This window comes from Ramlibacter sp. PS3R-8 (genome assembly GCF_037572435.1).
Lineage (GTDB): Bacteria > Pseudomonadota > Gammaproteobacteria > Burkholderiales > Burkholderiaceae_C > Ramlibacter.
This window is the reverse complement of sequence record NZ_JBBHGT010000004.1, coordinates 55,276-164,882: the sequence shown is the minus strand read 5'-3', so window position 1 is coordinate 164,882 and position 109,607 is coordinate 55,276. Positions and strand designations below refer to the sequence as shown.

The 109,607-nt window shown below is 68.5% G+C and carries 118 protein-coding genes and 1 tRNA gene (2 of these 119 only partly in view); 66 read left to right on the top strand and 53 right to left on the bottom strand.

Features of this window, described 5'->3' with window-relative positions:
- The 11 genes from hisB to tatC form a co-directional block, all read left to right on the top strand.
- A protein-coding gene (hisB, locus tag WG902_RS15690) for an imidazoleglycerol-phosphate dehydratase HisB (RefSeq protein WP_340061071.1) crosses the window boundary here: on the top strand, positions 1–346 show its 3' portion. 248 nt of this gene lie to the left of the window's left edge; only the last 346 of its 594 coding nucleotides appear in the window; its start codon lies beyond the left edge, outside the window; it ends in the stop codon at positions 344–346.
- Between the two features lie 55 nt (positions 347–401).
- Positions 402–1,055 carry an imidazole glycerol phosphate synthase subunit HisH gene (gene hisH, locus WG902_RS15685; RefSeq protein WP_340061070.1) on the top strand — a complete coding sequence of 218 codons (654 nt, stop codon included), beginning with the start codon at positions 402–404 and terminating at the stop codon, positions 1,053–1,055.
- A 46-nt stretch (positions 1,056–1,101) separates the two neighbouring features.
- Complete coding sequence (hisA, locus tag WG902_RS15680) at positions 1,102–1,842, top strand: 1-(5-phosphoribosyl)-5-[(5-phosphoribosylamino)methylideneamino]imidazole-4-carboxamide isomerase (protein WP_340061069.1); 741 nt, start codon at positions 1,102–1,104, stop codon at positions 1,840–1,842.
- Between the two features lie 7 nt (positions 1,843–1,849).
- Positions 1,850–2,629, top strand: a complete 780-nt coding sequence (gene hisF / locus WG902_RS15675) for an imidazole glycerol phosphate synthase subunit HisF (protein ID WP_340061068.1) — start codon at positions 1,850–1,852, stop codon at positions 2,627–2,629.
- A 162-nt stretch (positions 2,630–2,791) separates the two neighbouring features.
- Positions 2,792–3,187 (top strand): phosphoribosyl-AMP cyclohydrolase, encoded by a 396-nt coding sequence (gene hisI, locus WG902_RS15670; RefSeq protein WP_340061293.1) that lies wholly within the window; start codon positions 2,792–2,794, stop codon positions 3,185–3,187.
- Positions 3,184–3,552 carry a phosphoribosyl-ATP diphosphatase gene (locus WG902_RS15665; protein ID WP_340061067.1) on the top strand — a complete coding sequence of 123 codons (369 nt, stop codon included), beginning with the start codon at positions 3,184–3,186 and terminating at the stop codon, positions 3,550–3,552. Before hisI ends, WG902_RS15665 begins: the two co-directional genes overlap by 4 nt.
- A gap of 17 nt (positions 3,553–3,569) precedes the next feature.
- Positions 3,570–3,941, top strand: a complete 372-nt coding sequence (locus WG902_RS15660; RefSeq protein WP_340061066.1) for a DUF4870 family protein — start codon at positions 3,570–3,572, stop codon at positions 3,939–3,941.
- Positions 3,938–4,300: a histidine triad nucleotide-binding protein gene (locus WG902_RS15655; RefSeq protein WP_340061065.1), complete on the top strand. Its 363-nt coding sequence runs from the start codon at positions 3,938–3,940 to the stop codon at positions 4,298–4,300. Before WG902_RS15660 ends, WG902_RS15655 begins: the two co-directional genes overlap by 4 nt.
- A 65-nt stretch (positions 4,301–4,365) precedes the next feature.
- On the top strand, positions 4,366–4,611 hold the full coding sequence (tatA, locus tag WG902_RS15650) for a Sec-independent protein translocase subunit TatA (RefSeq protein ID WP_340061064.1): 246 nt from the start codon (positions 4,366–4,368) through the stop codon (positions 4,609–4,611).
- 14 nt (positions 4,612–4,625) lie between these two features.
- Positions 4,626–5,084 (top strand): Sec-independent protein translocase protein TatB, encoded by a 459-nt coding sequence (tatB, locus tag WG902_RS15645; protein WP_340061063.1) that lies wholly within the window; start codon positions 4,626–4,628, stop codon positions 5,082–5,084.
- Positions 5,085–5,115: 31 nt separating this feature from the next.
- Positions 5,116–5,913 (top strand): twin-arginine translocase subunit TatC, encoded by a 798-nt coding sequence (gene tatC, locus WG902_RS15640; RefSeq protein ID WP_340061062.1) that lies wholly within the window; start codon positions 5,116–5,118, stop codon positions 5,911–5,913.
- 88 nt (positions 5,914–6,001) lie between these two features.
- Here the strand turns inward: tatC and WG902_RS15635 are convergent, their stop codons facing one another.
- Together WG902_RS15635 and WG902_RS15630 are read right to left on the bottom strand one after the other, a co-directional pair.
- Positions 6,002–7,165, bottom strand: coding sequence for a S1C family serine protease (locus tag WG902_RS15635; protein WP_340061061.1), 1,164 nt, complete (start codon positions 7,163–7,165; stop codon positions 6,002–6,004).
- 53 nt (positions 7,166–7,218) lie between these two features.
- On the bottom strand, positions 7,219–8,496 hold the full coding sequence (locus WG902_RS15630) for a 7TM diverse intracellular signaling domain-containing protein (protein WP_340061060.1): 1,278 nt from the start codon (positions 8,494–8,496) through the stop codon (positions 7,219–7,221).
- Positions 8,497–8,585: 89 nt separating this feature from the next.
- On the opposite strand from WG902_RS15630, the gene WG902_RS15625 reads away from it, so the two are divergent.
- On the top strand, positions 8,586–9,344 hold the full coding sequence (locus WG902_RS15625; protein ID WP_340061059.1) for a Nif3-like dinuclear metal center hexameric protein: 759 nt from the start codon (positions 8,586–8,588) through the stop codon (positions 9,342–9,344).
- Positions 9,341–10,357, top strand: a complete 1,017-nt coding sequence (gene pdxA / locus WG902_RS15620) for a 4-hydroxythreonine-4-phosphate dehydrogenase PdxA (protein ID WP_340061058.1) — start codon at positions 9,341–9,343, stop codon at positions 10,355–10,357. Before WG902_RS15625 ends, pdxA begins: the two co-directional genes overlap by 4 nt.
- A 73-nt stretch (positions 10,358–10,430) precedes the next feature.
- Here the strand turns inward: pdxA and mscL are convergent, their stop codons facing one another.
- Positions 10,431–10,853 (bottom strand): large conductance mechanosensitive channel protein MscL, encoded by a 423-nt coding sequence (gene mscL / locus WG902_RS15615; RefSeq protein WP_340061057.1) that lies wholly within the window; start codon positions 10,851–10,853, stop codon positions 10,431–10,433.
- Between the two features lie 125 nt (positions 10,854–10,978).
- Between mscL and petA the strand changes: the two genes are divergently transcribed.
- From petA to WG902_RS15585, 6 genes are all read left to right on the top strand, one after another.
- Positions 10,979–11,575 (top strand): ubiquinol-cytochrome c reductase iron-sulfur subunit, encoded by a 597-nt coding sequence (gene petA / locus WG902_RS15610; RefSeq protein ID WP_340061292.1) that lies wholly within the window; start codon positions 10,979–10,981, stop codon positions 11,573–11,575.
- Positions 11,576–11,580: 5 nt separating this feature from the next.
- Positions 11,581–12,990, top strand: coding sequence for a cytochrome b (locus tag WG902_RS15605; protein WP_340061056.1), 1,410 nt, complete (start codon positions 11,581–11,583; stop codon positions 12,988–12,990).
- Positions 12,991–13,008: 18 nt separating this feature from the next.
- Entirely contained in the window at positions 13,009–13,767 is a 759-nt protein-coding gene (locus WG902_RS15600; protein ID WP_340061055.1) for a cytochrome c1, read from the top strand.
- Between the two features lie 93 nt (positions 13,768–13,860).
- Entirely contained in the window at positions 13,861–14,472 is a 612-nt protein-coding gene (locus WG902_RS15595; protein ID WP_061500777.1) for a glutathione S-transferase N-terminal domain-containing protein, read from the top strand.
- Positions 14,473–14,500: 28 nt separating this feature from the next.
- Positions 14,501–15,013, top strand: coding sequence for a ClpXP protease specificity-enhancing factor (locus WG902_RS15590; RefSeq protein ID WP_340061054.1), 513 nt, complete (start codon positions 14,501–14,503; stop codon positions 15,011–15,013).
- 48 nt (positions 15,014–15,061) lie between these two features.
- Positions 15,062–15,137: transfer RNA gene (locus tag WG902_RS15585), tRNA-Thr, on the top strand.
- A 29-nt stretch (positions 15,138–15,166) separates the two neighbouring features.
- Here WG902_RS15585 and WG902_RS15580 read toward each other — a convergent pair.
- From WG902_RS15580 to WG902_RS15550, 7 genes are all read right to left on the bottom strand, one after another.
- Positions 15,167–15,550, bottom strand: coding sequence for a hypothetical protein (locus WG902_RS15580; RefSeq protein WP_340061053.1), 384 nt, complete (start codon positions 15,548–15,550; stop codon positions 15,167–15,169).
- 151 nt (positions 15,551–15,701) lie between these two features.
- A complete protein-coding gene (locus WG902_RS15575) occupies positions 15,702–17,171 on the bottom strand; it encodes an aldehyde dehydrogenase family protein (protein ID WP_340061052.1) in 1,470 nt (489 codons plus the stop codon).
- 64 nt (positions 17,172–17,235) lie between these two features.
- Entirely contained in the window at positions 17,236–17,994 is a 759-nt protein-coding gene (locus tag WG902_RS15570; protein ID WP_340061051.1) for an SDR family NAD(P)-dependent oxidoreductase, read from the bottom strand.
- Positions 17,995–18,052: 58 nt separating this feature from the next.
- Entirely contained in the window at positions 18,053–19,315 is a 1,263-nt protein-coding gene (locus WG902_RS15565; RefSeq protein ID WP_340061050.1) for a TRAP transporter large permease, read from the bottom strand.
- Entirely contained in the window at positions 19,312–19,887 is a 576-nt protein-coding gene (locus tag WG902_RS15560) for a TRAP transporter small permease (RefSeq protein WP_340061049.1), read from the bottom strand. Before WG902_RS15560 ends, WG902_RS15565 begins: the two co-directional genes overlap by 4 nt.
- Positions 19,888–19,968: 81 nt before the next feature.
- A complete protein-coding gene (locus WG902_RS15555) occupies positions 19,969–20,946 on the bottom strand; it encodes a TRAP transporter substrate-binding protein (protein WP_340061048.1) in 978 nt (325 codons plus the stop codon).
- 153 nt (positions 20,947–21,099) lie between these two features.
- On the bottom strand, positions 21,100–21,930 hold the full coding sequence (locus tag WG902_RS15550) for a fatty acid hydroxylase family protein (protein WP_340061046.1): 831 nt from the start codon (positions 21,928–21,930) through the stop codon (positions 21,100–21,102).
- A gap of 159 nt (positions 21,931–22,089) precedes the next feature.
- Between WG902_RS15550 and WG902_RS15545 the strand changes: the two genes are divergently transcribed.
- Entirely contained in the window at positions 22,090–22,716 is a 627-nt protein-coding gene (locus WG902_RS15545; RefSeq protein ID WP_340061045.1) for a TetR/AcrR family transcriptional regulator, read from the top strand.
- Here WG902_RS15545 and WG902_RS15540 read toward each other — a convergent pair whose 3' ends face one another.
- From WG902_RS15540 to WG902_RS15495, 10 genes are read right to left on the bottom strand one after another with little or no spacing between them, the layout of a single operon-like run.
- Positions 22,717–23,565 carry an AraC family transcriptional regulator gene (locus tag WG902_RS15540; protein WP_340061044.1) on the bottom strand — a complete coding sequence of 283 codons (849 nt, stop codon included), beginning with the start codon at positions 23,563–23,565 and terminating at the stop codon, positions 22,717–22,719.
- A gap of 46 nt (positions 23,566–23,611) precedes the next feature.
- The gene (locus WG902_RS15535) at positions 23,612–24,100 is read right to left on the bottom strand and encodes a TIGR02444 family protein (RefSeq protein ID WP_340061043.1); all 489 of its coding nucleotides are present in this window, start codon (positions 24,098–24,100) and stop codon (positions 23,612–23,614) included.
- 31 nt (positions 24,101–24,131) lie between these two features.
- Positions 24,132–24,938 carry an enoyl-CoA hydratase/isomerase family protein gene (locus tag WG902_RS15530; protein WP_340061042.1) on the bottom strand — a complete coding sequence of 269 codons (807 nt, stop codon included), beginning with the start codon at positions 24,936–24,938 and terminating at the stop codon, positions 24,132–24,134.
- Between the two features lie 40 nt (positions 24,939–24,978).
- Positions 24,979–25,593, bottom strand: coding sequence for a UbiX family flavin prenyltransferase (locus tag WG902_RS15525; RefSeq protein ID WP_340061041.1), 615 nt, complete (start codon positions 25,591–25,593; stop codon positions 24,979–24,981).
- Positions 25,590–27,041: a UbiD family decarboxylase gene (locus tag WG902_RS15520; protein ID WP_340061040.1), complete on the bottom strand. Its 1,452-nt coding sequence runs from the start codon at positions 27,039–27,041 to the stop codon at positions 25,590–25,592. The genes WG902_RS15525 and WG902_RS15520 overlap by 4 nt, the downstream gene beginning before the upstream one ends.
- Positions 27,042–27,063: 22 nt before the next feature.
- The gene (locus tag WG902_RS15515) at positions 27,064–28,641 is read right to left on the bottom strand and encodes an AMP-binding protein (RefSeq protein ID WP_340061039.1); all 1,578 of its coding nucleotides are present in this window, start codon (positions 28,639–28,641) and stop codon (positions 27,064–27,066) included.
- Between the two features lie 3 nt (positions 28,642–28,644).
- Positions 28,645–29,166, bottom strand: coding sequence for a (2Fe-2S)-binding protein (locus tag WG902_RS15510; protein WP_340061038.1), 522 nt, complete (start codon positions 29,164–29,166; stop codon positions 28,645–28,647).
- Positions 29,163–29,993, bottom strand: a complete 831-nt coding sequence (locus WG902_RS15505; protein ID WP_340061037.1) for an FAD binding domain-containing protein — start codon at positions 29,991–29,993, stop codon at positions 29,163–29,165. The genes WG902_RS15510 and WG902_RS15505 overlap by 4 nt, the downstream gene beginning before the upstream one ends.
- Positions 29,990–32,959, bottom strand: coding sequence for a xanthine dehydrogenase family protein molybdopterin-binding subunit (locus WG902_RS15500; RefSeq protein WP_340061036.1), 2,970 nt, complete (start codon positions 32,957–32,959; stop codon positions 29,990–29,992). The genes WG902_RS15505 and WG902_RS15500 overlap by 4 nt, the downstream gene beginning before the upstream one ends.
- Positions 32,960–32,990: 31 nt before the next feature.
- On the bottom strand, positions 32,991–33,965 hold the full coding sequence (locus WG902_RS15495; protein WP_340061035.1) for a Bug family tripartite tricarboxylate transporter substrate binding protein: 975 nt from the start codon (positions 33,963–33,965) through the stop codon (positions 32,991–32,993).
- 105 nt (positions 33,966–34,070) lie between these two features.
- Here WG902_RS15495 and WG902_RS15490 point away from each other — a divergent pair, with 105 nt between their 5' ends.
- Positions 34,071–35,015 (top strand): LysR family transcriptional regulator, encoded by a 945-nt coding sequence (locus WG902_RS15490; protein ID WP_340061034.1) that lies wholly within the window; start codon positions 34,071–34,073, stop codon positions 35,013–35,015.
- 8 nt (positions 35,016–35,023) lie between these two features.
- On the opposite strand, the gene WG902_RS15485 is transcribed toward WG902_RS15490, so the two are convergent.
- The 8 genes from WG902_RS15485 to WG902_RS15450 all read right to left on the bottom strand — a co-directional run bounded on the left by WG902_RS15485 (position 35,024) and on the right by WG902_RS15450 (position 41,959).
- Positions 35,024–35,734 (bottom strand): ABC transporter ATP-binding protein, encoded by a 711-nt coding sequence (locus WG902_RS15485; protein WP_445263700.1) that lies wholly within the window; start codon positions 35,732–35,734, stop codon positions 35,024–35,026.
- The gene (locus tag WG902_RS15480) at positions 35,731–36,480 is read right to left on the bottom strand and encodes an ABC transporter ATP-binding protein (protein ID WP_340061032.1); all 750 of its coding nucleotides are present in this window, start codon (positions 36,478–36,480) and stop codon (positions 35,731–35,733) included. The genes WG902_RS15485 and WG902_RS15480 overlap by 4 nt, the downstream gene beginning before the upstream one ends.
- Positions 36,477–37,505, bottom strand: coding sequence for a branched-chain amino acid ABC transporter permease (locus WG902_RS15475; RefSeq protein ID WP_340061031.1), 1,029 nt, complete (start codon positions 37,503–37,505; stop codon positions 36,477–36,479). Before WG902_RS15475 ends, WG902_RS15480 begins: the two co-directional genes overlap by 4 nt.
- Positions 37,498–38,391, bottom strand: coding sequence for a branched-chain amino acid ABC transporter permease (locus tag WG902_RS15470; RefSeq protein WP_340061030.1), 894 nt, complete (start codon positions 38,389–38,391; stop codon positions 37,498–37,500). The genes WG902_RS15475 and WG902_RS15470 overlap by 8 nt, the downstream gene beginning before the upstream one ends.
- Positions 38,392–38,411: 20 nt before the next feature.
- Entirely contained in the window at positions 38,412–39,587 is a 1,176-nt protein-coding gene (locus WG902_RS15465) for an ABC transporter substrate-binding protein (protein ID WP_340061029.1), read from the bottom strand.
- A 37-nt stretch (positions 39,588–39,624) separates the two neighbouring features.
- Entirely contained in the window at positions 39,625–40,431 is an 807-nt protein-coding gene (locus WG902_RS15460) for an enoyl-CoA hydratase/isomerase family protein (protein ID WP_340061291.1), read from the bottom strand.
- Between the two features lie 130 nt (positions 40,432–40,561).
- Positions 40,562–41,440 (bottom strand): AraC family transcriptional regulator, encoded by an 879-nt coding sequence (locus WG902_RS15455; protein WP_340061028.1) that lies wholly within the window; start codon positions 41,438–41,440, stop codon positions 40,562–40,564.
- Positions 41,441–41,650: 210 nt separating this feature from the next.
- Positions 41,651–41,959, bottom strand: coding sequence for a DciA family protein (locus tag WG902_RS15450; RefSeq protein WP_340061027.1), 309 nt, complete (start codon positions 41,957–41,959; stop codon positions 41,651–41,653).
- 31 nt (positions 41,960–41,990) lie between these two features.
- Between WG902_RS15450 and WG902_RS15445 the strand changes: the two genes are divergently transcribed.
- The 3 genes from WG902_RS15445 (at position 41,991) to cqsA (ending at position 47,340) form a co-directional block, all read left to right on the top strand.
- Positions 41,991–42,968: a M23 family metallopeptidase gene (locus WG902_RS15445; protein WP_340061026.1), complete on the top strand. Its 978-nt coding sequence runs from the start codon at positions 41,991–41,993 to the stop codon at positions 42,966–42,968.
- Between the two features lie 169 nt (positions 42,969–43,137).
- The gene (gene secA / locus WG902_RS15440; RefSeq protein WP_340061025.1) at positions 43,138–45,921 is read left to right on the top strand and encodes a preprotein translocase subunit SecA; all 2,784 of its coding nucleotides are present in this window, start codon (positions 43,138–43,140) and stop codon (positions 45,919–45,921) included.
- Positions 45,922–46,092: 171 nt separating this feature from the next.
- Positions 46,093–47,340 (top strand): alpha-hydroxyketone-type quorum-sensing autoinducer synthase, encoded by a 1,248-nt coding sequence (gene cqsA / locus WG902_RS15435; protein ID WP_340061024.1) that lies wholly within the window; start codon positions 46,093–46,095, stop codon positions 47,338–47,340.
- On the opposite strand, the gene WG902_RS15430 is transcribed toward cqsA, so the two are convergent.
- Both WG902_RS15430 and WG902_RS15425 read right to left on the bottom strand, forming a co-directional pair.
- Positions 47,337–48,314 carry a response regulator gene (locus WG902_RS15430; RefSeq protein WP_340061023.1) on the bottom strand — a complete coding sequence of 326 codons (978 nt, stop codon included), beginning with the start codon at positions 48,312–48,314 and terminating at the stop codon, positions 47,337–47,339. The two genes, cqsA and WG902_RS15430, sit on opposite strands and share 4 nt — an antisense overlap.
- A gap of 25 nt (positions 48,315–48,339) precedes the next feature.
- Complete coding sequence (locus WG902_RS15425; protein ID WP_340061022.1) at positions 48,340–49,668, bottom strand: sensor histidine kinase; 1,329 nt, start codon at positions 49,666–49,668, stop codon at positions 48,340–48,342.
- A gap of 57 nt (positions 49,669–49,725) precedes the next feature.
- On the opposite strand from WG902_RS15425, the gene WG902_RS15420 reads away from it, so the two are divergent.
- The 3 genes from WG902_RS15420 to WG902_RS15410 are packed head-to-tail and all read left to right on the top strand — an operon-like array spanning position 49,726 to position 52,181.
- Complete coding sequence (locus tag WG902_RS15420) at positions 49,726–50,394, top strand: helix-turn-helix transcriptional regulator (RefSeq protein ID WP_340061021.1); 669 nt, start codon at positions 49,726–49,728, stop codon at positions 50,392–50,394.
- Between the two features lie 49 nt (positions 50,395–50,443).
- Positions 50,444–51,379: a hypothetical protein gene (locus WG902_RS15415; RefSeq protein ID WP_340061020.1), complete on the top strand. Its 936-nt coding sequence runs from the start codon at positions 50,444–50,446 to the stop codon at positions 51,377–51,379.
- Positions 51,380–51,410: 31 nt separating this feature from the next.
- Complete coding sequence (locus WG902_RS15410; protein WP_340061019.1) at positions 51,411–52,181, top strand: type III pantothenate kinase; 771 nt, start codon at positions 51,411–51,413, stop codon at positions 52,179–52,181.
- A 207-nt stretch (positions 52,182–52,388) separates the two neighbouring features.
- On the opposite strand, the gene WG902_RS15405 is transcribed toward WG902_RS15410, so the two are convergent.
- Complete coding sequence (locus WG902_RS15405; RefSeq protein ID WP_340061018.1) at positions 52,389–53,486, bottom strand: M14 family metallopeptidase; 1,098 nt, start codon at positions 53,484–53,486, stop codon at positions 52,389–52,391.
- Entirely contained in the window at positions 53,483–54,679 is a 1,197-nt protein-coding gene (locus WG902_RS15400) for a M20 aminoacylase family protein (RefSeq protein WP_340061017.1), read from the bottom strand. The genes WG902_RS15405 and WG902_RS15400 overlap by 4 nt, the downstream gene beginning before the upstream one ends.
- An 86-nt stretch (positions 54,680–54,765) precedes the next feature.
- Here WG902_RS15400 and argE point away from each other — a divergent pair, with 86 nt between their 5' ends.
- On the top strand, positions 54,766–55,932 hold the full coding sequence (gene argE / locus WG902_RS15395; RefSeq protein ID WP_340061016.1) for an acetylornithine deacetylase: 1,167 nt from the start codon (positions 54,766–54,768) through the stop codon (positions 55,930–55,932).
- Between the two features lie 87 nt (positions 55,933–56,019).
- Here the strand turns inward: argE and WG902_RS15390 are convergent, their stop codons facing one another.
- The gene (locus tag WG902_RS15390) at positions 56,020–57,150 is read right to left on the bottom strand and encodes an ABC transporter substrate-binding protein (protein ID WP_340061015.1); all 1,131 of its coding nucleotides are present in this window, start codon (positions 57,148–57,150) and stop codon (positions 56,020–56,022) included.
- Positions 57,151–57,245: 95 nt separating this feature from the next.
- Here WG902_RS15390 and WG902_RS15385 point away from each other — a divergent pair, with 95 nt between their 5' ends.
- Genes WG902_RS15385 through WG902_RS15375 form a run of 3 tightly spaced genes read left to right on the top strand, consistent with a single transcriptional unit; the run spans position 57,246 to position 60,821 of the window.
- Positions 57,246–59,306 carry a molybdopterin-containing oxidoreductase family protein gene (locus tag WG902_RS15385; RefSeq protein WP_340061014.1) on the top strand — a complete coding sequence of 687 codons (2,061 nt, stop codon included), beginning with the start codon at positions 57,246–57,248 and terminating at the stop codon, positions 59,304–59,306.
- A gap of 17 nt (positions 59,307–59,323) precedes the next feature.
- Positions 59,324–60,400, top strand: coding sequence for an aminopeptidase (locus WG902_RS15380; RefSeq protein WP_340061290.1), 1,077 nt, complete (start codon positions 59,324–59,326; stop codon positions 60,398–60,400).
- On the top strand, positions 60,393–60,821 hold the full coding sequence (locus tag WG902_RS15375) for a polyhydroxyalkanoic acid system family protein (RefSeq protein WP_340061013.1): 429 nt from the start codon (positions 60,393–60,395) through the stop codon (positions 60,819–60,821). The genes WG902_RS15380 and WG902_RS15375 overlap by 8 nt, the downstream gene beginning before the upstream one ends.
- A gap of 3 nt (positions 60,822–60,824) precedes the next feature.
- On the opposite strand, the gene WG902_RS15370 is transcribed toward WG902_RS15375, so the two are convergent.
- From WG902_RS15370 to WG902_RS15350, 5 genes are all read right to left on the bottom strand, one after another.
- A complete protein-coding gene (locus WG902_RS15370) occupies positions 60,825–61,079 on the bottom strand; it encodes an acyl-CoA-binding protein (protein WP_340061012.1) in 255 nt (84 codons plus the stop codon).
- Positions 61,080–61,157: 78 nt separating this feature from the next.
- A complete protein-coding gene (locus WG902_RS15365; RefSeq protein WP_340061011.1) occupies positions 61,158–61,607 on the bottom strand; it encodes a hemerythrin domain-containing protein in 450 nt (149 codons plus the stop codon).
- Between the two features lie 100 nt (positions 61,608–61,707).
- A complete protein-coding gene (locus WG902_RS15360) occupies positions 61,708–62,481 on the bottom strand; it encodes a hypothetical protein (protein ID WP_340061010.1) in 774 nt (257 codons plus the stop codon).
- Between the two features lie 34 nt (positions 62,482–62,515).
- The gene (locus WG902_RS15355; RefSeq protein WP_340061009.1) at positions 62,516–63,187 is read right to left on the bottom strand and encodes a TetR/AcrR family transcriptional regulator; all 672 of its coding nucleotides are present in this window, start codon (positions 63,185–63,187) and stop codon (positions 62,516–62,518) included.
- Positions 63,188–63,203: 16 nt separating this feature from the next.
- Entirely contained in the window at positions 63,204–63,740 is a 537-nt protein-coding gene (locus WG902_RS15350) for a phasin family protein (RefSeq protein WP_340061008.1), read from the bottom strand.
- 289 nt (positions 63,741–64,029) lie between these two features.
- Here WG902_RS15350 and WG902_RS15345 point away from each other — a divergent pair, with 289 nt between their 5' ends.
- From WG902_RS15345 to WG902_RS15220, 26 genes are all read left to right on the top strand, one after another.
- The gene (locus tag WG902_RS15345; protein ID WP_340061007.1) at positions 64,030–66,018 is read left to right on the top strand and encodes a polysaccharide biosynthesis protein; all 1,989 of its coding nucleotides are present in this window, start codon (positions 64,030–64,032) and stop codon (positions 66,016–66,018) included.
- Complete coding sequence (locus tag WG902_RS15340; RefSeq protein WP_340061006.1) at positions 66,015–67,286, top strand: lipopolysaccharide biosynthesis protein; 1,272 nt, start codon at positions 66,015–66,017, stop codon at positions 67,284–67,286. Before WG902_RS15345 ends, WG902_RS15340 begins: the two co-directional genes overlap by 4 nt.
- Positions 67,286–68,713 (top strand): hypothetical protein, encoded by a 1,428-nt coding sequence (locus WG902_RS15335; RefSeq protein WP_340061005.1) that lies wholly within the window; start codon positions 67,286–67,288, stop codon positions 68,711–68,713. The genes WG902_RS15340 and WG902_RS15335 overlap by 1 nt, the downstream gene beginning before the upstream one ends.
- Positions 68,710–69,219: an acyltransferase gene (locus tag WG902_RS15330; RefSeq protein WP_340061004.1), complete on the top strand. Its 510-nt coding sequence runs from the start codon at positions 68,710–68,712 to the stop codon at positions 69,217–69,219. The genes WG902_RS15335 and WG902_RS15330 overlap by 4 nt, the downstream gene beginning before the upstream one ends.
- Before the next feature lie 12 nt (positions 69,220–69,231).
- A complete protein-coding gene (locus WG902_RS15325; RefSeq protein WP_340061003.1) occupies positions 69,232–70,263 on the top strand; it encodes a polysaccharide biosynthesis protein in 1,032 nt (343 codons plus the stop codon).
- The gene (wbjC, locus tag WG902_RS15320) at positions 70,260–71,372 is read left to right on the top strand and encodes a UDP-2-acetamido-2,6-beta-L-arabino-hexul-4-ose reductase (RefSeq protein WP_340061002.1); all 1,113 of its coding nucleotides are present in this window, start codon (positions 70,260–70,262) and stop codon (positions 71,370–71,372) included. The genes WG902_RS15325 and wbjC overlap by 4 nt, the downstream gene beginning before the upstream one ends.
- 5 nt (positions 71,373–71,377) lie before the next feature.
- The gene (wecB, locus tag WG902_RS15315) at positions 71,378–72,511 is read left to right on the top strand and encodes a non-hydrolyzing UDP-N-acetylglucosamine 2-epimerase (protein WP_340061001.1); all 1,134 of its coding nucleotides are present in this window, start codon (positions 71,378–71,380) and stop codon (positions 72,509–72,511) included.
- A 5-nt stretch (positions 72,512–72,516) separates the two neighbouring features.
- The gene (locus tag WG902_RS15310) at positions 72,517–73,767 is read left to right on the top strand and encodes a glycosyltransferase family 4 protein (RefSeq protein WP_340061000.1); all 1,251 of its coding nucleotides are present in this window, start codon (positions 72,517–72,519) and stop codon (positions 73,765–73,767) included.
- Positions 73,764–74,699, top strand: a complete 936-nt coding sequence (locus WG902_RS15305; RefSeq protein ID WP_340060999.1) for a UDP-glucose 4-epimerase family protein — start codon at positions 73,764–73,766, stop codon at positions 74,697–74,699. Before WG902_RS15310 ends, WG902_RS15305 begins: the two co-directional genes overlap by 4 nt.
- Before the next feature lie 32 nt (positions 74,700–74,731).
- Positions 74,732–76,066 (top strand): N-acetyl sugar amidotransferase, encoded by a 1,335-nt coding sequence (locus WG902_RS15300; protein WP_340060998.1) that lies wholly within the window; start codon positions 74,732–74,734, stop codon positions 76,064–76,066.
- A gap of 7 nt (positions 76,067–76,073) precedes the next feature.
- The gene (hisF, locus tag WG902_RS15295; protein WP_340060997.1) at positions 76,074–76,838 is read left to right on the top strand and encodes an imidazole glycerol phosphate synthase subunit HisF; all 765 of its coding nucleotides are present in this window, start codon (positions 76,074–76,076) and stop codon (positions 76,836–76,838) included.
- Positions 76,835–77,485 carry an imidazole glycerol phosphate synthase subunit HisH gene (hisH, locus tag WG902_RS15290; protein WP_340060996.1) on the top strand — a complete coding sequence of 217 codons (651 nt, stop codon included), beginning with the start codon at positions 76,835–76,837 and terminating at the stop codon, positions 77,483–77,485. Before hisF (WG902_RS15295) ends, hisH (WG902_RS15290) begins: the two co-directional genes overlap by 4 nt.
- Positions 77,486–77,488: 3 nt before the next feature.
- Entirely contained in the window at positions 77,489–78,508 is a 1,020-nt protein-coding gene (locus WG902_RS15285; protein ID WP_340060995.1) for a Gfo/Idh/MocA family protein, read from the top strand.
- Positions 78,505–79,215 (top strand): acylneuraminate cytidylyltransferase family protein, encoded by a 711-nt coding sequence (locus WG902_RS15280; protein WP_340060994.1) that lies wholly within the window; start codon positions 78,505–78,507, stop codon positions 79,213–79,215. Before WG902_RS15285 ends, WG902_RS15280 begins: the two co-directional genes overlap by 4 nt.
- Positions 79,216–79,218: 3 nt before the next feature.
- The gene (locus tag WG902_RS15275) at positions 79,219–80,040 is read left to right on the top strand and encodes an SDR family oxidoreductase (RefSeq protein WP_340060993.1); all 822 of its coding nucleotides are present in this window, start codon (positions 79,219–79,221) and stop codon (positions 80,038–80,040) included.
- 4 nt (positions 80,041–80,044) lie between these two features.
- Entirely contained in the window at positions 80,045–81,076 is a 1,032-nt protein-coding gene (gene neuB, locus WG902_RS15270) for an N-acetylneuraminate synthase (RefSeq protein WP_340060992.1), read from the top strand.
- Positions 81,073–82,209 (top strand): UDP-N-acetylglucosamine 2-epimerase, encoded by a 1,137-nt coding sequence (neuC, locus tag WG902_RS15265; protein WP_340060991.1) that lies wholly within the window; start codon positions 81,073–81,075, stop codon positions 82,207–82,209. Before neuB ends, neuC begins: the two co-directional genes overlap by 4 nt.
- The gene (locus tag WG902_RS15260) at positions 82,199–82,828 is read left to right on the top strand and encodes an acetyltransferase (RefSeq protein ID WP_340060990.1); all 630 of its coding nucleotides are present in this window, start codon (positions 82,199–82,201) and stop codon (positions 82,826–82,828) included. The genes neuC and WG902_RS15260 overlap by 11 nt, the downstream gene beginning before the upstream one ends.
- On the top strand, positions 82,825–84,294 hold the full coding sequence (locus WG902_RS15255) for an aminotransferase class I/II-fold pyridoxal phosphate-dependent enzyme (RefSeq protein ID WP_340060989.1): 1,470 nt from the start codon (positions 82,825–82,827) through the stop codon (positions 84,292–84,294). Before WG902_RS15260 ends, WG902_RS15255 begins: the two co-directional genes overlap by 4 nt.
- Before the next feature lie 16 nt (positions 84,295–84,310).
- Positions 84,311–84,871 carry a sugar transferase gene (locus WG902_RS15250; protein ID WP_340060988.1) on the top strand — a complete coding sequence of 187 codons (561 nt, stop codon included), beginning with the start codon at positions 84,311–84,313 and terminating at the stop codon, positions 84,869–84,871.
- A gap of 154 nt (positions 84,872–85,025) precedes the next feature.
- Positions 85,026–85,916, top strand: a complete 891-nt coding sequence (gene argB, locus WG902_RS15245) for an acetylglutamate kinase (protein WP_340060987.1) — start codon at positions 85,026–85,028, stop codon at positions 85,914–85,916.
- Between the two features lies 1 nt (position 85,917).
- Positions 85,918–86,619 carry a response regulator transcription factor gene (locus WG902_RS15240; protein ID WP_340060986.1) on the top strand — a complete coding sequence of 234 codons (702 nt, stop codon included), beginning with the start codon at positions 85,918–85,920 and terminating at the stop codon, positions 86,617–86,619.
- A 50-nt stretch (positions 86,620–86,669) separates the two neighbouring features.
- A complete protein-coding gene (locus WG902_RS15235; RefSeq protein ID WP_340061289.1) occupies positions 86,670–88,037 on the top strand; it encodes a sensor histidine kinase in 1,368 nt (455 codons plus the stop codon).
- 97 nt (positions 88,038–88,134) lie between these two features.
- Entirely contained in the window at positions 88,135–88,767 is a 633-nt protein-coding gene (gene slmA, locus WG902_RS15230) for a nucleoid occlusion factor SlmA (RefSeq protein ID WP_340061288.1), read from the top strand.
- A 130-nt stretch (positions 88,768–88,897) separates the two neighbouring features.
- Positions 88,898–89,584, top strand: a complete 687-nt coding sequence (pdeM, locus tag WG902_RS15225; RefSeq protein WP_340060985.1) for a ligase-associated DNA damage response endonuclease PdeM — start codon at positions 88,898–88,900, stop codon at positions 89,582–89,584.
- A gap of 100 nt (positions 89,585–89,684) precedes the next feature.
- On the top strand, positions 89,685–90,131 hold the full coding sequence (locus WG902_RS15220) for a hypothetical protein (protein ID WP_340060984.1): 447 nt from the start codon (positions 89,685–89,687) through the stop codon (positions 90,129–90,131).
- Between the two features lie 60 nt (positions 90,132–90,191).
- Here the strand turns inward: WG902_RS15220 and WG902_RS15215 are convergent, their stop codons facing one another.
- The 6 genes from WG902_RS15215 to WG902_RS15190 all read right to left on the bottom strand — a co-directional run bounded on the left by WG902_RS15215 (position 90,192) and on the right by WG902_RS15190 (position 96,725).
- On the bottom strand, positions 90,192–91,250 hold the full coding sequence (locus WG902_RS15215) for a malate/lactate/ureidoglycolate dehydrogenase (protein WP_340060983.1): 1,059 nt from the start codon (positions 91,248–91,250) through the stop codon (positions 90,192–90,194).
- 156 nt (positions 91,251–91,406) lie between these two features.
- Entirely contained in the window at positions 91,407–92,933 is a 1,527-nt protein-coding gene (locus tag WG902_RS15210) for a UxaA family hydrolase (RefSeq protein WP_340060982.1), read from the bottom strand.
- A 7-nt stretch (positions 92,934–92,940) separates the two neighbouring features.
- Complete coding sequence (locus tag WG902_RS15205; protein WP_340060981.1) at positions 92,941–94,335, bottom strand: TRAP transporter large permease; 1,395 nt, start codon at positions 94,333–94,335, stop codon at positions 92,941–92,943.
- 20 nt (positions 94,336–94,355) lie between these two features.
- On the bottom strand, positions 94,356–94,919 hold the full coding sequence (locus tag WG902_RS15200) for a TRAP transporter small permease (RefSeq protein WP_340061287.1): 564 nt from the start codon (positions 94,917–94,919) through the stop codon (positions 94,356–94,358).
- Between the two features lie 68 nt (positions 94,920–94,987).
- Positions 94,988–95,965: a sialic acid TRAP transporter substrate-binding protein SiaP gene (locus WG902_RS15195; RefSeq protein WP_340060980.1), complete on the bottom strand. Its 978-nt coding sequence runs from the start codon at positions 95,963–95,965 to the stop codon at positions 94,988–94,990.
- Between the two features lie 28 nt (positions 95,966–95,993).
- Complete coding sequence (locus WG902_RS15190) at positions 95,994–96,725, bottom strand: FadR/GntR family transcriptional regulator (RefSeq protein ID WP_340060979.1); 732 nt, start codon at positions 96,723–96,725, stop codon at positions 95,994–95,996.
- A gap of 115 nt (positions 96,726–96,840) precedes the next feature.
- On the opposite strand from WG902_RS15190, the gene WG902_RS15185 reads away from it, so the two are divergent.
- Genes WG902_RS15185 through WG902_RS15175 form a run of 3 tightly spaced genes read left to right on the top strand, consistent with a single transcriptional unit; the run spans position 96,841 to position 99,203 of the window.
- Positions 96,841–97,587: an SDR family oxidoreductase gene (locus tag WG902_RS15185; protein ID WP_340060978.1), complete on the top strand. Its 747-nt coding sequence runs from the start codon at positions 96,841–96,843 to the stop codon at positions 97,585–97,587.
- Complete coding sequence (locus WG902_RS15180) at positions 97,584–98,330, top strand: SDR family NAD(P)-dependent oxidoreductase (protein ID WP_340060977.1); 747 nt, start codon at positions 97,584–97,586, stop codon at positions 98,328–98,330. The genes WG902_RS15185 and WG902_RS15180 overlap by 4 nt, the downstream gene beginning before the upstream one ends.
- A 21-nt stretch (positions 98,331–98,351) precedes the next feature.
- Positions 98,352–99,203 (top strand): fumarylacetoacetate hydrolase family protein, encoded by an 852-nt coding sequence (locus WG902_RS15175; RefSeq protein ID WP_340060976.1) that lies wholly within the window; start codon positions 98,352–98,354, stop codon positions 99,201–99,203.
- A gap of 51 nt (positions 99,204–99,254) precedes the next feature.
- On the opposite strand, the gene WG902_RS15170 is transcribed toward WG902_RS15175, so the two are convergent.
- From WG902_RS15170 to WG902_RS15160, 3 genes are all read right to left on the bottom strand, one after another.
- Positions 99,255–99,572 (bottom strand): hypothetical protein, encoded by a 318-nt coding sequence (locus tag WG902_RS15170; RefSeq protein ID WP_340060975.1) that lies wholly within the window; start codon positions 99,570–99,572, stop codon positions 99,255–99,257.
- A gap of 71 nt (positions 99,573–99,643) precedes the next feature.
- Entirely contained in the window at positions 99,644–100,063 is a 420-nt protein-coding gene (locus WG902_RS15165; protein ID WP_340060974.1) for a PACE efflux transporter, read from the bottom strand.
- A 23-nt stretch (positions 100,064–100,086) separates the two neighbouring features.
- Entirely contained in the window at positions 100,087–100,362 is a 276-nt protein-coding gene (locus WG902_RS15160) for a hypothetical protein (RefSeq protein WP_340060973.1), read from the bottom strand.
- 105 nt (positions 100,363–100,467) lie between these two features.
- Between WG902_RS15160 and WG902_RS15155 the strand changes: the two genes are divergently transcribed.
- The gene (locus WG902_RS15155; protein WP_340060972.1) at positions 100,468–101,217 is read left to right on the top strand and encodes an alpha/beta hydrolase; all 750 of its coding nucleotides are present in this window, start codon (positions 100,468–100,470) and stop codon (positions 101,215–101,217) included.
- A 21-nt stretch (positions 101,218–101,238) separates the two neighbouring features.
- On the opposite strand, the gene WG902_RS15150 is transcribed toward WG902_RS15155, so the two are convergent.
- Positions 101,239–101,568, bottom strand: a complete 330-nt coding sequence (locus WG902_RS15150) for an AzlD domain-containing protein (RefSeq protein ID WP_340060971.1) — start codon at positions 101,566–101,568, stop codon at positions 101,239–101,241.
- Complete coding sequence (locus WG902_RS15145; RefSeq protein WP_340060970.1) at positions 101,565–102,314, bottom strand: AzlC family ABC transporter permease; 750 nt, start codon at positions 102,312–102,314, stop codon at positions 101,565–101,567. The genes WG902_RS15150 and WG902_RS15145 overlap by 4 nt, the downstream gene beginning before the upstream one ends.
- An 83-nt stretch (positions 102,315–102,397) precedes the next feature.
- On the opposite strand from WG902_RS15145, the gene WG902_RS15140 reads away from it, so the two are divergent.
- Positions 102,398–103,102 (top strand): AzlC family ABC transporter permease, encoded by a 705-nt coding sequence (locus tag WG902_RS15140; RefSeq protein ID WP_340060969.1) that lies wholly within the window; start codon positions 102,398–102,400, stop codon positions 103,100–103,102.
- Complete coding sequence (locus WG902_RS15135) at positions 103,092–103,397, top strand: AzlD family protein (RefSeq protein WP_340060968.1); 306 nt, start codon at positions 103,092–103,094, stop codon at positions 103,395–103,397. The genes WG902_RS15140 and WG902_RS15135 overlap by 11 nt, the downstream gene beginning before the upstream one ends.
- A gap of 10 nt (positions 103,398–103,407) precedes the next feature.
- Here WG902_RS15135 and WG902_RS15130 read toward each other — a convergent pair whose 3' ends face one another.
- On the bottom strand, positions 103,408–104,742 hold the full coding sequence (locus WG902_RS15130) for an MFS transporter (RefSeq protein WP_340060967.1): 1,335 nt from the start codon (positions 104,740–104,742) through the stop codon (positions 103,408–103,410).
- On the opposite strand from WG902_RS15130, the gene WG902_RS15125 reads away from it, so the two are divergent.
- Positions 104,741–106,630, top strand: a complete 1,890-nt coding sequence (locus tag WG902_RS15125) for an AI-2E family transporter (protein WP_340060966.1) — start codon at positions 104,741–104,743, stop codon at positions 106,628–106,630. The genes WG902_RS15130 and WG902_RS15125 overlap by 2 nt on opposite strands.
- Before the next feature lie 25 nt (positions 106,631–106,655).
- Here the strand turns inward: WG902_RS15125 and WG902_RS15120 are convergent, their stop codons facing one another.
- The gene (locus WG902_RS15120) at positions 106,656–107,099 is read right to left on the bottom strand and encodes a helix-turn-helix domain-containing protein (protein WP_340060965.1); all 444 of its coding nucleotides are present in this window, start codon (positions 107,097–107,099) and stop codon (positions 106,656–106,658) included.
- A 76-nt stretch (positions 107,100–107,175) separates the two neighbouring features.
- Here WG902_RS15120 and WG902_RS15115 point away from each other — a divergent pair, with 76 nt between their 5' ends.
- Positions 107,176–107,688 (top strand): hypothetical protein, encoded by a 513-nt coding sequence (locus WG902_RS15115; protein WP_340060964.1) that lies wholly within the window; start codon positions 107,176–107,178, stop codon positions 107,686–107,688.
- Positions 107,685–108,761, top strand: coding sequence for a redoxin family protein (locus WG902_RS15110; protein WP_340060963.1), 1,077 nt, complete (start codon positions 107,685–107,687; stop codon positions 108,759–108,761). The genes WG902_RS15115 and WG902_RS15110 overlap by 4 nt, the downstream gene beginning before the upstream one ends.
- A 40-nt stretch (positions 108,762–108,801) precedes the next feature.
- Here WG902_RS15110 and WG902_RS15105 read toward each other — a convergent pair whose 3' ends face one another.
- The gene (locus WG902_RS15105) at positions 108,802–109,569 is read right to left on the bottom strand and encodes an SDR family NAD(P)-dependent oxidoreductase (protein WP_340060962.1); all 768 of its coding nucleotides are present in this window, start codon (positions 109,567–109,569) and stop codon (positions 108,802–108,804) included.
- A gap of 10 nt (positions 109,570–109,579) precedes the next feature.
- Positions 109,580–109,607: the 3' end of a TRAP transporter large permease gene (locus tag WG902_RS15100; RefSeq protein ID WP_340060961.1), read on the bottom strand. 1,292 nt of this gene lie beyond the right edge of the window; the window shows 28 of its 1,320 coding nt (coding positions 1,293–1,320); the start codon falls outside the window, past its right edge; its stop codon occupies positions 109,580–109,582.

The window sequence follows — 109,607 nt, the reverse complement described above, 5'->3', positions numbered from 1 at the left end:
GGTGGGCGACAAGAAGGGCATCCGCCGCTACGGCCATGCGTACGTCCCGCTGGACGAGGCGCTGTCCCGCGTCGTGATCGACTTCTCCGGCCGTCCCGGCCTGGACATGCACGTGCCTTTCAAGAGCGGGATGATCGGCCAGTTCGACACCCAGCTGGCCTTCGAATTCTTCCAGGGCTTCTGCAACCACGCCTTCGTCACGCTGCACATCGACAACCTGCGCGGCGAGAACGCCCACCACCAGTGCGAGACGGTGTTCAAGGCCTTCGCCCGCGCCCTGCGCGCGGCGCTGGAGCTGGATCCGCGCGCCGCCGGCATGATTCCTTCGACGAAGGGGTCTCTTTGACCCGCCCCGCCCGGCCGCCCGAAGGGGCGGGCACACCGCAGCGCGTAGCGCGGAGGTGTTTTCCTTGAGGACTGTGGCGGTGGTCGACTACGGGATGGGCAACCTGCGCTCGGTGTCGCAGGCGGTCCAACACGTGGCGCGCGGCAGCGGCGTCGAGGCGATCGTCACCTCGCGCCCCGAAGAAGTGCGCGCCGCGGAACGCGTGGTGCTGCCGGGGCAGGGCGCCATGCCCGACTGCATGCGGGAACTGCGGGAGTCCGGCCTGCTGGAGCCGGTCCTGGAGGCCGCCGCTTCCAAGCCGCTGTTCGGCGTCTGCGTGGGCATGCAGATGCTGCTGGATCGCAGCGAAGAAGGCCCGACCGACGGCCTCGGACTGATCCACGGTGAGGTCGTTCGTTTTCAACTGGAAGGCCAAGTCCAGCCCGATGGCAGCCGTTTCAAGGTGCCCCAAATGGGCTGGAACCGGGTGCGGCAGGCCCATCCGCACCCCCTGTGGGCCGGCGTGCCGGAGGACAGCTTCTTCTATTTCGTCCACAGTTTTTACGCCAGGCCGTCGGACTTGCGCCACAGCGTCGGGGAATCCGATTACGGCGCACGCTTTACCTGTGCCGTAGCCCGCGATAATATTTTTGCGACCCAGTTCCATCCCGAGAAAAGCGCCGACCAGGGGCTCACCCTCTACCGCAACTTCCTGCACTGGACTCCCTGAACGTCCCGGCGCGCCCGCGCCCCAGCCGCTTTTTTCCAACCCGCCCATGCTGCTGATTCCCGCGATCGACCTGAAAGACGGCCACTGCGTACGCCTGAAGCAGGGCGACATGGCCCAGTCCACCACGTTCAGCGAGGACCCGGCGGCGATGGCCCGCACGTGGCTGGAACGCGGCGCGCGCCGCCTGCACCTGGTGGACTTGAACGGCGCCTTCGCCGGCAAGCCGCAGAACTTCTCGGCGATCCGCTCGATCCTGAAGGCGGTGGGGGACGACATCCCGGTGCAGCTCGGGGGCGGCATCCGCGACCTGGACACCATCGAGAAGTACATCGACGGCGGGCTGCGCTACGTGATCATCGGCACCGCCGCGGTCAAGAACCCGGGCTTCCTGAAGGATGCGTGCACGGCCTTCGGCGGCCACATCATCGTGGGGCTCGACGCCAAGGACGGCAAGGTCGCCACGGATGGCTGGAGCAAGCTGACCGGCCACGAGGTGGTGGACCTGGCGCGCAAGTTCGAGGACTGGGGCGTCGAGTCGATCGTCTACACCGACATCGGCCGCGACGGCATGCTGACCGGCATCAACATCGAAGCCACGGTCAAGCTGGCGCAGTCCCTCAGCATCCCGGTCATCGCCTCCGGGGGCCTGGGCTCCATCGCCGACATCGAGAAGCTGTGCGCGGTGGAGGACGAGGGCATCGAGGGCGTGATCTGTGGCCGCGCGATCTATTCGGGCGACCTCGACTTCGCCAAGGCGCAGGCGCGCGCCGACGAACTGGCCCCCTGAGGCTTCCTTGCTCGCCAAGCGCATCATCCCTTGCCTGGACGTCACGGGCGGCCGGGTCGTCAAGGGCGTCAACTTCGTGGAACTGCGCGACGCCGGGGACCCGGTGGAGATCGCCGCCCGCTACAACGAGCAGGGCGCCGACGAACTGACGTTCCTCGACATCACGGCCACCAGCGACGAGCGCGGCCTGATCCTGCACATCATCGAGGCGGTCGCCTCGCAGGTGTTCATCCCGCTGACCGTCGGCGGCGGCGTGCGAACCGTGGAAGACGTGCGCCGGCTGCTGAACGCAGGCGCGGACAAGACCAGCTTCAATTCCGCCGCCATCGCCAACCCGGACGTGATCACCGCCGCGTCCGCCAGGTACGGGGCGCAGTGCATCGTCGTCGCGATCGATGCCAAGAAGCGCAGCGCCGAGGACGCCGCCACGCGCGGGCCGGGCTGGGACGTCTACAGCCATGGCGGGCGGCGCAACACGGGACTGGACGCGGTGGCGTGGGCGGCCGACATGGCGCGCCGCGGCGCCGGCGAGATCCTGCTGACCAGCATGGACCGCGACGGCACCAAGTCCGGCTTCGACCTGGAGCTCACCCGCGCGGTCAGCGACGCCGTCCCGGTGCCCGTGATCGCCTCCGGCGGCGTCGGCACCCTGGATCACCTGGCCGACGGCATCCAGCAAGGCGGCGCGGATGCGGTGCTGGCGGCGAGCATCTTCCACTACGGCGAGTACACCGTCGGCCAGGCCAAGCGGCGCATGGCGGAGCGCGGGATCCCGGTTCGCCTCTAAACCCAACAACCGGACGCAGAAGGCGCAGAAGTTGCGCAGAAGACGCAAAAGGACATCCAAGACCTTTCTTGGATTTTTCTGCGTCTTCTGCGTAGTTTCTGCGTCTTCTGCGTCCGGTAGTCCGCTCCCGAATTCCATCGGTCGATGAACGACAATACCCGGATGGACTGGCTCGACGAAGTCAAATGGGACCCGCAGGGCCTCATCCCCGTGATCGCGCAGGAAGCTTCCACCGGCGACGTGCTGATGTTCGCCTGGATGGACCGCGAGGCGCTGCGCAAGACCGCCGAGACCGGCCGTGCCGTGTATTTCAGCCGCTCGCGCGCCAAGCTGTGGTTCAAGGGCGAGGAATCCGGCCACGTGCAGCAGGTGCACGAGATCCGCATGGACTGCGACAGCGACGTGCTGCTGCTCAAGGTCACCCAGCTCGGGCACGACCCGTCGATCGCCTGCCACACCGGCAGGCACAGCTGCTTCTTCCATCTTTACCGCGACGGCGCCTGGCAGGTGGTCGAACCTGTCCTGAAGGATCCGTCCACCATCTACAAAGCCCCATGACCGCTGCCGACCCGCTGGCCCGCCTGGCCGAAGTGATCGAGAGCCGCAAGCCTGCCAACGGCGGCGACCCGGAGCAGAGCTACGTCGCCCGCCTGTTGCACAAGGGGCCGGACGCGTTCCTCAAGAAGATCGGCGAGGAAGCGACCGAGACCGTGATGGCGGCCAAGGACATCGACAACGGCGGCGACAAGTCCAGGCTGGTGGGCGAGGTCGCCGACCTGTGGTTTCATTGCATGATCGCGCTGGCGCACTACGGACTGAAGCCGGCGGACGTCGTCGCGGAGCTGCAGCGCCGCGAAGGTCTCGGAGGGTTGGAGGAAAAGGCCTTGCGCAAGGCACGCGAGCGCGAGGGCCGGGGCGACTAACCACGAAAGGGCGAGTGATGGCTGAAACCAACTATGGGGTGTTCGAGCCCAAGACGCAGGCCGACCGCACGCTCATGCACGTCCTGTACGGCATGCACACGGTGTCGCCGTTCACTTTCTGGACGCTGTCGGTCGTCGCGCTCGTGATCCACTACGTCAAGCGCGCGGACGAGAGCGACGCGCTCTACGTCGCCCATCACAATTACATGATCCGCACGGTGTGGTGGACGGCGCTGTGGCTGGCGCTGAGCGCGCCGCTGTGGTTCCTGCTGTTCCTGCCCGGTGCGATCGCCTGGTGCATCGTCGGCCTGTGGTACCTGTACCGCTGCCTGCGCGGCTGGTTGCGCTTCAACGACAATCGGCTCCCCGATGGAAACGTCATCTCATGAGCCACAGCGACCCGAACTGCATCTTCTGCAAGATCGCGAAGGGCGAGATCCCCTCGCGCAAGGTTTACGAGGACGACGACGTCTTCGCCTTCCATGACATCAACCCCTGGGCGCCCATCCACTTCCTGCTCATCCCGAAGCAGCACCTGATCTCCATGGCGCACGTGGACGAGAGCCATGCGCCCCTGCTGGGCAGGATGATGGCGCTGGTGCCGAAACTGGCGCAGCAGGAAGGTTGCAGGCCCTATCCCGATGGCGGCTTCCGGCTGGTCACCAACACCGGCGCCGACGGCGGCCAGGAAGTGCGCCACCTGCATTTCCACGTCATCGGCGGCCCGCGCCCCTGGCTGAAGGGCTGAGCAATTCCGCGCACGGGACGAACTTCCCCTGCCGACTAGAATCCGAGCAGTAACAGGAGAGATTCATGGGTTCCTTTTCCATTTGGCACTGGCTGATCGTGTTGTTGATCGTCGTGCTCGTCTTCGGTACGAAGAAGCTGAAGAACATGGGCACCGACCTGGGCGGCGCCGTCAAGGGCTTCAAGGACGGCATGAAGGACGGCTCGACGCCGGAAACGCCGGTCCCGCCCGCCAGCCAGGTGACGGCGGCGCAAGGCCCCTCGGCCTCCGACAAGACGACCATCGACGTCGAAGCGCGCAACAAGTCGTGACCGGGCACTGATCCGTGCTTGACCTCGGCCTGTCCAAGATGGCGCTCATCGGCGTCGTCGCCCTCATCGTCATCGGTCCGGAGAAACTGCCGCGCGTGGCCCGCACGGTCGGCACGCTGCTGGGCAAGGCGCAGCGCTACGTGGCCGACGTCAAGGCGGAGGTCAACCGCTCGATGGACCTGGACGAGCTGAGGAAGATGAAGGACACCGTGGAAAGCGCGGCCCGCGACGTCGAGTCGTCGGTCAGCACCGCGGCCTCCGACTTCGAAAAGACCTGGCAGGAGTCCACGACCACCGCGCAGGGCGCGCTGCAGGAGCCGCCCTCGTTTCCCGAGTACAAGCATCCCCGGAAGAAGTGGCGCCTGAAGCAGGGCGCCATGCCGCATTGGTACAAGGCCCGCAACGGCGTGCGCACGCGCGCGCTGTCCGGCGCCGCCCGTGTGGCAAAGTACCGCCCGCAGAAGTTCAACTGAAAGCGGGCCCGGCAGCGCCGGCCGTTCCCCTATGTCCACATCCCCCCACGACCAGGAAGACGAACTGGCCGGCACCGAACAGCCCTTCGTGGCGCACCTCGTCGAGCTGCGCGACCGGCTGATCAAGGCCATCATCGCCGTCGCCGTGGTCGCCGCCGTCCTGGCCGTCTACCCGGGTCCGGCGGCCCTGTACGACATCATGGCGGCGCCGCTGGTGGCCACGCTGCCCAAGGGGGCGACCCTCATCGCCACCTCGGTGATCTCGCCTTTCATCGTGCCGCTGAAGATCCTGCTGATGGCGTCGTTCCTGATCGCGCTGCCGGTGGTGCTCTGGCAGGTGTGGTCGTTCGTGGCGCCCGGTCTGTATTCGCACGAGAAGAAGCTCGTGCTGCCGCTGGTGGTGTCCAGCACGCTGCTGTTCTTCGTGGGGGTGGCGTTCTGCTACTTCTTCGTGTTCGGGCAGGTGTTCAGGTTCATCCAGGGCTTCGCGCCCAAGAGCATCACGGCGGCGCCCGACATCGAGGCCTACCTGAGTTTCGTGCTCACCATGTTCCTGGCGTTCGGCTGCGCCTTCGAGGTGCCGATCGTCGTGGTGGTGCTGGCCCGCATGGGCATCGTGCCGATCGAGAAGCTCAAGGAATTCCGCGGCTACTTCATCGTGCTGGCGTTCATCATCGCCGCCATCATCACGCCGCCCGACGTGGTGTCGCAGCTCGCGCTGGCGGTGCCGATGGTGATCCTCTACGAAGTGGGCATCCTCTCCGCGGGCTTCTTCATCAAGCACACCAAGGCGCCGGAAGATTCGGCCGAGGAAGCGGCGAAGCCTTGAACGCGGCGGGGTCGCTGGCGCGAACCCGCCCTACGAAAGCCACGCCGAAAGCGTAGGGCGGGTTCGCGCCAGCGACCCCGCCATCACCTCAACGCTGCTGCGGCACCGCCTGCGGCGCCCTGGGCTTGGGCCGCTTGCCCGGCGTGACGGTGACGTCCACGTTGTCCTCGCGCCGCTGCAGCTTGAACGGCGTGGCGGTACCAGGCTTGAGCGAGGCGACGGTGGACAGCAGTTCCGAAACGTTGGCGACGTCCTTGCCGCCCACCTGCACCACCACGTCGCCCGGCTTCACGCCGGCCTGCGCGGCCGGGCCGTTCTGCAGCACGCCCGTGATCAGCACGCCCTTGCGCGCCTTCACGCCGAAGGTCTCCATCAGTTCGGGCGACAGGTCGGCCGGCTCCACGCCGATCCAGCCCCGCGTGACGACGCCGTCCTTCACGATGCCGTCCAGCACCAGCTTGGCGGTGGAGACGGGGATGGCGAAGCCGATGCCCATGCTGCCGCCCGAGCGCGAATAGATGGCCGTGTTGATGCCCATCAGGTTGCCGTTGACGTCCACCAGCGCACCGCCGGAGTTGCCGGGGTTGATGGCCGCGTCGGTCTGGATGAAGTTCTCGAAGGTGTTGATCCCCAGCTGGTTGCGCCCGAGCGCGCTGACGATGCCGCTGGTGACTGTCTGGCCCACGCCGAAGGGGTTGCCGATGGCCAGCACCTGGTCGCCGACCTGCAGCGCGTCCGAATTGCCCAGCGTGATCACCGGCAACCGGTCCAGGTTGATCTTCAGGATGGCCAGGTCGGTTTCAGGGTCGGTCCCGATCACCTTGGCGCGCGTCTTGCGACTGTCGTTCAGCGCCACCTCGATTTCCGTGGCGCCCTCGACCACGTGGTTGTTGGTCAGGATGAAGCCGTCGGGGCTGATGATCACGCCGCTGCCCAGGCCGCTTTGCGGCATGGAGCCCTGCTCGCCGAAGAAAAAGCGGAACCAGGGGTCGTTGGCGGTGGGGCGGTCGCCGGCCTTGCTGGTGTTGATGCTCACCACCGCCTGCGACGCCTTCTGCGCGGCCAAGCGGAAGCTGCCCACCGGGGGCGGCGCGCCGACGGCCTTGGGCGCTTCGTTCAGGGGAATGCCGCTGGACGTGGCGGTGGTGACCGGACGGCTGCTCAGCCATTCCGGTTTCATCGTGATGACCACGAAATAGGCTGCCAACAGCACGGTGACAGCCTGGGAGAAGACCAGCCAATAGCGTCGCATCTTGTTGCTTGGGGGGAAACCCACAGTGTATTCCGCCGCGGGTTCCGGCAGGGCTATCGCGCCGCTCGATGCACTGCCGGGAGGGGACGCGCGACGCGCACGAACGGCCGCCGCTTGCGGGTTTCGATGCGCGCCTGCTCCACCGCCGTGGACTCGCCAGTGAGTGGGTCCGTGATCGCGGCGCGGGATGCCATGCCGCGGGCTGCCTGGGCCAGCCGCTGCGCGGTGTCGAGCACATCCTCCGGTTCGCCATGGCCGGGCCGCAGCTGCACCACGCCGACGCCCAGCTCCACCCGCACGCGCAGGGGCTCGCCATTGCGGCCGCTCACCTCCACCGGTTGGCGCAGGGCGCAGGCGACCCGCAGACCCAGCGTGCGCAATGCGCCCTCGGAGGCAATCGACTCCACCAGCGCCACGAAGCAGCGGTCCCAATAGCGCCCGACGGGATTGACCACGCCGACCTGGCGCTGCAGCCGCGCTGCCAGCGTCATCCACACCTCGTTGACCGCAGCAGGTCCCGCGAGCGTGGCGATGCGCTCCGGCTCGAACACCGTGACGGCGAGCAGCGCGCCGGGGCGACGGGTGCGCAGCCGCCGCTTCTGGGAGGCGACCATCCGCTGCACCAGGGCCGCACTGCTGTGCACCTTGGTCACGGGGTCGAGCGCCGGCGCGCTGCCGGTTTCGCGGGTGCGCCACTCGTGGCGTTCCCGCTGCCACAGCACCGCGCCGGTCAGGCCGTTGCACAGCGCGGCCGCCAGCGCGACAGCGGCCTGCGCCTGCCAGCCCAGGGGACCCAGCCGCATGGCGACCGCGTACAGGCCGGCGATCGCGGGCAGCGTGAGCAGGCAGCCGGCGGCCATCCAGAGGGCCAGGCGGTCGCCCAGGATCCAGGCGCGGAACGCCACCCACGACGTCAGCGCGCTGCCGGCCAGGGCGATGGCGGCGCCGGCCGGAAGCTGCAATTCATGCGGCAACGTCAGGGCCGCGGCGCCGAGGGCCGGCAGGCCGAGCGCCGCTGCGCGCAAGACCACGCACATCAACCAGTCCCGCCGGGCGACGCCGAGCCAGCCCTGGATCCACAAGGTGGACACGCCCACGCAGGCCGGCCCTGCCAGCACCTGCGCCACGTGCAGCAGCGCCGGGTCCGGATGCGCCGCCTGCTGCAACATGCCGCTTTCCACCAGCACCAGCAGGAACACGCCCAGGTGATAGCCGACGGCGCGCAGTTGCGTCGCATTGGGCCGCGCCGCATAGTCGGCCAGCCGCGTCACCGCCACGGCGGCGATCGCTCCCAGCGACATGCTCCACACCATCGTCGTCAGCGTGTTCATTCCGGCTCCTCTGCAGCCCCGGAATGTTCCGGCCCGGGCCGCCGCTCGGCGCGTAGCAGAATCACGCCTGAACCTGTGCCCTATTTGCCATGACGCATCGACAAGACCTCCTCCGCGCCTTCGACGCGCTGCTCGCGCCGGAGCGCTTCAAGGACTACGGTCCCAACGGCCTGCAGGTGGAGGGGCGCGACGAGGTGCGCCGGATCGTGTCGGGCGTGACGGCCAGCCGCGCTTTGATCGAGGCGGCGGTGGCACGCAAGGCCGATGCGATCTTCGTGCACCACGGTCTGTTCTGGCGCGGGCAGGACGGCTGCGTCACGGGATGGATGAAGCAGCGGCTGGCGCTGCTGCTGGCACACGACATCAACCTGTATGCCTACCATCTGCCGCTGGATGCGCACCCGGAGCTGGGCAACAACGCGCAGCTCGCACGGCAGCTGGCGCTGCGCGCCACCGCCCGCTTCGGTGAGCAGGACCTGGGCTTCCTGGGCGAGCGAGTGGATGGCGCCGGCTTCGCCGACAGCGATGTCCTGGCCACGCATGTGCGGGCCGCGCTCGGTCGCGAGGTGACGTGCGTGCCGGGACACGCCGGGCCCATCCGCCGCATCGGCTGGTGCACCGGCGGTGCCCAGTCCTACTTCGAAGCCGCGATCGCCGCCGGCGCGCAGGCTTTCATCACCGGCGAGATCTCGGAGCCGCAAGCCCACTACGCGCGCGAATGCGGCGTGACCTACCTGGCATGCGGCCACCACGCGACCGAGCGCTACGGCGCCCCCGCGGTGGCCGGGCACGTGGCCAGGGAGCTCGGGCTGGAGCACGCGTTCGTCGACGTGGACAACCCGGCATGATGAAGCCGATCGCCATCACGATGGGCGATCCGGCGGGGATCGGTCCCGAGATCATCGCCAGGCTGTTCGCGATGGAGCCGGCGCTGACGCAGGGCTGCTTCGTGGCCGGCGACCTGCAGTGCATGCGGCGCGGCGCCGCTGCGGTGGCGGGGTCGCTGCCGCCGCTGGCGATGGCCAGCATCGAAAGCGCGGCGGACGCCGCCGGCGTGCCGCCTGGTTGCATCGCGGTGCTGCAGGCGGGCGCGGCAGCGGCCCTGCCTCCTGCCCTGGGCGTGGTGAGCGCGCAGGCGGGGCGGCTGGCCGCCGACGCCGTGCTCTGGGCGGCGCGCGCGGCGTTGCGCGGGGAAGTGGCCGCGCTCGTGACCGCGCCGCTGCACAAGGAGGCGCTGGCGGCGGCCGGCCTGCCTTTTCCCGGCCACACGGAGCTGTTGCAGGCCGAGGCCGCGGCGCACGCCGGCGTGCCGCTGGCGCAAATGCCGGTGCGCATGATGCTGGCGAACGACGAACTGCGCACGGTGCTGGTGAGCATCCATATGGCACTGCGCGACGCGCTCGACGCGGTGACGCACGACAACGTGCTGGAGACCTTGCGCATCGCCGATGCGGCCCTGGCCTCGACGCTTGGCCGCCGGCCCCGCATCGCGGTGGCCGGCCTCAACCCGCACGCGGGGGAGGGTGGCCTGTTCGGGCGTGAAGAGATCGACACCATCGTTCCCGCTGTGCGGGCGGCGCAGGCCGGCGGCATCGACGCGCAGGGCCCCTTCGCGCCGGACACGGTGTTCATGCGGGCGCGGCGCGGCGAGTTCGACGTGGTGGTGGCCATGTACCACGACCAGGGCCTCATCCCGGTGAAGTACCTCGGGGTGGAAAAGGGCGTCAACGTGACGCTGGGGCTGCCGCTGGTGCGCAGCAGCCCGGACCACGGCACGGCCTTCGATATCGCGGGAACCGGCAGGGCGGACGCCTCCAGCCTCGCGGAGGCGTTGCGCATGGCGCGCCGATTGGCGGGGTGACCTGCGGTCAACCCGCCCTACGGGGCCCGGATTCGTAGGTCGGGTTGCGCGCGCAGCCGCACCCCGACACCCCCTACGGGCGCCGCAAGCTGTCGCGGATCTCCCGCAGCAGCACCACCTCTTCCGGCGTCGCCGCCACTTCGAGCGCATGCTTGCGCCGCAGCCGGTTGATCTGCCTGACCATCAGGAAGATGATGAAGGCCAGGATCAGGAAGTTGACCGCGACGGTGACGAAGTTGCCCCAGGCGAACACCGGCACGCCCGCCTTCTTCAGCGCGTCCAGCGTCATCGCGGTTCCCGCCGGCACCGGCCCCAGGGTGATGAAGTAGCTGGAGAAATCCAGCTTGCCGAAGACCGCCCCGACGAAGGGCATGATCACGTCGCCGACCAGCGAGTCCACGATCTTCGCGAAAGCCGCGCCGATGATCACGCCGACCGCGAGGTCGACCACGTTGCCCTTGACCGCGAACTCGCGGAATTCGTGCAGCAGTTTCATGCCGGTCTCCTGTTGTGTCAGCAGCGGAGTATGCCGCGCGCGCCGCCCCGGGCTGGAAATCGCCTGTATCGCTCCGCTACAATCGCGGGTTGACCCTAAACAGCGAAGAGATCCTCGAGGACCACATGAGCAACTCCACGGTGGACGCCAGCAAACGGACGTGGCTGATCGCGTCAGGTTGTGCCGGCGCGGTGGGCGCAGGTTTCACTGCCGTTCCTTTCGTCAGCAGCTTCCAGCCCTCCGAACGCGCCAAGGCCGCCGGCGCCGCGGTGGAAGTGGACATCTCGGCCCTGCGCCCCGGCGAGAAGATGACCGTCGAATGGCGCGGCAAGCCCGTCTGGATCATGAAGCGCACGCCCGAACAGGTCGCCGCGCTCCCCAAGCTGGACTCGCAGCTGGCCGACCCGAAGTCGGCGCGCACCGCCTACCCGACGCCCGACTACGCGAAGAACGAGCTTCGCTCGATCAAGCCGGAGATCTTCGTCGCCGTGGGCATCTGCTCGCACCTGGGCTGCTCGCCCACCGACAAGCTCGCCGCCGGTCCGCAGCCGTCGCTGCCGGACGACTGGCAGGGCGGTTTCCTGTGCCCGTGCCACGGCTCGACCTTCGACCTGGCCGGCCGCGTCTACAAGAACAAGCCCGCCCCCGACAACCTGGAAGTGCCGCCGCACATGTACCTGTCGGACACCCGCCTGGTGATCGGTGAAGACAAGAAGGCTTGAGCGTCATGGCTGAATTCAAGGAAATCTCCCCCAACGCCGGCGCGGTCGCCAAGCTCGACAACTGGCTGCACAACCGGTTCCCGACCGCGTACGACGCGTACAAGGTCCACATGTCGGAGTACTACGCTCCGAAGAACTTCAACTTCTGGTACTTCTTCGGCTCGCTGGCGCTGCTGGTGCTGGTGATCCAGATCGTCACCGGCATCTTCCTGGTGATGCACTACAAGCCGGACGCGAACCTCGCCTTCGCCTCGGTCGAATACATCATGCGGGACGTGCCGTGGGGCTGGCTGATCCGCTACATGCACTCCACCGGCGCCTCGGCGTTCTTCGTGGTGGTGTACCTGCACATGTTCAAGGCCATGATCTACGGCAGCTACCGCAAGCCGCGCGAGCTGGTCTGGATCTTCGGCTGCACGATCTTCCTGATGCTGATGGCCGAAGCCTTCTTCGGCTACCTGCTGCCGTGGGGCCAGATGTCCTACTGGGGCGCCCAGGTGATCGTCAACCTGTTCGCCGCCGTGCCTTTCGTGGGCCCTGACCTGGCGCTGCTGATCCGCGGCGACTACGTGGTGTCCGACGCCACCTTGAACCGCTTCTTCAGCTTCCACGTGATCGCCATCCCGCTGGTGCTGATCGGCCTGGTCGCGGCGCACCTGCTGTCGCTGCACGACGTCGGTTCGAACAACCCGGACGGCATCGACATCAAGGCGGCCGGCCAGCCGAAGGACGCCGCCGGCCACCCGGTCGACGGCATCCCGTTCCACCCCTTCTATACCGTGCACGACATGGTCGGCGTCGCCGTCTTCCTGATGGTGTTCAGCGCGATCATCTTCTTCGCGCCGGAGCTGGGCGGCTACTTCCTGGAGTACAACAACTTCATCCCGGCCGACCCGCTGAAGACGCCCGCGCACATCGCGCCGGTCTGGTACTTCACGCCGTTCTACTCGATGCTGCGCGCGACCACCGACGTCATGGTCGACGTGTTCTGCGTGATCGTCGCGCTGGGCGCCCTGCTGGCCCTCTGGAAGGGCCGCCTGTCCTTCATCGCCAAGATCGTCGCCGTGGTCGCCGCGGCGGTGGTGATCCTGCTGCTCAAGACCTTCGACGCCAAGTTCTGGGGCGTGGTCATCATGGGCGGCGCGGTCATCATCCTGTTCTTCCTGCCCTGGCTGGACCACAGCCCGGTGCGCTCCATCCGCTACCGGCCGGGCTGGCACAAGTGGCTGTATGGCATCTTCGTGGTGGACTTCGTCGTCCTCGGATACCTCGGCATCCAGCCGCCCTCCGACATCAAGACGCTCGTGGCCCAGGCCGGCACACTCTTCTACTTCGGCTTCTTCGTGCTGATGCCGTGGTGGAGCAGGCTCGGCGCCTTCAAGCCGGTGCCCGACCGCATCACCTTCGCGCACTGAGCCGGAGCCAAGCAAGACATGAAAAAACTGATCCTCTCCGTGATGCTGGCGCTCGGCGCGGCCGTGGGCGCCCATGCCGCGGGCGGCGAAGAGGTGCACTGGGACAAGGCTCCCAGCCGCACCAACGACCTGCCGGCGCTGCAGCATGGCGCCAAGCTGTTCGTCAACTACTGCCTCAACTGCCATTCGGCGGCGTACATGCGCTTCAACCGGCTGCAGGAGATCGGCATTTCCGAGCAGCAGATCAAGGACAACCTCCTGACGGTGTCCGACAAGGTCGGCGACGTCATGAAGGCGCCGATGGACCCGAAGCAGGCCAAGGAATGGTTCGGTGGCGTGCCGCCCGACCTGACGCTGATCGCCCGCTCGCGTTCCGGCCACGGCGGCACGGGCGCGGACTACCTCTACACGTACATGCGCACGTTCTACCGTGACGCCGAAAAGCCCACCGGCTGGAACAACCTGGTGTTCCCCAACGTGGGCATGCCGCACGTGCTGTGGGAGCTGCAAGGCGAGCGCGAGCCGGTGTTCGACAAGGTCCAGGAGCACGGCCACGAGACGAAGGTCTTCCGTGGCTGGAAGCAGCTGAGCCCCGGCGCGATGACGCCGCTGCAGTACGACCAGGCGGTGGGCGACCTGGTGGGTTACCTGCAATGGATGGCCGAGCCGGCCCAGAACCACCGCGTGCGCATCGGCGTGTGGGTGCTGCTGTTCCTGGGCGTGCTGACGGTCATCGTCTGGCGCCTGAACGCCGCCTTCTGGAAGAATGTGAAGTAACGACACGCGGTCCCGCTGGCGCGGGGCCTGCGTCCTTGTGTAGAGTGGGCTGCATCGCGCACCCACTCTTTTTGGTTTCTAGGGGAATTTAAGATGATGGTGCTGTACTCGGGAACGACGTGTCCCTTCTCCCATCGCTGCCGCTTCGTACTGTTCGAAAAAGGCATGGATTTCGAAATCCGTGACGTCGACCTGTACAACAAGCCGGAAGACATCAACGTGATGAACCCGTATGGGCAGGTTCCGATCCTGGTGGAGCGCGACCTGATCCTGTACGAGTCGAACATCATCAACGAGTACATCGACGAGCGCTTCCCGCACCCGCAGCTGATGCCCGGGGACCCGGTCGACCGCGCGCGCGTGCGCCTGTTCCTGCTCAATTTCGAGAAGGAACTGTTCGTGCACGTGTCCACGCTGGAGTCGCGCGCCGCGAAGTCCAACGAAAAGGCGCTCGAAAAGGCGCGCTCGCACATCCGCGACCGCCTGACGCAGCTCGCGCCCGTGTTCCTGAAGAACAAGTACATGCTGGGCGAGAATTTCTCGATGCTGGACGTGGCCATCGCGCCGCTGCTCTGGCGCCTGGACTACTACGGCATCGAGCTGTCGAAGAACGCCGCGCCGCTGCTCAAGTACGCCGAGCGCATCTTCTCGCGTCCGGCCTACATCGAGGCGCTCACCCCGTCCGAAAAGGTCATGCGCAAGTAAGCGCACTGGCTTCGAGCAGTAGCCGCCGATGAACGCCATCGAATCCACGTCGACCCGCCCGTACCTGATCCGGGCGCTGTACGAATGGTGCACCGACAACGGCTTCACGCCGTACGTGGCGGTGCTGGTGGACGAGTCCGTGCATGTGCCACGCGAGTACGTGAAGAACGGCGAGATCGTGCTCAACATCAGCTACGACGCCACGAGCTCGCTGAAGCTGGGCAACGACTTCATCGAGTTCAAGGCCCGCTTCGCCGGCTCCGCGCGCGAGATCATGGTGCCGGTGAGCCGCGTGATCGCCATCTATGCCCGCGAGAACGGGCAGGGCATGGCGTTTCCCGTACCGGTGACGGGCACGGGCACGGCCGCGGACGAGGCGGCCAAGCCTTCCCCGCTGTCCAGCGTTCCCGCGGCCCCCGCCGAGCCGGACGGCAAGGTGGTGCAGCTGGTGACGCCGGAAGGGGACGGCCCGGGCAAGCCGGACCACGAGCCGCCCAAGCCGCCGAGCGGCCCAAGGCCCGCCTTGAAGCGCGTCAAGTAGTTTCCTCTTCCGGATCGCGCGTAATAACATGCAACGCGGTCCCCCTTTGCCGGTTTAGCTCAGTTGGTAGAGCACCCGCCTTGTAAGCGGAAGGTCGTCCGTTCGATTCGGACAACCGGCACCACACCACCCTCCCTGGCGCTGGCGCGCCCTTCATTGCGCACTGGTCGTGTCGCTCGCGAGCTGCACGCGCTCGGCCTGCCGCGCACGCACTGACGCGATGAGCGCGGAGCCGCTGTCCTCGCCGTTCATGGCGGCCACGTCGTCACGCGATCTCAGGTACTCGGCGACCACGTCGCCACGGCTGGCGGTGCCGGGCGTGGCGGTTGCCATCAGGTAGGCCGAGCCGCTGTCCTCGCCATGGGAGGCGGCCATCGTGGCGCGGGATTGCTGCATCTCGGCGATGACGTCGACGCGGGTGCGGCTGCCCTGGAAGGGCGGCAGCGGATCCCAGTCTTCGCCATGGTTTCCGGCGAAGGACACGTTGGCGGCGGCGGCGCCGGCGATCGCAAGGCAGGCGAGCAGAAGGCGGTTCATGATGTTTCCTTTCGTTGAACAGTGGACACGGCGTCCACGGAACGAAATCTAGGAGGTGCCCGTCCCGGGCGATGTGCGCGGGCGCACAGGTTTCGCAACATCGGCGGAAGTGGTGGAGGTCACACGTCCACCCGGAGTTGCCGATCCGGCTTCACGTCGGTGCCGTGCCCGGCTTCACGCGTCCGATGTCTTCATACACATGCTTGGTCTCGAGGAATTCCAGCATCGCTTCGGCCCCGTGCAGGCGGCCGTAGCCGCTGGCGCCGAAGCCGCCGGTTTCCGCCTCGGGCAGCAGCTTGTTGTGGGTGTTGATCCACACCGTCCCGCTGCGCAAGGCACGCGCCACCCGGCGCGCACGCGCGCCGTCATGCGTCCACACGCTCGCCGACAGCCCATAGCGGGTAGCGTTGGCGCGGGCGACGGCTTCGCTCTCTTCACGGAAGCTTTCGAGGTTGAGCACCGGGCCAAAGAACTCCTCCTGCACGAAGGGTGAATCGAGGGCGCTGACCTGGATCAGGCTGGGGCGGATGAAGGCCCCGCGCGCGAGACGGCCGTCCAGCACCTCGCCCCGCACGATCACTTCCCCATGCTGCTGCGCGTCCTCGACCAGGCGCGCGATGCGGTCGCGATTGGCGATGTCGATCTGCGGCCCCATCTGGCTTGCGGCGTCGGTGGCCGGCCCCACCGCGATGCTGCGGAACTGCACCGCAAGCGCCTCCCGCAGCGGCGCGATAAGGCTTTCGTGCGCGAGCACCCGGTCGAGCGCGGTGCACTGCTGGCCCGCGGCAATCGTGGCGGCGGCCGCCAGCTGCGCGGCGATGGCCTTCGGGTCCGCATCCGCGAACACGATGGCGGGCGCCTTGCCGCCGAGTTCCAGATTGAGGCGCTTGAGCGTCGGCGCGGCGCTCGCCATGATGCGCTGGCCCACCCGCACGCTGCCGGTGAAGCTGATCACATCGACGTCGCTGGAGGCCACCAGTGCCTCGCTCGGCTCGCTGCCGGTGCAGCTGTAGAAATTGACCACGCCCGCCGGGAGGTTCGGCACCTCGATCAGGCAGCGCAGCAGTTCGGTCTGGAACAGTGCCGACTGCGGCGCCATCTTGATCACGCTCGTGCATCCGGCAGCCATCGCCGGCGCCAGCGAGCGCACCAGCAGGATCGCTGCAGCATTCCAGGGCACGATGATGCCGGCCACGCCGGCCGCTTGGCGGCTGAGCACGGACAGGGCGCCCGGCTCGACCTCGGTGGTGCGGCCGAAGATGGTGCGTGCCAGGCCCGCATAGAACCGGATCTCCGACACGGTACCGGCCAGCTCGGCTTGCGCCGGCTTCAGCAGCTTGCCGGTTTCCTGGGCCAGCAGCAGCGCCAGTTCATCGGCGCGGCGCTCGACGCGGTTGGCGAACTCCAGCATGACGGCCGCACGCAGGCGCGGCGCATGGGCCCAGTCGCTGTGCTCGAAGGCGCGGCGAGCGGAGACTATGGCGGCCTCTGCGAGGCCGATGTCGGCGTCGGCGAACTGGCCGAGCACCAGGCCGGTGGAGGGGTCGATGCTGTCGGCGGCGGCCCGGCTGGCGACCGGCGTCCATTGGCCGCCGATCCAGGATTGCGCGATGGGGATCATGTCTGTTCTCTCTCCGATGGGGCCGCACTGCGGCAACTGCGATTCAGGCCAGCGCCGGCGGCCGTCAATGCATGACCGAGCCGCCGTCCACCACCAGCGTCTCGCCCGTCATGAAGGCGCAGGCGTCGGAGGCGAGGAACAGCAGTGGCTCGATCAGGTCTTCCGGGGTCTGGTCGCGCTTGATGGCGCGGCTGGCGAGCACGGGGCCGGTCAGCTTCTCGCGCATGTCGGTGTTCTGGATCACCCCTTCGCTGAGCACCAGGCCGGGCGCCAGCGTGTTGACGCAGATGCCGTCGCCGCCGACTTCGCGTGCCAGTGCCCGGGTCAGCGCCAGGATGGCGCCCTTGGAGGTCACGTAGTGCAGCAGGTTCGGCGTGCCCTTGAACGGTGTGCCGGACGAAATGTTGATGATGCGTCCGTAGCCTCTCCTGCGCATGAACGGCACCACGGCCTTGGCGCAGACGAAGGGCCCGCGGACGTTCACCGCCATCACCTTGTCCCACTCGGCCACGTCGATCTCGGAAAACGGCTTCAACTGCAACGAGGCATACACCGCCGCGTTGTTGACCAGGATGTCGATGCGGCCGAAATGTTCGTTGACCGCCTCGGCCATCGCCAGGACCGACGCTTCGTCGGCGACGTTCACCTGGACCGCCATCGCACGGCCCCCATCGGCTTCGATTTCCTTGGCCACCGCCGTGCCGTCCAGGATGTCGGCGATGGCGACGCGCGCACCTTCGGCCGCCATCGCACGTGCGTAGGCGGCACCTATCCCTTGCGCACCGCCGGTGATGATGGCGACGCGATCCTTGAGTTTCTGCATGGACTTCTTCCGATGAGTGGAGGGATGGAGGGCGCCGCAGGCGCGACGCCCGAACCGGTTAATCGATGAATGCGGTCACCAGGTACGGCTGCCAGCACAGCAGGATCAGGATCAGCAGCGTGGCAAGCAGGAACGGCATCAGCGGGCGCATGATTTCGGCCGACGTCGCGCCGGTCACGCGTGACGCCACGTAGAGGGCCGTGCCGACCGGCGGCGTCAGCAGGCCCAGCGTCAGGTTGATGCAGATGACCACGCCGAAGTGGTAGGGGTTGATGCCGTACACCTGGGTCGCCACCGGCAGCAGGATGGGCACCAGCAGGATCAGGGCGGCGATGCCGTCGATCACGGTGCCGATCACCAGCAGCAGTGCGGTCACCAGCAGCATGAAGACGAAGGGGTCGGAGGTGGTCTGCTGGAGCAGAACCGCCAGCTGCTGCGGAACCTTCTCGAACACGATGACCCAGCCGAAGACGCCGGCCGCGGCCACCAGGACCAGCACCACCCCGCTGTTAAGCGCCACCCGCAGCAGCATGCCGCCGATGCGGTCGAAACGGACCTCCTTGTGCGCGAAGATGCCGACCAGCACGGCCGTCAGGGCGCCCACCGCCGCCGCTTCGGTCGGCGTCGTGATCCCGCCGAGGATGCCGCCGATCATGACGACCGGCACCAGCAGCGACGGGATGGCGGCCCCGATGTTGCGCAGCTTCTGCTGGCGTGACAGGCGCTCGCCCGGCGGGTACTTGTAGTAGTAGCCGAGCAGCGCGATCACGCCGATGAAGGCAAGGGTCATCAACAGGCCGGGCACGATGCCGGCGATGAACAGGTCGCCGATCGAGATCTGGGCCAGCACGCCGAAGACCACGAACATCATCGATGGTGGTATCACCGGTGCGAGCAGGGCGCCGGCGCAGGTGGTGGCCGTCGCGAAACCGCGCGAGTAGCCCTTCCTTTCCATCTCCGGCACCAGCACCTGCGCCATCACCGCGACCTGCGCATTGGCCGAGCCCATGATGGAGGCGAGGAACATGTTGGCCAGGATGTTGATGTAGGCGAGCCCGCCGCGCAGGTGGCCCACGAACACCGAGGCCAGCGCCACCAGCCGGCGCGTGATGCCGCCTTCGTTCATCAGTTCGCCCACCGCCAGGAACAGCGGGATGGCGAGCAAGCCGTAGTTTTCGAGGCTGGAAAAGAATTGCTGCGGAAACGACTGGTAGAGCACCGGGTTGCCGCTTGCATAGATGTAGGCCAGCGCGGTCATCGCCAGCACCAGCGCGATGGGGACGCCGAGAAACAGCAGGGCAGTGAAGACGGCCGTGATCATTGGATCGCTCCCCTGTCGCCGGCCGCCGCGGCCGGCACGCCGCACGGCAGGGCCGCCGCAGCCGGCGTGGCCATGGTTTGCAGCAGGTTGGAGAGCGCATGCACGCTGATGGAGACAGCCACCAGCGGCATGACCAGCCAGAACCAGAACTTGGCGACCCCGAGCGTGGCCGTGGTGTCCTGGTACATGAAGTTGAAGGTCTGGCCGGAGAACTCGCGCAGGTCGAAGCCGAGCCGCATCAGCGTCAGGGGCTCGAACCAGCGGTAGCACAGCACCAGCAGGGCGATGCCGAACACCAGCACCAGCAGATCAATCAGGATTTTCATTGCCTTCATCAGAAAGGGCGGCACCGCATCGACCAGCATCGTGACGGCGACCGCATCGCGGGTCTTGAGCGTCAGCGACATGGCGATCATCGCCAGCCACACCATCAACAGGATGGACAGTTCGTCCATCCAGTAGATCGGGCTGCGCATGGCGCGACCGGCCACGTTGGCCAGGACCATCAGCGGCAGTGCCAGGGCGAACAGGCGGAGCACGCCGCGTTCTGCTTGGGCGATCCGGTCGCTCATGTTTGTAATGGTTTTGAGCAAGGCAGTCTCCAGCTTGAAGCGGCGCGGGGACGCGGCGCGCCCCCGCGCTGCCTCGGGCCCTTACTTGATGGCTGCGGCCTCGCGGCGCAGGTCGGCCAGCACCGGAGTGCGCTTGAGCCAGATGTCTTCCCACTGCTTGAGCGTGTCGCCGAAGAACTCGGGTCCGACCTTCGTCACCTTGACCTTGGTGCCCCGCACGCCCTTCTCCATCTCCTGCTCCACCTGGACGTACTTGTCGAACAGGCCGTTGAGGTGCTTGCGCGCGGCGCCGCCGACCAGGTCGCGGTCGGCCGGGGACATGGTCTGCCAGAGGCGGCCGGAGACCAGGCCCACGACCGGGAACATCATGTGGTTCGACTGCAGCAGCGTGTTGCCGCGCTCGAAGAACTTCATGCGGTACACCAGTTCCATGTCCGCATCCACGCCATCCACCTGGCCGTTGGCCAGCGAATCGTAGACGTCGGTCAGGGGCATCGGGGTCGAAGCCGCTCCCAGCAGCTGGTAGAAGTCGCGCACCGGCGGGAACGGCGTGATGCGCATCTTGCGGCCCTTCAGGTCGGCGGCGGCGTTGGTCGGAAAGGCGTTGAGCATCAGCCGCATCGAGGCCACGCCGTAGCCGACCCCCACCGCCCCGACTTCACGCGGCAGGCGCTCCAGCATCTTCTGCGCGGTTGGGCCGTTCAGCAGCACGCCGGCCTGCCGCACGTCCTTGACCAGGTAGGGCGCAAACAGCGCGCTGTAGTCGGGCACGCGGTTGGTGATTTCGGCGGCGGTCATGAAGGCCATGTCGAGCGCCCCGGTCTGCAGCTGCTGCAGCATCTGCGCCTCGTTGCCCAGCTGGCCGGACGGGAAGATCGTGACCGAGTACTTGCCATTGGACTTCTGCTTGAGCTCTTCGCCCATCGCGACCGCGGCCTTCGACCATTCGTGGCTGGCCGGCACGATCAGCCCCAGGCGCATTTCCTTCGCGTGGGCTGCCGTGCCCATGGCGAGGCTGGCAGTGACGGCGAGCATGGTGAGCAGCTTGTTGAATTTCATGTGTTGTCTCCTTCGTTTGTGGGCTCTTGACTTCGATCCGCACTCTACGAGCCGACGCCCGGCGAGGCATTGGCAGAAGCTCCGGCTTTTTGCCATGGAGTCCGGATCGATGTGCGGTCGCAGCATGGATTCGCGACCGCGGGGGGAGAGGCCTTAGCCCCGTCTCGCCTCCTGCATGCCAGCCATCTCGATCGGGGCGTCCTCGCCAGCCGGCTGCGCCTGCCCGGCGCGCCGGACCTGCTGGGCCCGCAGCCTGGCCTGGTCTTCCTCGTTGCGCGCCTCGTCCGACATGCCATTGAACAGCGTGCCGAGCAGGCCCTTGTTCAGGTCGCTGGTGCCGAACAGCGCATCGCAGATGGGGAAGGTGAGGTTGAAGTTGCGGGTGTGCATGAAGTCGGGGTTATGATGAAGTACATGCATGCGCCGTACCGTGTTGACCAGCGGCAGGCGATCCAGGATCGGATGCTCGAGGTGCGATAAGGTGTGCAGGCCTTCGTACATCAGGAAGTACGACGCCATGGTCAGCATTGCGATGTACCCCGCGTTGGCCGACCACAGGTTGCCGATCAGCAGGGCCGCCGGCAGGGCCGCCAGCACGAACAGCACCGGCGCGAACGGCGGAAACAGCAGCGCGCGCCACTCCTTGTGGCCGTCGTAATCGAGCGTCTTGTGCGAGAAGAACTGGTGGTGGGTCGCGACGTGGCGCTTGTAGGCCGGCTTGATCCAGCTCTTCGGGCTGTGCAGCAGGTAGCGGTGCCCGGCCCATTCCGCCCAGTTCCCGAACAGGAACATCGGAACCACGACGAACAGCCATTCCTGCCAGGTGGTGTTCTGCAACTGCGCTGCGCAATACCAGGCCACGCCGATGGTGAATGCCAGCGTGAAGCCCAGGTGCATCTCGCCGCGGTACCACCCGGGGGTGTCTTCCACGTACTGCTTCCTGAAGGACAGGGACCGTGCAACGATTTCCTCTTCGCGATTCATGGGGGCTCCTTTCATTTCGCACAGCAGTCCGGCGCGGGCGCACCGGACTGGCCTTTCAGCGGTAAATTAAGTACACTGCCTTAGATAAGTCTATACACTTAACTAACCATGTCAACCTTGAAACCAGTGCGCTCGGACGGAAGGCAAACGCAGGCCCGGATGAAGGCCGTCGCACAGCGGCTGTTCGCGCTGCACGGCATCGACGGCGTCTCGGTGGCCGACATCGTTGCGGCGGCGGGGCAGCGCAACAAGGCTTCGCTGCAGTACCACTTCGGATCGAAGGACGAATTGATCGGCGAACTGCTGGTCGACGGCGCGCAGAAGGTGGAGGCCTTCCGCCTGGCCCTGCTCGACCAGATGGCGGCGGACGGCGGTCCGCGCCATGTGCGTGATGTGCTGGACGCCTTCGTCCGGCCGGTGTACCAGCTGACGGCGACCGAAGCCGAAGGCAGCACCTACCTGCGCTTCCTGTCGAACGTGCAGCTCACGCATCGCCCGCTGTTCCGCGCCTACATCGGCGCCAAGTGGAATACCGGCTATCGCCGCTGCCTCGAGCATTTCCGCCAGCTGCTGGCCCACATCCCCGCCCCGGTGCTCGAACAGCGCATGTCCCTGGTGGCGATCTACACGACTTCGGTGTTCTCGATCAAGGAAGTGCCGGCTGAGGAGGCGCCCGCCTCGTCCCGCCTGTGGGCGCGCAAGTTCACGCTGGACAACATCCTCGACACCTTCGAGGCGATGCTGGTCTGCGCTCCTTCGGCGGCGACACTGGAAAAGCTGAAGTAGTCAATACACCTGCACCACGCGCCGGTACTCGCTGGGCGTCACTCCGACCTGGCCGCGGATGAAGCGCGTGAAGTGGCCCTGGTCGGAAAAACCCAGGTCTTCCGCGAGGCGCCCGAGGCTGGTTCGATCGTCCGCCTGCGCCAGCCGCCGGCAGGCGGTCTCGGCGCGCAGGGTGTTGACGTAGACGTGCGGCGTCATCCCGGTGCAGCGGCGAAAGCGCACGAAGAACTGCGCGCGCGACAGATGCGCGGAGGCGGCCAGCCGGTCCGCGTCCAGCGGCTGGCCCAGGTGCTCGCCGATGTGGCTGAGCGCGCGCTGGATGCGCGAATCGGGCAGCCGCAGCCCCTCCGGCCGCATCAGGTCCTGGATGCTCTCCCATGCCGAGAACTGTTCGCTGAGCGCCAGCATCAGCTCGAACAACGCGCTCTCCAGGCGCTCCTGCTTCATCGGGATGGGCGACATCAGATCCCCGATCAGGTCATCCGCCAGCTTGCGGATGCGCGGAGTGATCTGGACGCAGGGCCGCGGGAAGAAGCGGGGATGGGCCGCCAAGCGCAGCGGGTCGTGCAGCGTCGCCAGCCACCTGGGTTCGATGTACAGCGCCAGGTAGACGGTGCGCGGAAAGTCGGGTTCGCTGTAGAAGTAATGCGGCTCCCAGGCATTCACCAGGATGGCGGTGCGGTCGGTGACCGGCAGCCGCTCCTCGCTGACGTAGAAGGCGGAATCGGCGCCACTGGCCTTGAAGATCACGTGGCACTGCGAGTGCGCATGCGAAACCAGCGGGGTATCCATGTCGAGCAGCGCCAGGCGACCGAATTCGCCCTGCGCCATCCTGAGTGCTGTCGTCATCCGATCCTCCTGAAGGAACATCGTCTTTGCTGGAGCGGGTGCGCAGTCACCACGGCCAGGAGGGACTGGCGTACTGCGTGCGGCTTTCGCGCTTCAGGTCGCCGGCCGCGTTCTTCGAAGCGCGGGTTGGGGCCCACGCCTGGGAAGAAAGCCAGTCACATAGCGCGTACAACTCGGCCTGCTCGGCGTCCAGTTCCGCCTGGGCAATCTGGACACGAAGAGCCTGCACGCTTTCCTCCTGGCCTGGAGCGAAGCCGGACGGATCCTTCAGGGTCCGACGCAGCCGCCGCAGGGGCAGGATCACCTCGGAGCGCCAACCGGCGACCTGCGATTCGGCGGCGGCGACTTCGTCCGGTGTGAGTGGTCGTCCGAGCCGCAAGGCCGAGTACTCCTGGAACAAGTGCAGCACGATGTCCAGCCCATGCTCATCCTGCAGTGCGTGGAGATGCTTCGACTCGTGGGGCGTAAGGTCGCGATAGCGTGCCACGATGAAGTCCCACGCATCCTGCTTGTTGACGGGTTGTTCATCGGTCATGGGAGGCAGCGCCGTCGAAACCGGGCGGCGTTCAGGAACCGGTGAACTTGGGAGTGCGCTTGCCGTGGAAGGCCTCGACGCCCTCGCGGAAGTCATCGGAGCTGCGCAGCCGGCTGTAGCAATGGCCTTCCAGCTCGATGGCCACGGTCAGCGTGGAGTCTTCGGTGTCGTTCAGCAGCTTCTTGGCGGTGCGTTGCGCGATCGGCGAGAAGGCGCGCAGCTCGTCGACCAGGCGATCGGTGGCCGCTTCCAGCTCGGCATCCGGCACGCATTCGGTGGCCACGCCCCACTCGTAGGCCTGCTGGCCCGGAATGCGGCGCGAGCGCATCACGATGTCCTTGGTGCGGGTGATGCCCACCATCTTTTGCAGGCGGGCCGAGCCGCCGGAGCCGGGGATCTGGCCCAGCTTCTGTTCGGGCAGGGCGTAGCGCGTGGTTTCGGTCACCAGCCGGAAGTCGCAGGCCAGCGAAATCTCGAAGCCGACACCGAAGCAGTAGCCGCGGTTGGCGGCGATCACCGGCTTGCTGCAGCGCGCGGGCGCGGCGATGTTCCAGGCCAGCTTGGAGACGTGCTCCGGCGAGGCTTCCAGGAAGCCCTTGATGTCGCCGCCGCTGGAGAAGTGCTCGCCTTGCGCGCGCAGCACGATCACCCGCACGGCCGGGTTCTCGTCCAGGGACTCGAACACCAGGCGCAGCTGGTCGCGCTGGGCCATGGAGATGATGTTGTAGGGCGGGCGGTGCAGAACGACATCGGCGCGTTCGCGCGCGGTGTCGATCTGGACGCTGAAGCCATCCAGTTGTTCGAGCAGGGTTTGGGCGGGGTGGGTCAGTCGGGTCATGGAAGGGCTCTCGGGGAAACGATGGAATTGCGAAGGGGAATCAGGGATTGGGCATGCGTACCAGGGCGGCCGGCTCGGGCCGGCGCAGGCCCTCCCAGCGTTTGACGAGATCGCTGTGATCCACGTCGAACAGGTCCAGCACGCGGCCGACGGTGTGGTCGACCACGTCGTCGAGCGACGCGGGACGGACGTAGAAAGCCGGCACCGGCGGGAACACGATGGCGCCCATCTCGGTCACGGCGACCATGTTGCGCAGGTGCGCCAGGTTCAGCGGCGTTTCGCGCGCAAGGAGCACCAGGCGGCGCCGTTCCTTCAGTACCACGTCGGCGGCGCGGCTGACCAGGTTGTCGCCCAGCCCATGCGCGATGCCGGCCAGTGTCTTCATCGAGCAGGGCGCCACCACCATGCCGGCGGTGCGGAAGGAGCCGCTGGAGACGGCGGCGCCGATGTCCTTGACGTTGTGCACCTCGTCGGCCAGGGCCTCGATCTCGCTGCGCTTGAGGTCCACCTCCTGGGCAGCGGTGAGCGCGCCGGAGGCGGACAGCACCAGGTGCGTTTCCCACTCGGGCAGCGTGCGCAGCACCTGCAGCAGGCGGATGCCGTAGATGGCCCCGCTGGCGCCGGTGATCGCCACGATCAGGCGCTTGCGGGTCATCTTTGCACCTTGCCGGTCGCGAAGTCGACGCGAGCCGAGGTGTCGATCAGCGCGGCCAGGTCCTCGGTGTCCTCGCCCGGCACGCGCACCTTGGTGAACACGTGCTCGTGGTAGACCACGGGCCGGGTGGCGTCCAGGCCCATCTTGGCGCTGATGCCTTGCAGGTGGGACGGGGGTGCGCTGTTCTCGCCGAATTCCTGGCCCACCGTGGTGGAGGGATCGAGCACCGAGCCTTGCGCCCCGGCGATCACGACCAGGTCCCGGTCCGCCTGGAAGCGCGTGGCCACGGCCCATTCCACCTGCAGCGGGTCGTGCACCTCGACGTCGTCGTCCACCACCACCACCTGCTTGATGTCGTAGTGGGCGCCGAAGGCGGCGCAGATCACGTTCTTGGGCTGGCCCTCGTGGGTCTTCCTGATCTTGACGAACAGGTGGTAGCGGCCGACGCCGCCGATCGACAGGTGGACGTCCAGCACGTTGGGGAAGCTGCGCTGCAGGTGGGCCAGCAGCGTCGCCTCGCGCGGGATGGAGCCCAGCAGGAGGTGCTCCATCTCGGCGGGCACGATGGTGTGGAAGACCGGATCGCGGCGATGGGTGATGGCGTCCACCTGGATCACCTCGCGGTGCTCGCGCGCGCTGTAGTACTTGGGGAACTCGCCGAAGGGGCCTTCCAGCTCCTTCACGCCCGGCAGGATGCGTCCTTCGATCACCACCTCGGCGTCGGCCGGCACGCGCACGTCGTTGGTCAGGCACTTGGCCACCCGCAATGGCGCCCCATGGAGGGCGCCGGCGATCTCCAGTTCGTCGCAATCGAGCGGGGCGATGGCCTGCGAGGCCAGCAGCGTGAGCGGGTCGACGCCGATCGCCACCGCCACTTCCAGCGGCTGGTTGCGCGCTTCGGCCTCCTTGTAGAAGGCCCAGAGGTGGCGCGGCAGCATCAGGATGGCCATGCGCTCCTTGGAGTGAACCTGGATCCGGTTGATCGAGACGTTCTGCACCCCCGTCTTCGGGTTGCGGGCGATCACCAGGCCGGCGGTGATGTAGGGGCCGTTGTCGTGCTCGCTGTGGGTGGGGATGGGCAGCACCTGGCGCGGATCGACGCCCTTGTGCACCACCTGCTGGCAAAGCGCCTCGCCGGCCGGCACTTCCCGCCAGGGCAGCGGGTTCTCGGCGGCTTGGCGAAAGCGCTGCAGCAGTTGCGACTCGGGCACGCCCATGGCTTCGGCGATCCAGCCGCGGCGCGACATGAAGCCCGAGACCACCGGCATGGCATGCCCGCCGGGCCGGGGGAAATAGGCCGCCTGCCGGCCGTCGAGCCGCTTGGCGATGGCGGCCAGCTGGTGCTCCAGCTTCACGCCTTCGCGCATGACGGCCAGGCGGCCGGTGTCGGACAGGTGGGCGAGCCAGCGGCGCAGGTCGGTGGAGAGGGCGGGGGCGGAGGTGGTCATGGGCGTGCGGGGTGGAGTGGGATCAGGCGGAACGGTTCTCGCCGCCCGGCAGGGGCGTGTACTCGCCAGCCACGAGCTTGCGGCGCAGCACCTTGCCGACCGGGGACTTGGGGATCTCGGCGACGAACACGTATTCGCGCGGCCGCTTGAAGTTGGGCAGGTCGGAGCTGCGGCAGTGCGCGTCCAGCGCCTGCGCATCCAGCGACGCGCCGCCGTCGCGGGTGGTGACGAAGGCCACGACGCGCTGTCCCCAGCGCTCGTCCGACAGGCCGGCCACGGCCACTTCGGCCACGCCGGGGCACAGGGAGATGACGGACTCGATGTCGACCGGCGAGATGTTTTCGCCGCCGCTGATGATCATGTCGTCCACCCGGCCGGTGACGAACAGGTCGCCGTCCTCGTCGAGGTAGCCGGTGTCGCCGGTGAAGTACCAGCCACCGCGCAGCGACTTGGCGTTGGCGTCCTCGCGTTTCCAGTAGCCCTCGAAGGCTTCGTCGCCGCGCAGGTCGGCGATGACCTGGCCCTCCACCCCGGGGCCCACGCGGTCGTCGACGTCGGCGGCTTCCAGGCGCACCACGCGCAGCCGGGTGTTGATGCCGGCGCGGCCGGCGCTGCCGGGCTTGTCCAGCGCTTGCTGGTCGATCGAGAAGGTGTACACCTCCGAGGAGCCGTAGTGGTTGACGAAGAGCTCGGGCTCGAAGGCCGCCTGCAGGCGCTTGAGCAGCGCGTCGTGCATGGGGGCGCCGGCAAAGCCCAGCTTCCTCACCGAGGCGATGTCGGGGCCGGGGCCGCTGCCGTGCCCGGAGCGCTCGCGCTGCGTCAGCACGTCGTGGTAGAGCGTGGGCACCAGGTACAGGCAGGTCAGGCGCTCGGCCTCGATCAGGGCCAGCGCCCCCTGCGTGTCGAAGCGGGGCATGCACACGAACACGCCGTCGACCAGCGCCATGGCGAGCAGGGAGCGCACGCCCATCGTGTGGTACAGGGGCATCACGCCCAGCGTGCGTTCGCCGCGGCGGTAGAGGTTCTGCGCCACGTGCGCCAGCGCCGCGGCGCGCTCCTGCCGGTGGCGGCGCGGCACGCCCTTGGGCTTGCCGGTGGTGCCCGAGGTGTAGAGCATCAGCGACAGGTCCTCGGCATCGGCCGCGGTCTGCAGGGGCGCCGCCGGGCCGGCCAGCAGGGCCTCCCAATCGCAGGTGGCATCGCTGCCTTCGAGCGGGCCGACGCCGATGCGCGGCAGTTCGCGCGCGGCGCCGCTGGCACCGGTGGCCTCCTCGCTGGAGGTGTCGAAGAACACGGCCTTGGCCTCGGCGTCGGCCAGGCAGTAGTCGATCTCGTCGGACTTGGCGCGCCAGTTCAACGGCACGATCACCACGCCCAGGAACTGGCAGGCCCAGTGCAGCGTGGCGGCCTGGTGGCGGTTCTGCAGCAGCGACAGCAGCCGGTCGCCCCGGCCGAGTCCCAGGCGCTGCAGGCCGGCCATGGTGCGGGCGATCTGTTCGTGCCACTGCGCGTAGGTGAGGCGCACGCCGCTGTCGACCAGGGCGAGGGCATGGGGGCTGCGTTCTACGCTTTGCAGGAAGGTCGTACCGAGGTCGAGCATGGATCAGTCTCCGGTGTGGGGGGCGGTCGCGGCCTGGCGGCGCAGCGACGCGGTTTCGAGCACCGCCGCCACGATGGGCGTGTAGCCGGTGCAGCGGCAAAGATGGCCCGACAGCATGTCGCGCACCTGGGCTTCGCTGGGATCCGGGACGCGCTTCAGGTAGTCGTCGCAGCTCATGAGGATGCCGGCGGTGCAGAAGCCGCACTGCAGGGCGTGGTGGCGCTTGAAGGCCTGCTGCAGGTCGGACATCGGCCCGTCCGCATCGCACAGGCCTTCGACGGTGTCGACGCGGCGGCCGTCGACCTGCAGCGCCAGCGTCAGGCAGGAGCGGCTGGCCACGCCGTCGATCTGCACGGTGCAGGCACCGCACACGCCGTGCTCGCAGCCCACGTGCGTGCCGGTCGCGCCCAGCCCTTCGCGCAGGAAGTCGGACAGCAGCATGCGCGGCTCGCAGGCAGCGCTGCGGGCGGCGCCGTTGAGCGTCAGGCGCACGGTGTGCTGGCGGTCGCGGCTGAACTGCTTCATCGGGAGGTCTCCGTGACTTGGGCGATTACCTGCGCGCCGAGCTGGCGCACGAGGTGGCGGCGGAAGGTGGCGCTGGCATGCGCGTCGTCCTGGGCTTCGAGTTCCCAGGCGAAGTCGTTGAGGGCGCTGTCCAGCTCGGCGCCGCGCAGGTCGGCCGGCCACTGCGCCAGGCGCGGCCGGTCCGACACCCCGCCGATGGCGAGGCAAAGGCCGCGCGCGTCGCGTACGGCGGCCGCCGAAACGATGGCGAAGTCGCCATGGCGGGCCGAGAACTCGGTGAAGGCGCTGCGCTGGCCCGGCTGGGCCAGCGGGAAGCGCACCTGCTCGACCAGTTCGTCGGGCGCGCGCGCCGTCATCAGCATGCCCTGGAAGAACTCGCTCGCGGGCAGGGTGCGGCGCTTCCTGGCGTTGCGCAGCACCACCTCGCCGCCCAGCGCCAACAGCACCAGCGGGAGCTCGGCGCTCGGGTCGGCGTGGGCCACCGAGCCGCACACGGTGCCGCGGTTGCGCACCTGGAAATGCGAGATGAAGGGGAAGGCCTGCGCCAGCAGCGGCACTTCCCGCGCCAGGGCCGGGCGCCATTCCACGCTCGCTTGCGTGGCTGCCGCCCCTACCGCCAGCATGCCGCCTTCGCTGCGCACGAAGTCCAGATCGTCGGTGCGCGAGATGTCGATCAGCACGCTGGGTTGCGCCAGCCGCATGTTGAGTACGGCCATCAGCGACTGGCCGCCGGCCAGGATCCGCGCCTCGGGGCCGAGCGCCTTGAGCTGCTGCACCGCCTCGTCGGCGGTTTCCGCGCGCACGTAGTCGAAGGCCGCCGGCTTCATCGCGCCGCTCCCAGGCGGGCCAGAAAGCGCTCCCACCATGAGCCCGAAGGCGTGGCGCCCTTGCCGCCCGCCTGCCGGCCGAGTTGTTCGAACAGCTGCCGCAGCACGATCTTGGCCGCGCCCTCCAGCATGCGGCCGCCCACGGCCGCCACCTTGCCCGAAACCTCGGCCTCGTAGTCGTAGCGCAGCAGCGTGCCGCCATCCCTGGGCTCGAGCGTGACCAGGCCGCTGCCCTTGGCCGCGCCCATGCTGGACAGGCCGGAGCCGGCCAGCCGCAGGCGGTGCGGCGGCTCCAGGTCGCTCAGCGCGATCTCGGCTGCGTAGCGCGCCTTGATCATGCCCACGCCCACCGTCACATCGGCACGGTAGCGGTTGGGGCCGGTCTGCTGCAGTGCGTGACAGCCGGGGATGACCTTGGCCAGGGCCACCGGGTCCAGCAGCACGGCGAACACCGCCTCGGGTGCGGCCGGCAGCAGGATCTCGCCTTGCGCCGCCAGGGCCTTGCCGGCCTTGCCGCCCGCGGGCCGCGCCGGCGCCGCACCCCGGGAGGGCGGCGGATCGTCCATGCCCAGCAGGTCCATCACGCGCGAGGGGGTCAGCGGCAGCGTGACGTCGGCCACGCCGAGCGCGTCGGCCACCGCGTTGGCGATGCAGGGCGGCGTGCTCATGTTGTTGCCTTCGCCCAGTCCCTTGGCGCCCAGCGGCGTGAACGGGCTGGGAGTTTCCAGGTGCACGATGATCGGGTCGGGCACCTCGCAGGTGGTGGGCACCAGGTAGTCGGCGAAGGTGCCGGACTGGAAGCTGCCGTCGCTGCCGTAGCGGAACTCCTCCATCAGCGCCGCGCCCAGTCCCTGGGCGAATGCGCCGCGGATCTGGCCGTCGGCCAGGGCCGGGTTCAGCAGGGTGCCGGCGTCGTGCGTGGTCACGTAGCGGTCGATGCGGACGCGGCCGGTGGCGCGGTCCACCTCGACGGCGCAGATGTCGAAGGCGAAGCCGTAGGCCGCCGAGGTGTTGACGCGGTCGTCCTCGTCCGGGGCGGTCAGTTGCGGCGGCGACCAGAAGGCCGTTTCGCGCAAGCCCACGGGCTCGCCCTCGGGCAGCAGGCCGGGAGCCCAGTGCGGGCTGGCAGCCAGCCGGCCGAAGGGCTGGCCGCGCTCGGGCGCATCCTTGGGGTAGACCTTGCCGCCGGCAAAAACCACCTGGTCGGGCGCGCATCCGAACTGCGCGGCGGCGATGCGCGCCAGCTTGTCGCGCAGGCGCTGGCAAGCCAGGTGCAGCGTGCCGGCCACGGCACCGGCGAAGCGGCTGGAGTAGTTGCCGGCCGCGACCGACCAGGCGTCCTTGGCGGTGTCGAACTCGGTGTTCACCGACACCTCGTCCGGATCGACGCCGAACACGTCGGCCGCCAGCTGGGCGCACACGGTGCGGTGGCCCTGGCCGGCCGGCGCGGAGGCGATGACCACCGTCAGGCCGCCCAGCGGGTCGATGCTCACGGTGGCGGCGGCGATGGCGCCGTTCTTCGGACCTGCCTTGGCGCGCTGGTCGCGTGGCAACACCGTCGTGATGTAGCCCATGTTGGAGACAGAGGGCTCCACGATGGCTGCGAAGCCGATGCCGTACAGCCGGCCCTCGGCGCGGGCGGCCGCCTGCCGCTGGCGCAGCTCGTCGAAGCCGCCCTCGCTCAGCGCCAGCTCAAGGGCTCGCTGGTAGTCGCCGGAGTCGATCAGCGCGCCGGCGGCGGCCCGGTAGGGAAACGCGTCGCTGGGAATGAAGTTGCGGCGGTAGACGTCCAGCGGATCGAGCTTCAGTTCGACCGCGATGCGCTGCACCAGGCGCTCCAGCGCGAAGTACACCTGCGGCCCGCCGAAGCCGCGCACCAGGCCCGAGGGCGTCTTGCTGGTCAGCACCACCCGGTTGCGCACGCCGAGGTTGGGGATGGCATAGGCGCCGGTCAGGCAGCCGTGCATGCGGTAGAAGGTGGCGGGCTCGGGCGCGCGCAGGTAGCCGCCGCAGTCGTCGAGCTGGTCCAGCGACAAGGCGGTGATGCGGCCGTCGGCCTCCACCGCCGCGGCCGCGTGGCACAGGCGGCCGGTGGCCGAGGTGGCGGCGGTCAGGTGCTCGAGCCGGTCTTCCACCCACTTGACGGGGGCGCCGGCCTTGCGCGCCGCCAGGCACATCAGCACGGCCGGGTTGAGCACGGCCTGCTTGACCCCGAAGCTGCCGCCGGAATCCGGGAAGGTGCGGTGGCGCAGCTTGTTGCCCGGCACCTTCAGCGCCATCGCCATCACGGTGTGCAGCGAGAACGGCCCCATGAAGTTGGACTGCACGTCGTAGCCGTCCTGCTCGGAGAGGAACTCCGCCACCACCACCGCGCATTCGATCGGCGTGCAGGAGTTGCGCGGGTATTCGACCGTGAGCGCGACGCGGTGCGGTGCGCTGGCGAAGGCTTGTTCGGGGTCGCCGTAGCGAAAGCTGCGGTCGCTCACCACGTTGCTGCCGACCTTCTCGTGCAGCACCGGGGCGCCTTCCGCGATGGCGGCGCGGATGTCCGCCACCGGCGGCAGGGTTTCGTACTCGGCCTCCAGCAGCTCCAGCGCATCCTCCGCGAGGTAGCGGCTCTCGGCGACCACCACCGCGACCGGCTCTCCCACGTAGCGCACCTTGTCCACGGCCAGGGCCCACAGTTCCATCGGCGCCTTCACGCCAACGATGAAGGGCTTGGACCAGCGTTGCACGTCCGCGCCGGTCAGGACGGCGCGCACGCCGGGAAGCCGCAGGGCCTGGTCGGCACGAACGGCCAGCAGCCGGGCATGGGCATGCGGCGAGCGCAGCACCGCCGCGTGCAGCGTGCCGGCGCGCACGGGCACGTCGTCACCGAAACGGCCGCGGCCGGTCAGCAGCGGGCGGTCTTCGACGCGCTGCGCGCGGCGGCCCAGGTGGGGGGGGGCGGTGGGTGTTTCAAGCATGGCGGAGCGGATCGGACCCGTGCACGGCCACTCAGTCCACCGTGATGTTGCGGTCGCTCACGACCTTCTTCCACAGGGCCAGCTGGCCATCGATGAAGCTGCGGAAGTGCGCCGGTGTACTGCCGTCGGGCACGACACCCTGTGCCGCGAACGCCTTCTTCACCTCGTCCTCGTCCAGCATCCGGTTGAGGTCGCTGTTGAGCTTGTCGACGACGGACTGCGGGGTGCCGGACGGCACCACGAAGCCATGCCAGGAGGAGACCTCGTAGCCGGGGATTCCGGCTTCCGCGGCCGTGGGCACATCGGGCAGCAGGGGCGAGCGCTTCTGCGCCGCGATGGCGAGCGGGCGCACGCGGCTCGTCTGCATGAAGGGCATCGCGTGCGGCAGCAGGTCCATGGCCACATCGAACTGGCCACCGGCCAGGTCGGTCAGCATGGGGGTGCTCCCCTTGTAGGGGATCTGGCGCATCTGCGTGCCCGTGGCAGTTTCGAACAGCGCCATCGCCAAGTGGTTCGAGGAACCGGCTCCCGAGGAACCATAGGTCAACACATTCGGCTTGGCGCGGGCCGCGGCAAGGACGTCCCTGGCGCTGCGGTACGGACTCTGCGCGTGGGTCACCAGCAGCATGGGCGAGCGCCCCGCCAGCATCACCGGCGCGAAGGCCTTCTGCGTGTCGTACGCGATGTTCTTGTACAGCCAGGGGTTGGCAGCGTAGGGGAACTGCACGACCAGGATGGTGTGGCCGTCGGACGCCGAGCCGGCCACCTCCTTGGTGCCGATCATGGTGCCGGCGCCCGGCCTGTTGTCGACGATCACCGGCTTCTTCCAGTAGTCGCCCAGGTGCTTGGCCGCGAGCCGGCCGAGCGTGTCGTTGAAGCCGCCGGCCGGATAAGGCACGACGATGCGGACCGGCTTGCTGGGGTACTCCTGCGCCTGGGCGGCACCGATGCCGCAGGCGGCGAGGACCGCGAGCATTTGCAGCGCTTTGCGGGGGGTAGGGAACATGGAAGTTGTCTCCGTTGATTGGCTGTTCTGTGGCGGGCGCGGGGGCGGGACTGCTCGTGGAGCGCGAGTCTAGGAATCACGCGGTATCAGGTCAATTAAGGTTTTATGATGCTTCGAATCAGATTAAGTGATGCCTCGGCCACCATGGAATTCCGGCAGATCCAGTACTTCATCAGCCTCTACGAGGACGGTTCGGTGACTCGCGCGGCGCGCCGCCTGCATATCGTCCAGTCGGCACTCAGCATGCAGATGGCCAAGCTCGAGGCGGAGGTGGGGCAGCCTCTGTTCATGCGCACTCCGCAAGGCATGCAGCCAACCCCCGAGGGGCGCCGCCTGTACCGCCTGTTCCTGCCGGTGGTGACCGGATTCCAACGGGCGCGCGAACAGGTCGTCGAAGCGACTGGCGAACTGAGCGGAGAGGTGCGCTTCGGGATGATCGCGACCATCGCGCAAGGCGTCCTGGTCGATGCGATCATGGAGTTCTCCCCGGCCCATCCGAAGGTCGAGCTGTCGATGACGGATGGCTTCAGCGGCGACCTCATCGATGCGGTGGCGCTGGGACAACTCGATGCGGCCGTCATCAACAAGCCACGGCGGGCGCTGACTCTCAGGAGCGAAACGATCGCCGAAGAGGACTTGCTCCTGGTCACGGGGCCGGCCCACGCGGACGTGCCTGCATCCCTGGGTTTCAGCGGAATGTCGGCATTGAAGCTGGTGTTCCCCACGCGCCGGCACGGTCTGCGCGGGATCATCGAGAGCTTCGCCGAAGCGGAGGATGTGACTTTGAGCCCGAGCCTCGAGATCGATTCCATCAGCGCCATCCTGAAGCTGGTGAGCGAGAGCGATTTCTGCACGCTGCTGCCCCATGTCGCCGTCCGTGGCCAGCTCGAACGCGCGGAATTGAAGGGGCATCGCTTCGCCTCCCCTCGATTGCGGCGGCAGATCGTGGCCGTGACCGATCCGAGAAGGCCGCTGAGTCCCGCCGCCGCCGCGTTCCTCTTGGTTCTGCGACGCCATCTGGTGGGCCTGGGACCCGTGCCGCCCCGGTGACGGCCGGCTCATACGGTGATCCGTCCGAGCAACGCAGCCCGGCCGGCGTCATTCGAGGAATCGCCCTCGGCCACCACCCGGCCGCGCTCGATCAGGTAGTAGCGCGTGGTGAGCTGCACCGCCCGGTGCACGTTCTGCTCCACCAGGACAATGGGGATGCCGTCGCGCGCGAGCTGCCCGATCAGCGAGAACAGCTCCTCCACGATCATGGGCGCCAGGCCCTCGGTGGGCTCGTCGATCAGCAGCAGCCGCGGCGCTCCGGCCAGCACGCGCGCAATGGCCAGCATCTGCTGCTCGCCGCCCGAAAGCGTGGTGCCCATCTGGCGTCGCCGCTCCGCCAGCCGCGGAAAGCGCTGGTAGATCTCGTCGAGCTTCGCGCGCGACTCGGCCCGGCTGCGTCCCGGACACTGCATCTGGCCGAGGCGCAGGTTCTCCTCGACGGTCAGGCCGGGGAAGATGCGCCTGTCCTCCGGCACCAGCCCGATCCCGCGCCGGCAGATCTGGTCAGGCGCCACGCCACGCAAGCTCTGGCCTTCGAACAGCACCTCGCCCCGCGAGGGCGGCACCCACCCGGCGATGGTTTTGATCACGGTGGTCTTGCCCACGCCGTTGCGACCGAACAGCCCGACGACCTCGCCCTTGCCGACGCGCAGGTCGATGCCCTGCAGCACGTGGCTCAGGCCATAGTGCGTGTGAACGTCCTTCAGTTCCAACATCAGTGCGCTTCCCCGAAGTAGGCGGCCTGGACCGCCGCATTGGCGCGCACGGCCGCCGGCGCGCCCTCGGCGAGCTTCTGGCCCTGGTGCATGACGACCACGTGATCGGACAGGTCCATGACCAGGTCCACGTCGTGCTCCACCAGCAGGATCGACAAACCGTCTTCCCGTGCGAGGCGGCGAATCAGCACCTCGGTCTCGCGCGTGTCGGCGTGGCTCATGCCCTGCGTCGGCTCGTCCAGCAGCAGCATGCGCGGGCGCGAGGCCAGTGCCACCGCGATCTCGAGCCGCCGTTGCTCGCCGTGCGACAGGAAGCCGGCCAGCTCGTCCGCCTTGCGGGCCAGTTCGAACTGCGCCAGCAGTTCCTCCACCCGCTGCGCCGCGCGCGCGCTGCGCGACAAGGGCCGCAGCAGGCCGTGGCCTTGCTCGAGATATTGCGCGGCCAGACGCAGGTTTTCGCGCACCGGCAGCTCGAAGAACAGGTTGGTGATCTGGAACGAGCGCGACAAGCCGGCGTCCAGCATCCGGTTCGGGGGCAACCCGGTCACATCGCGCCCGTCGAAGCGCACCGTGCCCGCGCTGGGAGGAATCGCGCCGCTGACCAGGTTGAACAGGGTGCTCTTGCCGGCCCCATTGGGACCGATCACCGCGGTGATCGCGCCGGCCATGGCCTGGAAGCTCACCTCCTGCACCGCCTTGAGCGCGCCGAACTGCACACTCACGCCGTCGACCGACAGGATGGCGCTCATGCGACCTCCCTCGCGGCGCGCCGCGCGTCCAGCCACCGCTGCAGGGCGGGCGCCCCGTAGCCGACCAGGCCGCGCGGCATCAGGATCACGACGATGACGAAGAGCGCGCCGATCACGATGTGGTGGTGGGACGTGAACGAGCCCACGATGGAACGCAAGCCCGTGAGCAGCGCGGTGCCATACAGCGGCCCGATCAGGGTTCCCGTACCACCGACGATGACGTTGATGATGGCGTTGCCCGACACCTGGAAGAACATCAACTCGGGCGACACGAACCCCCGCAGCATCGGGTAGAGCGCGCCGCTGCCGCCGGCGATGGCGGCCGCCAGCACGAAGGCCCCCAGCTTGTAGCGCCAGGCGTCGAAGCCGAGGAAGGCCACGCGGTGCTCGTTGGCGCGGATGGCATCCAGCAGCCGCCCCAGGGGCGTGTCCATCAGGTAGCGCAACCCGAGGTAGACCGCGGCTATGAAGCCGAGCACCACGAGGAAGAAACCGGCCGGCGATGCGGAGGTCAGGCCCGGAAAGATCACCGCGCCCGGCACGCCGATGATGCCGTCGGAGGCCCCCAGCTCGCGTGTGTTGTAGACGACCTTCGACACCACCTGCGCCAGTCCGAAGCTGATGAGGGCGAAGTACACGCCCTTGGCGCGGATGGCGATCACGCCTCCCACCAGCCCGACCGCCGCGCTCACGACCAGCGTGACCGCCAACGCGATCCAGAACGAGGCGCTCCACTCCTTGAGCACCAGCGCCGAGACGTAGGCGCCGAGCCCGAAGAACAGCGCCTGCCCGAGCGGCAGCAGGCCGGTGCGTCCCAGCAGCAGGTCCACCGAGAGCGCCAGGCCCCCGAAGATCAGCGCCTCGGTCGCCAGCCGGAGGAAGAACACGTCACCCATGAGGAGGGCGGCGGCGGCGAACACCAGGGCGCCGGCGAAGAACGCGGTCGCGAGCCATCGGATGGCGCTCCAGGGGCGGCGCCCCGCGCTCACCGGCGGCGCGACGGAGGCAAGTACCGTGTCATGCATGACCGAGCTTTCCGTACAGGCCCTGTGGCCGCCACATGAGGACCAGCACCATGATCCCGAAAAGCAGGGGGTCGCTCCACACCGGCGAGATGTACAGGCTGGAGAGGGACTGCACCTGCGTGAGCAGCAGGCCTGCCAGCACTGCGCCCTTGATCGATCCCATGCCGCCGATGATCACGACGCTGAACGCGATCAGCACGAAGTCGCGGCCCATGGTGGGGAACACCGAATAGAGCGGGGCCAGCAGAACGCCGGCCGTCGCCGCCAGCGCCGCGCCGAAGGCGAACGTGCCGGCATACACGCGCGCCACGGGCACGCCCAGGGATGCGCTCATCTGGCGGTCGAAGGCGGCCGCGCGCACCACCGCGCCCACGGACGTGCGGAACACCAGCACCCAGACCGCCGCGATCAGCGCCCCGCCGAACAGCATGACGAACAGGCGGTAGTTGGGGAAGAACAGTCCGACCATTTCCGTCGCGCCGGTGATCGGCGACTCCACGCGCACGGGGTTCGCGCCGAAAATGATCTTGAGCAGGTCTTCCAGCACCACCGCCAGTCCGAAGGTCAGCAGCAGCGTCAGCGTATGCCGGTCACGGCTGTGGAAGACCCGCTGCACCAGGGCGCGCTCGGTGACGTAGCCCAGCACCGCCATGATCAGCGGCGCCAGGACCAGCGCCCCCCAGAACGGCAGGCCCAAGCCGAGCAGCACCACGGCCAGGTAGGCGCCGATGGCGTAGAACTCGCCGTGCGCCATGTTGATCACGTCCAGCAGGCCGAAGATGATCGTCAGGCCCAGCGCCATCAGCACCACGGCCACCCCGATGGACAGGCCGTTGATCATCTGCGGCGCCAGCACGAACTGGAGCCATTCCAGGGTAGCGCTCATGGGCGTCTCTGCTTCTTCGCTCAGAAGCGGGTGCAGGTGTCCGGCCCGACGGCGGCGTCCGCCTTGACGCGCCCCACGATCTCGAACTGTCCGTTGTTGACCCGCATGGCGTACATCTCCTGCATGGCCTGGTGATCGCCCGCGCGCATGGTCTTGAGCCCCTGCGGAGTGCTCCACTGCAGGCCGCGCATCGCTTCGCGCACCTTGTCGGTGTCGGTGCTCTTGGCCTTCTCCACGGCGGCCTTGTAGAAGAAGAGCACGCCATAGCTGTCGGCTCCGTACAGGTCGGGCGCCGCCTTGTTGGCGGCCTGGAAGTCGGCGACGAATTTCTTGTTCTCCGGCGTGTCGATCCCGGTCGCATAGCCGACGCCGGTGACGAAGCCGTCCGCCGCCTTGCCGATGGCGGGCAGGTTCTGCGACGTCACCGTTCCCGAAGCGCCGACCACCTGCACGCTGCGGTTGAGGCCGAACTCCGCCATCTGGGTGAACAGGCGCACCGTGTCGTTGCCGGCCACCGAGGTGTAGATGACCGCGGGGCGGGCCGACCGCATCTGCCCGAAGAACGGCGAGTAGTCCTTGTTGTCCAGCGGCGCGAACACCTCGCCGACCGACTTGGCGCCCTTGGCTTCGGCGGCCGACTTGAACGCGGCCACGGTGCTGCGGCCCATCTCGTAGTCCGGGCCGAGGTAGAACACGTTGGCGTTCGGTTTGGTCGCTGCCATCCAGTCGGCCAGGGCCGCGGACTGCATTCCTGCGCGCGCATTGACCCGGAACACGTTGGGCGAGCACTTGTCGGCGGTGATGCTGTCGGCGAAGGAAACCGTGGTGGCGATCAGGCGGCTGTTGCGCTCGGCCACCTGCCCCACGGCCAGGGTGGCGCCGGAGTTCACGGTGCCGGTCAGGAAATCCACCTTGCTCACCTGGAACAGCTTCTCGGCCTTCTGCACGGCGACGGCGGGATTGGCTTCCTCGTCTTCGTAGATCAGCTCGATCTGCCGGCCGGCGATGCCGCCGCCTGCATTGATCTGGCGTGCCGCGAGGTCCAGGCCCCACTTGACCTGCTGGCCGATGCCGGCGTAGGTGCCCGTCAGGGGCGTGACCACGCCGATGCGGATGGGCCCGGTCTGGGCCATGGCGGCGCTGGCCAGCGCGGAAAGCGCGAAGGTGGCCGATGCGAGCGTGATGATGCGTTTCATGACTTGTCTCCTGTGTGTGTGGTTGAGCGGTAAGGAATCAGGTGCCGACGAAGTTCGGCTTGCGCTTGCCATGGAAGGCTTCCACGCCTTCCCGGAAATCGTCCGAGCTGCGCAGGCGCGAGTAGCAGTGGCCCTCCAGCTCGATTGCGACCGACAGCGGAGAGTCCTCGGTGTCGTTCAGCAGCTTCTTGGCGGTGCGCTGCGCCAGCGGCGAAAAGCCCCTGAGCTCGTCGACCAGGGCATCGGTGGCCGCTTCCAGCTCCCGGTCCGGCACGCCTTCGGTGGCCACCCCCCAGTCGACGGCCTTGGGGCCGGGGATGCGGCGTGAACGCATCACGATGTCCTTGGTGCGCGTGATCCCCACCATCTTCTGCAGCCGGGCGGAGCCGCCGGAACCGGGGATCTGGCCCAGCTTCTGCTCGGGCAGCGCATACAGCGTGGTCGGCGTGACCAGCCGGAAGTCGCAGGCCAGCGACAGCTCGAAGCCGACGCCGAAGCAGTAGCCGCGCGCCGCCGCAATCACCGGCTTGCCGCAGCGCGCCGGAGCCGCCACGTTCCACGCCAGCCTGGAAACATGCTCGGGCGTCGCCTGCAGGAAGCCATTGATGTTGCCGCCACTGGAGAAGTGCTCGCCTTCCGCGCGCAGGACGATCACCCGCACGTCCTCGTTGGCGTCGAGCGCCTCGAACGTGATGCGCAGCTGCTCGCGCTGCGTCATGCTGATCACGTTGAACGGTGGCCGGCACAGCACGATGTCCGCGCGCTGGCGGGCCGGGTCGATCTCGACGCGGTAGCCGTCGAGGGCCGAGGCCAGGGTGTGCGCCGGATGGCGCAGGTCGCTCAGTTGCATGCTGTCTCCTTGAGAGGAGTGTCAGCAGAGGATGGAGAGGAGCGCTAACGCAGACGTCCGGGCCATGACCGGCCGGTCCGGCGGCTGTCCAAAAAGTCCGGCGATTTGTGCGCGGGACGCGCTTTCAGACCAGTTCGGACGCTGCGCGCGCGGGAGGTTCGAACAGATTGACCTTGCGACGGTAGTCGGTGGGCGTGATGCCCAGGTGCCCGCGGAAGAAGCGCGAGAAATGGCCTGGGGCGGAAAAGCCCAGGAGCTCCGAGATCTCGGCTACCGGCTCCCGGCTGAGCGTGAGCCGCTCGACGGCTGCCTCGAATCGCAGCACGTTGGCGTAGACCAGGGGCGTGACCTGCGTGTCCCGCTGGAACAGGTGGAAGAACTGGGCCCGCGATAGTCCCGTGGCGGCCGCAATACTGTCCACATCGAACTCGCGGGACACATCACGCCGCATGAGGGCGATGGCCTGGCGCACTCTCGAATCCATGGCAACGGGGGGCTTGGTGCGCAGCAGGCTGGCGAGGTCGCGCCAGCCCGTGTAGCTCTCGACCACCGCGATGATGAGGTTGAACAACAGGTCTTCCAGCCGTCTGGGCGATACCTCGTCGTCCCACCACAGTTCGAGGACGAATTCCTCCACCAGCTTGCGGGTAGCCGCCGACAGGTGCACGCACTTGTTGGGAAAGAAGCGGGGGTGGGCCGACAACGCCAGCGAACGCTGGATCTCGGCCAGCCAGGCGGGCTCGATGTAGAGAGCCAGGATCAGCGTGTGCTGGCCGGGCGGGGCGTCGTGCTCGTAGGCATGGTGCTCCCAGGCGTTCACCACCACCGCTGATTCGTCGGTCAGGGGAGCGCGCTCCCCGCGTACGCGAAAGGCGCTGTCCGCCCCTCCCGCCTTGATCAGGATGTGGCAGTGATGATGCGCGTGGCCGACCAAGGGGGCGTCCATGTCCAACAGGGCAACGCGGCCGAAGCGCCCCTGGAAAATCTTGACGGCTGAGGACATCTTGTCTCCTGCCGACACCATAGCGGTTCTCGGAAGACCTGAACAGCAGGGGGGTTCACTCCGACCGGGATCAGGCTGGCCCGATCGGTCGGGCGACGGCTGGCACGCGCGCATGAGGCCGCCTGATTCCTGACGACCGGCATCCGTCACGGGACGGGCGGAGCCGGTGCGACAGCCGGTGCCAACCGCGGGGACAAGCGGCCCCCGACGTTACCTCTGGAGGCTTCCAACCTTCAACCTGATCGCGGTAATCTCGACTCCGCGACTGCTGAGCTTTGCAGTGAACACGGGCAACAACTGCCGGAGCTTCGCAGCAGCGGCGCTGCTGTCCACCAACAAGCACCAGGTGGTCCCCTCGATGGGCCCCGGGCGGATGGAAGCACGCAGTGGAGCAGGGATGAGCGATTCGATCGCCTTCAGCCGTTCCGTCGATTCGCGCGCGAGCTGTGCCAGACGCGCGAACGTCGGTGAATCCTCGGCAGCCTCGTGGAGAGGCACCGGGTGGTTTCGGCGGTTCATGCGGAGTTGCGGGGCACGAGGAGAACACGAAGTGCAATTCATTATCACGGATGCATGGCTGGCCAAAAGCCGGGCCATCCACCTCAGCGGAACCCGGCTCGTGCTGGCGGCGGTCACGCTGTCGATGCTGCTCATGCTCACCGCCGCCGGCATGTACCACTGGGTCTTCCTCAAGGGCGCGCGCGAGCGCTGGCCCGTCGTCGGGGCGCTGGTGCAGCTGCTGGTGCAGGACGAATTCGACCAGCGCGACCGCTTCATGCGCGAAAACCTCGACGCCATGGCGCGCAAGCTGGGCGACATGCAGGCCAAGATGCTGCAGCTGGAGGCGCTCGGGGACCGCGTGTCCGGCCTGGCGGGCGTCAACCTGAACGAGATCCGTCCCAACGTCGGTCGCGGCGGCATCCTGGTGGAAAGGGGCTCGCTCTCCATGCAGGAAATGCAGGCGACGCTGAACGACCTCGACCAGCTCACGGCCGAGCGCGGCGACCTCCTGACCGTGATGGAGTCGCGACTGATCGACCAGCGCCTGAAGAAGATGATGGTGCCTACGCAGCGGCCCGTGCATGCCGGCCACGTGGGCTCCGCCTACGGCTGGCGCATCGACCCCTTCACGGGCGGCTCGGCCCTGCACACCGGGCTGGATTTCCAGGCCGACGTCGGCACGCCGATCCTGGCCGCCGCCGGCGGCGTGGTGGTGGCGTCCGAAATGCACCCGCAGTACGGCAACATGGTCGAAGTCGACCACGGCAACGACCTGGTCACCCGCTACGCCCATGCGTCCAGGCTGCTGGTGAAGAAGGGCGACCTGGTCAAGCGCGGGCACAAGCTGGCCGAGGTGGGCACCACCGGCCGCTCCACCGGCCCGCACCTGCATTTCGAAGTCCTCGTGCAGGGCGTGCAGCAGGATCCACACAAGTTCCTGTCGGGCCCCAAGAACACGGCCGCGCTCGCGCAGCTGTCTCCCGCCGCCCTGCAGCCGACCTTGCTGCCCGGGCGCTCGGGCCGCTGACAGCCCCCTCTCTCCTTCGGATCGGCCCCGCACAGTAAAATGCGGGGCTTTGGCCGCTGAGCCTCCGCCCTTGCGAAGGCGGGCAGCGGCTCCATCTGATCCTGCTGAACCACAAAAGGACTGCGCCGCCGGACCGCCCCCCAAGGGCCGCCCGGCACGATCCGCGCCCATGGCCAACAACTTCCTGACCAAAATCTTCGGCTCCCGCAACGACCGCCTGCTCAAGCAATACCGGCGCTCCGTGGAGCTGATCAACGCTTTCGAGCCGAAGCTGGAGCCGCTTTCCGACGAGCAGCTGCGCGCCAAGACGCAGGAGTTCCGCGAGCGCCTGGCGAAGGACGAAGCCCTCGACGACCTGCTGCCCGAAGCTTTCGCCGTGGTGCGCGAGGCCTCCAAGCGCGTGATGCGCATGCGGCACTTCGACGTGCAGATGATGGGCGGCATCGCGCTGCACCAGGGCAAGATCGCCGAGATGCGCACCGGCGAGGGCAAGACGCTGACCGCGACACTGGCCGTCTACCTGAATGCGCTGGGGGGCAAGGGCGTGCACGTGGTCACGGTCAACGACTACCTGGCCAGCCGCGACGCCAAGTGGATGGGCAAGCTGTACAACTTCCTCGGGCTGTCCGTCGGCGTGAACCTGCCGCAGATGCCGCGCGAGGAAAAGCAGGCCGCGTACAACTCGGACATCACGTACGGCACCAACAACGAGTACGGCTTCGACTACCTGCGCGACAACATGGTGTACGAGGTCGGCGACCGCGTGCAGCGCGGGCTGGCTTACGCCATCGTCGACGAGGTCGACTCGATCCTGATCGACGAGGCCCGCACGCCGCTGATCATCAGCGGCCAGGCCGAGGACCACACCGACCTGTACATCGCGATCAACAAGGTGATCCCGATGCTGGTCAAGCAGGAGGGCGAGGCCGACCCGCGCACCGGCGAGGGCGTCACCAAGCCGGGCGACTTCACGATCGACGAGAAGACGCACCAGGCCTTCCTGACGGAGCAGGGCCACGAGAACGCCGAGCGCATCCTCGCCGGCCTGGGCCTCATCCCCGAGGGCGCCACGCTGTACGACCCGGCGAACATTTCGCTGATGCACCACCTGAACGCGGCGCTGCGGGCCAACCACCTGTACCACCGCGACCAGCAGTACGTGGTGCAGGACGGCGAGATCGTCATCGTCGACGAGTTCACCGGCCGCCTGATGACCGGCCGGCGCTGGAGCGACGGCCTGCACCAGGCCGTGGAAGCCAAGGAAGGCGTGGCGATCCAGCCGGAAAACCAGACGCTCGCCTCGATCACGTTCCAGAACTATTTCCGCCTGTACGGCAAGCTGTCCGGCATGACCGGGACGGCGGACACCGAAGCCTACGAGTTCCAGGAGATCTACGGGCTGGAGACGGTGGTGCTGCCGCCCAACAAGCCGAGCCGCCGCGACGACCAGCTCGACCGCGTCTACAAGACCGCCCGCGAGAAGTACGAAGCGGCGATCCAGGACATCCGCGAATGCCACGATCGCGGCCAGCCGGTGCTGGTGGGAACCAGTTCGATCGAGAACTCCGAGATCATCTCCGCACTGCTGGACAAGGCGAAGCTGCCGCACCAGGTGCTCAACGCCAAGCAACACGCCCGCGAGGCCGACATCGTGGCGCAGGCCGGCCGGCCCAAGATGATCACCATCGCCACCAACATGGCGGGCCGCGGCACCGACATCGTGCTGGGCGGCAACGTGGAAAAGGCCGTCGAGGCGGTGGAAGCCGACGAAACCATCGATGCTTCGGCCAAGCCCGCGCGGATCGCCGAATTGCGCACGCAGTGGGACAAGGACCACGAGTTCGTCAAGCAGCAAGGCGGCCTGCGCATCATCGCCACCGAGCGGCACGAAAGCCGCCGCATCGACAACCAGCTGCGCGGCCGCTCCGGCCGGCAGGGTGACCCGGGCTCCTCGCGCTTCTACCTGAGCCTGGACGATCCGCTGATGCGCATCTTCGCGGGCGACCGCGTGCGCGCCATCATGGAGCGCCTGAAGATGCCCGACGGCGAAGCCATCGAGGCCGGCATCGTGACCCGCTCCATCGAGAGCGCGCAGCGCAAGGTCGAGGGCCGCAACTTCGACGTGCGCAAGCAATTGCTGGAGTACGACGACGTCTCCAACGACCAGCGCAAGGTGATCTACCAGCAGCGCAACGACATCCTCGACGCGCAGTCGCTCGGCGGCCAGATCGCCGCGCTGCGCGAGGGCTGCTTCACCGACCTCGTGCACCAGTACGTGCCGCCGGAGTCGGTGGAGGAGCAATGGGACCTGGCCGGCCTGCAGAAGGCGCTGGCCGACGACTGGGGCATCGACCTGCCGCTGAAGCAGGAAGTCGAGGCCGCCGAGGCGATCACGGACGAGGACGTGGTCGAGAAAGTGGTGGCAGCCGGCCACGCCGCGTTCGACGCCAAGGTGCAGCAGGTCGGCGAGGAGAACTTCACCCACTTCGAGCGCATGGTGCTGCTGCAAAGCATCGACTCGCACTGGCGCGAACACCTGGCCGCGCTGGACTACCTGCGCCAGGGCATCCACTTGCGCGGCTATGCCCAGAAGCAGCCGAAGCAGGAGTACAAGCGCGAGGCGTTCGAGCTGTTCGGGCAGATGCTCGACGCGGTGAAGAACGAGGTCACCAAGGTGCTGATGACGGTGAAGGTGCAGTCGGCCGAGCAGGTGGAGCAGGCCGCGGAAGCGCTGGAAGACCGCGCCGAGCGCATTTCCAACGTCACCTACACCGCGCCCACCGAGACGGGCGACGTCGAAAGCCAGGTGGACCCCGCCACCGCTGGTGGTCAGCGCGCGGTGGCCGCCGCGGCCATGGCGGCCGCGGGCGGCATGCCGCGCGTGGGCCGCAATGACCCGTGCCCGTGCGGCAGCGGCAAGAAGTTCAAGCAATGCCACGGACAGTTGACCTGAGCTGAAGTGAGCGGGGCGCGCAAGGCGCCTGGCTCGGCATCAGGGTTCTCCCGCGCGGGCGGCCGCATCCCGGTAACTATCTGTAAACCCCCTGTCAGTCCTGACAGGGGGGCGACGACACCGTGTGCGGACTTTGCCTTCAATGGGGGTCCAGCAGTTCAGGAGCAGTACATGGAAGTCGTCGCAAGCCCCGTTCGTGAAACCGCAGCAGTCGAGCCGGGCCTGTCCTCCCACTTGCGCCAGCGCATCGCCACCGAGTTCAAGGACCGGTGGGAAAAGGAGTGGAAGCGCAAGTTCGTGACGCACGGCACCGCGCCCGGCCCCGACGCCGTGCGGCTCGACGGCAACGACTACCTGTCGGTCACCGGTCACCCTGGCATCGTGCAGGCGCAGCTCGACGCGCTGCGTTGCAACCGGGAATTCATCGTGCAGTCCGGCGTATTCCAGCTCGACGGCAGCCCGACTTCACGATTCGAGGCCCAGCTGGCCGCCCACGTGGGCAAGCAGGGCGCGCTGCTGTGCCAGTCGGGCTACACCGCCAACCTGGGTCTCATCCAGGTCATCGCCGATGCACAGACGCCGGTGTATGTCGACAGCCTCGCGCACATGTCGCTCTGGGAGGGCGTGCGCGCCGCGGGCGCGCCGGCGCATGCATTCCGCCACAACGACCCGCAGCACCTGGACCGCATGGCGGCGCGGCACGGGCCCGGGCTGGTGATCGTGGACTCGGTCTACAGCACCACCGGCGCGTTGTGTCCCCTGCAGGAGATGGTGGAAGTGGCCGAGCGCCATGGCTGCATGATTTTGGTGGACGAATCGCATTCGCTCGGCACGCACGGTCCGCAGGGCCGCGGGCTGTGCGCCGAGCTGGGCCTGACGCAGCGCGTGCACTTCATCACCGCCAGCCTGGCGAAGGCGTTCGCCGGCCGTGCCGGCTTCTTCACGCTGCCCGATGAATTGCGGCCGTACCTGATGTGCCACAGCTATCCGAGCATCTTCAGCTCCTGCCTGCTGCCGCACGAGATCGCGGGGCTCGCGGCGACGCTGGAAGTGGTCCAGCGCAGCGACACCGAACGCGCGCAATTGCGCCGCACCACGCAGCGCGTGCGCGCCGGCTTCACCGCGCTCGGCTATCCCATCGGACATGGCAGCGAACAGATCATTTCGCTCGAGGCCGGGCCGGAAGTGGACACGCTCGCCCTGCGGGACCGCCTGGAGGAGCGTGGCGTGTTCGGCGCGGTGTTCTGCGCCCCGGCCACCAGCCGCAACCGCTCGATGGTGCGGCTGACGCTGAACTCCGCGCTGACCGATGCCGAGATCGAGCGGGTCGAAAGCGTGGCCCGGGAGCTCGCGCCGATCGTCAAGCCGTGGGACTGGCCGATCGCGCGGCGCAATGCCGGCGCGCGCGCAACGAACTAGCCTTGCACCTGGCGCTTGGACTGGCGCGACAACCAGCGGCTGAAGCTGTTGTCGGGGTCGGGGCCGGCGGGGGATTCGACCGGGAACAACGCGGCGAGCAGGTTGCCGTTGTCGCCGACCTTGATCGCAGGGACCAGCGATACCGGTTCGCTGGAAGCCAGCGCCTGGCGCAATTCGACATCGGCCAGCTTGTTGCCGGCCAGGATCTCCTGCACGCCGGCGGCCGGCACCCCGGCGACCTCCGCCAGTTCAGCGAGCGCCGGCAGGCCTTCGCGCGTTTCCAGTTGCAGCCAGCCGATCCGGCCGGCGGCATCCATGCCGAGCACCCCGAACGGCTCGCCGATCACGACGTGTTCCACCCAGTGCCGGGCGCAGAACGTGGACAGCCACGCGTCCACGCCGGGCAGGCGCAGCAACGCCGCCTGTGCCGGGTTCAGCGTCGAGCGCCAGGTCTGGGCATGGCGGGCGTGCGAGGAGAACAGCAGGTGTTCCACCGCCTCCACCAGCCGCCGCGAGATGTCCGGCGTCTGCTTCGGGATGAACTGGTCGATCAGCCCGCGGTTGAAGGCGCGCACGGCCACCTGCTCGTCGGCCTGTCCGGTGAGCAGGACGCGCGAGCCGGGCCAGTCCCCGAGCTCCGCCAGCGCCTGCAGTCCGTCCATGCCCGGCATGGAAAAGTCGACCACGCAAACCCGCGACAGCGCATACCGTTCCGTGTAGCGGGACCAGTACGCCAGCACCTGCGGAATCAGCGGCTTGCCTTCGCGCCACAGGTCCACCAGCTGTTGCTGGTTCCACGCATCGGCCTCCCAGAATGGCGGCTCCTGCAGCAGGTGCGAGATGCACTCGGTGGGCCGCAGGAACAGGCGCAGGTGCCAGTGCCGCGGCAGCACCAGGGCCAGCATCTCCAGGTAGTCAGGGTCGTCGTCGAGGAAGACGACGGTGCCCGGACGGTGGAAGAGGGGAAAGGTCATGGATGGTGGGCTGGGGCCTGCATTGTCACGTCACGGGCAGGTCGATGGTGAAGACCGCACCCTTGTGGGGCGTCGATTTCACGCGGATCGAGCCGTGGGCCGCCTGCACCACCCGCTGGCAGAACGCCAGGCCGAGGCCGTGGCCGGTGCCTCGGTCGGTGGAAAAGAAGGGCTGGAAGATGCGCAGCTGCAGCTCGGCGTCCATGCCGACGCCGTTGTCCTTGAACACGATGCGGCCACGCCCGCCGTGCGAGCCCACCTGGATCAGCAGGTCGCCCGGCTGGGTGGCGGAAGTGGCTGCCGCGAGCGACCGCAAGGCGTTCTTGGTCAGGTTGTCGATGACCTGGCGAAACAGGCTGGGCGCGCCGAGGAACTGGAAGTCCTCGTGCACGCGCACCACCACGGCGCCCCGCTCGCGCGAGCTGCGGAACGGGTACTCGGCGATGGCATCGTTGACCAGCGCGGCCGCGGAAATCCGTTCGGCGTGGCCGCCCAGGCGCATCAGCCGGGCGTTGGTGATCTGCATGTCGATCTGGTGGTTCATGTTGCGCACCAGGTGGTTCAGCCGATGCGACAGGTCTTGCAGCCGTTCGGCGCTTTCGCCGTGCTGCGGCGCCTCGGTCCGCAGGGCCTCGCCGATCAGCTGCATGGTCGCCAGGGGCGTGCGCAGCTCGTGGGCCATGATGCCCATCGTGCCCAGCGTGTAATTGAGCTGCTCGCGCCGCAGGTTGGACGAGGACAGCCCGAGGGTGATCCCCATGAACCAGCAGAAGGCCAGCACCACCGTGTTGGTCAGCGCCAGTTCGGTGCTGATCGGCGGCGCCTCCGGGCCGAAGGCGCGGAACATCAGCCATGCCACCAGGATGCCGCTGGCGGCGCCCAGCGTCGCCAGCCGCCAGTCCGTCAGGTGGTAGTAGATCAACAACATCGCGCCCATGCTGGCCAGCCAGACCGGGTTGCCACCGTTGCAAAAATACATCCATGAGAAGAACCAGGGCAGCGTGATCCAGAAGATCGCCGAGAAAGTGAAGGCCGCGGCGCGGCTGGGCGGCGAGGTGGTGACCCCAGGAATGACCAGCAGGAGGAAGCCGGCGAGGGCCATCAGCACGCGCAGCAGCAGGTCCTCGTGCGGCTGCGGCAGCAACCAGGCCCAGGTGACATAGAACAGGGGGTGGCCCAGCATGGTGGAGATGCCGAGCGCGCGAATGCGCCACTGGGAGGGATGCAGGATCGGCTCCACCAGCGAGGGCCGCACTTCCGTGCTGGCCCAATGACGCAGCCGCTGCGCAATCGTTTCGAGCATTGCGCGCGGCGGGGTCGGCGGAAAGGTGGCCCGGTGCAAGTCCTCGTTCATGGAGAGTGGTCCGTTGGTGATATTGTCACAGCACGGCAGTTGGACCAACGGAAACTCATGGGCATCCCTGTTAACTTTGACAGTGTCAGCCTGGACGGAATTCTCAGTGACTGGGTCGCCGCGCTACGGGAGTTCTCGGTGGAAGCCGTGGTGGTGCTGGGGCCGGACCCGTTCGGCCAAAGTGAAGACCGCCAGGTGGTGGCCGTGCATCCGCCGCTGGTCGCCGAGGCGGCCACCGCGCTGGCCGAAAGCAGCGACTTCGGCGCGCACTGGCGCGATTCGGATGCACCGCTCGTGGCCTGGCAGACCATCGGCAAGTCCGACCCGCAGCGCGCCAGCCGCTGGCGCCTGCTGTGGCTGGCGCACGGATTCCAGACGGTGGTGCGCGTCGAGTTCTCGCTGCCGGCCGGGCGGGCCTTCGAATGCTTCATGTTCAGCCCGCAAGAATTGAGCGGACGCGCCGAAGCGGCCATGCTGGCGTGGTCCGCCCTCAACATCTGGCCCCTGGTCAAGCGCTCCATCGCCACGGCGCGCTCGATGCTGAGCCCGCGCGAACGCGAATGCCTGGAGCTCGCCTTCCGCGGCTTGACCGCCCGCGAGAGCGGGCTCGCCCTTCATTGCACCGAACGCACCATCAATTACCACCTGGCCAATGCAATGGCCAAGCTGAAGGTGGACAACAAGATGGCGGCGATCCAGCGCGCCTGCTGGCTCGGGGCGCTCTAGTGCTTCTGTCCGGTATCCGCGGCCGGGCGACGGCAGTACCATGGCGCCCATGAGCCCCACCGAAGACGACCTCACCGCGTCCCTGATGACGCCGGCCAAGCTGGCGCAGCTCAAGGTGCGCCCGAAGGAGCCCAGCTCCCCCGCGGCGTGGCTCGACCAGCTGGCGGCGGATGCGGGCAGCGGGCACGTGCGGCGGCTGGCCGACCTGCGCGGGCAGCTGGAGGCGCAGGTGTTGGAGCGCAACTACGACGGCGTGCGGGCGGCGGCGGAAGCGCTTGGTCTCGCTTTGTCGCGGCTCGATTTCCACCAGGTGCAGCCCAAGGGCTGGCTGGCCCGCGCCACCGGCAAGGGCAAGGAAGCCGCCGCGGACTTCAGGACACACCACGAGCGCATCGGCGGCGCGGGCGACGAGCTGGCCATCGAAGTGCAGGCGCTGGCCAGGAAGCACCAGGCGCAGGCCGTCCTCGCCGAACGCACGCTCGCCGGCTTCGAGGCCGAGGTGCGCGCCATCGAGAAGATCATGGAGCAGGTCACGCGCTGGCTGCAGGACATGCGTGGCCAGCTGAAGGTGCGCGAGGCCGCCGGTGGCGACGATGCGGTGCGGGCGCAGCTGCAGGAAGACACGGCGCGCTGCGAACTGCTGGTGGTGCGGCTCAAGCAGTTGCGCGCCGCCAGTTCGGCGGCCCACCAGGCGGCGGAACGCTGCCAGGCCGCCAGGCGCAACCGCGCGTTGGTGCTGGAATCGGTGCAGCAGACCCTCCATGGCGAGTGGACGACCTGGCGCACCACGGTGGGCGAGGTCGCGGAGGAAGCGGCCGCCACCGGCGCGGCCACGCGTGGCATCGAGGCGGCCCTGGCGGTGCACGCCGCGCTGCGGGCGGCCCTCGAGCAGACGGTCCAGGATTGCAGCGGCATCGCCGCGCAGGAGCACGCGCTGGCGCAGGAGCTCGCCGCGCTGCAGGCGCCCTTGCAGGCGGCGGGCTGAGCGCCGTGTGCGCGCACACGCGTCGCCCTTCATGACCTTCCTTGCGATCGACATCGGCAACACGCGGCTGAAGTGGGCCCTGTACCCGGCCGCCGCTGACGGCGCGCAGCCGATAGCCGGCGGCGCCGAGTTCCTGGAGAACATCGACAAGCTGGCCGACGGCGAGTGGTCGCGGCTCGCGCGGCCGGGCCGCATGCTGGGCTGCTGCGTTGCCGGTGAAGCGGTGAAGCGGCGGGTCGAGGAGCAGATGGAAGAGCACTGGGACGTGCCTGCGCACTGGGTCGTGCCGAGCGCGGCCGAGGCCGGCATCGTCAACGGCTACGACCATCCGACCCGCCTGGGCGCGGACCGCTGGGTGGCCATGATCGGCGCGCGGCATCGCATGCGGGCGGCCGGGCCGGATCGCCCGATGGTGGTGGTGATGGTCGGCACCGCCGTCACGGTGGAAGCGGTCGACGTGAACGGCCGCTTCCTGGGCGGGTTCATCCTGCCCGGGCACGGCATCATGCTGCGTGCGCTCGAGAGCGGCACGGCCGGCCTGCACGTGCCCACCGGGGACGTCCGCGATTTCCCCACCAACACCAGCGACGCCCTCACCAGCGGCGGCACCTTCGCCATTGCCGGCGCCATCGAGCGCATGGTGCAGCACGTGCGCCGGCATTGCGGCGCCGAACCGGCGTGCTACATGACGGGCGGCGCCGGCTGGAAGATGGAGCCGCACATGTCGGTGACGTTCGAATTGCTCGAAAGCCTGATCTTCGACGGCTTGCTGGTCATGGCCCAGACGCGCGCCGCGGCGTGATGTCGGGGTGCGCTGGTCGCGCAACCCGACCTGCGTGACGATTTGTCGACGGGCTCGTGTCGGGGTGCGCTGGTCGCGCAACGCGACCTACGTGACGATATGTCGACGGGCTCGTGTCGGGGTGCGCTGGTCGCGCAACCCGACCTACCTGACGATAGGTCGATGGGCTCGTAGGCCGGGTTGCGGCGCAGCCGCACCCCGGCGTCCTTACACGGCCAAACCCTCGATCGCCTGCGCCATCGCCTCGCGCGCCTGCGCCAGGATCTGCTCGCGCCACGCATCGGTGTCGGTGTAGAACGCGTCGAAATTTGCCTTGCGGATCTGCGCCGCCAAGGCCGCGGGCGCATCGGGATGGCGGTTCAGCCATTGCTCCGCGCGCAGGGCCTGGAAGGTCTCCATCACCGGCACGGTGCCGTATTCCAGCGCCATGCCGGTGTACTCGGCCTGCGGACATTCGTCGTACGCGGAGGTGAACATCAACCCGGTCAGGAAGGCCGAAGTGGAGGAGCCGTCGTAGAAGGAGGTGACCGGCGTGCGGCCCGCGCCGCCCCACCAGGCCTGCGCCCGCTCGATTGCGGCACGGTCGTCCCGGCCGGCGTAGATGCGCTCGCCCAGGCCGCTCGGACCGAGCCCGGTATGGATATCGATCCAGGCGATGCGCCCGGCGCGGCGGCCATGCGTGCGCAAGACCTCGCGCACCGCCTGGTTGCTCCAGCTCGGCGCCTTGCCGCCGTAGAACAGCCCGTCGGCAAATTCGTACTGCCCGCGCGAGATGGCGGCCTGGTAGGCCTTCTCGCCGTGCTTGGCCACGTAGGCCTGCAGGGCCTGCAGGTTCTGCGCCGACGGCGGCCACTCCGGCGGCACCAGCAGCGGGTGCAGCTCGGGGTAGTCCGCGTTGCGCGGCAGCGGCGACGAGAAGTCGTGGAAGTTGCGGTTCAGGTCGATGTTCTCGTGCGTGGTGCGCCGAAAGTGCGAGAAGCCGTACGGATTGAGGGCATGGATGTACAGGACCGCAACGCCCGCCTCCGCGGCCCGTGCGCGCGCGCCCGCATCGCGCAGCGCATCCACCTGCACGCCGCTGCCGCAATAACCTTCGACGCCGTGGCAAGCGCTGCTGACGATCAGCAGCTTCGACGCGCTCGGGTGGCCGTCGCGGGCGACGTCCATGGCGAGCGGCTCGCCCTCCAGGCCCGGCAGGGGATGGGGTTTGGCCTCCACCGCCAGGCCGGCGTCGGCCGCCGCCTGCAGGAACTTGCCGCGCGCCTCGGCGTAGCTGGCCGAGAACGCGGACTGCGCCGAGCTCATCGAACGCCCGTGGCCAGCCACTCCTCGGCCAGGCGCACCCAGTACGTGGCCCCGAGCGGGATCAGGTCGTCGTTGAAGTCGTAGCTGGGGTTGTGCAGCATGCAGGGGCCGGCGCCGTGGCCCATCTCGCGGTGCGAGCCGTCGCCGTTGGCGATGAAGCAGTACGCGCCCGGCTTGGCTTCCAGCATGTACGCGAAGTCCTCGGCGCCCATGGTGGGTTCCTGCACCAGCACGTTGGCCTCGCCGACGATGGAGGCCATCACCTTGCGCGCGAACTCCGCTTCGTCGCGCGAGTTGATGGTGGGCGGGTAGTTGCGCACGAATTCGAACTCGCAGGCGGCGTCGTGCGCCGCGCAGGTGTGTTCGGCGATCTGCCGCATGCGCTTTTCGATCAGGTCCAGCACCTCGGTGCTGAACGTGCGCACGGTGCCCTGCAGCTCGCAGCTGTCGGGCACCACGTTGGTGGCCTCGCCGGCGTGGATCATGGTGACGGAGACCACGCCCGCGTCGATCGGCTTCTTGTTGCGGCTGATGATGGTCTGGAAGGCCTGCACCATCTGGCACGCGATGGGCACCGGATCGATGCCCAGGTGCGGCATGGCGCCGTGGCTGCCCTTGCCGCGGATGGTGATCTTGAACTCCGAGGTCGACGCCATCACTGGCCCGGGACTGACCGCGAACTTGCCGATCTGCGAGCCCGGCCAGTTGTGCATGCCGAACACCGCTTCCATCGGGCATTTCTCGAACAGGCCGTCGCGCATCATCTCGCGCGCGCCGCCGCCGCCCTCTTCGGCCGGCTGGAAGATCAGGTAGACGGTGCCGTCGAAGTTGCGGTTCTTGGCGAAGTGCTGCGCCGCCGCCAGCAGCATGGCGGTGTGGCCGTCGTGTCCGCAGGCGTGCATCTTGCCCGCATGCTTGCTGGCATGCGCGAAGGTGTTGAACTCCTGCATCGGCAAGGCGTCCATGTCCGCGCGCAGGCCGACCGCGCGCGACGAGGTGCCGTTTTTCACGATGCCGACCACGCCGGTCTTGCCCAGGCCGCGGAGGATCGGGATGCCCCACTCGGCCAGCTTGCCGGCCACGACGTCGGCGGTGCGCTGTTCCTGGAAGCAGAGCTCGGGATGGGCGTGGATGTCGCGCCGCACGGCGACGATGGAGGCGGCTTCGGTGACGATGGAGTCCAGGAGCTTCATGGGAATGCGTATGCGGCTGCGGAATCTCCCAGTCTACCGGGCGCATAAGGAACATGCCTATGAGGGGAATCCGGGACAATCGCGGGATGGCTTCGATTCCTGACCCCCGCGCCCTTGGATTGGCCCGCGCCCTCGTCGGCTTCAACACCGTGAGCGCCAACTCCAACCTCGACCTCATCCACTGCATCCGCGACGAACTTGCGCGCCTGGGCGTGAAGTCCCGGCTGAGCTACAACGCCGAGAAAACCAAGGCGAACCTGTTCGCTACGCTGGGCGAGGGCAAGCCGGCCGGCATCATCCTGTCCGGCCACACCGACACGGTGCCGTGGGACGGGCAGGACTGGTCCGTGGACCCGCTGGGCGCCGTGGTGCGGGATGGCCGGCTGTATGGACGCGGTTCCGCCGACATGAAGGGTTTCATCGCCACCGCGGTGACGCATGCCGAGCTGTTCCTCGCCAGCAAGGCGCCGTTCGCGATCCACTTCGCGTTCAGCTACGACGAGGAGATCGGCTGCTTCGGCGTCAAGGAGCTGATCGCGGACATGCGCGATGCCGGGGTCGCGCCGCTGGCCTGCATCGTCGGCGAGCCCACCAGCATGGTGCCGGCCATCGCGCACAAGGGCGTGTACCGCTACCGCTGCTGCGTGCGCGGCAAGGAGGCGCATTCGTCGCTGACGCCGCAGTCGGTGAATGCGATCGAGATGGCGGCGCGGGTGGTCGGCCGCGTGCGCGACATGGCGGAATCGATGGAGCGCGAGGAGCCGCGCTACGCAGGTTTCGACGTGCCGTTCTCCACCGCGAGCGTGGGCCAATTCCACGGCGGCATCGCCGACAACGTGGTGCCGCGCGACGCCGAGTTCCGCTACGAATTCCGCGACCTGCCCACCGCGGACGCGCGCCGCATGCAGGCCGACGTGGTGGCGTATGCGCGATCGCTGGAGCCGGCCATGAAGAAGGTGGCGCCGGACACCGGCTTCAGCTTCGACACCATCTGCGAGATCCCCAGCTTCCTCGGCTCTGCCGACGACGATGTGACCCGGCTCGCATTGCGGCTGGCCGGCGAGCGCCAGACCACCAACGTGGCGTTCGGCACGGAGGCGGGCATCTTCAAGAATGCCGGCATCCGCACCGTGGTGTGCGGCCCCGGCAGCATCGTCCAGGCGCACCAGCCGGACGAGTACGTGAGCCTGGAGCAGCTGCTGCGCTGCCAGGCGTTCATGGAAGGGTTGGCGGAAGTTCGGGCGCTTGAGTGACGATGCCGGGGTGCCCGGCGGCAACCCGGCCTACGCGAGTCCGTCCGTCCCGTAGGTCGGGTTGCCGCAGGCACCCCGACACCGCGTTCAGGTCCGAACCCGCCCATCCCCCGTCAACATCGACAGCTCCACGTACTTCGACGCCACGTGGTCGTTCGGCGAGAACGACACGTTGAAGCCGCCGAAGCTGTCGTCGCCGATGCCTTCCAGTCCCGCCACCAGGCCGTCGCGCGAGACCCTGGCGGGGCCGCGGCGCAAACCTTCGGTGATCACCTTGGCCGCCAGGTAGCCTTCCATGCTGGAGAAATTGGCCTGGTAGTCCTTGCCGCCCCGCGCCACCGCGCCGACGAATTCGCGCACGATCGCGCGGGAGGCGCTGTAGGGCGAAGGCATCACTTGCGACACCACCACGCCCAGGGCGTCCTTGCCCAGTTCGTCGGCCAGCGCCTGCGTGCCGACGAAGGACACGTTGAAGAACGTGCCGCCGAAGCCGGCGGCGCGCGCCGCCCGGATGAAGGCTGCGCAGCCCTTGTAGGCGCCGATCTGCACGATGCCGTCCGGATGCGCGGCGACCAGCTTCTTCACGGCCGCGGCGACTTCCACCGAATTCCGCTCCACGGTGGCGGTGGCGACCGGCCTGGTGTCGAGCGCGTTCAGCGCCCGCTCCACGCCGCTCAAACCGGCCTGGCCGTACGCATCGTTCTGGTAGAACACGGCGATCTTCTTCAGGCCGAGCGAAGTGAGCTGCCGGACGATCAGTTCCGTCTCGTCGTTGTACGAGGCGCGCAGGTGGAACGCGTAGCGATTGAACGGGGCGCGCAGCGCCATCGCGCCGGTGAACGGCGCGAAGAAGGGGACCTTGGCGCTGGTGGCCAGGGGCAGGGCCGCCACGCTGGTGGGCGTGCCGATGTAGCCGAACAGGGACACCGGGTCTTCGGCCAGCAGCTTGCGCGTGTTTTCCACGCAGCGGTCCGGCTCGTAGCCATCGTCCAGCCTGACCAGTTCGATCGGCTTGCGGTGCACGCCGCCCTGCGCGTTGACGGCGCCAAAATACAGCTTGGCGCCCTGGTGGAACTGGATGCCCAGTTGCGCGGCCTGCCCGGTGAAAGGGGCCGACTGGGCGAGCAGGATGCGCTCGCCTTGTGCGCGCAGGGCCGGCGCTCCGAGGGTGGCAACGGCGCCGGCAGTGGCGCGGAGGAGGGTACGGCGGTTCAGCATGCGCCGATTCTCCCCGCCTCATCCTTGCTTTGCCCTGTCGATTCACGTCGAATCGGCGCCCGCGCGACAATGACGATGCCTTAAGCAAAATCCTCATGGACGAACTCCTCGCCTCCACGTCCGCGCCGCCGCACATCGTGCGCGGCGCCTGTCCGCACGATTGCCCCGACACCTGCGCGCTGCTGACGACCGTGCAGGACGGCATCGCCATCCGGGTGCAAGGCAACCCTGGCCACGTTCCCACCGCCGGTGTCCTGTGCAACAAGGTGGCGCACTACGCCGAGCGGACCCACCACCAGCACCGGGTGCTGCAGCCCCTCAAGCGCGTGGGGCCCAAGGGCGCGGGCCGCTTCGAGCCGGTCAGCTGGGACGCTGCGCTGGCGGACATCGCGTCGCGCCTGTCCGCCATCGCGGCGCGCGATCCGCAGGCCATCCTGCCTTACAGCTACTGCGGCACCATGGGGCTGGTGCAGGGGGAAAGCATCGCCGCGCGCTTTTTCCACAAGGTCGGCGCCTCGCTGCTCGATCGGACCATCTGCGCGTCGGCCGGCGCGGAAGCGCTGACGCAGACCTTGGGCGGCAAGGTCGGCATGAAGGTGGAGTTCTTCGCCGAGTCGAAACTGATCCTGATCTGGGGCAGCAACTCCATCGCCAGCAACCTGCACTTCTGGCGGCTCGCGCAGGAGGCCAAGCGCAACGGCGCGAAGCTGGTGTGCATCGACCCGCGCCGCAGCGAAACGGCGGAGAAGTGCCACGAGCACGTTCAACTGCTGCCCGGCACCGACGCCGCGCTCGCCCTGGCGCTGATGCACGAACTGGTGGTCAACGACTGGCTGGACCACGACTACATCGCGCAGCACACGCTGGGCTGGGAGGCGCTGCGCGAGCGCGCGCTGCGCTGGCCCCCCGAACGCGCTGCCGCGGTCTGCGGCATCCCGGCGCAGCAGGTCCGCGACCTGGCTCACGCTTACGGGACCACCCGGCCCGCGGCGATCCGCCTGAACTACGGCATGCAGCGCGTGCGCGGCGGCGGCAATGCCGTGCGCGCGGTCGCCTGCCTGCCGGCGCTCACCGGGGCCTGGCGTCACCGAGCCGGCGGCCTGCTGCTTTCCAGCTCCGGCTTCTTCCCCGCCGACAAGGCCACGCTGCAACGGCCCGACCTGCTCGCCGGCCGCAAGGCTCGCACCATCAACATGGTGACCATCGGCGACGACCTGCTGCGGCCCGCATCGCCCGGGTTCGGCCCCGCCATCGAGGCCGTGGTCGTCTACAACAGCAATCCAGTGGCTGTTGCACCGGAGTCGGGCCAGGTGGTGCGTGGCTTCGCCCGCGATGACCTGTTCACGGTGGTGCTCGAACACTTTCGCACCGACACCGCCGACTACGCAGACTACGTGCTGCCCGCGACCACGCAGCTGGAGCACTGGGACATCCATGCCTCCTACGGCCACACCGACGTGCTGCTGAACCGGCCGGCCATTGCCCCGCTGGGCGAATCGCGCACCAACACGCAGGTCTTTCGCGAACTCGCCGCCCGGATGGGCTTCACCGAGCCGTGCTTTGGCGACAGCGACGAAGCGCTGTGCCGGCAGGCGTTCGGCTCGCACGTCGACTACGACCTGTTGTTGCGGCAGGGCTTTGCCAGCCTGGACATTCCCGACGCGCCTTATGCGAACGGCGGTTTCCCTTCGCCCTCCGGCCGGTGCGAATTCTTCAGCGAGCGGCTGGCCCGGCAGGGCATGGACGGGCTGCCCGACCACCTGCCCAATTACGAACCTGCCGGCAGCTCCACGCGCTACCCTCTGGCCATGATCTCGCCGCCGGCCCGCAACTTCCTGAACTCCACCTTCGTCAACGTCGAGAGCCTGCGCGACATCGAGGGGGAGCCGCTGCTCGAACTGCATGCCGACGATGCGGCCGCGCGGGGCATCCGGGATGCGCAGGCGGTGCGAGTCTTCAACGACCGGGGCGAATACTTCTGCAAGGCCCGCGTCTCGTCCCGCGCGCGTCCGGGCGTGGTCCACGGCCTGGGCATCTGGTGGCGCAAGCTGGGGCTGGCGGGCACGAACGTGAACGAGCTCACCAGCCAACGCCTGACGGACCTGGGCCGCGCCCCCACGTTCTACGATTGCCTGGTCGAAGTCCGGCCGGCGTGAGCAAGGGGACGATCTTCATGGGACTGGCGGGCGTGGCAGGGTTGGCATTGGCCGCGACGGTGTGCCTTTCGGGATGCGCGAACCTCGGGTACTACTGGCAGTCGGTCACCGGGCACCTCAAGCTCGTGAACGCCGCCAAGCCCGTCGACGAGTGGCTGCAGGAACCGGAGACCCCGCAGCGCATCCGCGACAAGCTGGCGCTGGCCAAGCGCATCCGCGCCTATGCCAGCAGCGAGCTGAAGTTGCCCGACAACCGCAGCTACCACCGCTATGCGGACTTGCGGCGCAGCGCCGCGGTGTGGAACGTGACCGCCGCCCCGGCCTACTCGCTGGAGCTCAAGACCTGGTGCTTCCCCGTGACGGGCTGCGTCGGCTACCGCGGCTACTACGACGAGCAGGCGGCGCGGGACGAAGCCGCGGAGCTCACGCGGCAAGGCTACGAGGCCGGCGCTTATCCGGTGACCGCCTATTCCACGCTCGGCTACCTGAACTGGCTGGGCGGGGACCCGCTGCTGAACACCTTCATCGTCTATCCCGAAGGCGAGCTGGCGCGCATCATCTTCCACGAACTCGCGCACCAGGTGGTCTATGCGAAGAACGACACGATGTTCAACGAGTCGTTCGCCACCGCGGTGGAGCGGCTGGGCGGCGAGCGCTGGCTGGCCACGCACGCGGACGACACCGCCCGCCGCGAGTACGCCGGCTTCGACGCCCGCCGGCGCCAGTTCCGCGACTTGTCGCGCACCACGCGCGAGCGGCTCAAGGCGGTCTACGAGGCCACGGGCGTGGCACCGGAGGACAAGCAGCGCCGCAAGAGCGAGGTCATGGCGCAGTTTCGCGAAGAGTATGCGCAGATGAAGGCGCGCTCCGGCGCCGAGCCGGCCGCCTGGCGCGGCTACGACCGCTGGGTGGCCAATGCGAACAACGCGTTCTTCGGTGCGCAGGCCGCGTACGACGAACTGGTGCCGGCGTTCGAAGCCCTGTTCCGCCGCCAGGGCGGCGACTGGCAGCGGTTCCATGATGCCGTCCGGCAGCTGGCCGCGCTGCCCAAGGAAGAACGGCATCGACAACTGAAGGAGGCCGCTGTTGGCTGACATCCACATCGTGCGCGAGCATGGCCTGGGCCTGCCGCAGGCACGCAAGCTCGCCTTCCGCTGGGCGGAAGTCGCGGAAAAGAAGATGGACATGGACTGCACCTACGAGGAGGGCAAGGTGTCCGACGTGGTCAGCTTCAAGCGTCCCGGCGCCAGCGGCGAGCTGAAGGTGACCAAGGACCGCTTCGAACTGGTCGCCCGGCTCGGCCTGCTGCTGGGGATGTTCAAGGGAAAGATCGAAAGCGAGATCGTCCGCAACCTGGACGAGCTGCTGCAACAGGAAGACCCGCTGCACGCCTTCGAGGAGGGGCTCGCCAGTCACGAGGCGAGGAAACACGCCAAGCCTGCCAGGCCCCACGCGGAACCGCACAAGGCGGCCGCGAAGGCCGTGGCCAAGGTGCCGGCCGCGCGCAAGAAGTAGCCGTCAGCTCAGGGACGTGATCAGCTCGACGTACTGGCGCTTGGCGTCGTCGTTGGAGGTGCCCTTCAGGCCGTTCCAGGCGTCCCACTTGGCCCGTCCGATCATGTCGCCGAAGCCCGGCTTCTTTTCGACGACGTCGCCGCTGGTGGCCTGCTTGTACAGGCCGTAGATCTTCAGCAGCGTGGCGTTGTCCGGGCGCTGCGACAGCTTCTTGGAATTCGCGACGGCGGCTTCGAAGTCGGCGTTGAGGTCGGCCATGGGTTCTCCTGCTCGAATCGGTGAACCGGCTATCTTAAGGTGCGGCCGCGGCTCGACACATCCGCCGGGGCCGAGCGATCAGGCTTCCTGCTTGACCCGCTGGGACGCGAATTCGGCCTCGTAGTCCGCAGCCAGTTGTTCCTTCTGCTCGTCGCTCAGCACTTCACCGGCCTGGGGGAAGAACTTGTCTTCCTCCTCCTTCAGGTGGTGCTCGATCTTGTCGCACAGCTTCTGGCAGGCGACCGACCATTCGACGGCGTGGGGGTCCAGCTCCTCGAGCTCTTCGACCATCTCGTCCATCTCGTGGTGTTCGGCGATGGCGTGGCGCGACAGGTCGACGGATGCGTCGTGCTGCATCAGGGGAACGTAGAAGCAGCGCTCCTCCGCGGTCTCGTGCGCCGCGAGTTCGCTTTTCAGTTCCTCGAACAGCTGCCGGCTTTCGTCGGTGGCCTGCTTGGCATCGAGGAGGCGGGCGCACAGCTCGCGCTGGGTCTGGTGGCTGACCATCAAGGCCTGGAAGATGTTCATGGTGGAGGATTCTTGCGGCCGGGCTGGCCGCCGCCTGTAGTCTGCCGGCGGCAAATCCCGTAGGCCGGGTTGCGGCAGAGCCGCACCCCGGCACCCCGATTCACACTTCCAGTTCCACCCGCGCCAACTCCACCTCCAGCCGCTCCTTCGCATCCCGCGGCTGCATCGCTGCGGCCTTCTCGTACAGCCGCGTGGCTTCCTGGTGCTTGCGGTCGCCTTCCAGCATCACCAGCCCGTTGGCGTACTCGATGATGGCGATCGGCGAGGTGGGGTGCATCTTCAGCGCTTCCTGGAACATGCCGAGGCCCGTTTCCTTCTTCACCCCATACGTCATGCCGCCGATCAGGGTGCCGACCTTGTCGATCACTTCGGCATGGAAGGCGCCCAGCGCCACATGGGCGTCCGCATGGCGCGGTTGCAAGGCGATGGTGCGCTCCAGGGCCTGCTTCACCTTACCCCCCAGCCCCTGCGCCAGCGCCTTGGCGACGCTGATGCCCTGGCTGTAGCGGCCCAGCGCATAGCCCTGCCAGTACCAGGCATTCGGATTGCGCGGGTCGGCCGCCGCCTGCTGTTCAGCGCGCTGCGCCGCCTCCAGCAGCAAGTCCAGGCGCGCCTTTTCCTGCTTCTCGAGATAGTTCGCGTAGATGCACGTGGCCTTGACGGCGACCGTCGCGCCTGCGCCGCCGGCGGCCAGGCCCGCGTCACGGGCTTCCTGGAAAGCGCCGTTGTGGAACAGCACCCAGGCCTGCAGGACGGCGGGGTCGGCCGGCAGCGGCTCGGCGTCTCCGGCATGCAGGACGGCCCACGCATCGGCGACGCTTTTCGCGTCGTGCTGGTAGGCGCCGGCATACGGAAAGGCCGTCCACTTGGCCATGACTTTGTCTCCCCTGGCTTTTCCCCCGTGAACGTCACGCTGCCGGGGCAATGCCGCCGCCATAGGCGCCGGCCAGCTGCAGCAGGTGGGATCGCTGTGCGGGTTCCAGATAGGGTACCAGCAGATGGAGCGCGTGATGCGCTCCCCGCAGCAACGCGAGTTGCGCTGCGTCAGCTTCGAGCGCATGGCGCGGGTCGCGGACGTATTCGAAGCTCAACCAGTAGGTCAGGACCACGACCATGCTGGTGGCGGTGGGTTCGACTTCGCGCGTGTCGATGTGCACGGCGCCGGTGCGGCTCATTCCGTCGAGCAGCCCGCGCACGGCCCGCTGCTTGGCCTTCAGCACGCCCTGGAAGTGCGTTTCCAGCCGCCGGTTCTTCGACAGCAGGTCGTTCAGGTCACGGTACAGGAAGCGGTACTGCCAGATCAACTCGAACAGCGTGTGCAGGAAGAACCAGGCGTCCTCCACGTCGCGCACGCCGTCGGCGGCGTCCAGCAGTTTCATCAATCCGGCCTCGTAGCGGTCGAACAGCGAGTTGATCAGCTCGTCCTTTGCCGGGTAGTGGTAGTACAAGTTGCCAGGGCTGATGTTCAGCTCCGCGGAGATCAGCGTGGTGGACACGTTGGGCTCGCCGAAGCGGTTGAACAGCTCCAGCGTGACCTCCAGGATCCGTTCGGCGGTGCGTCGCGGAGCCTTCTTTGCCATGGTCAGGCCGTGGAGCTCACTCGGCGGTCTTGCGTGCGGCGGTGCGCTTGCGTGCCGTCTTCGCTGTCTTGGTCACCCGGGCCGAAGGCCGATCGGCGTCCGGCCGGGACGGCGCGGCACGGCCGCCACCGCGGCGCAAGGCCGCGACGGAGCGGTTCAATTCGTCGATCCGTTCCACCAGCGCCTGCATGTCGCTGGAGGTGGGCACGCCCAGCCGCTTCAAGGCGCGCGAGACGCGTTCCTCGAAGATGCCTTCCAACTTGTCCCACTGCCCTGCCGCCTTGGCGGTGAAGTCGCCCGCCATCGACGTCATGCGGCTGCTGGCTTCGGCCAGCTTGTCTTCGGCCACCGACTGCGTCTTGCGCTGCAGGCCCACGCCTTCCTTGACCAGCGCCTCGAAGACGCGGCCGCCTTCCTGCTGCGCCTTGGAGAAGGCGCCCAGGCCCGCCAGCCAGATCTGCTGCGCCGATTCCTTGACGGTCTCGGCCAGCTTTTCGGACGATGTGCCGGCGGCTTCGCTTTCGTCCTGGCCCTTTTGCATTTTCTTCACCATGTGCATCTCCTGGGTTGCGGCGGACCCACTTTAAGCCAGCCCGCCGCCCGCATCTAGACCGCTCTTCCTAAAGGGCACCGAAGCAGCGGTTGCGAGGGACCGAGACGGGCAACGGTGCTTCTTGACGCAGAAGACGCAAAAGGAAGACAAAAGACGCAGAAGAATCCAGATTCTGTTGGAAGTCCTTTTGCGCCTTTTGTCTGTCTTCTGCGTCTTCTGCGTTAAACCCTTCGAAGACCTCCTGCTTGCCGGAGCGCGCAGCGCCCGCCGCTAAAATCGCCGCCACCCCATGAAGCTCTTCTTCCTCTCCTGGCCGCGGCCTGCCAAGGTGCTGACGGTGATGCTGCTGGATGCGGTGCTCGCCATCGTGTCGATGTGGGTCGCCTTCTCGCTGCGGCTGGACACCGCGCACCTCCCGGTGGGGGACGAACGCGCGCCCTACGTGCTGGCGCCGATCCTGGCCATCCCGATCTTCGTGCGCATGGGCCTGTACCGCGCCATCTTCCGCTACAGCGGCACGGCGGCCCTGGTGGCCACCACCCAGGCAGTGATGATCTACGGCGCGCTGCTGTTCGTGCTGCTGCTCTGGCTGCGCCTGCCCATGGTGCCGCGCAGCGTCGGCGTGCTCCAGCCCCTGCTGTTCCTGCTGCTCATAGCATCCAGCCGCTCCATCGCCCGCCTCTGGCTGGCGGACATGGGTTTCGTCAAGGGCGCCGGGCCCGCCGGCCGCCTCCTGATCTACGGCGCCGACGGGCCCGGCGTGCAGACGGCCGAATCGATCGTGCGCACCCGCCACTTCAAGCTCCTGGGCTTCGTCGACGACGACCGCTCCAAGGTGGGCCGCATGGTCAACGGCGTGCCCGTCATCGCCGCCTCCGGCATCGCCGACTTCGTGCGCACCTGGCAGGTCACCGACATCCTGCTGGCGCTGCCGCGCGCCACGCGCGAGCGCCGCAACGAAATCATCGCGCAGCTCAGCGCGCTGCCGGTGCACGTGCGCACGGTGCCGAACATGACCGAACTGGCCAGCGGCCAGGTGACGGTGCAGGACTTCCGCGAACTGGACATCGAGGACCTGCTGGGGCGCGACCCGGTCCCGCCGCAGCCCGAGCTGCTGGCGAGGAACCTCGCCGGCAAGGTGGTGGCCGTGACGGGGGCCGGCGGCAGCATCGGCAGCGAGCTGTGCCGGCAGATCGTCGGCGAGCGGCCGCGGCGCCTGCTGCTCATCGACCATAGCGAGTACGCGCTGTACGCGATCCATCGCGAACTCGAAACCCTGTGCCAGGGCCGCGACCTGGCCGTGGAGCTGGTGCCGCTGCTGGCCAGCATCAACGATGCAACGCGCATCGGGCAGATCTTCCGCGCCTTCTCGCCTGCCACCGTGTACCACGCGGCCGCCTACAAGCACGTGCCGATGGTGGAGCACAACCCGGCGCCCAGCGTGGTGAACAACGTGTTCGGCACGCTCAACGTGGCGCGGGCGGCCATCGAGTGCCGCGCCAGCCACTTCGTGCTGGTGTCCACCGACAAGGCGGTGCGCCCCACCAACATCATGGGCGCGAGCAAGCGCATGGCGGAGCTGGTGCTGCAGGCGCTGGCCGCGCGCGGCGCCGTCGGCGTCCATGGCGGCAGTGTTCCCTCCCTGGTGCCCCATCGCACCTGCTTTTCGATGGTCCGCTTCGGCAACGTGCTCGACTCCAGCGGCAGCGTGGTGCCGATGTTCCGCCAGCAGGTGGCCAACGGCGGCCCGTTGACCGTGACCGACCCGCGCGTGACCCGTTACTTCATGACGATCCCCGAGGCCGCCCAGCTGGTGCTGCAGGCGGGCGCCATGGGCGCCGGCGGCGACGTGTTCGTGCTGGACATGGGCCAGCCGGTGCGCGTCATGGACCTGGCCCGGCGGATCATCGAGCTGTCCGGCCTGCGCGTGCGCGACGCGGACAACCCGCAGGGCGACATCGAGATCGTCGTCATCGGCCTGCGCCCGGGCGAGAAGCTGTACGAGGAACTGCTGATCGGCGACCACCCCGAAGGCACCTCGCACCCGCGCATCATGCGGGCGCGCGAGGACTTCGTGCCGTGGCCCGAGCTGTCGGCTTCACTCGACGAGTTGTGGGCCGCGACGCAGGCCAACGACGTCGAGCGCATCCGCGCCATCCTCGGCCAGCGTGTCATCGGCTACGAAAGCGAAGCCGGCGTGGTGGACCACCTGAGCGTCGCGGCGGCGCCATCACCACGCCATGCCGCGCTGTCCCGCGGCCTCGAACGCCCGGGATGACCCGGCGCCACGGACTGGTCTCGGCCGCCCTGGTCTACGTCGTGGCCAACGGCGTCAGCGCCGGCCTGCCCTTCCTGATGCTGCCCGTGCTGACGCGGGTGTTGCAGCCCGCGGAGTACGGCCTGGCCGGCATGTTCGCGGTGCTGGTTGCCTGTCTCACCTCGGTGGTCGGCGTCAACACCCATGCCGCGGCGGGCATGCGCTACTTCGACCGCGAGAGCATCGACCTGCCACGCTATGTCGCCGCCTGCCTGGTGATCGGCGTCGCCAGTACCGCGCTCACGCTGCTGGCTGTGCTGCTGCTGGCGCCCTGGCTGAAGGAATGGACGCAGTTGCCGCTCGCCTGGCTGCCGGTGGCCGTGCTGGTCGCGGCGGCCCAGTTCGTGGTGCAACTGCAATTGACCCTCTGGCAATCCGCTGCGCTGGCCTGGCAGTTCGGCGCGCTGAAGATCGCCCAGGCCGTGCTGGACGCGATCGCATCGCTCGGCCTGGTGCTGGTGCTGCAGCTGGGATGGGAAGGCCGCGCCGGCGGCATGGCGTTGGCGAACGTGGCCGTCGCCGTGGCGGCCTTCCTGCTGCTGCTGCGCGGCCGCTGGATGCGGTTTCCCGCGAGGCGCGAGGACGTGCGCGCGGCCCTGCGCTTCGGCCTGCCGCTGGTGCCGCACCTGGCCAGCGGCATGGTGCTGTTGCTGTTCGACCGGTTCCTGATCGCGGGCACCCTCGGACTGGCCAGCGTCGGCATCTACATGGTGGCCGTGCAGATCGGGATGGCGATGGGGCTGGTGACCGACGCCTTCAACCGCGCCTACGCGCCCTGGCTGCTGGAGACCATCAAGCAGCAGGATGCGCAGCGGGACCTGCGCATCGTGCGCTGGACCTACGGCTATTTCATCGCGCTGCTGGCCGCCGGGTTGCTGGTCGGCTTGCTTGCCGAGCCGCTGCTGCGCCTGCTGGCGGGCGAGCAGTACCTGGAAGCCGCCCCCGCCATCCTGTGGATCGCGCTCGGGTACGCCTTCGGCGGCATGTACTTCATGGTCACCAACTACGTGTTCTACGTCGGGCGCACCGGCAGCCTGGCGATGGTGACCTTCACGGCCTGCGTGGTGAACGTCGTCACGGCCCTGTTCCTGGTGCGCAGCCACGGCATCGTGGGCGCCGCGCAAGCGGCCCTCCTGGGCAAGATCGTGCTGTTCGCGGGCACGTGGTGGCTCAGCCAGCGCTGCCGGCCCATGCCCTGGGCGCGGGCGCTGACGACAGCCAAGGCCTGATGGAGCCGCGCATCCACCGCCGCGACGGCAGCGTGCAGACGCTCGCGGCCTTCCTGCGCGGCTTCTCCGCCAGCCTGTTCCAGCTGCCGCTGCACTACGCGGTGTGCGGCGATGTGGCGCGCTCGCAGGAGCCGGATGCGAGCTGCTGCAAGGTGCTGCACAACCTGCTGTCGATCAAGTCCCGCGTCCTGATGGGGGTGACGGCCGTCATCGACGCGGCGCGCCACCGGCCGGGGGAGATCGTGAAGGTGGAGCTGCCCCCGGCCGTGGCGCGCGCCCTGCGGACCCGGCTCGCGGAGCTCGGCATCGAAGTGCTCGCCCTGCCGCAGGACGTTCCCTTGCTGCCTCGCCAGGTGGCAATGGCCTTTGCGGCCAAGGTGCTGCTGCACCGGCTGTACCGGGTGTTGCGTCGCCGGCTGGTACCGGGCGTGCCGCTGGTTCGTGCCTGGGTGGAGGTCACCGAGACGATGTTCGGCGACCTCTTCGACCGCGCGCAGCTGCGGGTGTACCCCTTCGGCTACGGCGTGCGCCGGCAGGCAAGCTTCGTCCGCGCGCTGGGTGTGCGCGGCGTGCGCTGGTCCTTCGACGGCGTGCCGTACCGCTGGCGCGACCTCCTCGCGCCGCTGTGGCCGGGACCCGATCGCCACCTGCGCCTGGCGGCGGCGGAGTGGCGGGCCTACGATCGCTTCGCCGCCGAAGTGCTGGAAGCGGGCGTGCGAGAAGTCTTCACCAGCGACGAGTTCGAGGTCGGCGCGGTGGCTGCGGGCGACCGCCTGCTGGCGGCCGGCGCCACTTACGTCAACGCCGCGCACGGCATCGGCTTGTACTCGCCGCGGGTGAGCTACAGCGAATTCCGCTACCTGCACGAGCACCAGGCCAGCTTCTACCGCGCGCAGGGTCCTGCCATGACGCTCACGCGGCGCGCCAGCCGCAACGCCAGCCCGCCCTTTCGCCGCGGCGACGTGGAGGCCTTCGAGGACCTGGTGGTCGTCCATGTCCACCAGAACTTCGAGCACTTCGACCTGCCTTCGGAGATCGCGGCGCAGCAGGCCATCCTGGCCGCGCTGTCGGAGCTCGCGCGCGAGCCCGGGGTGACGGGACTGGTCAAGCTGCATCCGAACATGCCGCGTTCGCAGGTGGAAGGAAAACTGCCGGCCAACCTGCGGGTGATTTCGCGCTGGGACGAGGCGCGCGGCGCCCGCCCGGTGTTCCTGACCATCTATTCCACTGCCTTCTACGAGCTGGCTGAGGCCGCCCCCGTGCTGGTTTACGCCGCCCCTACATACAATCCGAAGGTGTACCTCGACGGCGACTTCGACACCTTCACCGAGGCGGACCTGGCGGACCGCGTGCGGGCGCTGCGCGATCCCTCCGCCTGGGGCCGCCTGGTCGACCGGCAGGTGCGCAGCCTGCGGGACCTCGCATGATGCGCAAGCTGCTGGTTCGCCTGCTCACCGCCTTCCAGCTCGCCTTCGTCTATCGCTTCAAGTCGGTCGGCCGCAACATCCGCCTGGACCGCGGCCTGTTCATCCTGCCGGGGCGGGTGTCGCTTGGCGACAACGTCTTCATCGGGCGCTATTCCTTCCTCGACGGCGAGATCCAGATCGGCAATGGCGTCATGCTGGCCGGTTCGGTGGCCATCGTCGGCGGCGACCACGCGTACCGACAGGTCGGCCAACCGCTGTTCGCGGCGCCGCGCGAGCACTGGAACCGGACGGTCATCCACGACGACGTGTGGGTCGGCCACGGGGCCATCATCCTGAACGGCCTGACCATCGGCCGCGGCGCCATGGTGGCTGCGGGCTCGGTGGTGACGCGGGACGTCGCGCCGTATGCGATCGTCGGCGGCAACCCCGCCCGGCTCATTTCCTCCCGGTTCGATGCGGCGCAGCAGGCGGAACACGAGCGGCTGCTGGCGACCCTTCGCGGATAATCGGCAGCACCCATGACCTTCCAGGACAAGACCCTGTTGGTGACCGGCGGAACGGGATCGTTCGGCACGGCCATCCTGCATCGCTTCCTGGACACGCCGATCGGCGAGATCCGCGTGTTCAGCCGCGACGAGAAGAAGCAGGACGACATGCGCAAGCGTTTCGCCAACGACAAGCTGAAGTTCTATGTCGGCGACGTGCGGGACTACGCCAGCATCCTGGGCGCGACGCGCGGCGTCGACTTCATCTTCCACGCCGCCGCGCTCAAGCAGGTGCCGTCCTGCGAGTTCCATCCGATGGAAGCGGTGAAGACCAACGTCATCGGCACCGAGAACGTGCTGGAAGCGGCCATCGCCAACGGTGTCAAGCGCGTGGTGTGCCTGTCCACCGACAAGGCCGTGTACCCGATCAACGCCATGGGCATCTCCAAGGCCTTGATGGAAAAGGTGATGGTGGCCAAGTCGCGCGCCAGCGGCGCCACCGTGATGTGCGGCACCCGCTACGGCAACGTCATGGCCTCGCGCGGCTCGGTCATCCCGCTGTTCGTCGAGCAGCTCCAGGCCGGCAGGCCGCTGACGGTGACCGACCCGGACATGACGCGCTTCATGATGACGCTGGAGCACGCCGTCGACCTCGTCCTCTACGCCTTCGAGCGCGGCCAGAGCGGCGACATCTTCGTGCAGAAGGCGCCCGCCGCCACCATCGCCGTGCTGGCCCGCGCGCTGCTGGAGGTGCTGGGCAAGCCGAAGCACCCGGTGCACGTCATCGGCACCCGGCACGGCGAGAAGAAATACGAGGCGCTGCTGAGCCGCGAGGAGATGGCGGGCGCGCAGGACCTGGGCGGCTACTACCGCGTGGTCCCCGACCTGCGGGACCTGAACTACGGCAAGTTCGTGGAGCAGGGCGAGCCCCGCATCAGCGATGCGCAGGACTACAACTCGCACAACACGCATCGCCTCGACGTCGAGGAAATGAAGGCGCTGCTGCTGAAGCTGCAGTTCGTCCAGGACCTGCTGGCGGGCAAGGACGCCCGCCCCAGCGAATGACCATGAAGGTCGCCGTCACCGGTGCCGACGGCTTCATCGGCCGCAACCTGCGCGCCCACTTCATGGAGCGCAAGGACGTCGAAGTCCTGCCGCTGACGCATCGTTGCACGGACGCGGACTGGGCCGAAGCGGTGCGCGAGGCCGGCGCCGTGTTCCACCTGGCAGGCGTCAACCGGCCGCGGGAACCGTCCGAATTCAGCGCCGGCAACCGCGACCTGACGCGCCACCTGTGCGAGCTGCTGCGCGCGACGGGCCGCCCGGTGCCGGTGCTGTACACCTCGTCGATCCAGGCCGAGCGCGACAACCCCTATGGCCACAGCAAGCGCGAGGCGGAGCAGGCGCTGCTGGACTACCGCGCGGCCACCGGCGCCGCCGTCCACATCCACCGCCTGCCCAATGTGTTCGGCAAGTGGGCACGCCCCAACTACAACTCCGCCGTCGCCACGTTCTGCCACAACATCGCGCGCGGCCTCCCGATCCAGGTGACGGACCCGGCGGCGCCGGTGACGCTGGCGTACATCGACGACGTGGTCACCGCCTTCCTGTCGTTCCTGCAGGCCCAGCCTGGCGACGAGGTGTTCCGCCAGGTCAGGCCGCAGTACACGGTGACGGTGGGCGAGCTCGCCGAGCAGCTGCAAAGCTTTCGCGACAGCCGCGAGACGCTGGCGCCGGGGCGCGTGGGTACCGGATTCGTCCGCGCGCTGTACGCCACGTACGTGAGCTACCTGCCGCAGGACGCCTTCGCCTACGACGTGCCGAAGCACGGCGACGCGCGCGGCATGTTCGTGGAGATGCTCAAGACGCCCGACGCGGGCCAGTTCTCGTACTTCACCGCGCATCCCGGCGTCACCCGCGGCGGGCACTACCACCACACCAAGACCGAGAAGTTCCTGGTGATCCAGGGCCGCGCCCGCTTCAAGTTCCGCCATATTGCCGGCGGCGAGACCTTCGAGCTGTTCACCAGCGGGGCCGAACCGCGCATCGTCGACACGGTGCCGGGCTGGTCGCACGACATCACCAACGTCGGCGACGACGAGCTGGTGGTGATGCTGTGGGCGAACGAGGTGTTCGACCGCGCCCGTCCCGACACTTACCAGCACCCGGTGTGACCACGATGCGCAAACTCAAGGTGATGACCGTCGTCGGCACGCGGCCGGAGATCATCCGCCTCTCGCGCGTGATCGCGAAGCTGGACCAGTATTGCGACCACGTGCTGGTGCACACCGGCCAGAACTACGATCACGAGCTCAACGAGATCTTCTTCCATGATCTGGGCATCCGCAAACCCGATCACTTCCTGGAGGCGGCGGGCGCCAACGGCGCAGAGACGATCGGCAAGGTCATCATCGCGGTGGACGCGGTGCTCGCGCAGGTGCAGCCGGAAGCGGTACTGATCCTGGGCGACACCAACAGCTGCATGGCGGCGATCCCGGCCAAGCGGCGGAAGATCCCGGTGTTCCACATGGAGGCAGGCAACCGCTGCTTCGACCAGCGCGTGCCGGAGGAGATCAACCGCCGCATCGTCGACCACACGGCCGACGTCAATCTCACGTACGGCGACATCGCCCGCGAGTACCTGCTGCGCGAAGGCCTGCCGCCGGAGCTGGTGATCAAGACCGGCAGCCCGATGTTCGAGGTGCTCGCGCATTACCGCGCGGGGATCGATGCGTCCGACGTGTTGCAGCGGATGAAGGTCAAGAGCGGCGGCTACTTCGTGGTCAGCGCGCACCGGGAGGAGAACGTCGACTCCGACCGCAATTTCGCCAGGCTGGTCGACGTGCTCAACGCGGTGGCCGAGCAATACCAGCTGCCGGTGATCGTCTCCACCCATCCCCGCACGCGCAAGCGCATCGACGCGACCGGCGCGAAGTTCCACGCGATGGTGCAGCTGCTCAAGCCGCTGGGCTTCAAGGACTACGTGAAGCTGCAGCTCGATGCGGGCGCCGTGCTGTCCGACAGCGGCACGATCTCCGAGGAATCCTCCATCCTCAACTTTCCGGCGTTGAACCTGCGCGAGGCGCACGAGCGGCCCGAGGCGATGGAAGAGGCGTCCGTGATGATGGTGGGTCTCGAGCGCGAGCGCGTGCTGCAGGGCCTGGCCGTGCTGGCCGACCAGCCGCGCGGCGGCGTGCGCCTGCTGCGCCCGGTGGCCGACTACGGCGTGCCGAACGTCTCCGACAAGGTGGTGCGCATCATCCACAGCTACACCGACTACGTGAACCGGGTGGTCTGGCGCAAGGGAGCGTGAGCTCCATGCGCCTGTTGGTCGTCAGCCAGTACTTCTGGCCGGAAAACTTCCGCATCAACGACCTGGTGAGCGAGTTGGTGGCGCGCGGGCACGCGGTCACGGTGCTCACCGGTTGCCCGAACTATCCCGATGGGGAGGTGTTTGCCGACTTCCGCGCGAATCCGCGCGCGTTCGACACCTTCGCGGGCGCCAGCGTGGTGCGCGTGCCGATGCTGGCACGCGGCAAGGGCGGCCTGCGGCTGGCGCTCAACTACTTCACCTTCGCCTTGAGCGGCGCCACCATCGGCGCCTGGAAATTGCGCGGCCGGCGCTTCGACGCCATCTTCGTGTTCGAAGTCTCGCCGGTCACGGTGGGTCTTCCGGCCATCGTGCAACGCTGGTTGAAGAAGGCGCCCGTCGCGTTCTGGGTGCTGGACCTGTGGCCGGAAACGCTGGAAGCGATCGGCGTGGTGCGGTCCAAGCGCGTCCTCGGCCTGGTGGCGCAGCTGGTGCGCTTCATCTACCGGCGCTGCGACCTGTTGCTGGCGCAGTCCCGCGGCTTCATTCCGCAGATCCGCAAGTATTCCGGCGACACGGAGGTGCGCTACTTCCCCCAATGGGCCGAGGCGGTGCATGACGCGGCCGAAGCTGCAGCAGCGCCCGAGGTCCCGCTGCAACCCGGCGCCTTCACCATCGTCTTCACCGGAAACATCGGCGACGCGCAGGATTTCCCCACCGTGATCGATGCCGCGGAGAGGCTCAAGACCTCCGCGCCGCAGGTGCGCTGGGTGATCGTCGGCGACGGCCGGCTGGCGGACTGGGTGCGCGAGCAGGTGGCGCAGCGCGGGCTGACGCAACAGGTGCTGCTGCCCGGCCGCTTCCCGGTGGAGCGCATGCCGTCCTTCTATCGCCATGCGGACGCGCTGCTCGTCTCGCTGAAGCCGGAGCCGATCTTCGCGATGACGCTCCCCGGCAAGTTGCAGGGCTACCTGGCGGCCGGCGTGCCGATCCTGGCCATGCTGGATGGCGAAGGCGCGCAGGTGATCACCGACGCGGTGGCCGGCGTGGCGGCCAAGGCCGGCGACGCGCAGGCCCTCGCCGCGGCGGTGCTGCGGCTTGCCGCCCTCACGCCGCAGGAACGGCATGCGATGGGCGCGCGCGGGCGCCAGCTCGGGGCCACCGAATTCGATCGCGGCCGCCAGATCGGCAAGCTCGAAGCCTGGCTCGGGGAGCTGCGCCACCCGGCGCAAGCCGCAGCCCGCGAGGCGCGGTTGTGATCCTGGTGACGGGCGCCACCGGCTTCGTCGGCAGCGCGTTGTGTGCCGAACTGGAAGCCCGCGGGTTGCCGTTCCGCGCAGCCAGTCGCAGCCCGCGGCCCGGATGCATCGGCGTCGGCGAGCTGGGTGAGGCGACGGACTGGTCCGCGGCCCTGGCCGGGGTCGACCGCGTCGTCCACCTGGCCGCCCGCGTGCACGTGATGAAGGAGCGGGCCGCCGACCCTTTGGCGGAATTTCGCCGCACCAACGTCGCCGGCACGCTGCGCCTGGCCCGCCAGGCCGCCGCAGCCGGCGTGAGGCGTTTTGTCTTCACCAGCTCGATCAAGGTCAACGGCGAGGAGACGCAGCCGGGCCGGCCCTTCACCGCGGACGACCCGCCGGCACCGCAAGATCCGTACGGCGTCAGCAAGCTGGAGGCCGAGCAGGGACTGCTGGAACTGGGGCGCAGCAGCGGCATGGAGGTCGTGGTGCTGCGGCCACCGTTGGTCTACGGGCCGGGTGTGCAGGCCAACTTCCGGAGCATGCTGCGCTGGGTCAGGCGTGGCGTGCCGCTGCCGCTGGGCGCCGTGGACAACAGGCGCACGCTCGTGGCGTTGGATAATCTGGTGGACTTGCTCATCGCGTGCCTGGAGCACCCGGGCGCGGCGCAGCAGGTGCTGCTGGCCGGGGACGGGGAGGACCTGTCCACGCCGGACTTGCTGCGGCGCGTCGCCGCGGCGCTGGGCACCCGGGCCCGGCTGGTGCCGGTGCCGCCCGCCTTGTTGTCGACGGCGGCGATGCTGGTGGGGCAGGGGGCCGTGGCGCGGCGCTTGTGCGGCTCGCTGCAGCTGGACCTGGGCAAGACCCGCCGCCTCCTGGGGTGGACGCCGCGGGTGGGCATCGACGAGGCGCTGCGCGAGACGGCGCGGGACTTCATTCAATCGGGCGGCTGAACCGCCCGCCAGGGAAAGGGCAGGACCAGGACATGGAGCGCATTGCCGCACCGCAGGACATCGACAAGACGCCGTACGCGCCGGACGCGAAGAATCCGCCGGCCAAGTACGGCCTGCCGCCGGAAGTGAGGTTCTGCACCAGCTGCGTCATCTCGAACCAGCGGCCGAATTCCGCCGTGGAGTACAGCCACACGAAGGATTCGAAGAAGAAGACCATCGCCTTCGACGCGGACGGCATGTGCGACGCGTGCAGGTTCGCGCTGCGCAAGAAGCAGGGGATCGACTGGGCAGAGCGCGAGCGCAGCCTGCGCGAGCTGTGCGACCGCCATCGCAGCAGGAATGGCGAGTACGACTGCATCGTGCCGGGTTCGGGCGGCAAGGACAGCTTCTACGCCTCGCACATGCTGCGCACGAAGTACGGCATGCATCCGATGACGGTGACGTGGGCGCCGCACATCTACACCGACTGGGGCTTCAAGAACTTCCAGGCGTGGATCCACGCGGGCCACGACAACCTGCTGATGACGCCCAACGGCCGCGTCCACCGGCTGCTGACGCGCCTGGCCGTCGACAACCTGTTCCACCCGTTCCAGGCCTTCATGTTCGGCCAGAAGGCGCTGGCGCCCAAGATGGCGCTGCTGCACAAGGTGCCGCTGGTGTTCTACGGCGAGAACGAGGCCGAATACGGCAACCCGATCGGCGACACCGAGTCGGCCAAGCGCGACTGGTCGTACTTCACCGCCGAAGACCAGTCCCGCGTCAGCCTGGGCGGCGTCGCCGTGCCGGACCTGAAGAAGCACTTCGGCGTGGAGCAGCAGGACCTGCTGCCGTACCTGCCCGCCAATCCGGACCAGATCGAGGAACAGAAGATCGAGGTGCATTACCTCGGCTACTACCTGAAGTGGCATCCGCAAAGCTGCTACTACTACGCGGTGGAGCACGGCGGCTTCCAGGCGTCGCCGGAGCGCACGCCGGGCACGTACAGCAAGTACAACAGCATCGACGACCGCATCGACGACTTCCACTACTACACCACCGGCGTGAAGTTCGGCATCGGCCGCGCCACCTATGACGCCGCGCAGGAAATCCGCTCCGGCGACATCACCCGCGAGGAAGGCGTCGCGCTGGTCAAGCGCTTCGACCACGAGTTCCCCGAGCGCTTTGCCGAGGAGATCTTCCGCTACCTGAGCATCCCGGCGAACGAATTTCCGCAAGCCAGCCGCATGTTCGAGCAACCGTTGATGACGCGCGATTACTTCATGAAGCTGGCCGACACCTTCCGCTCGCCGCACCTGTGGAAGTGGCAGGACGGCCAATGGGCCTTGCGCGACGCGGTATGGCATCCGAAGCACCTGCGGGCCGCGTGAAACCTGCATGAGCAACCTGCGCATCATCCCTCGCCTGGACATCAAGGGGCCGAACCTCATCAAGGGGATCCACCTCGAGGGGCTGCGCGTGATGGGCGATCCGCAGGAGTTCGCGCTGCGCTACTACGAAGCGGGCGCGGACGAACTGGTCTACATGGACATCGTGGCCAGCCTGTATGGCCGCAACAACCTGAGCGACATCATCCGCCGCACCGCGGACCGGGTGTTCATCCCCATCACCGTCGGCGGCGGCATCCGCTCGGTGGACGACGCCCGCCACATCCTGCGCTCGGGCGCCGACAAGGTCGCCATCAACACTGCCGCGATCGGCCGGCCCGAACTGATCACCGAGGTGTCGCGCCGCTTCGGCTCGCAGGCCATGGTGCTGTCGATCGAGGCCAAGCAGGTGGGGCCCGGCAAATGGGAGGCCTATACGGACAACGGCCGCGAGCGCACCGGCCTGGACGTGCTGGAATGGGTCAAGCGCGGCGTGGAGCTCGGGGCCGGCGAGGTGCTGCTCACCTCGGTGGACCGCGAAGGCACGCGCAAGGGCTTCGACATCGACCTGGTGCGGCAGGTCAGCCAGGCCGTGCCGGTGCCCGTGATCGCCAGCGGCGGCATGGGCACGCTGGAGCATTTCGTGCAGGCGGCGCGCGAGGGCAGGGCGGACGCGGTGGCCATGGCCGACGTGCTGCACTACAAGCGGCTCACCCTCCCCGAGATCCGCGCGGCTGCGCTGGTTGCGGGCCTCGAGGTCCGAAAGACCGGATGACGCGGCCCCGGATCACGCTCCTGGACTACGGCATGTGCAACATGCTCAACGTCGCGCGCGCCTTCGAACATGCCGGCGCGGACTTGCACATCACCGAAGACCCGGCGGATGTCGTCCACGCGGACCGCCTCGTCGTGCCCGGCGTCGGCGCCTTCCAGGACAGCATGCAGGAGGTGGGTTCGCGCGGCTTTGGCGACGCGATCCGCCGCTACGTCGACACCGGCCGGCCGCTGCTGGGGATCTGCGTGGGCATGCAGATCCTGTTCGAGGGCAGCGAGGAGTTCGGCGAACACCCCGGGCTGGGCATCCTGCGCGGGCACGTCAAGGCGATCCCGAAAGTGACCACTGCCAACGAGCCGCAGCGCGTGCCCCACATCGGCTGGAACCACCTGGTGGAACCGGCGCGAGGCCGCGACTGGGCCGGCACGCTGCTGGCGCCGCTGAAAGGCCGCGACCCGGCGGTGTACTTCGTGCACTCGTTCGCGGCGCAGCCGGCTGAGCCGGCCGACCGGCTGGCCGACTGCGTGTATGGCGGCCACCGCATCTGCGCCGTCGTGCAGCGGGGCAACGTGATGGCCACCCAGTTCCACCCCGAACGCAGCGGCGAGACGGGGCTCGATGTGGTCCGCCGCTTCCTGGAGACTTGAGGCATGGCCGCGCACCGCACTGCCACGCGTTTCCTGCTGGTGAGTCTCGGCAGCATCGGTCGCCGGCACCTCGCCAACCTGCGCGCCCTGCGGCCGGACGCACGCATCGGCGTGCTGCGCCTGCAAGCCGGGCCCGACGCGCCCTTGCCGCAGGGAGCCGACCTGCAGTTCCATGCGCTGGCGCAGGCGCTGGAGTTCGCACCCGACGCGGCCATCGTCGCCAGCCCCGCGTCCCGCCATGCGGAGGTTGCGCTGCCCCTGCTGCGGGCCGGCGTCCCGGTGCTGGCCGAAAAGCCTCTCGCCGATTCCGCCGCGCAGGGCGAGGCCATGGTTGCCTGTGCCCGCGCGTCCGGCGCGCTGTTGATGACGGCGTACAACCTGCGCTTCCTGCCCTTGCTGCGGGAAGTGCGGCGGCTGCTGCAAGGTGACACCCTCGGCGAGGTGCTGTCCGTGCGCGGCGAGGTCGGCCAGTACCTGCCCGATTGGCGGCCCGGCACGCGCTACCAGGAGGCGGTGTCCGCGCAACGTGCGCTCGGGGGCGGGGCCTTGCTGGAACTGAGCCACGAGCTGGACTTCCTCGGTTGGGTCTTCGGGCCTCCGCGGCGTGTCACCGCCACCGGCGGGCGCTACAGCGGGCTGGAGATCGACGTCGAGGACCTCGCCGAAGTGACCCTGGCGTACGAGCAGCCGCGGCGGCTGGTGCAACTGCGCCTGGACCTGTTGCAGCGCGTGCCCTCGCGCACCGGTCAGGCGATCGGCAGCCAGGGCACGCTGAGGTGGGATGTCATCGCCAACACCCTGGGCCTGTTCCGCGCGGACGGCGCGGGTTGGCAGGCGCTGCAGGTGCCCGCACTCCCCGACCGCAATGCCACGTACGTCGAGGAGCTGCGCCATTTCCTGCGGGCGGTGGAAGAGGGTGCACCCTGCGAAGTGGACGGCGCGCAAGGCCTGGCCGCGCTGCGCATCGTGGAGGCGGCGCGCCGCTCGATGGCGCAAGGCCGCACCGTGGAGCTCGCCGCATGAGGACCATCGCCTTCATCTTCGCCCGTGGCGGGTCCAAGGGCGTGCCGGGCAAGAACATCAAGCCGCTGGCCGGCAAGCCCCTGATCGCCCACTCCATCGACGTGGCCCGGGCCTGCCCCGGCATCGAGACCGTGATCGTCTCCACCGACGACGAGGCGATCGCCGACGTGGCGCGCCGGCACGGCGCCGAGGTGCCGTTCCTGCGGCCCGCGGAGCTCGCCACCGACAGTGCGCCCGAGTGGCTGGCCTGGCGCCATGCCATCGCTTGGGTGCAGCAGGACCGCGGCCCCTTCGACGTCTTTCTCAGCCTGCCGGCCACCTCGCCGTTCCGCAGCGTCGCCGACGTGCGGGCTTGCCTGGACATGCTGGCCTCCGATCCCCAGGCGGACGTGGTGATCACGGTGCGCGAGGCCGAGCGCAGCCCCTGGTTCAACATGGTGAAGCTGGACGCCGCGGGCTACGCCAGCCTGGTGATCGAGCCGCAGGGGGAAGTGGTGCGGCGCCAGGACGTGCCGGAGGTCTTCGACATGACCACCGTGGCCTATGCCGCGCGGCCCGGGTTCGTGCTGCGGGCCGATCGCCTGATGGCCGGCAAGGTGCGCAGCGTGCTGGTGCCGGCCGAGCGGGCCCTGGACATCGACACGCCAAGGGATTTTGCGCTGGCGGAAATGATCGCGAAGCTGCAGGCTTCTGCCCATCCCTCCTGACCCATGGCCACCGTGACTCCCCTGCGCACCCTTGCCGAACTCGGTGACCTGAGTGGCCGCGTCGCCGTGCTCACCGGCGGCGCCGGCCACATCGGCCGCGCGATGGCCGAGGCGCTGGCCGAGCGGGACGCCGTGGTCTGCCTGGTGGACCGCGATGCACCGGCCCTGCAGTCCGCCGCCGATGCCCTGCGCGGCGCAACCGGCGCAACCGTGCACGCCTTGCCGGTGGACCTGGAGGATGAGGCGCAGCGCGTGGCCCTGCCGCAGCGCGTGCGCGACCTGTGCGGCCGCGCCGACGTCCTGGTGAACAACGCGGGCTTCGTCGGCGACAGCGCGCTGCAGGGCTGGGTCGCCCCCTTCGAGCAGCAAAGCATCGCCACCTGGCGACGCGCGCTGGAGGTCAACCTCACGGCGGCATTCCATCTGGCGCAGCTCTTTGCGCCGTTGCTCCAGGAAGGTGGCCACGGCAGCATCGTCAACGTCGGCTCGATCTACGGCGTCGTGGGTCCGGACATGGACCTGTACGAGGGCACGGCCATGGGCAACCCCGCGGCGTACGCCATCAGCAAGGGCGGCCTGGTGCAGGCGACGCGCTGGCTGGCCACCGTGCTGGGCCCGCACGTGCGCGTCAACTGCATCAGCCCCGGTGGCGTGGCGCGCGGGCAGGCGCCGGCGTTCGTGCAGAAGTACGAGGCGCGCACGCCCCTCAAGCGCATGGGCCGCGAGGAGGACTTCAAGGGCGCCATCGCCTTCCTGGCCAGTGACCTGTCGGCCTGGGTCACGGGTCAGAACCTGATGGTGGACGGCGGCTGGACCGCGTGGTGACGCCATGAGAACTTTCGTCATCGCTGAGGCGGGGGTCAACCACAATGGCGACGAGGCGCTGGCGCTGCAGCTGGTGCAGACCGCCGCCGAATGCGGCGCCGACGCCGTCAAGTTCCAGACCTTCGACGCCGACAAGCTGGTGCTGCGCGGCGCGGCGAAGGCGGAGTACCAGAAGCGGCAGACCGGCGCGGGTGACCAGCATGCGATGCTGAAGGCGCTGGAGCTGTCGCGGGATGCGCATCGGCGGCTGTTCGCCCGCTGCACGGAACTGGGCATCGAATTCATGTCGACGCCGTTCGACGAGGAAGCGGCGGATTTCCTGCTGCAGCTCGGCATGGGGCGCATCAAGGTGCCATCGGGCGAGATCACCAATATGCCCTTCCTGGAATTCCTCGCGGCCAAGGACGTTCCGCTGATCGTCTCCACCGGCATGGCGTCGCTGTCGGAAATCCTGGACGCGGTGCGCACGATTGCCGCCACGCGCCAGGGCCGGGGCTTCCGGGCCTCGATGAAGGAGATGGTGACGGTGCTGCATTGCACGTCCAACTATCCGGCCGCCTACAGCGACGTCAACCTGCGCGCCATGGCGACCATCGCGCGCGCCACGCGGCTGCCGGTCGGCTACTCGGACCACACCAGCGGCATCGCGGTGTCCGCGGCGGCCGTCGCGCTGGGCGCGACCATCATCGAAAAGCATTTCACGCTGGACCGCGCCATGGCGGGTCCGGACCATGCGGCCTCGCTCGAGCCGCGGGAACTGTCCGCCATGGTCAGCCAGATCCGCGCGGTCGAGGCGTCCATGGGTTCGGAGACCAAGGAGCCCACCGCGTCCGAGTTGCCGGTGCGCGCGCTGGTGCGGCGCAGCGTGACGACGGTGCGCGACATCGCCGCTGGCGCCACGCTGCAGCTGGCGGACCTCACGCTGCTGCGCCCCGGCACGGGCATCGCCCCGCGCGAGCGCGACCGGGTGCCCGGCAAGCGCGCGCGCCGCGCCATCCCCGCCGGCTCCACACTGCGGTGGTCGGACCTGGAATGAAGCGGCGGCGCATCTGCTACGTGAGCGGCACCCGCGCCGACTTCGGGCTGATGCGGTCCACGCTGCAGGCGATCCATTCGCATCCGCAACTGGCGCTGGAGATCGTGGCGACCGGCATGCACCTTTCGCAGGCGCACGGCCAGACCCTGCGCGAGATCGAGGCGAGCGGGTTGCCGATCCGCGCGACGGTGCCGGTGGAAACGGACCCTCCCACCGGCGCCACGATGGCCCGCAACATCGGCCAGATGCTGGTGGCCTTCACCGCCCTGTGGCAAGAGCAGCGGCCGGACGTGGTGCTGCTGCTCGGCGACCGTGGCGAGATGCTGGCCGGCGCGCTGGCCGCGATCCACCTGAACATCCCGGTGGCGCATGTCCACGGCGGCGAGCGTTCCGGCACCGTGGACGAGCCGGTGCGGCACGCCATCACCAAGCTGGCGCACCTGCACTTCACCGCAAGCCCCGGCGCGCGGGAGCGCGTGGTGCGCATGGGCGAGGCGCCGGACCGCGTGTGGGTCACGGGAGCGCCGGGACTCGACGGCCTGGCGGCACTGGCCACGCGCCCGCGCGCGGAGTTGGCGCGCGAGGCCGGCTTCGACCCGGACCGGCCGATCGCGCTGTTCGTTTTCCATCCCGTGCTGCAGGAGGCGGACGCTGCCGGTGCGCAGGCCGCCGCGATCCTGGACGCGCTGGCTGCGCAAGGCCTGCAGGTCCTGGCGCTGCTGCCGAATGCCGATGCCGGCAGCCAGGCGGTCCGCACCGTGCTGCAGCAACGCAGCCAGGCCGGGGAACTCCGGTTGGCGACGCACCTGCCGCGGGCGGACTTCGCCAGCTGGATGGCCGCCGCCGACGTCCTGGTCGGCAATTCCAGCGCCGGCATCATCGAGGCGGCCACTTTCGGCACCCCCGTGGTCGACATCGGACAGCGCCAGCACCAACGCGAGCGCAACGCCAACGTGATCGGCTGCGATGCCGATGCGCCAGCCGTCGCCGCGGCCGTCCGGCAAGCGCTGGGCCACGGCCGCTTTCCCGCCGACAATGTGTACGGCGACGGCGCCAGCGGGCCGCGCATCGTGCAGCTGCTGGCGACCGTTCCACTGGATGCCGCCCTGATGAAGAAGACCAATGCCTACTGACAAGATCCTGCTGCTCGGCGCCGGCGGCCATGCCAAGGTGGTGCTCGACGCCATCATCGCGGGCGGCCGCACGCGCGCGGACATCGACGTGGTCGACGACAGGCCGCAACTGCAAGGCCGCGATTACCTCGGCGGGCCGATCCTCGCGCGCGAGGCCTCCACCGCCGACCTGTTCCACGTCGGCATCGGGGTGGGCCGGGTGCGCGAGCTGCCCTTCGGGGAGCTGGCAGCCGCCTTGCACGTCCCGTTCACCGTGCTGCATCCCGCGGCGGTGATCTCGACGTTCGCCGTGGTGGGCGCCGGCAGCTTCGTGGCGGCGCTGGCGGTGGTCGGGCCGATGGCGCGGCTCGGTGAATCCGTTATCGTCAACCATGGGGCCGTCGTCGACCACGACTGCGTCGTCGGCGCCTTCACGCACATCGCGCCGCACGCCACGCTGGGCGGGTCCGTGCAGATCGGCCGCCGCGTCATGGTGGGGGCGGGCGCCAACGTGCTGCCGGGCGTGCGCGTCGGTGACGACAGCACCATCGGCGCCGGGGCCGTCGTCACCCGCGACGTTCCTTCCGGCGCCACCTGGGTCGGCGTGCCGGCCGCACCCCTGAGCCGAAGGCCGCAGTGAACGACATCGGCCCGATGCAGGTCGTTCGCGCCGGCAACCTGCGCGAGGTGCTGGCGGCGCTGGACAAGGCGGGCACCGGCATCCTGCTGCTGACGCAGCCGGACGGCGCCTTCGAGCGCACGGTCACCGACGGTGACTTGCGGCGGCTGCTGCTGGAGACGGGTTCGCTGGAGGCGACGCTGGAACGCCTGCCGAAGATTCAATCCGTGGTGCTGCCCGAGGGCTTCACGCGCCGGCAGGCGCTGGACCTGATGAACCAGCATGCCATCAACCACGTGCCGGTGCTCGATGCCGCGGGGCGCGCGGTGGCCGTGGTGGAGCGGCGCGAGATCGACGAACAGATCCTGCTGTCCACGCCGCACATGGGCGACACGGAGCGCGACTTTGTGGAGGAAGCGTTCCGCACCAACTGGATCGCTCCGCTCGGCCCCAACGTCGACGCTTTCGAGCGCGAGCTGGCCGACCTGGTGGGCATCGGCCACGCGGCCGCGTTGAGCTCCGGCACCGCGGCGATCCACCTGGCGCTGCGTCTGCTCGGCGTGGGGCCCGGCGATCGCGTGTTCTGCTCCACGCTCACCTTCGCGGCCAGTGCCAACCCCATCGTGTACCAGGGCGCGGAGCCGGTCTTCATCGACTCCGACGACATCAGCTGGAACATGTCCCCGGCGGCGCTGGAGGCGGGCCTCGTCGCGGGCCAACGGGAAGGCAAGCTGCCCAAGGCCGTGATCGTGGTCAACCTGTACGGCCAGAGCGCGGACATGGACCCGCTGATGGCCCTGTGCCGGCAGTACGGCGTGGCGCTGGTGGAAGACGCGGCGGAGTCACTGGGGGCGCGGTACAAGGGGCGCGCGAGCGGCACCTTCGGCGCGCTCGGCATCTATTCCTTCAACGGCAACAAGATCATCACCACCTCGGGCGGCGGCATGCTGGTGTCCGACGACCAGGCGATGATCGAGAGGGCACGCTTCCTGGCGACGCAGGCGCGCGACCCGGCGCCGCATTACCAGCACAGCGAGATCGGCTTCAACTACCGCATGAGCAACATCCTCGCCGGCGTGGGGCGCGGGCAGTTGCGCGTGCTGCAGCAGCGGGTGGAGGCGCGGCGTGCCGTGTTCCTGAAATACCGCGCGGCGCTGGCCGATATCGATGCGCTGCAATGGATGCCCGAGCCGCAATGGAGCTACGCCACGCACTGGCTCAGCGCCTGCACGATCACGCCGCGCTCCGGCATGGACAGCGCAGAATTGATCCGCCGCCTGGCCGGCGAGCTGATCGAGGCGCGTCCTCTGTGGAAGCCGATGCACCTGCAACCAGTGTTCGCGCAGTGCGCCTACTTCCGTCACGGTGCCGAATCGGTGTCGGACCGGCTGTTCGCGCAGGGCCTGTGCCTGCCTTCCGGATCGAACATGAGCGAGGCGCAGGTGGACCGCATCGTCGACACGATCCGCAAGGTCGTGCGCGGTTGACGGGGGCCGCCGTCGCATGAAGCGATTGTTCGACCTGCTGCTCGGCACGCTGGCGCTGGCCCTGCTGGCCGTGCCGATGCTGCTGGTGGCGCTGGCGGTGCGGCTGTCGTCCGAAGGCCCCATCCTGTACTGGTCCGACCGGGTGGGGATCCGCAACCGCATCTTCCGCATGCCGAAGTTCCGCACCATGCGCATCGGCACGCCGCCGGTGGCGACGCACCTGTTGCCCGAACCGGACGCGTGGCTCACGCCCATCGGCGCTTTCCTGCGCAAGACCAGCCTGGACGAATTGCCGCAGCTGTGGAGCATCCTCAAGGGTGACATGAGCTTCGTCGGCCCGCGCCCCGCGCTGTTCAACCAGGACGACCTGATCAGCCTGCGCACGCAGCGTGGCGTGGACGCGCTGGTGCCGGGCCTGACCGGCTGGGCGCAGGTGAACGGGCGCGACGCGCTGTCCATTCCCGACAAGGTGGCGCTCGACGAGGAGTATTTGCGGCGGCGCAGCTTGTGGCTCGACCTGCGGATCCTGCTGCTGACCTGCATCAAGGTGGCGCGCAGCGACGGTATCAGTCATTGAGTCACCGGGGTTCGGCTTCGCGCTCACCCCGGCCTACAAGGATGATCGTAGGCCGGGGTGAGCGCGCAGCCGAACCCCGGTGACCGGTGCGGCTCTTCCATCGGGCCCCCCACCCGCAATACGGCAAAATCGCGAAAACCCCCAGAACCCGCCCATGACCGACGTCACCCATATCGCCCCGCGCGACAAGGCAGAGATCCTCGCCCAGGCGCTGCCTTACATCCGCAAGTTCCACGGCAAGACCATGGTGATCAAGTACGGCGGCAACGCCATGACCGATCCCGAGCTGCAGGCGGACTTTGCCGAAGACGTGGTCTTGCTCAAGCTGGTCGGCATCAACCCGGTGGTGGTGCACGGCGGCGGCCCGCAGATCGAGCAGGCCCTTCACCGCCTGGGCAAGAAGGGCGAATTCATCCAGGGCATGCGGGTGACCGACGCCGAGACGATGGAAGTCGTGGAATGGGTCCTGGCCGGCGAGGTGCAGCAGGACATCGTCGGCTTCATCCACAAGGCCGGCGGCCAGGCCGTGGGCTTGACCGGGCGCGACGGCGGCCTGATCCGCGCGCGCAAGCTGAAGATGATCGACGCCAAGGACCCGAGCAAGGAACACGACGTCGGCCAGGTGGGCGACATCGTCGAGATCAACCCCGGCGTGGTGCGCGCGCTGCTGGAAGACAACTTCATTCCCGTCATCAGCCCCATCGGCTTCGGCGACGAGAACGAGAGCTACAACATCAACGCCGACGTGGTGGCGAGCAAGCTGGCCGAGGTGCTGAAGGCCGAGAAGCTGGTGCTGCTGACCAATACGCCGGGCGTGCTGGACAAGACCGGCAAGCTGCTGACGGAACTGACGTCCAGGGAGATCGACGCGCTGTTCGCGGACGGCACCATCTCCGGCGGCATGCTGCCGAAGATCAGCGGCGCCCTCGATGCGGCCAAGGCCGGCGTGAACGCGGTGCACATCATCGACGGCCGCGTGCCGCACGTGATGCTGCTCGAGATCCTCACCGACCAGGCCTACGGAACGATGATCCGTTCCAGCTGACATGCGCCTGCTCCTGGTTGAAGACGACGTGATGGTTGCCAGCGGCATCAAGCTGGGGCTGTCCGATGCCGGCTATGCGGTCGACTGGGTCGGTAGCGGCGAGCGCGCGGAGGAAGTGCTGCGCACGGAGGTGTTCGACGCCGCGATCATCGACATCGGCCTGCCCAACATGGACGGACTGGAGCTGACGCGGCGCCTGCGGCGCCCGGAGATGGCCAGCCAGAACATGCCGGTGCTGATCCTCACCGCACGCGACGCGCTGCACGACCGCGTGCAGGGGCTGGACCTGGGCGCCGACGACTACATGGTCAAGCCCTTCGAGCTGCCCGAGCTGCTGGCGCGCCTGCGCGCGCTGCTGCGGCGGTCGCAGGCGGCGACATCCGCGGTGCTGTCCTTCGGCCCCATCGAGCTCGACACGGCGAACCGCCGCGCCAGCGCGCAACGCAGCGGCCAGTCGGTTCCCATCGAACTCGGCCCGCGCGAGTGGACGGTGATGGAGTACCTGCTGATCAACGCGCCCAAGCCTGCGAGCAAGGACAAGCTGCTGCAGGCCCTGACCGGGTGGGACAAGGAGATCACGCCCAACGCCGTGGAGGTGTACATCTCGCGCCTGCGCGGCAAGCTGGAGCCGCACGGCGTGGCGCTGCGCTCGATCCGCGGCTTCGGCTATCGCCTCGAGCTGCGGCCGACCGACGCCGAGTGAAGCTGTCCTTCCTGCCGCGGGCGCGCGTCCGCCCCAGCGGCGTGCTGGGCATGACGTCCGGCCTGCGCCGGCGGCTGGTGGTGATGCTGATCGTGCCGCTCGTCCTGCTGGCCATCCTGAACGCCTGGCTGGACTACCGCTCCGCGGGCAACGTGGCCCTGCAGCAGGACCAGCGGCTGCTGGCGCTGGTGCCGCTGGTGGCGGACTCCGTCATCGGCGAGATGGACGACCGCCCGCTGCTGCTGGTGGCCCCGCCGGTGGAGGAGTTCCTGAAGGAGCGGCCCGGCTCCGCCGGCTACGCCGTCCTCGACGTCGACGGGAAGGTGCTCGCGGGCGATGACTGGCTCGCCGGCCTGCCGCCCACCGACGCCGCACCCGAGGTGCATAGCGAGGAATACGCGGGCGCCACCTGGCGCATCGTGCGGCAGCGGCAGCAGACGGTGCTGGGCGAAGTGGTCATCGCGGTCGGCGACGGCTCCGATCCGCGCCAGCAGTGGGCCAGCTCCATCGCCTACAAGGTGCTGTTGCCCAACTTCGTGCTGATCGCGCTCGCCGCCTTCGCCGTCGGCTGGGCGGTGGAGCGCGCGTTGAAACCGCTGCTCGCCTTGAAGGAGGCGGTCGAGCGGCGCTCGCCGCGCGACCTGAGCGCCATCGACACCGGGTCGTCGCCGGAGGAAGTTCGGCCGCTGGTGGATTCGCTCAATCGCCTGTTCGGCCTGGTGAATGCGCAGGCTGAAAGCCAGCGGCGCTTCGTCGCCGATGCTGCGCACCAGTTGCGCACGCCGCTGGCGGGCCTGCAGGCGCAGGTGGAAGCCTGGGCGCAGGCGGCGAGCGCGAGCCCGGCGCAGGAGACGCTGGCGCTGCCGACCGAGCAGGTCCTGAAGTTGCGCAACGCCACCCGCCGCACCTCGCAACTGGCCAACCAGTTGCTCGCGCTGTCCCGCGCCGACGCGCGCGGCATGCATTCGCAGCCGGTGCAGCAGATCGACCTGAAGGCGCTGTGCGAAGACTGCCTGGAGCGGCATCTCGACGCGGCGACGGCGCGTGGCATCGACCTGGGGCTGGACGCGGAGCCGGCGCAGGTGATGGGCCACGAGTGGCTGCTGCGCGAGTTGCTGGCCAACCTGGTGGACAACGCCATCAAGTACAGCCACGAGGGCGGCAGCGTCACCATCCGCTGCGGCCGGCGCGACGATTTCGCCGTGCTGGAAGTCGAGGACGACGGGCCTGGCGTAGCGCCGGCGGAACTGCCGCGGATCCTGGAGCGCTTCTATCGGGTGCAGGGCACCCTGGGCGAAGGCAACGGCCTGGGCCTCGCCATCGCAGAAGAAATCGCGCGTGTCCACCACAGCCACCTGCAATTGCAGCCGGGCGCCAGCGGACGTGGCTTGAAAGTCACACTGGTCTTCCCGGGGTGAGCAGTTACTGGCGCCGGACGGCCCTTTGGCGCGGATGGGCTGCCGGAAAGCCACGGCTGGGTATGCGAGAATGAATCGCACCGCTGACCTGCAACACATGACGCACGCCGAGCTCGATTCCCCCGAACCCACTCCAGGCAGCGACAGCCCCGCGGCGGTGCGCAAGCGGCCCAAGCCCGGCGAGCGGCGCGTGCAGATCCTGCAGGCGCTGGCGACGATGCTGGAACAGCCGGGCGCCGAGCGCATCACCACCGCCGCCCTGGCCGCGCGGCTGGAAGTCAGCGAGGCGGCGCTGTACCGCCACTTCGCCAGCAAGGCGCAGATGTTCGAAGGCCTCATCGAGTTCATCGAACAGAGCGTCTTCACCCTCATCAACCAGATCGCCGAGCGCGAGACCGCCGGCGCCTCGCAGGCCGGACGCATCGTCGCGATGCTGATCCAGTTTGCCGAGAAGAACCCGGGCATGACGCGCGTGATGGTCGGCGACGCCCTCGTCTTCGAGAACGAGCGCCTGCAGCAGCGCATGAACCAGTTCTTCGACAAGGTGGAGGCATCGCTCAAGCAGTGCCTGCGCGCCAGCACGGACGCTGCCGCGCCCACCGTCGATGCGCAGGTGCGGGCGTCGGTGTTGACGGCCTTCATCGTCGGGCGCCTGCAGCGCTTTGCGCGCTCGGGGTTCAAGCGCATGCCGTCGGAGCACCTGGACGCTTCGCTCGCCCGGATGCTTTGACGCCTGGTTGTCGGGGTGCGCATGCGCGCAACCCGACCTACGGGATCGGCCCGTCACGTCCCCCATGCCGTAGGCCGGGTTGCGCGGACGCGCACCCCGGCGTCCGGCACGTCGCCGACAATCCCCCTCCATGCTCCGTATCCGCCTCGCCGGCGAGGATGCGCTCCTGCATCCGAGCGGCACCCTTTACCTCTCCGCCCACTCCACGCTGCTGGTCGCCGACGCGCACTTCGGCAAGGCGGTGAGCTTTCGCAAGCTCGGCGTGCCGGTGCCGCGCGGCACCACCAGCGAGACGATCGCCAGGCTCGAGCGTGCGATCGCCGACACCAGCGCACGGCGCGTGGTGTTCCTCGGGGACTTCCTGCACTCGGTCCGTTCGCACGCGGCCGGGACGCTGGGCGTGCTGCACGATTGGCGGGAACGGCATCCGGAGCTGGAATTGACGCTCGTGCGCGGCAACCACGACGACCGCGCCGGCGATCCGCCGCAGAGCCTGCACTTCGACGTGGTCGATGAGCCCCTGATGCTCGGCCCGTTCGCGCTGTGCCACCACCCCAGGCCCCTGCCCGGCACCTATGTGCTGGCCGGCCACTGGCATCCGTGCATCAGCGTGGCCGGGCGGGCCTTCGAGCGCTTGCGCCTGCCGTGCTTCTGGATGGGCGACGACAGCGGCCAGCTGCCGCGCCAGGCCGTCGGCATCCTGCCCGCGTTCGGCAGCTTCACCGGGATGCACCGCATCGAGCCCAGGGCCGGCGACCGCATCTTCCCCGTAGCGGGCGAGGTGGTGCGTGCGCTGCCGCCGCTGCCTGTGCCGTAATCGCGGCGTCGGGCATGACTGACAGGCGCCGTCAGCCCATGCTGGCGGCAGCGGCCGGGCTGGCGTCATCGAATGGCGCTACCCAATCAAGGAGCTATCCATGAACTTCAAGCACATCGGCCTGGCCGTGGCGCTCGCTGCCAGCGTTTCGGTCCCCGCCTTCGCGCAAGGCAGTGGCGGTGCCGGCAGCAGCGGAGGTGCCGGCGCGGCAGGCAACCCGGCCCCTGCGAGCAACAGCGTCAACGTGAACCCGAACACCGGCTCGCAAGCGCCGGTGGGCGCGAGCGGCAACGTGTCGTCGGGCACCGGCGTGCCCGTCACTTCCGGCACCGGCATCGCGGTTGCACCGTCCACGCCCCTGGCCCCCGCCGCGTCGCCGCGCATCATCCCCGGCAGCGCGGTCGTTCCGCACCACACCACCACCGTGATGGGCGGCCCCGCGCCGGGCATCACGTCCAGCACCACGACCATCACCTACAGCTGGGTGAACGTGCCGGCCGACGCCTCCTCGCGCGGTGACTTCCAGCGCTGGAACTCGCTCAAATAAGGTGTTCCCCCTCTCCCCCCGGGAGAGGGCCGGGGAGAGGGCCGGGGTGAGGACGAGGGCCTACCCGACCCGCACCCCCACCTTCGCCCCCGCCGCCACGACCTCGCCCCAGGTCGTATCGTCCAGCACGATGCCACCGGTCTCCCGGTCCCGGCGCGCGCGGCGCTCCGGCTCGCCGGCAAGCAGGACGCCGTCGGTGCCGGGCGCGGGCGGGCTCTGCTTGAGCCACTCCACGAAGGCGAGTGCTTCGCTCGCAAAGCCGTCCTGCGTGCCGAGCTTGCGCGGATCGACGAGCACGGTGAACATGCCGTTGATCACGGCACGCAGGTTGTCGGCGGGGCGATGCCAGGTGCCGCTGCCGGTCAGCGCGCCACCGAGAAGTTCGCAGGCCACGGCCATGCCGTAGCCCTTGTGCTCGCCGAACGCGAGCAGCGCGCCGAACATGCCGCCCGGCTGCGGCACGACGACCACGCCGGGGTTGGTGGTGGGGTGGCCCGTCTCGTCGATCAGGTAGCCCGGCTCCACCTGCCGGCCCTCGTTGTGCGCCACGCGCATCTTCCCTTGCGCGACGCGGCTGGTGGCGAAGTCCAGGATGAAGGGCGGCCTGCCCGCGATCGGCACGCCGACGCAGAACGGGTTGGTGCCGTAGCGGCCGTCGCCGCCGCCGAACGGCGCAACCACGGGCCGCGACTGCACGTTGACGAAATGGATGGAGACCAGGCCACGCTCCACCGCCATTTCGGCGAAGTGGCCGATGCGCCCGAGGTGGTGCGCGTTGGCCAGCGCCAGGATGCAACTGCCGCTTTCCTGCGCGCGCTGCATGCCGAGCGCCATCGCCTGCTCGCCGACCACCTGACCGTAACCGCGGCGGCCGTCCAGCGCCAGCAGGCTGCCGGCGTCCAGCTTCACCTCGATGGCGGTGTTCGGCTTCAACCCGCCTTCGAGGACGGCTTCGATGTAGCGCGGCACCATGCCGACGCCGTGGGAATCGTGGCCGCTCAGGTTGGCAAGCACCAGGTTGTCGGCGACGGTCTTCGCCTCCTGCGCCGAACTGCCGGCGGCCTGGATGATGTTCGAGACGGTGGCGCGCAGTTGTGCGGCGGGAAAAGTCTTGCTCATGGCGCTAAGAAAAAGAGAATAAACATCCGGACGCAGAAGACGCAGAAGCTACGCACGCGGAAGACGCAAAAAATTCAAGGTTTCTTTTGCGTCTTCTGCGCAACTTCTGCGTCTTCTGCGTCCGGTTGTCCGGTTGTCCGGTTGTCCGGATCCAGACTACATGACAGCCCCGACCTGCCAGGGAACGAACTCGTTCTGGCCATAGCCATGCTGTTCGCTCTTGCTGTGCTCGCCGGATGCCGTGGCCAGCACCAGGCGGAAGATGCGCTCGCCCATCTCCTGGATCGAGGCCTTGCCGTCGATGATCTCGCCGCAGTTGATGTCCATGTCCTCTTCCTGCCGCGTCCACAGCGCCGTGTTGGTGGCGATCTTCAGCGAGGGCGAGGGCGCGCAGCCGTATGCGGAACCGCGGCCGGTGGTGAAGCAGATCATGTTGGCGCCGCCGGCCACCTGGCCCGTGGCGCTGACCGGGTCGTAGCCGGGCGTGTCCATGTAGACGAAGCCGTGCGCGCTGACCGGCTCCGCGTATTCGTACACCGCCTCCAGGTTGGTGGTGCCGCCCTTGGCCACGGCGCCCAGCGACTTTTCCAGGATGGTGGTCAGCCCGCCGGCCTTGTTGCCGGGCGACGGGTTGTTGTTCATCTCGCCTTCGTTGACCTTGGTGTAGTGCTCCCACCAGCGGATGCGCTCGATCAGCTTCTCGCCCACCTCGCGCTTGACCGCGCGGCGCGTGAGCAAATGCTCGGCGCCGTAGATCTCCGGCGTTTCCGACAGGATCGCGGTGCCGCCGTGCGCCACCAGCAGGTCCACCGCGGCGCCGAGCGCCGGGTTGGCGCTGATGCCCGAGTAGCCGTCGGAGCCGCCGCACTGCAGGCCGATGGTGATGTGCGCGGCGCTGCACGGCTCGCGCCTGGCGCGATTGGCCGCCGGCAGCATCTGCTTGACCAGCGCCACGCCTTTTTCGACCGTCTTGCGGGTGCCGCCGGTGTCCTGGATGTTGAACACCTGCAGCGTGTCGCCTTCGCGCAGGCTGCTGTGGGCCAGCCAGGCGTTGATCTGGTTGGCCTCGCAGCCCAGGCCCACCACGATCACGGCGGCGAAGTTGGGGTGCGTGGCATAGCCCGCGAGCGTGCGCTCCAGGATCTGCATGCCCATGCCTTCGGTGTCCATGCCGCAGCCGGTGCCGTGGGTGAGCGCCACGACGCCGTCCACGTTGGGGAAGGGCTCCAGCGCCTGCGGATTGGTCAGGCGCGAGAACTGGTCGGCGATCGCGCGGGCCGCCGTGGCGGAGCAGTTCACGCTGGACAGCACGCCGATGTAGTTGCGCGTGGCCACGCGGCCGTCGGCCCGCTTGATGCCCATGAAGGTGGCTTCGCGGCGCGGCGCTTGCGGCTTGACGTCGGCCCCGAAGGCATAGTCCCGTTCGAAGGCGCCGCCGTCGGGACCCATGTCCAGGTTGTGCGTGTGCACGTGCTCGCCGGCCGCGATGGGCTTGCTGGCGAAGCCGATGATCTGGTTGTAGCGCCGCACCGGCTGGCCGACCGCGATGTCGCGCATGGCAACCTTGTGGCCCGGCGGGATCAGGCCGCGCGCGGTGACGTTCTCGATGGCAGCGCCGCCGACGAGTTGCGTGCGCGCGATGAGCACGTCGTCGGCGGGATGAAGGCGGATGAAAGGGGTCATGGTGACTTCAGTAAAACATCTTCGGCAACCACATCACGGCCTGCGGCACGTACGTGATGAACACCAGCGACGCCAGCAGCGGGATCAGCCAGGGCAGGATCGCCATGGTGGTTCTCTCCACCGACAGCTTGGCCACCCGCGCCAGCACGAACAGCACCATGCCCATCGGAGGGTGCAACAGCCCGATCATGAGGTTGAGCACCATCACCAGCCCGAAGTGCACGAGGTCGATGCCCAGCTGCTGGCAGATCGGCACCAGGATCGGCACCAGGATCGTGATGGCGGCGGTCGGCTCCAGGAAGCATCCCACGAACAGCATCAGCACGTTGGCCAGCAGCAGGAAAACCCACGGCTCGCGGGTGAATCCGAGCACCCACGTGGAGATCGCCGCGGTGACGCCGGTCGCCGTCAGCATCCAGCCGAAGATGCTGGCCGCCGCGACGATGAACAGCACGGTGGACGTGGTCTCGACGGTCTCGAGGCACACCTTCACGAACCTCTTCCATGACAAGGTGCGGTACCACGCGAAGCCGAGGATCATTGCCCACAGGCAGGCCGCGATGGCGCCCTCGGTGGGCGTGAACACGCCCGTCGTCATGCCGCCGATCAGCAGCACCGGCGTCATGATCGGCAGCACGGCCTGGAACTTGAACACCCGGTCCGCCGCGAACAGCAGGATGCCGCACAGCAGCACCGTCAATTGCGCATTGAAGCCCAGCTGCGTGACGAGCGCCCAGACCACCACCGGCCAGCCGATCACCACCAGGGTCTCCATGATCGCCTTGAGCACGCGTGGCCATTCGAACTTGACGTCGCCGCCCCAGTTGTTCTTGTGCGCGAAGTACGCCACGGTCAGCATCATCAGGAACGCCATGATGGCGCCCGGCAGGATGCCGGCCAGGAACAGCGCGCCGACGCTCACGTTGGCCATCATCCCGTAGATCACGAAGGGCAGGCTCGGCGGGATGATCGGCCCCAGGGTCGCGGACGCGGCTGTCACGCCGACGGCGAACTCCGTCTCGTAGCCGTGGTCCTTCATCGCCTTGATCTCGATCGTGCCCAGGCCTGCCGCGTCGGCGATCGCCGTGCCGCTCATGCCCGCGAACACCACCGAGCCCACCACGTTGACGTGGCCCAGGCCGCCCTTGAGCCATCCCACCAGCGCGAGCGCATAGTTGTAGATGCGGTTGGTGATGCCGGCGTTGTTCATCAGGTTGCCGGCCAGGATGAAGAAGGGCACGGCCAGCAGGGGGAAGCTGTCGATGCCGCTGACCATGCGGTGGATCACCACGAACGGCGGCAGGTTGCCGGTGTACAGGATGTAGATCAGCGAGGAACCCGCCATCGCCACCGCGACCGGGATGCCGCCGCTCATGAGGAGCAGGAAGAGGATCTTGAGCATGTCGTGTGTTCTTCCGGACCCTAGTCGTCGGTCATTTCGGTCATCGGGCGCTCGAGCACGGTGTAGCCGCGCTGCCAGTGCCGCCGCGCCACCATCACGGAGCGGACGGTCATCATCGCGAAGCCCACGCCGCACACGCCGTACACCCAGTTCATGGGCAGGTCGACCATGGTCATGCGCGAGTTGGTGCCCAGCTTCATCATCATCAGGATGGTCAGCACCACGGCGGCGGCAAAGAAGGCCGTGCGCATGATGTCGACGACCGTGGCCAGCACGCGCGCGAGGCGTGGCGACATGAAGCGGTAGAAGAAGTCCACCTGGATGTGGCTGTTCTTGGCCACCCCGATGGTGGCGCCGGTGAAGACCACGGCAATGAGCAGGTAGCGCGCGATCTCCTCCGTCCAGGCGGCGGAGTCGTTCAGCACGTAGCGCGTGAAGAACTGGTAGAACACCACCGCCCCGAGGATCCAGAAGAAGCCGAGGGCGAGCCACGCCTCGTGCGGCGTGCCGGACAGGTCCACCGCTTCGTCCTGCGCGTGGAACTCGCCGTCGTCCCCCATCACCTGGGGCATGTCGTCGATCATCGAGCGCTCGGACGAAGCGGGGACCAGCCCCGCCCCAGCCGCCGCCTCGCCGGTGCGGGCGGCCTGCATCACTTGAGGCCGACGACGCGGTCCCAGTCCTTCTTGTCCAGCTTCATGGATTCGAAGGTGATGGCCTTCAGCACGCGCTGCTGGAAGTCGTTGCGATCGACGGTCACGACGTTGATGCCCTTCTTCTTGAACTCGTCGACCAGCTCGCCTTCACGCTTGCGGATGTCGTTGGTCGCCTTCTCGGCGGCTTCCTGCGTCACCTCGAACAGGATCTTCTGTTCGGCCGGGCTCAGCTTGGACAGCGTGCTCGGCGACACCACGGTCAGCAGCGAGTCGGCGATGTGGCCGGTGAGGATGATGTTCTTCTGCACTTCGTAGAACTTCTTGGCCTCGATGGTGGGCAGCGGATTTTCCTGCGCGTCGACGGTGCCGTTCTGCAGCGCGAGGTAGACCTCGGCGAAGGCGATCGGCGTCGGGTTGGCGCCGCAGGCGCGCGGCAGCGCGGTGTAGGCCGGCGCGTCGGGCACGCGCATCTTCAGGCCTTTCATCTGGTCGCAGTTGGTGAACAGCTTGTTCGACGTAGCATGGCGCGCGCCGTAGTAGGTGAGGGCGGTCACGGTGTTGCCCGTGGCCTTCTTGTAGCCCTCGGTCAGCTCCTTGAAGACGTCCGACTTGGAGTACTTGATCACATGGTCGGCGTCGCGGAACGTGAACGGGTAGTAGCTGACGGCCAGGCGCGGGAACGAGGTGGCCGCGAAAGAGGCGCCGGTCAGGATGATGTCCACCGTGCCCAGCTGCAGGCCCTGGTTGATCTCGCTTTCCTTGCCCAGGCTGGACGCCGGGAACACCTGGATCTCGTACTTGCCGTTGGTACGCTTCTTGAACTCGTCGCCCGCCCACACCGACCACTTGTGGTACGGCTCGGACGTCTCGTAGACGTGCGCCCACTTCAGCTTGGTCTGCGCGAAGGCCGGCGCCGCAGCGGCGGATGCCAGCGCGCAGGCCGCGATCAGTTTCAGGGTCAGGCGTTTGCTCATCGATGTCTCCTAGTGGTTTGCTCTGGCGTCAGGAATGGTTGGCGCGGCGCCAGCTCGCGCTGTATCGGTTGGTGGCTTTCTTCAGGTGCTGCTGCATCGCGTCGCGCGCGGCCTGCGCATCGCGCGCGCGGATCGCGTCGAGCACGGCCGCGTGCTCGACGACCGCGGCGCTCCAGGAGGCCGGGTTCTCGAAGTAGTCGCCCAGGCGCGCGAAGATGGGGCCGTGGCGGGCGTTCCAGTAGCTGCGCACGGTGTCGCTCAGCACCTCGTTGCCGCAAGCCTGTGCGATGGCGGTGTGGAAGGCCTCGTCCCCGGCGCGCGGTTCCACGCCGGCCGCGGCGTCCTCGCGCATGCGTTCGAGCGCGCCGGCCATGGTGGCGATGTGCGCCTTGCGCGCGTGGCGCGCGGCCAGCGCCGCCACTTCGCCTTCGACCAGCTCGCGCGCGCGCATCAGTTCCAGCGGGCCCCAGTCGGCGCTGTCGCCATTGCCGTTGGTGCCGCGCGATGCGCCGTGCCCATGGCGCTGCTGCGTCGGCTGCACGTAGATGCCCGAGCCGGTGCGCACCTCGACCCAGCCTTCGACTTCCAGCGCGATGAGCGCCTCGCGCACCGAGGGCCGGCTCACGCCCAGCTGTTTCGCCAGGTCCCGCTCGGCCGGCAGCCGGGTGCCCGCGTCGAACTCCCCCGCACTGATCAGGCCACGCAGCTGCTCCGCGATCTGGCGGTACAGGCGGCTGGATTCGACGGCTTGGAGGGGCATGCTCGGAGAGGCTAGGGTCGGTACTGATTGGCCAAGTGGTCAGGCCAATTACTATCGGGGTCGGCCAGGGGCGACGCATCGGGGTGTTCCCCTAGCCCTCGGCAAAGGAGCCACCGTGCGACTGAAAAACAGAACCGCCCTCGTCACCGCGGCCGGCCAGGGCATGGGCCGGGCCTGCGCGTTGGCGCTGGCCGCCGAAGGGGCCCAGGTCTGGGCCACCGACGTCAACCCGAAATTGCTGGACAGCTATGAAGGCGTGCAGGGAATCCGCTGCGTGCAGCTCGACGTGCTGGACAAGCAGGCGATCACCAAGGTGATCCAGTCGATGCCGGCCATCGACATCCTGTTCAACTGCGCCGGCTTCGTGCACGGCGGCACCGTGCTGCAGGCGACGGACGAGGAATGGAACTTCGCGCTCAACCTGAACGTGCGCGCCCAGTTCTGGGCGATCCAGGCCGCGTTGCCCCGCATGCTGGAAAACGACGACGGCCTCGGCCGCGGCAGCATCATCAACATGGCCAGCGTGTGCAGCAGCATCAAGGGCTTGCCCAACCGCTTCATCTACGGCACCAGCAAGGCGGCCGTGATCGGCCTGACCAAGAGCGTGGCCGCGGATTACGTGACCCACGGCATTCGCTGCAATGCAATCTGCCCCGGCACGGTGGACACGCCGTCGCTGCACGACCGCATCAATGCGAACCCGGATCCGGTGGCGGCGCGCAAGGCCTTCATCGCCCGGCAGCCGATGGGACGATTGGCAAAGGCGGAGGAGATCGCCCCGCTGGTGGTTTTTCTGGCCAGTGACGAGTCGCTGTTCGTCACCGGCCAGGCTTATGCTGCGGACGGAGGCATGACGATATGAACCAACTCGACTTCAAGGGCCGCCATGCGGTCGTCACCGGCGGCGCCGCCGGCCTGGGCTTCGCCATCGCGCAGCGCCTGCTGGCCTCGGGAGGGCGCGTGACCGTATGGGACCGCGACGAAGCGGCCGCATCGAAGGCAGCGCGCGAGCTCGGCGCCGGCGCGGGATTCGTCGTGGTGGACGTGGCCAGCGAAACGTCGGTGCGCGAAGCCGTGAAGGCGACCCTGCAGCGCGAAAAACGCATCGATGCGCTGGTCAACAGCGCCGGCATCACGGGCCCCAACGCCAAGGTCTGGGACTATCCGGTCGACGCCTGGCGCCAGGTGATGGAGGTCAACCTCACGGGCCTGTTCATCTGCTGCCGCGAGGTGGTGCCGGCGATGCGCGAGGCCAACTACGGCCGCATCGTCAACATCGCTTCCGTCGCCGGCAAGGACGGCAATCCGAACGCCAGCGCCTATAGTGCCAGCAAGGCCGGCGTGATGGCGCTGACCAAGTCGCTCGGCAAGGAGCTGGCCGACACGGGCGTCCGCGTGAACTGCGTGACCCCGGCGGCGGTGAAGACCGGCATGTTCGACCAGATGTCGCAGCAGCACATCGACTTCATGCTGTCGAAGATCCCGATGGGGCGCTTCGGCATGCCCGAGGAAATCGCGGCGATGGTCAGCTGGCTGTGCACGGAGGATTGCTCGTTCTCCACCGGCGCGGTATTCGATTTGTCGGGTGGCCGTGCCACCTATTGAAGAAGAAGAGGAAATGCAACGATGAAACTGGTTCGTTATGGCAACCCTGGCCGCGAGAAGCCCGGCCTGATCGACGACGACGGCAAACTGCGTGACCTGAGCAGCGTGGTGCCGGACATCGGCCCCGAGCAGCTCGGTCAAGCGGCACTGGCGAAGATCCGCAAGGCCAACCCTGCCAAGCTGCCGCTGGTGCGCGGCACGCCGCGCTTCGGCTGCCCGCTGGCGCACGTTCCCAAGTTCATCGCCATCGGCCTGAATTATTCGGACCATGCGGCTGAATCGAACATGCCGATCCCGGCCGAGCCGATCGTCTTCATGAAGGCGACCAGCTGCATCCAGGGCCCCAACGATCCGGTGATGCTGCCGCGCGGCTCGGTCAAGAGCGACTGGGAAGTGGAACTGGGCATCGTCATCGGCACGCGCGCCCGCTACGTGGCCCTGAACAAGGCGCTGACGTACGTGGCCGGCTACACGGTGGTCAACGACGTCAGCGAGCGCGAGTTCCAGCTGGAACGCGGCTCGCAGTGGGACAAGGGCAAGGGCTGCGACACCTTCGGCCCCATCGGCCCCTGGCTGGTGACCACCGACGAGATCCCGAACGTGCAGCGCCTGGGCATGTGGCTGGACGTCAATGGCGAGCGCATGCAGACCGGCAACACCCGCACCATGATCTTCAACTGCGCCAAGATCGTGAGCTATTGCAGCCAGTTCATGACGCTGGAGCCGGGCGATGTCATCACCACCGGCACGCCCCCGGGCGTCGGCCTCGGCATGAAGCCGCCGAAGTACCTGAAGAAGGGCGACGTGATGACGCTGGGCATCGACGGCCTGGGCGAGCAGCGGCAGGTGGTGGTGCCGTTCAAGGCTTCGTAGCTCCTCATCCCCGTAGGCCGGGTTGCCGAAGGCACCCCGGCGCTTCGACGGCTACGGCCGATAGGGACCGGTACGGCCCCGATACTCGGACTCCGCTGCGTCCCGGCGATCCCACACGCTGCCCGACGGTTCCGCCGGCTTCGGTGCAGTCTGGAGAATGATGGCCGGCGCCGGCGCCACCGCCGGCAGTGGATCGATGTGGCGCGGCCCGGCATCCAGGATGTTCGGCCGCACATCGACGGCACTGGCGCCATGGCAGGGCCTGTCCGTGTAGACGCTCGTGCTGCCGCAGCGATACACCTGGGCCCCTGCGCCCGATGAAGCGCACACGAGGAGAGCCGCGGAGAGGGTGAGCAGGCCGTGCCGCATGCGCAAATCCTACTCCAGCAACGGCGTCAGCGGGGGGCTTCGAGGTGCCGGGGTGCCTTCGGCAACCCGGCCTACGCTGCAGACTCCGGCAAGCCGAACACCCGATCGAACGCCCACGTGAACGCGATCGCGTAGACGAAGAAGAAAACCAGCAATCCCAGGTTCGCCAGGAACGCGTCGAAGAAGGATATTTCCAGCCACCAGGCCATGACGGGCACCAGCAGGATCACGAGCCCGCCCTCGAAGCCGATGCCGTGCGCCAGGCGCCTGGCGAACGAACGGCCGCGCACGGACTGGCGCGCTTCCCAGCGCTCGAAGATCGCGTTGAACACGTAGTTCCAGGCCAGCGCGATGCTCGAGAGCACGAACGCGAGTCCCAGGGTGGACGCGGCTGGCTTGTCGAAGGCGACGCTCAGGACGGGGCCGACGAAGGCGATGGCGAAGGTTTCATACAGGATGGCCTGGAGGACGCGTCGGGTTCTGGGACTCATGAGGACAGCAGTGTCGACGCCCGCTACAACAGCGGTGCGCCCTTCTCCTTCTCGCCGGAAATCAGGAAGGCCTCCATGCCCTGCACGATGCCGCCCATGCAGTGGCCCGGCAGCCCGGGAAAGCGGCCGTCGACGGTCAGTGTCTGCAGGCTCTCCGAAATGGCGAGGATGAGCCTGCGGTCGGTGCCGCCCGTGTTCAGCGTGCCGGCCAGCGCGAAACCGACGGCGAGACCGCACGCATCGAGGGCGTCCCTCAGCATCTGGTAAGTGACCGGTGTCTCGCCGCTGAACTCGCTCATCACGCGTCTCCCCCGCAAAAGCGCCAAGCGTAGCGCAGTCCGGGGTCTGGCGAGCCCGCTTCAAGCTGGCCGGGTGTCCAGGACCCCGTGATGCGATGATGGCGCATGACGTTCAAGCTCTCGTGGTCCTGGCTGGTGCTCTCCCTCGGCATGCTGGTGGGCTGCTTCCCGCGCGGCGATCCGTCCAAACCCATCCCGACCGAATTCATCGCAGCCCCGCAAAAAGCCCGGCGGCTGGTGGTCGTGCTGCCCGGCCGCGCCGACGATGTCGCCGTCCTGCGGCGCAGCGGCATCACGCAGGCCGTCCAGCAGGCCTGGCCCGACGCGGACGTCGTGCTCGCCGGCCTGGCCCTGGGCTACTACATGGAAGGCCAGGCCGAGCGGCGCCTGCACGCCGAAGTGATCGAGCCCGCGCGCAAGCGCGGCTACGCGCAGGTCTGGCTGGTGGGTGCTTCGCTGGGGGGGATGGGCGCCCTGATGTACGACCGGGCCCACCCGGACCAGGTGGACGGGCTGGTCCTGCTGGCGCCGTACCTCGGCGAGAAGCAGCTGCTGCAGGAAATCGCAGCCGCGGGCGGGGTCGCGCGCTGGCAACCGCCGCCGCCGCCGCGGGTCATCGATGAAGACAATTTCCAGCAGGAGCTGTGGCGCCATCTGCAGACCTGGTCGCGCGCGCCAGGCGCGCGGCGCAACGTCTGGGTCGCGTACGGCGACAAGGATTACCTGCGCGGGGCGCTGCCGCTCATCGCGCCGCTGCTGCCACCGCAGCACGTGCTGCAGCCGCGCGGCGGCCATGACTGGGAAACCTGGTCGCCCATCACGCGCGACATCCTGTCGCGGGTCGACGCCAGGTAGTGCGGCGCGCGGGCGTGCCCGCTACCAACCCAGCCAGAACCGCAAGGCCAGCATGACACCCGTGCCGCACGCGATCGTGCCGAACAGGGTGCGACGCCACCCATAGAACGCCAGGCCGGCCAGCGCGCCGAAGATGCGCGCATCGCGCCAGGTGTCGATCAGGTGGCCCTGGGTCAGCACCAGCTCGGGCGCGACCACCGCCGCGAGTGCGGCAATCGGCGCAAGGTGCAGGCCTTCGCGCAGCCAGCGCGGCATCGGCAGGTCTTCCTGCGAAAAAAGGAAGAAGCAGCGGCACGCCAGCGTGACCAGCGCCATGCCGAGCGTGGTGACGAAGAGTTCCACCGCGCTCATGGTTCGCGTCCTGCCCGGGCGGGGAGGCGACCGGCCACCACGCTGATGGCAACCGCGGCTGCAATCCCGACAATGATGTTCAGTTTCAGCGGCAGCGCATACGCCGCCACGGCAGCGCAGCCGGCGACCACGGCCGCGATCCAGGTGGTGGCGTTGTGCAGTTGCGTGCATGTCAGCGCCAGCAACGCCATCGTGCCGGCGAAACCCACGCCCCATGCGGTCGGGATGCCGTGGCCGGCAACGATGCCGGTGATGATGGAAACCTGCCAGACGCCGAAAGTGGACAGCGAACTGCCCAGGAAGTAGTCCACGTGCTCCCGGCCTGGCAGCGGCTCCGAGAACCGGCGGAAGAACAGCGCAAAGTTCGTGTCGCCCATCAGGAAGCTGCAGGCGATGCGCCGCCGGCGCGGCAGGTGCATGAAGAACGGCCGGTAGCGAAAGCTGAAGGCCATGAAGCGCAGGCTGACGCACAGCGTGGCGGCCCATACCACCCACATCGGCGCGCCTGCGGCAATCAGCGGCAAGCACGCGATCTGCGCGGAGCCCGCGTAGACCACGATGGACATGAAGATCGCCATCGGCATGCCCATGCCGCTCTTGGCCATGGCCACGCCCGCGACCAGGCCCCATGCCGCGATGCCTATCGCCATGGGGACGGCGTCGACCAGGCCTTCGCGAAACATCGGGCGGCGCATGACGGCCGTCGCTTCGGCGGGGAACGCTGCCACCCGGGACTTCAAAGACACGCTGCCCTCCAAAGCCCGATTGTCTCGCGGGCGGCGCGCGGGCAGGCGCTGCGAGGGTCCGAATGCGTTAGATTCCTTGCCCGATGGATCAACTCACCGGCGACAGCCCCGCGACCTTCACCTCCCAGGGATTCCGGCGCGGATTCGTCGCCGCACAACCGCTGGCGCCCGGGACCTTCCTGTATGGCGTCGTGTTCGGCGTGCTGGCCAGCGAGAAGGGGCTCGCCTGGGCCGAGGCGCTGCTCATGAGCGTGCTGGTCTATTCCGGCAGCGCACAGCTCGCGGCGCTGCAGGGATGGAGCGCGTCACCCCTGGTCGCGGCCCTGGTCACCACCGTGGTCCTGATCAACGCGCGCTACGTGTTGTATGGCGCGTCGATCCAGCCCTGGCTGCGCGTCGCCACCCGTCCGCAGGCCTTCGCCACCTTGTTCTTCCTCGGTGACGGCAATTGGGCGCTCTCCATGCGGGAGTACCACGCCGGTTACCGCGACGCCGGCTTCCTGTTCGGCTCCGGCGTCGCGACTGCCTTGCCATGGTTCGTCGGCACGGCGGCGGGCCACCTGGTGGGAAGCACCATCCCGCATCCCACCGCGCTGGGCCTGGACTTCATGCTCGTGGCCTTCGCCGCCGCCATCGGCGTCAGCGTCTTCCGCGGCCGCAGCGACCTGTGGCCCGCCCTTGCCGCGGTGCTCGTGGCCGCCGTCCTGGCATGGTGGCTGCCGGGATGGACGATCGTCGGCGCGGCCATCGCGGCCGGACTCGTCGGAGGAGCGCGCGTTGAGCGTTGACTGGCAGTTCCTGCTCGCCATCGCGGCGATGGCGGCAGCCTCGTACGGCTGCCGGCTCGCGGGCTACCTGCTCATGGGCTACGTGCCCATCACCCCGCGCGTGGAAGCCGCGCTGAAGGCGATCCCCCTGGGCGTGATGATCGGCATCGTGATGCCCACGGTGCTGCGCGGCGGCCTGCCGGAGTGGCTGGGACTCGCGGTGGTGTTCGCGGTGATGAAGTGGACCGGCAAGGACGTGGTCGCCGCGCTGGCCGGAGCCGCAGCCGTGGCGCTTTGCCGTTGGCTCGCAGGCTAGGGAGGCGGCCTCATGCCTGCGCGGCGCGCACCCGGCCTGCGACCACGCGCACGCCGCTGGGGGCGGCGCGCCAGATGGCAAAGGCGGAGAGCAGCGAGCAGCCGATGGCGACCCAGAAAGCCAGCGTGTAGCTGCCGGTGCGATCGTGCACGAACCCCATGAACCAGGGACCGATCGCGCCGCCGGCCAGCGCGCTGAGCATGAGCGTGCCGAAGATCGGCCCATAGTGCTTGCTCTCGAAGACCTCTGCGGGGATGGCGCCCACCACCGAGGTCAGGCCGTAGCCTAGCGCGCCCTGCAGGATCACCATCGCGTACAACAGCGAAACCTGCGGATAGGAGGGCAGCGCCAGCAGCGCGGCATAGGTCAGGCAGAACCCCAAGTTGCCGATGGCCCAGACGATCTCGCGTCCTATCCGGTCCGAGAGCCAGCCCAGCGCGATCTGTCCCGGCACGCCTGCCAGGCTCACCGCGCCAAGGGCCCACGCCGCCTGCTGCGCGCTGAAGCCGGTTTCGATCAGGTACTTGGTCTGGTGCACCTGCACCGCGTACCACGCGAACAATGCAGTGAAGTACGCCACCGCGATCCACCAGAACCGTGCGGTGCGCAGCGCGCGGGCGAGCGTCCAGTCGACGGCAGCCCACGCGGCGTCGACGACGTTCACGCGGCGGGCTTGCGCCGCACCGGGCGTGTCCGGGTCGCCGTCCGGGGCAAGGCCGATCTCCTCCGGCCGCTTGCGCAGCAGCAGGTTCAGCGGCACGAGCACCACGAGCACCGTCACGCCCAGCAGCGTGCAGCCCGCGCGCCAGCCGCTGCGCTCCACATACGTCTGCAGCGCGGGGAGCATGACGATCGAGCCGAAGCCCACGCCGGCGAAGGCGATGCTGATCGCGAGCCCGCGGCGCCGCACGAACCAGTTCGGCAGGAAGAGGGCCTGGCCGGTGTAGCCGGTGAAGGTGGTGCCTGCGCCGACCAGCATGCCGAGCGTGACGTAGACATGCCAGGGCTCACCCGCGAAGGTCGCCAGCAGCAGGCCTGCAGCGGTCGCGGCGATGCCGATCTCCATCACCACGCGCGGTCCATGCCGGTCCATCAAGCGACCGAGCAAGGGGCTCAGCACGGCGGAGACGATGAAGCCGAACGAGAAGGCGCCGGCCGTCACGCCGCGTTCCCAGCCGAACTCGTCCAGGATCGGCGGAAACAGCAGCGAGAAAGCCGTGCGTGCGTTCACGCAGATCGCCATCGTCACGAAGACGACGCCGACGACGATCCAGCCGTAGAAGAACGGCAGGCGGGCTGCGAGTCTCTGGATCACGCCGGGCATGAAATCGATTCTGTCACGCATGGCCCACAATCGGACCTTGCCGCACAGTCCACCCATCCCCGGTTCGCGCCCCGCCCGCATCATCGCCATGGCGTGCGTCCTCGGGATGCTGTACCTCGGCCGCGTGGTCCTTGCGCCGCTCGCGCTGGCGGCGATCCTCAGCCTCGTGATCGCGCCGCTGAAGCGCAAGCTGGCGCGCATCGGCCTGGGTCATGCCGCGGGCGCGCTGGTGTCGGTCGTGATCGTGGGTGCCTGCCTGGCCGCCATCGCCACGGTGCTCGCCTCCCAGCTGGTCACGGTGGCCGCCGACCTGCCGCAGTACCGGGAAGCCGTGCGCTCCAAGCTGTCGCATGCCAGGCAGCTCACCGTTGCCCCGCTCGAACAGCTGGAGTCCGTGCTGCGCACCGTGGTTCCGCCCGCGCACCCCACGGTCACCAGCAAGCCGCGCGGGCGGGGCGACCGGGTGGTGCCCGACCCTGCGCCGGCGCCCGTGCAGGCGCGTGCGCCGACATCGGCGACGGAAGCGGTCACCTGGCTGTTCGCGTTCATGTGGGGACCGGTCGGACAGGCCGGCATCGTGCTGGTGCTGCTGGTGTTCATCCTCCTGGAACACGAAGGCCTTCGCGACCGCATGATCAGCCTGGCCGGGGAAGCGGAGGCCGGCAGGACGATGCGCGCGGTGGAAGATGCAGCCCAGGGCGTTTCGCGCTTCTTCGTGTCGCAGTTCGTCGTGAACCTCACCTTCGCCCTGGTGCTCGGGTGCGCGCTGTGGATCGTGGGCGTTCCGCACGCTGCGCTCTGGGGCGCGCTCGGGGGCCTGGCCCGGTTCGTCCCTTACGTCGGGGCCTTGGCGGCCGGCGCGGCCATCGCCGCTTTCGCCGCTGCCGTCGATCCCGGCTGGTCGCTCATGTTCTGGAGCGCGGGCCTGTTCCTCGCTTTGGAGGCGCTGGTGGTGCACCTGGTGGAGCCCCGGGTGTATGGCCAAAGCAGCGGCCTGGCGCCCCTGGGCGTGATCGTGTCCGCCCTGTTCTGGGGTGCTCTGTGGGGTCCCGTGGGCCTGCTGCTGTCCACGCCGCTCACGCTCTGCCTGGTGGTGGCGGGGCGTCACGTGCGCGCGCTGCAGCCCATCTCCATCCTCTTTGGCGAAGCTCCAGGCCTCACGGCGGGATTGCGGCTTTACCAGCGCGCCCTCTCCGGCGAACCGGGTGAGATCGCGGCAGCCGCCCGGGTGTACCTGCGGCGCAGCAACTTCGCCCGCTATTGCGACCAGATCCTGCTGCCGGGGCTGGCGCTGGCGGCAGCCGACTTCCGTGCCGACCGGATCGGCAGCGAGCAGCAAGACCGCATCCGGCTGACGATCGCGGCCGTGGCGGACTCCCTCAGCGGCGCCGAGAGGGAAGAGGGTGCCAGCCGCAAGCGCCGATCGACCTCGCTCCTGGAGGCCAACGTCGGCGCCCACCTGCGCTTGCAGCGTGACCAGGGCGTCGGGCGCTGGCAGGGCGCACCACCGCTGCGTGCCGCCCAGGCCGTGCTCTGCGCCGGGCTGGGAAGCACGCGTGACGAGGTGCAGACCAAGTTGCTGGTGCAGGCGCTCCGGGACGAAGGGATCCAGGCCGCCAGCCTGTCGCTGGAGCGCTCGCTCGACGCACCGCACGATGGCAAGGCGGATCCCTTTGCGACCGTCTTCCTGATCTATCCACTCCAGGAGAGTCTCGATGCCTGGCAATCAGCGGCGGCGGACGTGCGCAGCGCGTTTCCGAAGGCCATGCTGCTGACCATCAAGCTGCCCCTGGAGGAAGCGGTCGCGGACGAGGCCGACGTGCAGGAGCACGTCGACCTCGTGGTCCGATCGTTCTCGGAAGCCGTCGCGTTCGAGCTCGCCGGCCGCCTGGACGGCAGGTCTCCATAAGCGGGACGCGGCGGGCTGATCTTCGTCAGCGCGGCGGCGAGGCCGCACGTCCTCGGCCAGCGACGCTGCTGGGCCGCGCGGCCTTTGGCGCGCTGCCTGCTGCCTGCATGAGCCGGCGGAAGGTCGGGCACTCCAGGTGGCTGGGAGCTGGGCACACGGCGGCGTGGCGCAGGCTCCTGCTCACGGCCTGCAGGCGCTTGACGGTGCGGTCGATGTCGTCGGCTTTGGCGGCGAGCATCCGCCGGTCGATGTGCGCACGCCCGTCGGGCGAGAACATGGAACGGATGTCGTCCAGCGAGAAGCCGGCGGTCTGCGCCAGCGCGATCAGCGCCAGCTGGTCCAGGACGTCCACCGTGAACAGGCGGCGCAACCCCTGCCGCCCGACGGAGGCGATCAGCCCCTTCTCCTCGTAGTAGCGCAGCGTCGAAGCCGCCACGCCGGTGCGCCGTGCCACTTCCGCGATATCCATGCCGAAACCCCTTGACTTCAAGTCGACTTGAGCTTCTATGCTCGGCGCATCATCACTTTCCGTCAAGGGGATCCTCATGCAACTCAACCTCCAGTCCTTCGCAGCCAGCGTCCGCGACATCCTGCAGAACGACGACACTCCCGCCGGCCGCACGCGGGTGGCGGCGCTGCTCTCCGATGCGTTGAAGGACCGCGCCTTCGTCGACAGCGTGCTCGACGACACCACGCCGGAACGCAAGGTGGTCTACCAGGACCCGCAACTGGGCTTCTGCATCCTGGCGCACCGCTACACGGACGCGCGCGACGGCGGGCCGCACGATCACGGGCCGTCCTGGGCCGTCTACGGGCAAGCCGACGGCGAAACCACCATGAGCGACTGGGTGCGGGTGGATCCGGCCTCCACCGAAAAGCGGGCCAAGGTCCGGAAGGTGCGCGAGTACAAGCTCACGCCCGGTGTCGCCCACGTGTACAACGAAGGCGACATCCATGCGCCGCGCCGCGCGGGCGCGTCGCGCTTGATCCGCATCGAGGGTGTCAACCTCGAGACGGTGCGGCGAGGCTCCTACGAGCCCGAAGGACGTGATGAATGAACGTGGCGCCCCGACTTTCCTGGTTTGCCTTCGCGGTGCTCGTCGCCGTCACGTGCGCCCGCTTTTCCCCGGCCCAGGCAGGCGCCTTCGACAGCCTGTTCGGGGCGCGTACCGGACGGATGCCGTCGCTGGAAGGCGGAACCGGCTGGGTGAACGCACCACCTGTCACGCGCGAGGCGTTGCGCGGCAAGGTCGTGCTCGTCGACTTCTGGACCTACTCCTGCATCAACTGCCTGCGCACGCTTCCCTATGTCAAGGCATGGGCAGACAAGTACAAGGATGCCGGGCTGGTGGTGATCGGCGTTCACACGCCCGAGTTCGGATTCGAGCGCGACAACGCCAACGTCCGGAAGGCGGTGCACCACCTGGATATCGGCTTTCCCGTCGTGGCCGACGGTGAGCGACGGATCTGGAAGGCTTTTGGCACGCAGGCCTGGCCGACGATGGTGCTGGTGGACGCCAAGGGCCAGGAACATTCACGCCAGGTCGGCGAAGGCGCCTATGAAGACACGGAGCGGACCATCCAGCGGCTGTTGCGCGAGGCGGGCGGCACCAAGGTGCCGGAAGGCCTGGTGGCGCCGCAGGGCCTGGGCACCCAGGCGGCACCAGGGCGTGAGCGCGCCCGATCGGGCGAAACGTACCTCGGCGCCGCGCAGTCGCATGGCTTCCGGGCCACTGCGGGGCGATTGACTGCGGGCGCGGCGGGTCCGTTCACCCCTGCCCGGAATCTTTCCGTCAACGAATGGACCCTGGAAGGAGCATGGTCGGTCGAGGCGGAGCGTGTCTGCCTGCGCCAAGGCAGCGGCCGCATCGCCCACAAGTTCTCGGCACGGGACCTGCACCTGGTGTTGGGTCCCGCCATGGATGGCGAGGCGATCGCCATGCGGGTCTTGCTCGATGGCAAGGCGCCGGCCGGCGACAGGGGATTCGACGTCGATGCGCAGGGCCGCGGCACTGCGGACGTCCACCGGCTGTACCAGCTCGTGCGGCGCAGCACCAGCGCCGGCGAGCAGCTGTTCGAGATCGAATTCGCGAAGCCGGGCGTTTGCGCCTACGCGTTCACCTTCGGGTGACGCGCGCGGCCATCGACCCGGCAGACATGCCTGCGCGCCCCTACATCCCGCCGGCGAGGAACCCGCCGTCCACCGCAATGCTCTGCCCGGTCACGAAAGCAGCCGCCGGGCTGGCCAGGTAGATGGCCGCGCCGACCATCTCGTCGACTTCGCCAAAGCGTCCCGCCGGTGTGCGGGACAGCGCGAGCGCCTTGCGCTGCGCGGACATCTTGTCGCGATTGAGTTCGGTCATGACGAAACCCGGCGAGATGGCGTTGACGCGAACGCCGCGCGCGGCCCATTCGGCGCCGAGCGTCTGGGTGAGGCTGAACACGCCGCTCTTGGCGGCCGAGTACACCGCGCTGCCCGGCCAGCCGCGGTGCGACGCCAGCGAGGCGATGTTGACGATGGCCCCGCTGCCGCGCGCCAGCATGTGCCGGCCGACTTCCGTGCAAGCGAAGAACACGCTCTTCAAGTCGGTGTCCATCACGCTGTCCCACTGGTCGGGCGTGAAGGCTTCGGAGGGCTGGATGAGCGTGATGCCCTGGCAGTTGACGAGCGTGTCGATGCGCCCGTGGTGGGCCAGGACACCGGCGACCAGGCTGCGCAGCTGCGCCATGTCGCTCACATCGGCACGCAGGCCGGACACTTCACCGTGCGGCCGCAGGTCCGCCACGGCCTGGTCGAGCTTGTCCTGTTGCCGGCCGGCGATGACGACACGCGCGCCGGCGTCCAGGTATCCCGCCGCGATGGCCTTGCCGATGCCGCTGGTGCCGCCAATGACCAGCGCGTACTGGCCGCCCAGGCTGAATCGGTCTTGAGCCTTCATCGCGTGCAACCTATTTCAGGAACTCCGGCGAGATCAGG

Bases quoted from the DNA above. Each gene is read 5' to 3' on its own strand.
- WG902_RS15115 (WP_340060964.1), top strand. From the start codon at position 107,176: ATGCAACTCAACCTCCAGTCCTTCGCAGCCAGCGTCCGCGACATCCTG.
- WG902_RS15455 (WP_340061028.1), bottom strand. From the start codon at position 41,440: ATGTCCTCAGCCGTCAAGATTTTCCAGGGGCGCTTCGGCCGCGTTGCC.
- WG902_RS15355 (WP_340061009.1), bottom strand. From the start codon at position 63,187: ATGGCAAAGAAGGCTCCGCGACGCACCGCCGAACGGATCCTGGAGGTC.
- WG902_RS15130 (WP_340060967.1), bottom strand. From the start codon at position 104,742: ATGCGTGACAGAATCGATTTCATGCCCGGCGTGATCCAGAGACTCGCA.
- WG902_RS15175 (WP_340060976.1), top strand. From the start codon at position 98,352: ATGAAACTGGTTCGTTATGGCAACCCTGGCCGCGAGAAGCCCGGCCTG.
- WG902_RS15500 (WP_340061036.1), bottom strand. From the start codon at position 32,959: ATGCTTGAAACACCCACCGCCCCCCCCCACCTGGGCCGCCGCGCGCAG.
- WG902_RS15470 (WP_340061030.1), bottom strand. From the start codon at position 38,391: ATGAGCGCTACCCTGGAATGGCTCCAGTTCGTGCTGGCGCCGCAGATG.
- hisI (WP_340061293.1), top strand. From the start codon at position 2,792: ATGGACTGGCTCGACGAAGTCAAATGGGACCCGCAGGGCCTCATCCCC.
- WG902_RS15280 (WP_340060994.1), top strand. From the start codon at position 78,505: ATGAGGACCATCGCCTTCATCTTCGCCCGTGGCGGGTCCAAGGGCGTG.
- WG902_RS15580 (WP_340061053.1), bottom strand. From the start codon at position 15,550: ATGAACCGCCTTCTGCTCGCCTGCCTTGCGATCGCCGGCGCCGCCGCC.
- WG902_RS15665 (WP_340061067.1), top strand. From the start codon at position 3,184: ATGACCGCTGCCGACCCGCTGGCCCGCCTGGCCGAAGTGATCGAGAGC.
- WG902_RS15165 (WP_340060974.1), bottom strand. From the start codon at position 100,063: ATGAGTCCCAGAACCCGACGCGTCCTCCAGGCCATCCTGTATGAAACC.
- hisA (WP_340061069.1), top strand. From the start codon at position 1,102: ATGCTGCTGATTCCCGCGATCGACCTGAAAGACGGCCACTGCGTACGC.
- secA (WP_340061025.1), top strand. From the start codon at position 43,138: ATGGCCAACAACTTCCTGACCAAAATCTTCGGCTCCCGCAACGACCGC.
- WG902_RS15310 (WP_340061000.1), top strand. From the start codon at position 72,517: ATGCGCCTGTTGGTCGTCAGCCAGTACTTCTGGCCGGAAAACTTCCGC.
- WG902_RS15120 (WP_340060965.1), bottom strand. From the start codon at position 107,099: ATGGATATCGCGGAAGTGGCACGGCGCACCGGCGTGGCGGCTTCGACG.
- WG902_RS15195 (WP_340060980.1), bottom strand. From the start codon at position 95,965: ATGAGCAAACGCCTGACCCTGAAACTGATCGCGGCCTGCGCGCTGGCA.
- WG902_RS15360 (WP_340061010.1), bottom strand. From the start codon at position 62,481: ATGGCCAAGTGGACGGCCTTTCCGTATGCCGGCGCCTACCAGCACGAC.
- WG902_RS15400 (WP_340061017.1), bottom strand. From the start codon at position 54,679: ATGAAGCTCCTGGACTCCATCGTCACCGAAGCCGCCTCCATCGTCGCC.
- WG902_RS15325 (WP_340061003.1), top strand. From the start codon at position 69,232: ATGACCTTCCAGGACAAGACCCTGTTGGTGACCGGCGGAACGGGATCG.
- WG902_RS15535 (WP_340061043.1), bottom strand. From the start codon at position 24,100: ATGACCGATGAACAACCCGTCAACAAGCAGGATGCGTGGGACTTCATC.
- WG902_RS15570 (WP_340061051.1), bottom strand. From the start codon at position 17,994: ATGCAGAAACTCAAGGATCGCGTCGCCATCATCACCGGCGGTGCGCAA.
- WG902_RS15520 (WP_340061040.1), bottom strand. From the start codon at position 27,041: ATGACCACCTCCGCCCCCGCCCTCTCCACCGACCTGCGCCGCTGGCTC.
- WG902_RS15465 (WP_340061029.1), bottom strand. From the start codon at position 39,587: ATGAAACGCATCATCACGCTCGCATCGGCCACCTTCGCGCTTTCCGCG.
- WG902_RS15575 (WP_340061052.1), bottom strand. From the start codon at position 17,171: ATGATCCCCATCGCGCAATCCTGGATCGGCGGCCAATGGACGCCGGTC.
- WG902_RS15630 (WP_340061060.1), bottom strand. From the start codon at position 8,496: ATGAACACGCTGACGACGATGGTGTGGAGCATGTCGCTGGGAGCGATC.
- WG902_RS15210 (WP_340060982.1), bottom strand. From the start codon at position 92,933: ATGACCCCTTTCATCCGCCTTCATCCCGCCGACGACGTGCTCATCGCG.
- tatC (WP_340061062.1), top strand. From the start codon at position 5,116: ATGTCCACATCCCCCCACGACCAGGAAGACGAACTGGCCGGCACCGAA.
- WG902_RS15475 (WP_340061031.1), bottom strand. From the start codon at position 37,505: ATGCATGACACGGTACTTGCCTCCGTCGCGCCGCCGGTGAGCGCGGGG.
- cqsA (WP_340061024.1), top strand. From the start codon at position 46,093: ATGGAAGTCGTCGCAAGCCCCGTTCGTGAAACCGCAGCAGTCGAGCCG.
- WG902_RS15655 (WP_340061065.1), top strand. From the start codon at position 3,938: ATGAGCCACAGCGACCCGAACTGCATCTTCTGCAAGATCGCGAAGGGC.
- WG902_RS15420 (WP_340061021.1), top strand. From the start codon at position 49,726: ATGGGCATCCCTGTTAACTTTGACAGTGTCAGCCTGGACGGAATTCTC.
- WG902_RS15170 (WP_340060975.1), bottom strand. From the start codon at position 99,572: ATGCGGCACGGCCTGCTCACCCTCTCCGCGGCTCTCCTCGTGTGCGCT.
- WG902_RS15550 (WP_340061046.1), bottom strand. From the start codon at position 21,930: ATGAATCGCGAAGAGGAAATCGTTGCACGGTCCCTGTCCTTCAGGAAG.
- WG902_RS15340 (WP_340061006.1), top strand. From the start codon at position 66,015: ATGACCCGGCGCCACGGACTGGTCTCGGCCGCCCTGGTCTACGTCGTG.
- petA (WP_340061292.1), top strand. From the start codon at position 10,979: ATGAGCAACTCCACGGTGGACGCCAGCAAACGGACGTGGCTGATCGCG.
- WG902_RS15215 (WP_340060983.1), bottom strand. From the start codon at position 91,250: ATGAGCAAGACTTTTCCCGCCGCACAACTGCGCGCCACCGTCTCGAAC.
- WG902_RS15220 (WP_340060984.1), top strand. From the start codon at position 89,685: ATGAACTTCAAGCACATCGGCCTGGCCGTGGCGCTCGCTGCCAGCGTT.
- WG902_RS15240 (WP_340060986.1), top strand. From the start codon at position 85,918: ATGCGCCTGCTCCTGGTTGAAGACGACGTGATGGTTGCCAGCGGCATC.
- WG902_RS15510 (WP_340061038.1), bottom strand. From the start codon at position 29,166: ATGAAGCAGTTCAGCCGCGACCGCCAGCACACCGTGCGCCTGACGCTC.
- WG902_RS15625 (WP_340061059.1), top strand. From the start codon at position 8,586: ATGACGCATCGACAAGACCTCCTCCGCGCCTTCGACGCGCTGCTCGCG.
- WG902_RS15430 (WP_340061023.1), bottom strand. From the start codon at position 48,314: ATGACCTTTCCCCTCTTCCACCGTCCGGGCACCGTCGTCTTCCTCGAC.
- WG902_RS15515 (WP_340061039.1), bottom strand. From the start codon at position 28,641: ATGCTCGACCTCGGTACGACCTTCCTGCAAAGCGTAGAACGCAGCCCC.
- WG902_RS15565 (WP_340061050.1), bottom strand. From the start codon at position 19,315: ATGATCACGGCCGTCTTCACTGCCCTGCTGTTTCTCGGCGTCCCCATC.
- WG902_RS15555 (WP_340061048.1), bottom strand. From the start codon at position 20,946: ATGAAATTCAACAAGCTGCTCACCATGCTCGCCGTCACTGCCAGCCTC.
- WG902_RS15595 (WP_061500777.1), top strand. From the start codon at position 13,861: ATGATGGTGCTGTACTCGGGAACGACGTGTCCCTTCTCCCATCGCTGC.
- pdxA (WP_340061058.1), top strand. From the start codon at position 9,341: ATGATGAAGCCGATCGCCATCACGATGGGCGATCCGGCGGGGATCGGT.
- WG902_RS15180 (WP_340060977.1), top strand. From the start codon at position 97,584: ATGAACCAACTCGACTTCAAGGGCCGCCATGCGGTCGTCACCGGCGGC.
- wecB (WP_340061001.1), top strand. From the start codon at position 71,378: ATGCGCAAACTCAAGGTGATGACCGTCGTCGGCACGCGGCCGGAGATC.
- argE (WP_340061016.1), top strand. From the start codon at position 54,766: ATGGCTTCGATTCCTGACCCCCGCGCCCTTGGATTGGCCCGCGCCCTC.
- WG902_RS15525 (WP_340061041.1), bottom strand. From the start codon at position 25,593: ATGACCCGCAAGCGCCTGATCGTGGCGATCACCGGCGCCAGCGGGGCC.
- pdeM (WP_340060985.1), top strand. From the start codon at position 88,898: ATGCTCCGTATCCGCCTCGCCGGCGAGGATGCGCTCCTGCATCCGAGC.
- slmA (WP_340061288.1), top strand. From the start codon at position 88,135: ATGACGCACGCCGAGCTCGATTCCCCCGAACCCACTCCAGGCAGCGAC.
- WG902_RS15285 (WP_340060995.1), top strand. From the start codon at position 77,489: ATGGCCGCGCACCGCACTGCCACGCGTTTCCTGCTGGTGAGTCTCGGC.
- WG902_RS15190 (WP_340060979.1), bottom strand. From the start codon at position 96,725: ATGCCCCTCCAAGCCGTCGAATCCAGCCGCCTGTACCGCCAGATCGCG.
- WG902_RS15480 (WP_340061032.1), bottom strand. From the start codon at position 36,480: ATGAGCGCCATCCTGTCGGTCGACGGCGTGAGTGTGCAGTTCGGCGCG.
- WG902_RS15365 (WP_340061011.1), bottom strand. From the start codon at position 61,607: ATGAACATCTTCCAGGCCTTGATGGTCAGCCACCAGACCCAGCGCGAG.
- WG902_RS15150 (WP_340060971.1), bottom strand. From the start codon at position 101,568: ATGAGCGCGGTGGAACTCTTCGTCACCACGCTCGGCATGGCGCTGGTC.
- neuC (WP_340060991.1), top strand. From the start codon at position 81,073: ATGAAGCGGCGGCGCATCTGCTACGTGAGCGGCACCCGCGCCGACTTC.
- WG902_RS15635 (WP_340061061.1), bottom strand. From the start codon at position 7,165: ATGCGACGCTATTGGCTGGTCTTCTCCCAGGCTGTCACCGTGCTGTTG.
- WG902_RS15390 (WP_340061015.1), bottom strand. From the start codon at position 57,150: ATGCTGAACCGCCGTACCCTCCTCCGCGCCACTGCCGGCGCCGTTGCC.
- WG902_RS15590 (WP_340061054.1), top strand. From the start codon at position 14,501: ATGAACGCCATCGAATCCACGTCGACCCGCCCGTACCTGATCCGGGCG.
- tatA (WP_340061064.1), top strand. From the start codon at position 4,366: ATGGGTTCCTTTTCCATTTGGCACTGGCTGATCGTGTTGTTGATCGTC.
- WG902_RS15495 (WP_340061035.1), bottom strand. From the start codon at position 33,965: ATGTTCCCTACCCCCCGCAAAGCGCTGCAAATGCTCGCGGTCCTCGCC.
- WG902_RS15275 (WP_340060993.1), top strand. From the start codon at position 79,219: ATGGCCACCGTGACTCCCCTGCGCACCCTTGCCGAACTCGGTGACCTG.
- WG902_RS15345 (WP_340061007.1), top strand. From the start codon at position 64,030: ATGAAGCTCTTCTTCCTCTCCTGGCCGCGGCCTGCCAAGGTGCTGACG.
- WG902_RS15330 (WP_340061004.1), top strand. From the start codon at position 68,710: ATGATGCGCAAGCTGCTGGTTCGCCTGCTCACCGCCTTCCAGCTCGCC.
- WG902_RS15105 (WP_340060962.1), bottom strand. From the start codon at position 109,569: ATGAAGGCTCAAGACCGATTCAGCCTGGGCGGCCAGTACGCGCTGGTC.
- WG902_RS15540 (WP_340061044.1), bottom strand. From the start codon at position 23,565: ATGACGACAGCACTCAGGATGGCGCAGGGCGAATTCGGTCGCCTGGCG.
- WG902_RS15385 (WP_340061014.1), top strand. From the start codon at position 57,246: ATGGACGAACTCCTCGCCTCCACGTCCGCGCCGCCGCACATCGTGCGC.
- WG902_RS15425 (WP_340061022.1), bottom strand. From the start codon at position 49,668: ATGAACGAGGACTTGCACCGGGCCACCTTTCCGCCGACCCCGCCGCGC.
- WG902_RS15155 (WP_340060972.1), top strand. From the start codon at position 100,468: ATGACGTTCAAGCTCTCGTGGTCCTGGCTGGTGCTCTCCCTCGGCATG.
- hisF (WP_340060997.1), top strand. From the start codon at position 76,074: ATGAGCAACCTGCGCATCATCCCTCGCCTGGACATCAAGGGGCCGAAC.
- WG902_RS15490 (WP_340061034.1), top strand. From the start codon at position 34,071: ATGATGCTTCGAATCAGATTAAGTGATGCCTCGGCCACCATGGAATTC.
- WG902_RS15600 (WP_340061055.1), top strand. From the start codon at position 13,009: ATGAAAAAACTGATCCTCTCCGTGATGCTGGCGCTCGGCGCGGCCGTG.
- WG902_RS15530 (WP_340061042.1), bottom strand. From the start codon at position 24,938: ATGACCCGACTGACCCACCCCGCCCAAACCCTGCTCGAACAACTGGAT.
- WG902_RS15140 (WP_340060969.1), top strand. From the start codon at position 102,398: ATGGATCAACTCACCGGCGACAGCCCCGCGACCTTCACCTCCCAGGGA.
- WG902_RS15235 (WP_340061289.1), top strand. From the start codon at position 86,670: ATGACGTCCGGCCTGCGCCGGCGGCTGGTGGTGATGCTGATCGTGCCG.
- argB (WP_340060987.1), top strand. From the start codon at position 85,026: ATGACCGACGTCACCCATATCGCCCCGCGCGACAAGGCAGAGATCCTC.
- WG902_RS15410 (WP_340061019.1), top strand. From the start codon at position 51,411: ATGACCTTCCTTGCGATCGACATCGGCAACACGCGGCTGAAGTGGGCC.
- WG902_RS15415 (WP_340061020.1), top strand. From the start codon at position 50,444: ATGAGCCCCACCGAAGACGACCTCACCGCGTCCCTGATGACGCCGGCC.
- WG902_RS15260 (WP_340060990.1), top strand. From the start codon at position 82,199: ATGCCTACTGACAAGATCCTGCTGCTCGGCGCCGGCGGCCATGCCAAG.
- WG902_RS15250 (WP_340060988.1), top strand. From the start codon at position 84,311: ATGAAGCGATTGTTCGACCTGCTGCTCGGCACGCTGGCGCTGGCCCTG.
- WG902_RS15450 (WP_340061027.1), bottom strand. From the start codon at position 41,959: ATGAACCGCCGAAACCACCCGGTGCCTCTCCACGAGGCTGCCGAGGAT.
- WG902_RS15370 (WP_340061012.1), bottom strand. From the start codon at position 61,079: ATGGCCGACCTCAACGCCGACTTCGAAGCCGCCGTCGCGAATTCCAAG.
- WG902_RS15205 (WP_340060981.1), bottom strand. From the start codon at position 94,335: ATGCTCAAGATCCTCTTCCTGCTCCTCATGAGCGGCGGCATCCCGGTC.
- hisH (WP_340060996.1), top strand. From the start codon at position 76,835: ATGACGCGGCCCCGGATCACGCTCCTGGACTACGGCATGTGCAACATG.
- neuB (WP_340060992.1), top strand. From the start codon at position 80,045: ATGAGAACTTTCGTCATCGCTGAGGCGGGGGTCAACCACAATGGCGAC.
- mscL (WP_340061057.1), bottom strand. From the start codon at position 10,853: ATGAAACTGCTGCACGAATTCCGCGAGTTCGCGGTCAAGGGCAACGTG.
- WG902_RS15405 (WP_340061018.1), bottom strand. From the start codon at position 53,486: ATGAGCTCGGCGCAGTCCGCGTTCTCGGCCAGCTACGCCGAGGCGCGC.
- WG902_RS15160 (WP_340060973.1), bottom strand. From the start codon at position 100,362: ATGAGCGAGTTCAGCGGCGAGACACCGGTCACTTACCAGATGCTGAGG.
- WG902_RS15380 (WP_340061290.1), top strand. From the start codon at position 59,324: ATGGGACTGGCGGGCGTGGCAGGGTTGGCATTGGCCGCGACGGTGTGC.
- WG902_RS15545 (WP_340061045.1), top strand. From the start codon at position 22,090: ATGAAGGCCGTCGCACAGCGGCTGTTCGCGCTGCACGGCATCGACGGC.
- WG902_RS15110 (WP_340060963.1), top strand. From the start codon at position 107,685: ATGAACGTGGCGCCCCGACTTTCCTGGTTTGCCTTCGCGGTGCTCGTC.
- WG902_RS15350 (WP_340061008.1), bottom strand. From the start codon at position 63,740: ATGGTGAAGAAAATGCAAAAGGGCCAGGACGAAAGCGAAGCCGCCGGC.
- WG902_RS15300 (WP_340060998.1), top strand. From the start codon at position 74,732: ATGGAGCGCATTGCCGCACCGCAGGACATCGACAAGACGCCGTACGCG.
- WG902_RS15335 (WP_340061005.1), top strand. From the start codon at position 67,286: ATGGAGCCGCGCATCCACCGCCGCGACGGCAGCGTGCAGACGCTCGCG.
- WG902_RS15200 (WP_340061287.1), bottom strand. From the start codon at position 94,919: ATGATCGACGACATGCCCCAGGTGATGGGGGACGACGGCGAGTTCCAC.
- WG902_RS15505 (WP_340061037.1), bottom strand. From the start codon at position 29,993: ATGAAGCCGGCGGCCTTCGACTACGTGCGCGCGGAAACCGCCGACGAG.
- WG902_RS15660 (WP_340061066.1), top strand. From the start codon at position 3,570: ATGGCTGAAACCAACTATGGGGTGTTCGAGCCCAAGACGCAGGCCGAC.
- WG902_RS15605 (WP_340061056.1), top strand. From the start codon at position 11,581: ATGGCTGAATTCAAGGAAATCTCCCCCAACGCCGGCGCGGTCGCCAAG.
- WG902_RS15125 (WP_340060966.1), top strand. From the start codon at position 104,741: ATGGCCCACAATCGGACCTTGCCGCACAGTCCACCCATCCCCGGTTCG.
- WG902_RS15560 (WP_340061049.1), bottom strand. From the start codon at position 19,887: ATGAGCGACCGGATCGCCCAAGCAGAACGCGGCGTGCTCCGCCTGTTC.
- wbjC (WP_340061002.1), top strand. From the start codon at position 70,260: ATGACCATGAAGGTCGCCGTCACCGGTGCCGACGGCTTCATCGGCCGC.